The sequence below is a fragment of the Huintestinicola butyrica genome (assembly GCF_025567215.1).
In the GTDB taxonomy this organism is placed as follows: domain Bacteria; phylum Bacillota; class Clostridia; order Oscillospirales; family Ruminococcaceae; genus Huintestinicola; species Huintestinicola butyrica.
The window spans coordinates 57672-167199 of the sequence record NZ_JAOQKB010000006.1; the positions used below are offsets into that span (position 1 = coordinate 57672).

Annotated in this window: 104 protein-coding genes, 1 pseudogene and 1 other annotated feature (1 of these 106 running past the window's edge); of the genes and pseudogenes, 64 read left to right on the forward strand and 41 right to left on the reverse strand. The window is 46.6% G+C overall.

Annotation, left to right across the window (positions count from 1 at the left end; all coding sequences use genetic code 11):
• The 4 genes in view from potA to OCV68_RS08075 are tightly spaced (at most 13 nt apart) and all read left to right on the forward strand, a layout consistent with a single transcriptional unit that may run on beyond the window.
• Positions 1–661, forward strand: the 3' portion of a protein-coding gene (gene potA, locus OCV68_RS08060) for a spermidine/putrescine ABC transporter ATP-binding protein (protein ID WP_147621705.1). It extends 383 nt beyond the left edge of the window; only the last 661 of its 1044 coding nucleotides appear in the window; its start codon lies off the left edge, out of view; its stop codon occupies positions 659–661.
• A gap of 4 nt (positions 662–665) precedes the next feature.
• Positions 666–1472 carry an ABC transporter permease gene (locus tag OCV68_RS08065; protein ID WP_022475990.1) on the forward strand — a complete coding sequence of 269 codons (807 nt, stop codon included), beginning with the start codon at positions 666–668 and terminating at the stop codon, positions 1470–1472.
• 13 nt (positions 1473–1485) lie between these two features.
• Complete coding sequence (locus OCV68_RS08070; protein WP_022475989.1) at positions 1486–2277, forward strand: ABC transporter permease; 792 nt, start codon at positions 1486–1488, stop codon at positions 2275–2277.
• 4 nt (positions 2278–2281) lie between these two features.
• Complete coding sequence (locus OCV68_RS08075) at positions 2282–3559, forward strand: ABC transporter substrate-binding protein (protein ID WP_262571978.1); 1278 nt, start codon at positions 2282–2284, stop codon at positions 3557–3559.
• A gap of 59 nt (positions 3560–3618) precedes the next feature.
• On the opposite strand, the gene OCV68_RS08080 is transcribed toward OCV68_RS08075, so the two are convergent.
• The 3 genes from OCV68_RS08080 to OCV68_RS08090 all read right to left on the reverse strand — a co-directional run bounded on the left by OCV68_RS08080 (position 3619) and on the right by OCV68_RS08090 (position 6583).
• Positions 3619–4881, reverse strand: coding sequence for an AI-2E family transporter (locus OCV68_RS08080; RefSeq protein WP_022475986.1), 1263 nt, complete (start codon positions 4879–4881; stop codon positions 3619–3621).
• A gap of 155 nt (positions 4882–5036) precedes the next feature.
• Complete coding sequence (locus OCV68_RS08085) at positions 5037–5528, reverse strand: zinc ribbon domain-containing protein (protein WP_262571981.1); 492 nt, start codon at positions 5526–5528, stop codon at positions 5037–5039.
• 179 nt (positions 5529–5707) lie between these two features.
• A complete protein-coding gene (locus OCV68_RS08090; RefSeq protein WP_147621702.1) occupies positions 5708–6583 on the reverse strand; it encodes an MBL fold metallo-hydrolase in 876 nt (291 codons plus the stop codon).
• Between the two features lie 242 nt (positions 6584–6825).
• Here OCV68_RS08090 and OCV68_RS08095 point away from each other — a divergent pair, with 242 nt between their 5' ends.
• A complete protein-coding gene (locus tag OCV68_RS08095) occupies positions 6826–9579 on the forward strand; it encodes a glycoside hydrolase family 3 protein (protein ID WP_262571982.1) in 2754 nt (917 codons plus the stop codon).
• Between the two features lie 55 nt (positions 9580–9634).
• Here OCV68_RS08095 and OCV68_RS08100 read toward each other — a convergent pair whose 3' ends face one another.
• The 3 genes from OCV68_RS08100 to OCV68_RS08110 form a co-directional block, all read right to left on the reverse strand.
• Positions 9635–10672 (reverse strand): glycoside hydrolase family 26 protein, encoded by a 1038-nt coding sequence (locus OCV68_RS08100; RefSeq protein WP_262571983.1) that lies wholly within the window; start codon positions 10670–10672, stop codon positions 9635–9637.
• 8 nt (positions 10673–10680) lie between these two features.
• The gene (locus tag OCV68_RS08105; protein WP_262571984.1) at positions 10681–11673 is read right to left on the reverse strand and encodes an aldo/keto reductase; all 993 of its coding nucleotides are present in this window, start codon (positions 11671–11673) and stop codon (positions 10681–10683) included.
• 131 nt (positions 11674–11804) lie between these two features.
• Positions 11805–12905, reverse strand: coding sequence for a D-alanyl-D-alanine carboxypeptidase family protein (locus OCV68_RS08110; RefSeq protein ID WP_262571985.1), 1101 nt, complete (start codon positions 12903–12905; stop codon positions 11805–11807).
• A gap of 222 nt (positions 12906–13127) precedes the next feature.
• On the opposite strand from OCV68_RS08110, the gene OCV68_RS08115 reads away from it, so the two are divergent.
• Positions 13128–13580 (forward strand): hypothetical protein, encoded by a 453-nt coding sequence (locus tag OCV68_RS08115; RefSeq protein WP_262571986.1) that lies wholly within the window; start codon positions 13128–13130, stop codon positions 13578–13580.
• A 43-nt stretch (positions 13581–13623) separates the two neighbouring features.
• On the opposite strand, the gene OCV68_RS08120 is transcribed toward OCV68_RS08115, so the two are convergent.
• The gene (locus OCV68_RS08120; RefSeq protein WP_022475978.1) at positions 13624–14337 is read right to left on the reverse strand and encodes a DUF4358 domain-containing protein; all 714 of its coding nucleotides are present in this window, start codon (positions 14335–14337) and stop codon (positions 13624–13626) included.
• Between the two features lie 196 nt (positions 14338–14533).
• Positions 14534–14992, reverse strand: coding sequence for a DUF6465 family protein (locus OCV68_RS08125; protein WP_262571987.1), 459 nt, complete (start codon positions 14990–14992; stop codon positions 14534–14536).
• A gap of 347 nt (positions 14993–15339) precedes the next feature.
• Here OCV68_RS08125 and OCV68_RS08130 point away from each other — a divergent pair, with 347 nt between their 5' ends.
• Genes OCV68_RS08130 through OCV68_RS08170 form a run of 9 tightly spaced genes read left to right on the forward strand, consistent with a single transcriptional unit; the run spans position 15340 to position 22047 of the window.
• Positions 15340–16341 carry an FAD:protein FMN transferase gene (locus tag OCV68_RS08130; protein ID WP_262571988.1) on the forward strand — a complete coding sequence of 334 codons (1002 nt, stop codon included), beginning with the start codon at positions 15340–15342 and terminating at the stop codon, positions 16339–16341.
• Between the two features lie 11 nt (positions 16342–16352).
• Positions 16353–16694: a NusG domain II-containing protein gene (locus OCV68_RS08135; RefSeq protein WP_178086046.1), complete on the forward strand. Its 342-nt coding sequence runs from the start codon at positions 16353–16355 to the stop codon at positions 16692–16694.
• On the forward strand, positions 16684–17187 hold the full coding sequence (locus OCV68_RS08140; RefSeq protein ID WP_262571989.1) for a Gx transporter family protein: 504 nt from the start codon (positions 16684–16686) through the stop codon (positions 17185–17187). The genes OCV68_RS08135 and OCV68_RS08140 overlap by 11 nt, the downstream gene beginning before the upstream one ends.
• On the forward strand, positions 17188–18498 hold the full coding sequence (gene rsxC / locus OCV68_RS08145) for an electron transport complex subunit RsxC (RefSeq protein WP_262571990.1): 1311 nt from the start codon (positions 17188–17190) through the stop codon (positions 18496–18498).
• A complete protein-coding gene (locus OCV68_RS08150) occupies positions 18458–19447 on the forward strand; it encodes an RnfABCDGE type electron transport complex subunit D (RefSeq protein WP_262571991.1) in 990 nt (329 codons plus the stop codon). The genes rsxC and OCV68_RS08150 overlap by 41 nt, the downstream gene beginning before the upstream one ends.
• The gene (locus OCV68_RS08155) at positions 19444–19986 is read left to right on the forward strand and encodes an FMN-binding protein (protein WP_262571992.1); all 543 of its coding nucleotides are present in this window, start codon (positions 19444–19446) and stop codon (positions 19984–19986) included. The genes OCV68_RS08150 and OCV68_RS08155 overlap by 4 nt, the downstream gene beginning before the upstream one ends.
• A complete protein-coding gene (rsxE, locus tag OCV68_RS08160) occupies positions 19979–20644 on the forward strand; it encodes an electron transport complex subunit RsxE (protein ID WP_262571993.1) in 666 nt (221 codons plus the stop codon). Before OCV68_RS08155 ends, rsxE begins: the two co-directional genes overlap by 8 nt.
• Complete coding sequence (locus OCV68_RS08165) at positions 20644–21234, forward strand: electron transport complex protein RnfA (protein ID WP_022475969.1); 591 nt, start codon at positions 20644–20646, stop codon at positions 21232–21234. Before rsxE ends, OCV68_RS08165 begins: the two co-directional genes overlap by 1 nt.
• A gap of 15 nt (positions 21235–21249) precedes the next feature.
• Positions 21250–22047, forward strand: coding sequence for an RnfABCDGE type electron transport complex subunit B (locus OCV68_RS08170; protein WP_022475968.1), 798 nt, complete (start codon positions 21250–21252; stop codon positions 22045–22047).
• A gap of 56 nt (positions 22048–22103) precedes the next feature.
• Here the strand turns inward: OCV68_RS08170 and OCV68_RS08175 are convergent, their stop codons facing one another.
• From OCV68_RS08175 to OCV68_RS08220, 10 genes are all read right to left on the reverse strand, one after another.
• Positions 22104–23351 (reverse strand): bifunctional folylpolyglutamate synthase/dihydrofolate synthase, encoded by a 1248-nt coding sequence (locus OCV68_RS08175; protein WP_262571994.1) that lies wholly within the window; start codon positions 23349–23351, stop codon positions 22104–22106.
• Between the two features lie 20 nt (positions 23352–23371).
• Entirely contained in the window at positions 23372–24295 is a 924-nt protein-coding gene (locus tag OCV68_RS08180; protein WP_262571995.1) for a hypothetical protein, read from the reverse strand.
• 114 nt (positions 24296–24409) lie between these two features.
• On the reverse strand, positions 24410–24862 hold the full coding sequence (locus OCV68_RS08185) for a pyridoxamine 5'-phosphate oxidase family protein (RefSeq protein WP_262571996.1): 453 nt from the start codon (positions 24860–24862) through the stop codon (positions 24410–24412).
• Positions 24863–24866: 4 nt separating this feature from the next.
• A complete protein-coding gene (locus OCV68_RS08190) occupies positions 24867–25583 on the reverse strand; it encodes a DUF6796 family protein (RefSeq protein WP_262571997.1) in 717 nt (238 codons plus the stop codon).
• A gap of 240 nt (positions 25584–25823) precedes the next feature.
• Positions 25824–26357: a GNAT family N-acetyltransferase gene (locus OCV68_RS08195; protein ID WP_262571998.1), complete on the reverse strand. Its 534-nt coding sequence runs from the start codon at positions 26355–26357 to the stop codon at positions 25824–25826.
• 12 nt (positions 26358–26369) lie between these two features.
• Positions 26370–26843 (reverse strand): AAA family ATPase, encoded by a 474-nt coding sequence (locus OCV68_RS08200; protein ID WP_262571999.1) that lies wholly within the window; start codon positions 26841–26843, stop codon positions 26370–26372.
• A 163-nt stretch (positions 26844–27006) separates the two neighbouring features.
• The gene (locus OCV68_RS08205; RefSeq protein WP_262572000.1) at positions 27007–29628 is read right to left on the reverse strand and encodes a valine--tRNA ligase; all 2622 of its coding nucleotides are present in this window, start codon (positions 29626–29628) and stop codon (positions 27007–27009) included.
• Between the two features lie 62 nt (positions 29629–29690).
• Positions 29691–29903 (reverse strand) — a binding site (T-box leader).
• Positions 29904–29955: 52 nt separating this feature from the next.
• The gene (locus OCV68_RS08210; protein WP_262572001.1) at positions 29956–31338 is read right to left on the reverse strand and encodes an MATE family efflux transporter; all 1383 of its coding nucleotides are present in this window, start codon (positions 31336–31338) and stop codon (positions 29956–29958) included.
• 339 nt (positions 31339–31677) lie between these two features.
• Positions 31678–33426 (reverse strand): arginine--tRNA ligase, encoded by a 1749-nt coding sequence (argS, locus tag OCV68_RS08215; protein WP_262572002.1) that lies wholly within the window; start codon positions 33424–33426, stop codon positions 31678–31680.
• Positions 33427–33525: 99 nt separating this feature from the next.
• Entirely contained in the window at positions 33526–34215 is a 690-nt protein-coding gene (locus OCV68_RS08220; protein ID WP_262572003.1) for an HAD family hydrolase, read from the reverse strand.
• 404 nt (positions 34216–34619) lie between these two features.
• Between OCV68_RS08220 and abc-f the strand changes: the two genes are divergently transcribed.
• A complete protein-coding gene (gene abc-f / locus OCV68_RS08225; protein WP_262572004.1) occupies positions 34620–36107 on the forward strand; it encodes a ribosomal protection-like ABC-F family protein in 1488 nt (495 codons plus the stop codon).
• A gap of 52 nt (positions 36108–36159) precedes the next feature.
• Here the strand turns inward: abc-f and OCV68_RS08230 are convergent, their stop codons facing one another.
• Together OCV68_RS08230 and OCV68_RS08235 are read right to left on the reverse strand one after the other, a co-directional pair.
• The gene (locus OCV68_RS08230; protein WP_262572049.1) at positions 36160–36756 is read right to left on the reverse strand and encodes a dipicolinate synthase subunit B; all 597 of its coding nucleotides are present in this window, start codon (positions 36754–36756) and stop codon (positions 36160–36162) included.
• A gap of 28 nt (positions 36757–36784) precedes the next feature.
• Positions 36785–37687, reverse strand: coding sequence for a dipicolinate synthase subunit DpsA (locus tag OCV68_RS08235; protein WP_262572005.1), 903 nt, complete (start codon positions 37685–37687; stop codon positions 36785–36787).
• Between the two features lie 139 nt (positions 37688–37826).
• Here OCV68_RS08235 and OCV68_RS08240 point away from each other — a divergent pair, with 139 nt between their 5' ends.
• Entirely contained in the window at positions 37827–38219 is a 393-nt protein-coding gene (locus OCV68_RS08240; RefSeq protein ID WP_022475952.1) for a PaaI family thioesterase, read from the forward strand.
• Positions 38220–38290: 71 nt separating this feature from the next.
• Here OCV68_RS08240 and OCV68_RS08245 read toward each other — a convergent pair whose 3' ends face one another.
• From OCV68_RS08245 to OCV68_RS08265, 5 genes are all read right to left on the reverse strand, one after another.
• Positions 38291–38617 carry a P-II family nitrogen regulator gene (locus OCV68_RS08245; RefSeq protein ID WP_022475951.1) on the reverse strand — a complete coding sequence of 109 codons (327 nt, stop codon included), beginning with the start codon at positions 38615–38617 and terminating at the stop codon, positions 38291–38293.
• A 121-nt stretch (positions 38618–38738) separates the two neighbouring features.
• Positions 38739–39254, reverse strand: a complete 516-nt coding sequence (locus tag OCV68_RS08250) for a dCTP deaminase/dUTPase family protein (protein WP_147621680.1) — start codon at positions 39252–39254, stop codon at positions 38739–38741.
• Positions 39251–40168 carry a 1-phosphofructokinase gene (gene pfkB / locus OCV68_RS08255; RefSeq protein WP_022475949.1) on the reverse strand — a complete coding sequence of 306 codons (918 nt, stop codon included), beginning with the start codon at positions 40166–40168 and terminating at the stop codon, positions 39251–39253. The genes OCV68_RS08250 and pfkB overlap by 4 nt, the downstream gene beginning before the upstream one ends.
• Before the next feature lie 26 nt (positions 40169–40194).
• Positions 40195–41184 carry a LacI family DNA-binding transcriptional regulator gene (locus OCV68_RS08260; RefSeq protein ID WP_022475948.1) on the reverse strand — a complete coding sequence of 330 codons (990 nt, stop codon included), beginning with the start codon at positions 41182–41184 and terminating at the stop codon, positions 40195–40197.
• 25 nt (positions 41185–41209) lie between these two features.
• On the reverse strand, positions 41210–41677 hold the full coding sequence (locus OCV68_RS08265; RefSeq protein WP_262572006.1) for a hypothetical protein: 468 nt from the start codon (positions 41675–41677) through the stop codon (positions 41210–41212).
• A gap of 451 nt (positions 41678–42128) precedes the next feature.
• On the opposite strand from OCV68_RS08265, the gene spoIVB reads away from it, so the two are divergent.
• The 21 genes from spoIVB (at position 42129) to hisE (ending at position 63732) form a co-directional block, all read left to right on the forward strand.
• Positions 42129–43370 carry a SpoIVB peptidase gene (spoIVB, locus tag OCV68_RS08270; RefSeq protein WP_262572007.1) on the forward strand — a complete coding sequence of 414 codons (1242 nt, stop codon included), beginning with the start codon at positions 42129–42131 and terminating at the stop codon, positions 43368–43370.
• A gap of 177 nt (positions 43371–43547) precedes the next feature.
• Positions 43548–44405: a GDSL-type esterase/lipase family protein gene (locus OCV68_RS08275; RefSeq protein WP_262572008.1), complete on the forward strand. Its 858-nt coding sequence runs from the start codon at positions 43548–43550 to the stop codon at positions 44403–44405.
• A gap of 54 nt (positions 44406–44459) precedes the next feature.
• The gene (locus tag OCV68_RS08280; protein ID WP_262572009.1) at positions 44460–45065 is read left to right on the forward strand and encodes a DUF4358 domain-containing protein; all 606 of its coding nucleotides are present in this window, start codon (positions 44460–44462) and stop codon (positions 45063–45065) included.
• 105 nt (positions 45066–45170) lie between these two features.
• A complete protein-coding gene (gene pyrH, locus OCV68_RS08285) occupies positions 45171–45887 on the forward strand; it encodes a UMP kinase (RefSeq protein ID WP_022475943.1) in 717 nt (238 codons plus the stop codon).
• A gap of 43 nt (positions 45888–45930) precedes the next feature.
• The gene (frr, locus tag OCV68_RS08290) at positions 45931–46485 is read left to right on the forward strand and encodes a ribosome recycling factor (protein WP_147621674.1); all 555 of its coding nucleotides are present in this window, start codon (positions 45931–45933) and stop codon (positions 46483–46485) included.
• Positions 46486–46572: 87 nt separating this feature from the next.
• Positions 46573–47250, forward strand: coding sequence for a polyprenyl diphosphate synthase (gene uppS, locus OCV68_RS08295; RefSeq protein WP_262572010.1), 678 nt, complete (start codon positions 46573–46575; stop codon positions 47248–47250).
• 2 nt (positions 47251–47252) lie between these two features.
• The gene (locus OCV68_RS08300; protein ID WP_262572011.1) at positions 47253–48113 is read left to right on the forward strand and encodes a phosphatidate cytidylyltransferase; all 861 of its coding nucleotides are present in this window, start codon (positions 47253–47255) and stop codon (positions 48111–48113) included.
• A gap of 80 nt (positions 48114–48193) precedes the next feature.
• Positions 48194–49351 carry a 1-deoxy-D-xylulose-5-phosphate reductoisomerase gene (gene dxr / locus OCV68_RS08305; RefSeq protein ID WP_262572012.1) on the forward strand — a complete coding sequence of 386 codons (1158 nt, stop codon included), beginning with the start codon at positions 48194–48196 and terminating at the stop codon, positions 49349–49351.
• 15 nt (positions 49352–49366) lie between these two features.
• Entirely contained in the window at positions 49367–50407 is a 1041-nt protein-coding gene (gene rseP, locus OCV68_RS08310; protein ID WP_262572013.1) for an RIP metalloprotease RseP, read from the forward strand.
• Positions 50408–50448: 41 nt separating this feature from the next.
• Positions 50449–51507: a flavodoxin-dependent (E)-4-hydroxy-3-methylbut-2-enyl-diphosphate synthase gene (gene ispG / locus OCV68_RS08315; protein WP_022475937.1), complete on the forward strand. Its 1059-nt coding sequence runs from the start codon at positions 50449–50451 to the stop codon at positions 51505–51507.
• Positions 51501–55829 (forward strand): PolC-type DNA polymerase III, encoded by a 4329-nt coding sequence (locus OCV68_RS08320; RefSeq protein WP_262572014.1) that lies wholly within the window; start codon positions 51501–51503, stop codon positions 55827–55829. Before ispG ends, OCV68_RS08320 begins: the two co-directional genes overlap by 7 nt.
• 8 nt (positions 55830–55837) lie before the next feature.
• Positions 55838–56635: a sugar phosphate isomerase/epimerase family protein gene (locus OCV68_RS08325; RefSeq protein ID WP_022475933.1), complete on the forward strand. Its 798-nt coding sequence runs from the start codon at positions 55838–55840 to the stop codon at positions 56633–56635.
• A gap of 104 nt (positions 56636–56739) precedes the next feature.
• Positions 56740–57933: an ATP phosphoribosyltransferase regulatory subunit gene (hisZ, locus tag OCV68_RS08330; RefSeq protein WP_147621667.1), complete on the forward strand. Its 1194-nt coding sequence runs from the start codon at positions 56740–56742 to the stop codon at positions 57931–57933.
• A gap of 18 nt (positions 57934–57951) precedes the next feature.
• A complete protein-coding gene (gene hisG / locus OCV68_RS08335; RefSeq protein WP_022475932.1) occupies positions 57952–58590 on the forward strand; it encodes an ATP phosphoribosyltransferase in 639 nt (212 codons plus the stop codon).
• A 14-nt stretch (positions 58591–58604) separates the two neighbouring features.
• Positions 58605–59894: a histidinol dehydrogenase gene (hisD, locus tag OCV68_RS08340; RefSeq protein WP_262572015.1), complete on the forward strand. Its 1290-nt coding sequence runs from the start codon at positions 58605–58607 to the stop codon at positions 59892–59894.
• A gap of 20 nt (positions 59895–59914) precedes the next feature.
• Positions 59915–60973: a pyridoxal phosphate-dependent aminotransferase gene (locus OCV68_RS08345; RefSeq protein ID WP_262572016.1), complete on the forward strand. Its 1059-nt coding sequence runs from the start codon at positions 59915–59917 to the stop codon at positions 60971–60973.
• 18 nt (positions 60974–60991) lie between these two features.
• Positions 60992–61570, forward strand: coding sequence for an imidazoleglycerol-phosphate dehydratase HisB (hisB, locus tag OCV68_RS08350; RefSeq protein WP_022475929.1), 579 nt, complete (start codon positions 60992–60994; stop codon positions 61568–61570).
• A complete protein-coding gene (hisH, locus tag OCV68_RS08355; protein WP_262572017.1) occupies positions 61571–62173 on the forward strand; it encodes an imidazole glycerol phosphate synthase subunit HisH in 603 nt (200 codons plus the stop codon).
• A gap of 23 nt (positions 62174–62196) precedes the next feature.
• Positions 62197–62958, forward strand: a complete 762-nt coding sequence (gene hisF / locus OCV68_RS08360; RefSeq protein ID WP_262572018.1) for an imidazole glycerol phosphate synthase subunit HisF — start codon at positions 62197–62199, stop codon at positions 62956–62958.
• Between the two features lie 17 nt (positions 62959–62975).
• Entirely contained in the window at positions 62976–63392 is a 417-nt protein-coding gene (locus OCV68_RS08365; RefSeq protein ID WP_262572019.1) for a phosphoribosyl-AMP cyclohydrolase, read from the forward strand.
• A 1-nt stretch (position 63393) separates the two neighbouring features.
• A complete protein-coding gene (gene hisE, locus OCV68_RS08370; RefSeq protein ID WP_022475925.1) occupies positions 63394–63732 on the forward strand; it encodes a phosphoribosyl-ATP diphosphatase in 339 nt (112 codons plus the stop codon).
• Between the two features lie 75 nt (positions 63733–63807).
• Here hisE and OCV68_RS08375 read toward each other — a convergent pair whose 3' ends face one another.
• The 3 genes from OCV68_RS08375 to OCV68_RS08385 are packed head-to-tail and all read right to left on the reverse strand — an operon-like array spanning position 63808 to position 66965.
• Positions 63808–65061, reverse strand: coding sequence for an SGNH/GDSL hydrolase family protein (locus OCV68_RS08375; protein WP_262572020.1), 1254 nt, complete (start codon positions 65059–65061; stop codon positions 63808–63810).
• Between the two features lies 1 nt (position 65062).
• A complete protein-coding gene (gene malQ, locus OCV68_RS08380) occupies positions 65063–66574 on the reverse strand; it encodes a 4-alpha-glucanotransferase (protein WP_262572021.1) in 1512 nt (503 codons plus the stop codon).
• A gap of 25 nt (positions 66575–66599) precedes the next feature.
• Positions 66600–66965: a hypothetical protein gene (locus tag OCV68_RS08385; RefSeq protein WP_262572022.1), complete on the reverse strand. Its 366-nt coding sequence runs from the start codon at positions 66963–66965 to the stop codon at positions 66600–66602.
• Positions 66966–67206: 241 nt separating this feature from the next.
• Between OCV68_RS08385 and OCV68_RS08390 the strand changes: the two genes are divergently transcribed.
• From OCV68_RS08390 to OCV68_RS08400, 3 genes are all read left to right on the forward strand, one after another.
• A complete protein-coding gene (locus OCV68_RS08390) occupies positions 67207–69675 on the forward strand; it encodes a GH36-type glycosyl hydrolase domain-containing protein (RefSeq protein ID WP_022475921.1) in 2469 nt (822 codons plus the stop codon).
• A gap of 377 nt (positions 69676–70052) precedes the next feature.
• Positions 70053–70751, forward strand: coding sequence for an ABC transporter ATP-binding protein (locus tag OCV68_RS08395; protein WP_262572023.1), 699 nt, complete (start codon positions 70053–70055; stop codon positions 70749–70751).
• A 14-nt stretch (positions 70752–70765) separates the two neighbouring features.
• Positions 70766–73741, forward strand: a complete 2976-nt coding sequence (locus OCV68_RS08400) for an FtsX-like permease family protein (protein ID WP_262572024.1) — start codon at positions 70766–70768, stop codon at positions 73739–73741.
• 62 nt (positions 73742–73803) lie between these two features.
• Here the strand turns inward: OCV68_RS08400 and OCV68_RS08405 are convergent, their stop codons facing one another.
• The 6 genes from OCV68_RS08405 to OCV68_RS08430 all read right to left on the reverse strand — a co-directional run bounded on the left by OCV68_RS08405 (position 73804) and on the right by OCV68_RS08430 (position 78894).
• A complete protein-coding gene (locus OCV68_RS08405; RefSeq protein ID WP_022474516.1) occupies positions 73804–73956 on the reverse strand; it encodes a FeoB-associated Cys-rich membrane protein in 153 nt (50 codons plus the stop codon).
• A gap of 12 nt (positions 73957–73968) precedes the next feature.
• Entirely contained in the window at positions 73969–75981 is a 2013-nt protein-coding gene (gene feoB, locus OCV68_RS08410; protein ID WP_147621660.1) for a ferrous iron transport protein B, read from the reverse strand.
• Between the two features lie 23 nt (positions 75982–76004).
• The gene (locus OCV68_RS08415) at positions 76005–76241 is read right to left on the reverse strand and encodes a FeoA family protein (protein WP_022474513.1); all 237 of its coding nucleotides are present in this window, start codon (positions 76239–76241) and stop codon (positions 76005–76007) included.
• An 88-nt stretch (positions 76242–76329) separates the two neighbouring features.
• Positions 76330–77175, reverse strand: coding sequence for a 4-(cytidine 5'-diphospho)-2-C-methyl-D-erythritol kinase (ispE, locus tag OCV68_RS08420; RefSeq protein ID WP_262572025.1), 846 nt, complete (start codon positions 77173–77175; stop codon positions 76330–76332).
• A gap of 61 nt (positions 77176–77236) precedes the next feature.
• On the reverse strand, positions 77237–78415 hold the full coding sequence (locus OCV68_RS08425; RefSeq protein WP_262572050.1) for an aminotransferase class I/II-fold pyridoxal phosphate-dependent enzyme: 1179 nt from the start codon (positions 78413–78415) through the stop codon (positions 77237–77239).
• Positions 78415–78894: an Lrp/AsnC family transcriptional regulator gene (locus OCV68_RS08430; RefSeq protein WP_262572026.1), complete on the reverse strand. Its 480-nt coding sequence runs from the start codon at positions 78892–78894 to the stop codon at positions 78415–78417. The genes OCV68_RS08425 and OCV68_RS08430 overlap by 1 nt, the downstream gene beginning before the upstream one ends.
• Before the next feature lie 233 nt (positions 78895–79127).
• Between OCV68_RS08430 and OCV68_RS08435 the strand changes: the two genes are divergently transcribed.
• From OCV68_RS08435 to OCV68_RS08495, 13 genes are all read left to right on the forward strand, one after another.
• Positions 79128–80117: a CAP domain-containing protein gene (locus tag OCV68_RS08435; protein ID WP_262572027.1), complete on the forward strand. Its 990-nt coding sequence runs from the start codon at positions 79128–79130 to the stop codon at positions 80115–80117.
• A gap of 86 nt (positions 80118–80203) precedes the next feature.
• On the forward strand, positions 80204–80869 hold the full coding sequence (locus tag OCV68_RS08440) for an HAD family hydrolase (protein ID WP_262572028.1): 666 nt from the start codon (positions 80204–80206) through the stop codon (positions 80867–80869).
• A 62-nt stretch (positions 80870–80931) separates the two neighbouring features.
• A complete protein-coding gene (locus OCV68_RS08445) occupies positions 80932–81345 on the forward strand; it encodes a hypothetical protein (protein ID WP_262572029.1) in 414 nt (137 codons plus the stop codon).
• A 184-nt stretch (positions 81346–81529) separates the two neighbouring features.
• Positions 81530–81769 carry a GNAT family N-acetyltransferase gene (locus tag OCV68_RS14765; protein WP_394803505.1) on the forward strand — a complete coding sequence of 80 codons (240 nt, stop codon included), beginning with the start codon at positions 81530–81532 and terminating at the stop codon, positions 81767–81769.
• A gap of 60 nt (positions 81770–81829) precedes the next feature.
• Positions 81830–82420, forward strand: a complete 591-nt coding sequence (locus OCV68_RS08455; RefSeq protein WP_262572031.1) for a DUF308 domain-containing protein — start codon at positions 81830–81832, stop codon at positions 82418–82420.
• Positions 82417–83061, forward strand: a complete 645-nt coding sequence (locus OCV68_RS08460; RefSeq protein WP_262572032.1) for an HAD family hydrolase — start codon at positions 82417–82419, stop codon at positions 83059–83061. The genes OCV68_RS08455 and OCV68_RS08460 overlap by 4 nt, the downstream gene beginning before the upstream one ends.
• 9 nt (positions 83062–83070) lie before the next feature.
• Positions 83071–83715, forward strand: coding sequence for an HAD family hydrolase (locus tag OCV68_RS08465; protein WP_262572033.1), 645 nt, complete (start codon positions 83071–83073; stop codon positions 83713–83715).
• A gap of 32 nt (positions 83716–83747) precedes the next feature.
• Positions 83748–84482, forward strand: coding sequence for an NYN domain-containing protein (locus tag OCV68_RS08470; protein WP_022474501.1), 735 nt, complete (start codon positions 83748–83750; stop codon positions 84480–84482).
• A 19-nt stretch (positions 84483–84501) separates the two neighbouring features.
• The gene (locus OCV68_RS08475) at positions 84502–85359 is read left to right on the forward strand and encodes an aldose 1-epimerase family protein (RefSeq protein ID WP_262572034.1); all 858 of its coding nucleotides are present in this window, start codon (positions 84502–84504) and stop codon (positions 85357–85359) included.
• 51 nt (positions 85360–85410) lie between these two features.
• Positions 85411–85908 carry a CYTH domain-containing protein gene (locus OCV68_RS08480; protein WP_262572035.1) on the forward strand — a complete coding sequence of 166 codons (498 nt, stop codon included), beginning with the start codon at positions 85411–85413 and terminating at the stop codon, positions 85906–85908.
• Positions 85909–85928: 20 nt separating this feature from the next.
• Positions 85929–87209, forward strand: a complete 1281-nt coding sequence (locus OCV68_RS08485; RefSeq protein ID WP_262572036.1) for a hypothetical protein — start codon at positions 85929–85931, stop codon at positions 87207–87209.
• A 13-nt stretch (positions 87210–87222) separates the two neighbouring features.
• Entirely contained in the window at positions 87223–87948 is a 726-nt protein-coding gene (locus OCV68_RS08490; RefSeq protein WP_262572037.1) for a histidine phosphatase family protein, read from the forward strand.
• Between the two features lie 18 nt (positions 87949–87966).
• The gene (locus tag OCV68_RS08495) at positions 87967–89988 is read left to right on the forward strand and encodes a cellulase family glycosylhydrolase (protein ID WP_262572038.1); all 2022 of its coding nucleotides are present in this window, start codon (positions 87967–87969) and stop codon (positions 89986–89988) included.
• A 100-nt stretch (positions 89989–90088) separates the two neighbouring features.
• Here OCV68_RS08495 and secF read toward each other — a convergent pair whose 3' ends face one another.
• Together secF and OCV68_RS08505 are read right to left on the reverse strand one after the other, a co-directional pair.
• Positions 90089–91051 carry a protein translocase subunit SecF gene (secF, locus tag OCV68_RS08500; RefSeq protein WP_262572039.1) on the reverse strand — a complete coding sequence of 321 codons (963 nt, stop codon included), beginning with the start codon at positions 91049–91051 and terminating at the stop codon, positions 90089–90091.
• Positions 91048–92454: a preprotein translocase subunit SecD gene (locus OCV68_RS08505; protein ID WP_147621647.1), complete on the reverse strand. Its 1407-nt coding sequence runs from the start codon at positions 92452–92454 to the stop codon at positions 91048–91050. The genes secF and OCV68_RS08505 overlap by 4 nt, the downstream gene beginning before the upstream one ends.
• Positions 92455–92786: 332 nt before the next feature.
• On the opposite strand from OCV68_RS08505, the gene OCV68_RS08510 reads away from it, so the two are divergent.
• Positions 92787–92978, forward strand: coding sequence for an alpha/beta-type small acid-soluble spore protein (locus OCV68_RS08510; protein ID WP_147621646.1), 192 nt, complete (start codon positions 92787–92789; stop codon positions 92976–92978).
• Between the two features lie 223 nt (positions 92979–93201).
• Here OCV68_RS08510 and OCV68_RS08515 read toward each other — a convergent pair whose 3' ends face one another.
• Positions 93202–93654 (reverse strand): hypothetical protein, encoded by a 453-nt coding sequence (locus OCV68_RS08515; RefSeq protein WP_022474492.1) that lies wholly within the window; start codon positions 93652–93654, stop codon positions 93202–93204.
• Positions 93655–93684: 30 nt separating this feature from the next.
• Positions 93685–95682 carry a diguanylate cyclase domain-containing protein gene (locus tag OCV68_RS08520; RefSeq protein ID WP_262572040.1) on the reverse strand — a complete coding sequence of 666 codons (1998 nt, stop codon included), beginning with the start codon at positions 95680–95682 and terminating at the stop codon, positions 93685–93687.
• Positions 95683–96008: 326 nt separating this feature from the next.
• On the opposite strand from OCV68_RS08520, the gene OCV68_RS08525 reads away from it, so the two are divergent.
• The 5 genes from OCV68_RS08525 (at position 96009) to OCV68_RS08545 (ending at position 100836) form a co-directional block, all read left to right on the forward strand.
• On the forward strand, positions 96009–96314 hold the full coding sequence (locus tag OCV68_RS08525; RefSeq protein ID WP_022474490.1) for an STAS domain-containing protein: 306 nt from the start codon (positions 96009–96011) through the stop codon (positions 96312–96314).
• Positions 96315–96333: 19 nt separating this feature from the next.
• Positions 96334–96807, forward strand: coding sequence for an anti-sigma F factor (spoIIAB, locus tag OCV68_RS08530; RefSeq protein ID WP_317259209.1), 474 nt, complete (start codon positions 96334–96336; stop codon positions 96805–96807).
• Positions 96794–97492: a sigma-70 family RNA polymerase sigma factor gene (locus OCV68_RS08535; protein ID WP_147621644.1), complete on the forward strand. Its 699-nt coding sequence runs from the start codon at positions 96794–96796 to the stop codon at positions 97490–97492. Before spoIIAB ends, OCV68_RS08535 begins: the two co-directional genes overlap by 14 nt.
• Positions 97493–97769: 277 nt before the next feature.
• Positions 97770–100061 (forward strand): GGDEF domain-containing protein, encoded by a 2292-nt coding sequence (locus OCV68_RS08540; protein ID WP_262572041.1) that lies wholly within the window; start codon positions 97770–97772, stop codon positions 100059–100061.
• Between the two features lie 85 nt (positions 100062–100146).
• Positions 100147–100836, forward strand: coding sequence for an HAD family hydrolase (locus OCV68_RS08545; protein WP_262572042.1), 690 nt, complete (start codon positions 100147–100149; stop codon positions 100834–100836).
• 61 nt (positions 100837–100897) lie between these two features.
• Here the strand turns inward: OCV68_RS08545 and OCV68_RS08550 are convergent, their stop codons facing one another.
• The 3 genes from OCV68_RS08550 to OCV68_RS08560 are packed head-to-tail and all read right to left on the reverse strand — an operon-like array spanning position 100898 to position 105503.
• The gene (locus OCV68_RS08550; protein WP_262572043.1) at positions 100898–102685 is read right to left on the reverse strand and encodes an ABC transporter ATP-binding protein; all 1788 of its coding nucleotides are present in this window, start codon (positions 102683–102685) and stop codon (positions 100898–100900) included.
• The gene (locus tag OCV68_RS08555) at positions 102678–104576 is read right to left on the reverse strand and encodes an ABC transporter ATP-binding protein (protein ID WP_262572044.1); all 1899 of its coding nucleotides are present in this window, start codon (positions 104574–104576) and stop codon (positions 102678–102680) included. The genes OCV68_RS08550 and OCV68_RS08555 overlap by 8 nt, the downstream gene beginning before the upstream one ends.
• A gap of 36 nt (positions 104577–104612) precedes the next feature.
• Complete coding sequence (locus OCV68_RS08560; RefSeq protein ID WP_262572045.1) at positions 104613–105503, reverse strand: helix-turn-helix domain-containing protein; 891 nt, start codon at positions 105501–105503, stop codon at positions 104613–104615.
• A gap of 763 nt (positions 105504–106266) precedes the next feature.
• Here OCV68_RS08560 and OCV68_RS08565 point away from each other — a divergent pair.
• From OCV68_RS08565 to OCV68_RS08580, 4 genes and pseudogenes are all read left to right on the forward strand, one after another.
• Positions 106267–107343, forward strand: coding sequence for a hypothetical protein (locus OCV68_RS08565; protein ID WP_262572046.1), 1077 nt, complete (start codon positions 106267–106269; stop codon positions 107341–107343).
• Between the two features lie 144 nt (positions 107344–107487).
• Complete coding sequence (locus tag OCV68_RS08570; RefSeq protein WP_262572047.1) at positions 107488–108402, forward strand: hypothetical protein; 915 nt, start codon at positions 107488–107490, stop codon at positions 108400–108402.
• Positions 108402–108755, forward strand: coding sequence for a hypothetical protein (locus OCV68_RS08575; RefSeq protein WP_147621636.1), 354 nt, complete (start codon positions 108402–108404; stop codon positions 108753–108755). Before OCV68_RS08570 ends, OCV68_RS08575 begins: the two co-directional genes overlap by 1 nt.
• Before the next feature lie 194 nt (positions 108756–108949).
• Positions 108950–109528: pseudogene (locus OCV68_RS08580) on the forward strand (xylose isomerase); the annotation flags it as partial.

Genomic DNA, 109528 nt, shown 5'->3' on the forward strand with positions numbered 1-109528 from the left:
TGAAAAGCGTTCTGTAGCCCGCCTTTCGGGCGGTCAGCAGCAGCGTGTGGCAATAGCCCGTGCGCTGGTAAATCACCCCAAGGTGCTGCTCCTTGATGAGCCGCTGGGCGCTCTTGACCTGAAGCTCCGAAAGGAAATGCAGACGGAGCTGCGCAAGATACAGCAGGCTCTGGAGCTTACCTTTATATATGTTACCCACGATCAGGAGGAAGCTCTTACCATGAGCGACACCGTTGTGGTAATGAACAACGGTAATATCCAGCAGATCGGCTCTCCCACAGATATATACAACGAGCCTGTCAATGCCTTTGTTGCTGACTTTATCGGCGAGAGCAATATCCTGAACGGCATTATGCCCGAGGACTGCGTTGCGGAATTTTCGGGACATCGCTTTGAGTGCGTTGACAAGGGCTTTGCCAAAAATGAAAAGGTAGATGTGGTGATACGTCCCGAGGATATCAAGATAGTTCCTCCCGCAAACGCAAAGCTTACGGGAATAGTTAAGTCCGTTGTTTTCAAGGGCGTTCATTATGAGATGACAGTTGACGGAATGGAGCACAAGTGGATAATCCATTCAACGCTGCACGAGCCTGTCGGAACCATGATAGGTATGGATATTGCTCCCTTTGATATCCACATAATGAAGAAAAGCGAGGAATGAGCATATGAAAACAAAATGGGTCTCGGCTCCGTACCTTGTATGGATGACCGTTTTTATTGCTGTTCCGCTGCTGATGATAGCAGTATTCGCATTTACCACCAATGACGGTGAGTTTACCGTAAAAAACATTCAGGACGTGGGTCAGTATGCGAATATTTTCTTCCGCTCCATATGGCTGTCGGTAATTGCTACGGCTATATGCCTTGTGGTGGCATATCCCGTGTCGTTTATCCTCTCACGAATGGAAAAGCACAAGCAGGCGACCATGCTTATGATAGTAATGCTCCCCATGTGGATGAACTTCTTGCTTAGAACATATGCGTGGATGACGCTTCTCGGCAACAACGGCGTTATCAATCATCTGCTGGGGCTTATCGGCATAGGCCCTTTGAAGCTCATAAACACATCTGGCGCAGTTGTGCTGGGAATGGTCTATAACTACCTGCCATTTATGATACTGCCCCTTTATTCGGTAATGGTGAAGATAGATAAAAGCGTTATCGAGGCGGCTTCCGACCTTGGCTGCAGCGGAGTGGCAACTCTCTTCCGTGTGATAGTTCCTCTTAGCCTTCCCGGAATAACCTCGGGCGTTACCATGGTGTTCGTGCCTGCCATCTCCACATTTATCATTTCAAGAATGCTTGGCGGCGGTTCAAACCTGCTCATAGGCGACCTTATCGAGATGCAGTTCTTGGGAAATGCTTATAATCCTCATCTTGGAGCTGCCATTTCTCTCGTTCTTATGGTCATTATCCTTGTTATTATGACTGTTATGAATCAGTTCAGCCCTGACGATCAGGTGCTGATATAAGGAGGGGCGCAGAATGAAAAAGCTTGGAAAAATCTATCTTGTGCTGGTCATGCTTTTCCTCTATGTTCCTATATTCGTGCTGATAGTTTTCTCATTCAATGAGTCAAAGAGCAGGAGCGTGTTCAGCGGTTTTACTCTTGACTGGTACAGAAAGCTTTTCCAGAACGATATCATAATCTCATCTCTGGTGAACACGCTTATAATCGCAGTTATTGCAAGCATTGTGTCAACGGTCCTTGGCACTCTGGCTGCCATAGGCATAAACAGCATGAAAAAGGTGCCAAAGGCTATTGTTATGAACATAACAAATATGCCTATCATCAACCCTGAGATAGTTACGGGCGTATCCCTTATGCTGTTGTTTGTGTTCTTTGCGGCAAGAATGAATTTAGAATTCGGATTTGTTACGCTGCTCATAGCCCACATCACCTTTGACGTGCCGTATGTTATCCTGAACGTTATGCCAAAGTTCAGGCAGATGGATCCTCACCTTTACGAAGCGGCGCAGGACTTAGGATGCAGCCCCTTCAAGGCGTTTATCAAGGTGGTATTGCCTGAGATAATGCCAGGCGTTGTAAGCGGTTTCCTTATGGCATTCACATACTCTCTTGATGATTTCGTTATCAGCTACTTTACCAGCGGCTCATCATCACAGACACTTCCTGTTACCATCTACTCAATGACAAGACGAAAGGTATCTCCCGAGATAAACGCACTTTCCACTATCATATTTGTTGTAGTTGTTGTTATCCTTATCGTCAAGAATTTTATTGAGATAAGACAGCTTAAGAAAAAGGGGGCGTAAGGGCATGAGAAAAATATCTTCCGTAATTGCCGCTCTTCTTGCTGCGGCTATGCTTTGTTCATGCTCTGCCGAAAGCGCTGAGGATACTTCTGCCGATGATGTCCCCGAGGAGGAGACCGAGGCACAGACCCTTACTATCGACGATCCCGAGTATTACACCCGCTTCAAGGGAAAGAACATTTCAATAAATGTCTATAACTGGGGCGAGTACATCTGCACGGGAGCGGACGAGGGCACGCTTAATGTAAATGCTGAATTTACAGCGCTTACGGGCATAAAGGTCAATTACACCAACTATGCTACCAATGAGGAGCTTTATGCCAAGCTGAAAGGCGGCGGAGCTTCCTATGACATTATTATCCCGTCTGACTATATGATAAACAAGATGATAAAGGAAAAAATGGTGCAGAAGCTTGACTATGACAATATCCCAAACTTCAAGTACATCATGCCCAATTTCCGCAATCTTGAATATGACCCCGATAATGAATATTCCGTGCCATATACATGGGGAACAGTCGGCATCATCTACGATGAGACTATGATAGATATTCCCCCTGAGGAGATCGACTGGGATATTCTCTGGAACGAGGATTATCTTGACAATATCCTTATGTTCGACAACCCCCGTGATGCCTTTGCCATTGCCGAGATAAAGAACGGCTTTTCGCTGAACACAGAGGACAGCGACGAGCTTATAAAGGCTGCCGAGGACTTGAAAGCACAGAAGCGCATAGTCCAGGCGTATGTTATGGACGAGATATTCGATAAAATGGGCGCAGGCGATGCTCTTATAGCTCCCTACTACGCAGGCGACGCTCTGACCATCATGGACGAAAACGACTCTCTCAACTTCGTTGTCCCAAAGAGCGGAACCAACCTTTTCGTTGACGCAATGTGCATTCCCACATCATCAAAGCAGAAGGAAGCGGCGGAAATGTACATCAACTTTATGTGTGAGCCTGATATCGCCTATGCGAATATCGACTACATCTGCTACTCAACACCAAATTCAGCGGCGTATGACAAGCTTGATGAAGATGTGCGCACAAATCCCGTTTCCTATCCGGATCAGGATTTCATTGGAGAAAAGACCACGGTATTCGTAAATCTTTCCGATGAAGCAAATCTTCAGATGCAGACCCTCTGGACGGAAATGAAATCCGCCGAGGACGAAAATGCCAACACATGGATAATGCCTGTGTTCCTTATCGCCTGCATTGTGTTTATGATTGCCGTTCAGGTAAGAAGATACATTAAAAGCAAAAAGGACATCTTCTGATGTCCTGATATAAAATAACTCCCATGTATAAGGTTATGTACCATACATGGGAGTTATTTTTATTTCTTGTCGTTCTTTACGTTTACTTTTTTCAGCTTTTCAAATATTCCTATTGAGAGCTTGTGTTCATTTTCAGCCGCAGGAACGGGATAATAATCTGCCGTGTCGGGGGAGAGCCCTTTCTTTTTCAGCAGGTTCTCTATAAATTCCTGGGCAAAGGCGTATATTACCGCAAATATTGGCACGCCAAGCACCATTCCCGCAAAGCCGAACAGTCCGCCGCCAAGGAAGATGGCCACCATTACCCAGAATGCGGGGAGACCTGTGGAGTCACCCAGAATGTAGGGACCAAGGATATTTCCGTCAAACTGCTGTATCGCAACTATCAGGATAACAAAGGGGATAGTCTGTGACGGCTCGGAAATGAGCAGCAGCAGTGCGGAGGGTATCGCTCCGATAAAAGGGCCAAAAAACGGGATAACATTCGTTACACCTACGATAACGCTTATGAGCACCGAATATTCCAGCTTCATGAGCTTCATTGCCACAAAGCATATCATACCGATGATAAAGGAATCCAGTATCTTTCCGTTGATAAATCCGTTGAGGGAGTTGTTTGTTTTTCTGAAAGCTCTCAGCATATTGTGGCATATCTTCTGGGGGAATATTGCCGTCATAAGCTTTTTGCCCTGAGCAAGGAATTTTTCCTTGTCAAGCAGCAGATATACCGCAACGATAAATCCGATGATAAAGTCCTTTAGACCTGCCAGCAGTCCCACAGCGCCGTCTTTCAGCTTTACAGCCCAGTCGCCCACCTTTGGGATAAGGTTATTTACGGCGGTAAGCACGGCGGACTGGATATCATTGAGCTGATTATTAAGATATGTTACTATCTCGGGATATTCCGCCAGAGTGGTATTTACCCAGTTGTAGATGTTGTTCATATAGTTCTGGGCGTTGTTGAAAATGTTCATCAAGCTGTCCAGAACCTGCGGCACGATTATTGCGACCAGTGTGCATATCACCGCTATGCCGAAGATTATGGCAAGCACGGTGCTTATAAATCTGCAAAGCTTGGGGTGGGGCTTTTTTCTTTCAAGCAGTTTTTTGAACTGCCTTTCCGTCCGCATCATAACAGGGTTCAGCAGATATGCAATCGCTATGCCCCAGATAACGGCGCTTATTGTGCCGAGCACAGTTCCCAGTGCGCCCATTATCACCGAGAATTTTGATACAACTATTACCAGTGCAAGGCATATGGCAAAGGTTATTACCGTATATACCGACACTGTGGTGTATTTGCTGTTCCAGTCAACCTTCATAGGCATTATCCTTTCCGTTGTGACAAACGCCTTGTGCGTATCACACAATACAGATTATACACCATTTTGCGACATTTGTAAACAGTGTAAGAGTAAAAATACCGTAAAAAAGAGAATGCCGCTGTCTTTTAAAAGACAGCGGCGGATATCACTTATTATTCTTCCGGCTTATCCTCGGGGTCAACCTCTACCTTGATCTCGGGAGCTTCTTCACCTGCAGCGTCAGCCTTTACGGTGTCCTCGTGGTCGATGACCTCTTCGGTCTCCTCAGCGGGAGCTTCCTCAACAGGCTCGGGCTTTTCGATCTTAGTGCCGCACTTGCCGCAGTAGTCGTTCTCGGCATCTACCTCAGCACCGCAGTTCTGGCAGAGCAGAACACCCTTTATCTTACGGACGTGCTCCTTGAGAGCTTCGATGGAAGCCTTCTTTTCGGAAACCTTGTCAAAAAGCTCCTTCATGGTATCACAGCAGGGATTGTCAAGATTGTTGTCATAATAGGTCTTGCCGATCTCCAGATAAAGCTCGTTAATTGCTCTCTCCTCGGAAGAGATCTTGAAGTTAGCCTTTACAACATCTGTACCAAGCTTAGTCTTTTCGCCTACAGCCTTGCCTGCATTGTTGATAGTTTCTGCAAATTTTTCAAACATGATTTTTTCCTCCTGTTAATATGGTTATGTTTTCGGAAACCGCAGACGGTGCTTAACGCCTTCTGCATCGCTTCCTTGTGTTGGCTTTCTTGCTATGTTCTCAGTATAACCCACAAAAGCAGTTATGTCAACAGGTTACAGCGATTTCTCATTTTTGTGAATCACTTTTTAATCTTCTTTTAATCTGCACAGTATTCTTTAATAATGAGAGGTACCATATAGCCTGTATTGAGGTAAAATGCTTTCATGGGATAAACAGCACCCATGTGACCTATGTGATACCTTTTGCGAAGCTCTTCTATGATATCATGGTCGGACATACCGCTGTTGTGCCAGTCTATGACGTGGTTTTTCGTCCACTCGAACTCATACAGCGCATTTTCAAAATACTTTCTGCATTCCTCTGCGCCGTCCAGCATTCCCCAGTGGGGAAGAACGATATGCTCTGCTCCCAGAGCCGCAGCCTTTTTCAGTGACTGTTCACCCTGCTTAAAGCCTGTGAGCAGTATGGGAGCCGCCGCAGTGCCGTTGTAAACTCCCAGAGTTTCGGACGAAAAGAGTGTCTTGCTTTCACGGCAGTAAAATCCGATAGAGCACTTTGTATGACCCGGGAAAGCCATTGTTTCAAGCTTCAGACCGCATACATCAATGACCTCTCCGTCCTTTACCACCTTATCCACATGGAGCCTGTCCGTGCAGTCGGTGAGATATGGCTTTTTGTCGAGCTCATGGGCGGCGTTAACGTCCATCTCGTATATGGTTTTCAGAGCCGTGGGGCGGGTGAACACATAAGCTGTGTATTCGCCTGCGATAACGGGGATATCCCTCCACCTGTCCGCCAGGACAGCACAGCCCATAACGTGGTCGTAGTGTGAGTGGGTGAGAATAATGGCATCGGGCTTCTTTCCACCCAGTATTTTTTCGACCGTATCCGCCATTTCTTCCGCACAGAAGCCGAAGCCTGTGTCGTACATAAATGCCTTATCGCCGTTCTGCACAAGAAGCGCTGCGCTTCCGGGGACAGCGGCGGCATCTGTTACCTTGATATCATTCATAAATACCGCTTTCTGCGGTGGGGTGTTGATCTCAGCCGCTTAATACTATATCATTTCCGTATATAATTATTATAAAATGATAGTGTGAATTTTTATACTGATTATATTTAAAATAGTGTGATTTTATAATTCATAAAGTTAATGAAATATGTACTTTATTGGACTTGACATTGTCCCAAACAACAGCTATACTATACTTAGTAAATAATGTACAATCACATATATGGGAAAGGAAATTGCATATGGAAAAGGTTCTCGACTGGAACAAATACATAGATAAATCTGCCGAAACTGTTTCTGAGGGCATTGTTATGCTCAAGAATGACAACAACGCTCTGCCGCTCCGAAAGGACAGCGAGGTGGCTGTTTTCGGACGTATTCAGCTGAATTATTACAAGAGCGGCACAGGTTCGGGCGGACTTGTCAATGTGTCCCGTGTTATCGGCATAACCGACGGCCTTGAAGAAAGCGGCAGCGTTAAGGTGAATGAGGAGCTGCTGAACGTTTACAAGGAATGGACAAAGGAGCACCCCTTTGATTTCGGCGACGGCTGGGGAGGCGAGCCATGGTCACAGGAGGAAATGCCCGTTGATGACGCTCTTGCTGAGAAGATCTCCAACTTCTGCCAGACTGCGATCGTTATTTTCGGCAGAACAGCAGGCGAGGAGAACGACAACCGCTTTGAAAAGGGCGCATATCTGCTCAGCGATGGCGAGGAAAGTATGCTCCGCACAGTAAGGAAGCATTTCCGGAAGGTCATCGTTCTGCTGAACGTTGGCAGCATCATTGATATGAACTTTGTGGAGGACATCAAGCCCGATGCCGTTCTGTACGTATGGCAGGGCGGAATGATCGGCGGAACAGGAACAGCGGACGTGCTCACAGGCAAGGTATCACCCTCGGGAAAACTGCCTGACACCATTGCGTACTCCGTTTCCGATTACCCCTCTCACGAGTATTTCGGCAATACCCGCCGCAACTTCTACTGCGAGGATATTTACGTAGGCTACAGATATTTTGAGACATTTGCTCCCGAAAAGGTACAGTATCCTTTCGGCTTCGGTCTCTCCTATACAACTTTTGAGCATACTGTTACACACTCTGAGCTGAATGACGGCAAGATAACTATAGAGGTTTCCGTCAAGAACACAGGCAATTATTCGGGCAAGGAAGTTATCCAGCTCTATGCCTGCGCTCCTCAGGGAATGCTGGGCAAGCCTGCAAAGGTGCTCTGCGGCTTTGAAAAGACAAAGCTCCTTGCTCCCGCTGAGAGCCAGATACTTACTATTGAAGTGAATGTTGACGACCTTGCTTCCTATGATGATTCTGGCGTAACAGGACATAAGAGCTGCTACGTGCTTGAAAAGGGTCAGTATATCATCTGCGCAGGCACAGATGTCCGCAGCGCAGAGGCTGCATTCTCCTTTGAGATTGACGAAACTACTGTTGTAAAGCAGCTTACTCAGGCTCTTGCTCCCGTGCTTCCTTTTAAGCGCATGAAGCCCTTTGCGGCGGAGCATAAGCTTAAATTCGTTCCCGTTATGGAAGATGTTCCCACCTCCGAGGTGGACGAAAACGAGAGACGTATTGCAAATCTCCCTGCCGATATTCCCTTTACCGATGATAAGGGCATAAAGCTTGCTGACGTAAAGAGCGGCAAGCACACCATGAGCGAGTTTATCGCACAGCTTTCCGACTATGACCTTTCCTGCATTATCCGTGGAGAGGGCATGGGCAGCCCCAAGGTAACTGCGGGAACAGCTTCCGCATTCGGCGGTGTTTCAGACAGGCTCTCAGCTATGGGCATTCCATGTGCCTGCTGCGATGACGGCCCTTCGGGTATGCGCCTTGACTGCGGCACAAAGGCATTCAGCCTGCCGAACGGCACTCTGCTTGCTTCCACATTCAACCGTCAGCTGCTCAGCGAGCTGTTTGCATTCACAGGCCGTGAAATGGTGGCAAATAAGGTCGAGTGTCTCCTTGGCCCCGGCATGAACATTCACCGTCACCCTCTCAACGGTAGAAACTTTGAGTATTTCTCCGAGGATCCTTTCCTCACGGGCGAGATGGCTTCCGCCCAGCTGGAAGGTCTCCATTCCGAGGGCGTAACAGGTACTATCAAGCACTTCTGCGGAAATAATCAGGAAACAGGCAGACACAATATTGACTCTGTAGTTTCCGAAAGAGCGCTCCGTGAGATATATCTCAAGGGCTTTGAGATAGCCGTAAAGAAGGGCAAGGCACAGACTATAATGACCACCTACGGCTCCGTAAACGGCCTCTGGACGGCAGGCAACTATGACCTTAACACAACTATCCTCAGAAATGAATGGGGCTTTAAGGGCATTACCATGACCGACTGGTGGGCAAATATCAATGAGCGCAGCGTGCCTGTTTCAAAGACCAACTTTGCAGCAATGGCAAGGGCGCAGAACGATGTTTACATGGTATGTGCCGACAGCGCCAACAACGAGGACAACACACTATCCGCTCTTGAAGACGGCACACTGAAAAGGGGAGAGCTTCAGAGGAATGCTGCAAATATCTGCCGCTTCCTGATGGACACTCAGGCAATGAAGCGCCTGTGCGGCGAGGCTGACACCATAAAGATAATCAACCGTCCCGATGACGGCGGCGAGGATCTGGCAGATGTCACCTTCTATAACCTTGATGAGGAGCTTACCCTTATCCCCGAAAACATCTGCACCGACAGAGGAAGTAACTTCACCTTTGCAGTCGATGTTTCTCACCTTGGTAAGTATAAGATAGTTATTACCGCAAGCTCCGAGCAGAGCGAGCTGGCACAGCTTCCTCTCACATTTTTCAGCATGGGTTCGCCAGTTGCTTCCTTTACATGGAACGGCACAGGCGGCAAGCCCGTATCAAAGGAATTTTCTATTTTCCTTTTCTCACGATTTACTTCAATGCGTATTTATTTTGCGCAGAGCGGACTGAAGATACACGATATCAAGTTCACTTTTGTTGATGAGGTATAATAAAACCCTCCCGCAGGCACAAAGTCTGCGGGAGGGTTTTTGCATATGCGGCGAATTATTTATCAGCCGTAAATTTCGGCAGTTCATCAAGTGTGATAACAAGGTCGCTGTTATAAACTTCCTTTAGGTTTTTCTCATCATTGTTTTTGATGTAGTCCGTGTGCCATATCATGAACCATGACCATATGCAGCCGTCCTTTTCAAAATTCTTTACGGAGGGGACATTGCCGCACTCGTGGAATGCCATGGGTTTTTCGGCAGTGTTTATCTTTTCAAGCTTTTTCCACGCCTTTTTATTGGTGGAGTTATCATAGGTGTCCGAGCCGATAATGTCGCAGTAGTCATCGCCCACGTACCAGCCGCTTCTAACATCGCCTGAGTAACCCAGAACCCAGATAAGGTTTGTAAGCCCGAATTTATTGGTGTATCGGTCGTACATCATCTGCCAGAGCTTGATGAAGTTTTCTCCGCCGCCTTTGCCCCACCAGAACCATTTGCCGTCGAACTCGTGGAATGGCCGCCATAAAACGGGAACGCCCGCATCACGAAGCTTTACTAATGCCTCGGCAGCCTTGTCCCAGTTTTCAAGCATTGCCTTGTTTTCCTTGGTGCCTTTTTTAAGCAGCTTATCAAAATCAGGCTCGTCATTAAGGCTTTCCTGATAGCCCAGACCGTTTATGCCTGTGTGCCAGCAGATAGTCACCAGTCCGCCCTTTTCCCACCAGTCCTCTGCACGCTCAACAACGCCGTCAAAATCGGCGTTCATAAAGTCAAGACCTCTCATAGCGGGAAGCTTGCCTGTTGTTTCCTTGATATAATCCATCTCATAATCGGGTGAGTCCATCCATGTGGATTCCTGCTGACAGGACAGCATTACCTTGCCGTAATTGTCGCAGATATAATCATACACCTGCTGAGTTATCTCATCGGCATCTGGATTTGAGAGCTTATGCTCGCTTGTCTTGTGCTTTGTGGAAAGCTCGGTCACAGAAACAGTATTTTCCGCCTGAACTGAGGTATTGTCAGCGCAGCCTACGGCAATAAGACACATCTGTGCGGCTAAAAATAAAGCGGCTAATTTTCTTATTTTCATATTGACCCTCACTTTAATGCGGCTTCGATACGGTCAAGCTCGTCATCTGTAAAGTCAAGATGCTCGATGCACTTAACATTTTCGATTATCTGCTCAGGTCTGCTTGCGCCGATAAGCACAGTCGTTACCGCATTGTTGCGGAGAACCCATGAAAGTGCCATCTGAGACAGTGTCTGACCTCTTTGAGCAGCGATGACGTTAAGGGTGTTGAGGCGCTTTATCATCTTGTCATCAAGTTCTTTGCCTATCCAAGTGTTTCCCTTGCCCACACGGGAATCCTCGGGGATACCGTTGAGATATTTTCCTGTCAGGAAGCCCTGATAAAGAGGGGAGAACACCGAAAGACCTATGCCGTTCTCTGCAGCAAAATCGTCCAGACCGTCCCTTTCTATCCATCTGTTGAGCATGGAGTAGGAGGGCTGATTTACTATAAATGGAGTTTTAAGCTCCTTGAAAATGCCCATTATCTCCTTTGTCTGCTGAGAATTGTAGTTGGATATACCCACATACAGTGCCTTGCCCTGCCTTACGCAGCTGTCAAGAGCCACTGCGGTCTCTTCAAGGGGAGTGCCGGGGTCAAAAACATGGTGATAGAAAATATCAACATATTCCAGTCCCATTCTTTTAAGGCTTTGATCAAGGGAGGATATGAGATACTTGCGTGAACCGTTCCTGTCGCCGTAAGGGCCGTCCCACATCTCAAAGCCTGCCTTTGTGGATATGCACAGTTCGTCACGGTAGCGGCGCATTCCTCTGTCAAGTATCCTGCCGAAATTTTCCTCGGCGCTGCCATTATAGGGGTTGCCGTAGTTGTTGGCAAGGTCAAAGTGAGTTATGCCAAGGTCAAAGGCGGTGTGGACCATTTTCTCCATATTGGCGAACACGCCCTGATAACCGAAATTCTGCCACATTCCCAGAGAAACGGCAGGAAGCTTGAGGCCGCTTTTTCCGCAGCGGTTATAGATCATTTTCTCGTACCTTTTTTCGTTTGGAATATACATATGACCCTTCCTTTCGGGATAAATTTCATATTACCATTATATCACAGCAGGCGTATGTATAAATGTATAATTGATATATAATCTTAAAATAAAAATGACCGTGATGCCAAGACGGTATCACGGTCATAGGTTTATCCGTTGTCGCTGTCACGGATATAAGCAAAGCCTGCATCAAAAAGAGCCCTTGTGTCGTTCCATCTGATAGCTGCGCTCTCGCTTCCAAGACACACGATTATAAGCTCGTGGCCGAAGCGCTCAGCGGTGGCAACAACGCAGTGTCCCGAATAATCGGTCATGCCTGTTTTAAGTCCTGTAGCATAGGTGTAATAGTCATCGCTGTCAGGCTGGATAAGCTTGTTCGAGTTGTTCCAGTAAATGTATTCGCCTGAGAGAAATTCAACTTCACGGTAGGTCTTTTTTCCCGAAGCTGCTATCTCGGGATAATCCTGGGAATAAAGGGTTATCCTCAGCAGATCCATTGCAGTAGTGTAATGGTTATCGTTGTGGAAGCCGTCGGGACAGGTGAAGTTTGTGTTCTTGCAGCCTATCTCCTTTGCCTTTTCGTTCATCTTGTTGACGAACACATTCACAGCCTCCTCTGCGGGGAGAGCTTCATCGCCTGCGATCATCCTGCCCGTAACGGCAGCGGCGCAGTAAGAAGCGTCATTTCCCGAGGGGAGCATTATTGCGTCCAGCATCATCTCTCTGTCAAGCTGACTGCCCACATTGAGATATGCAAGACTGGAGCCGGGCTGTACCAGTGACTGCTCATCTCCTGCAGTGAATACAGTGTCCTTGTCGGTGTATTCCATCATTATGGAAGCGGTCATTATCTTTGTGGTGCTGGCAGGATATGCCTTTTCCTCAGCATTCTTGGAGTAAAGCACCTGACGGCCCTGAACGTCGTACATAACGCAGTAGGGGGTCTGGATTATCATATCTATGGGGTAGCTGTCTTTCTGCTCGAAGATCTCATTTTCAATCTTCATCTCTTCCTCACGCTGAGCCTGATCTATCTCGCTCTGAGTGGGGAGCGCCGCAAGCACCTGATATTCCGAGGCGTCAACCGTAAGCTCGGTAACAGTCTTTATCTGTGAAAGTGCGGAAGCCAGCAGCCATATTCCGCCTGCTGCAAGTACAAGCAGTCCCAGCAGAGTGAGCCTTGCCTTCAATACCTTCTGCCTTTTGGCGGCAGCCGCACCGGTTGGTCTTTTGCCGGAAATTTGTCTCATTTTATATGTATCCTTTCAGCTCTCTTTTTCTAAGCGTTTATGTAAAATATTTTACCATATCCTGCGCATTGATATCAATAGGCATTTTTCACTAATTTTCAGACTGTTTTGCACATCTGTAAGTCCTTTGGGGTCATATTATGCCGAATAATGTTATCTGTCCGATTTTTCGCCCACATCATATGATATAATTATCACAAAGAAACAGAAAGGATGAGCAATATGGCAAATGTTATCTTCCGTTATTCGGTCACACCCTCATACGGCTGCTGCGGAGACAGCGACGGCGGCTTTGCACTCACGCTGACTGACGGCGGCGATGTGGAGTATATGGAGTACAAATTCTGCAAAATAACCGAGTCGTGCAGGCACTTTGACCTGTCTCCCAATGCGGCGGCAGAGATAGGCAGTATCATTTCCGAAAATAATGCCCGCCTTGATGACATTCCGCACAAGCTTGAAAATGGCAGCTTTGACGGGGATATATTTGATATCTCTTTCGGCTCCCGTAAATACCGTGGGCTTAATATCAGCATGACTGACCTTGCCCGCCTGAAAAAGCGCCGTCCCTCATACTATGAAGCAAACAAAAACGCCATTGAGAACGTTAATTTCATAGCTGAGCTTACGGGCAGGATACTTGGCATTATCATAAACGAGATCCCTGAGCTGTAATAAAAATACTGCGGACATTTCTGTCCGCAGCAGAGCTTGTTTATCAGCCGTTGTTTGTAACGTAGTCGTTGATTATCTTTTCAGCGGTCTCAGCCTCGGAGCCGATGATAAAGTAAGCATAGTCTCCGCAGGTACCTACGATAGAGTTGTTAGCCATGTCGATATCATCGGGATACCATGCGTCCTGGTCAATAGCCTTTTGCTGACGTGCCTTCAGGTCTTCCGCAGCAGCATCAACATCATCTGCCTGAATAATGATTATCTCGCTCATAACTGCGCTGATGGGGCACTGCATAACGATCATTTCCTTGTAATTCTCGTTGGAAGCGTCAAGCAGGAAGTATTCGCTGAGAATAGTGGGGTCAGTTACCATATCGAGAGCGGGCCATTCGCTTTCGCTTGTTATCTTTTCGATAATGGGCTTGAGGGAATTTGTAGTGTTCTCAAAGGTCTCGGGAACGGTTGTTTCAGCGTTGTCGTCGGGGTCAACGCCGAATGCGCTGTCATCTTCTGCCGGCTGACCGTCATCGGGCTTTACAGCTTCGCCTTCGGGGAGAGATACATTGGTGTCGGCCTCGGAAACTATCCATGAAGCCTCGGAGTCCTCTGTTTCGTCAGGGGTGCTTTCGACAGGAGTAGTCACGGTAGTGTCGGCACTGGTATCAGATGCCTGTGTATTGTCATTTCCTCCGCAGGCAGTAAGTGTCATTGATGTAACAGCAAGAAGCGTAAAAATCATTGCGATCTTCTTATTCATAGTAATTTTCCTTTCAAAATCAAACTTTGCCGTGCTGCATTTTTCTGCAGCAAGATGATTATATCAGATAGTCGGAAGATAATCAACCTTTACGGGCAAATGTTGTTTTTTTCGTTACCTTTTGTAATCAGTATGTTTGATACAAAGTAAAAGGGCGCTTTCATTATGAAAGCGCCCCCGTTATGTTTTAGCAAAATCAAAGGTCGATGTACAGACCGTCAGCCTTGCCGTTAACAACATAGTAAGCCTTGTTGTCCTCGGGCTTAACATAAACTTCGATGGAGCGAACCTGCTTTCTGGAGTTGTCAGCCTTGTAAGCAGCCTTGCACTTTTCAACGATCTCATCAGCAGCAAACTTGTTTCCGCCGAATTCGATGAAGAGCTTTGCGGTATCCTTTTCGGGAGCCTTCTTGACAGCCTTTTCAGCAGGAGCTTCTTCCTTCTTTGCAGGAGCCTTCTTAGCAGCGGGCTTCTTCTCTTCCTTTTCAGCCTCGGTCTTTACTTCAGCCTTAGCCTCAACGGGAGCCTTTACCTCGGGAGCAGCAGCCTTTGCTTCAACAGGAGCGGCAGCGGGTACAACGGTTTCTGCGGATTTATTTTCGGTGGTTTTTACAGTGTTAGTGTTTGCAAATTTATTGACTTTTTTGTTTGCCATAACAGCATACCTCCAATAATTATACGTTTTCTTCATTATATCACAGGCATTTGGCTTTGTCAAACGTTTTGCATTTTTGCGGAAAAAATATGTGTATATTTACAATTTATTTCGGCAATGAAATGCCTTAATTGTTATAAACAGCTGTAAAAATGCACTGTGAAACGCTTTATCCGCCATTTGAAGCCATAATTGGTCAAAAAATTTACATGACCTGTGTTGACTTTTTACGCCTTCTGTGGTATAATTCTAATGTCAGAAAATACAGCAAGGGTGCTATATTCGGGGTGATTTTTTTCCTTGGAATATTGTACCCTTTTTTATTTTTTTGATTATTTGGAGGAGCAATGTCATCAACAAAAAAGATATTATCCGCTGTCATATCGCTTACCGCAGCGGCGGCTGTTATCACGGCGGTAAGGTATGCCGTTTCGGATAAAAACGCCGAATATACATTCAGCGGATTTTACTTCGATACCGCCGTTACCTGCAAGACTGTTTCTTCTGACGGAAGCCTTTCGGAAAGCTGCAAAAGTATCGTTTCGGAGCTGGACAAAATCGCCTCCGCATATGATGAAAATTCCGCAGTTTATAAGATAGATCACGGCGAAAAATTTTCTCCTGAAAAATATCCCGATATTGGAAATATGCTTAACGGATACAAAAGCTTTGAGGAGAAATTCGGCGAGGGGATAACCCCTTTCTGCGGCAGTCTTACATTGCTGTGGAACATTTCCTCCGATGCGCCGTATGTTCCCACTGAGACGGAGATCTCCGCAGCTTTGGAGAATGTAAATTCTTCCGTCGATTATGACGGCGCTATTCCCGAAGGCTCGCTCCTTGATCTGGGGGCAGGCGCAAAGGGATATGCCTGCGACAGGCTTCTTGAAGCCGCATTGTCCGATGAAAAAGCCGATGAGATAATTTTCTCCACAGGTTCGTCCTCTCTTATGTGGAGCAGAGAGGGCAGAGATTTCACAGCTGCGGTGGTAGATCCCATTAACGGAGGAACCGCTCTTGAATTTCCATGCGGCAGCTCGTTTATCTCCACGGCAGGCGGGTATGAGCGGTATTTTGAGGATAACGGCAGGAAATATACGCATATTATGGATATCCGTACAGGCTATCCTGCCGAGACCGATATTGCTTCCGCAACAGTGATACTTCCCTGCGAAAGCGGCAGTGGTCTTGTGTCCGATCTGCTTTCCACGCTTATATATATCGGCGGCACGGAAAATGCAGAACACTATGCCGAGATATGCGGCGAAAGCTTTGAAGATTACGGCATCATTACCATAGATAACAGCGGAAACGTCACATCATACGGCAGCGTGGATATCGTCAAATGACAGGAGGAAATATGAGCAGAAGGGAAAAAATAATAATTTTTGCTGTTGCGGCAGTCTGTCTCGTATGTTCCGTGATTTTTGTTTTTATTCCGAAAAAAAGCGGCAGCTATGCTGTCATTTCTCTTGACGGCGAAACTGTTATGAAAAAAAGTCTCAGCGACGAGGGCACATTCACCGTCCCTCAGATACCGAATATGGAGTTTGAGATAGCTGACGGCGGCGTTCGTGTAAAGTCCTCCGACTGCCCCGACAAGATATGCGTTAAAACAGGTCTTGTTAGCCACGAGGGAATGTCGGCTGTGTGTATGCCCAACAGGGTAATAGTTACAGTGGAGGGCACAGATGAAAAGTAAAGCAAAATATGCGGCTTTTATGGGCATTGCCCTTGCACTTACCGCAGTGCTTTCCTTTGCCGACAGCTGTATATCGGCAGCCTTTCCCATTCCCGGGATAAGGCTGGGGCTTGCAAATATCGCCATTATCGCAGTTATGATAAGATACGGCATAGTCTCAGGGCTGCTGATGACCCTGCTGCGCTCGGGTTTTGTTTTCCTCACAAGGGGAGTTTCCGCAGCTGTAATGTCACTGAGCGGCGGTCTGCTTGCGTTTGCGGCTGCTGCCGTTCTTATGATAATAATGAAACGCTCCTGCAAGTTTTCCTGCATAATCGCAGCCATGTGCCACACTCTGGGGCAGCTGGCAGCTGCCTGCGTGCTTACGGGAAGCGTTTATACTCTTGCTTATGTCGTTGTGCTAATGCCTGTTTCCATATTTACAGGCTTCCTTACCGGAACGGTGCTTCAGGCTCTGCAAGGGTTTCTTGATGATAGAAAGGTGGTTAAATAAATGCTCAGAAAAACAGGGGGAGTAAAGCTCCCTCATCTGAAAGCGACCGAGAATGAGGCTACTGTGAACCTGCCTCTTTCAAAGGTGCTTACAGTGCCTATGTCACAGTCAATGGGTGCTCCCTGCGATTGCCTTGTGAAAAAGGGCGACACGGTCACAATGGGTATGAAGATTGGCGATTCGGACAAGTTTATGTCCGTTCCCGTTCATTCGCCCGCTTCGGGAAAGGTCACAGATGTGATCGATTACCGCACATCAAACGGCGGAACCTGTAAGGCTGCTGTCATTGAAACTGACGGTTTGCAGACAGTCTGTCCCGATGTAAAGCCTCCCATAATAACCGACCGCAAAAGCTTTCTTGCTGCTGTAAGGGAAAGCGGCTGCTGCGGACTTGGCGGTGCAGGCTTTCCCACTCACGTAAAGCTTGGCTTCGACCCTGCCAAAACGCCCATTGATACTCTTGTTATCAACGGAGCCGAGTGTGAGCCGTACATCACCTCCGATTACCGTGAGTTTATGGAAAACAGTGAGGACGTGACCGATGGTATCAGATTCATTATGAAGATACTCGATATACCAAACTGCAAAATAGGCATTGAAGAAAATAAGCCCAAGGCTATTGAAGAAATGAAAAAACGCACTGCGGATATCAGCGGCGCAGAGGTGGTGTCACTTCCGTCAACATATCCTCAGGGCGCTGAAAAGGTGCTTATATATTCCACCACAGGCAGGACTGTTGCCGAGGGTGAGCTGCCCTCAAATCAGGGCGTTATCGTTATGAACGTATCCACAGTGGGCTTCCTTATGCGGTACATCAGAACGGGTATGCCCCTTGTTTCCAAGCGGATCACCGTTGACGGCAGCGCTGTAGGGGACAAGCGTGGAAATTACCGTGCGGCAATAGGCACTCCCGCTTCCGAGATACTTTCTTTCTGCGGTGCTGACAATATCGGCGAGATACTTTACGGCGGCCCCATGATGGGTCTTTCCCTTGCCGATGAAAATCAGCCGCTTATCAAGGTCAACAATGCTATTCTTGCATTCACAAAGCCCGATGAGCACAAGACCACATCATGTATCCGCTGCGGAAGATGTATAAGAGCCTGTCCTGTCGATCTTATGCCCGTTTCCCTTGAAAGCGCATACGACAGAGGAGACTCGGCAGAGCTTAAACGGCTCAAGATCAACCTTTGCATAAACTGCGGCTGCTGCTCATATGTGTGCCCCGCAGGCAGGCGGCTTGCCGAGAAAAATCAGCTTGCCAAGGCGTATGTGGCAAAGACTGACAAAAAGTCTTCCGCTAAAAAGTGAGAAAGGATATGATAGTGTGGAACTTACAGTAACACCCTCACCCCACATTCATGACAATGTCAGCACACGCAAAATAATGCTCCGTGTGATAATTGCGCTGACACCTGCCTGCATTGCGGGAGTGATAATTTTCGGATACATGGCGTTTATAAACCTTGCGGTCTGTATCGCCTCATGCGTATTTTTTGAGTATATTCTCAGGCGAATGATGAAGCGCCCCCAGACCATTTCCGACATGTCGGCAGTGGTAACGGGAATGCTGCTGGGAATGAACCTGCCGCCCACAATAAATCCGCTGTACGGCGTTATCGGCTCCTTTGTTGCCATAGGCATTGCAAAGCAGCTTTTCGGCGGAATAGGTCAGAACTTTGCAAATCCTGCCATTGTGGGAAGAATAGTGCTTATGCTCTCATTCACCGCAAGTATGTCAACATGGTGCAAGCCTTTTTATTATCTTAACGGTGCAGATGTGGTTACAGGCGCAACGCCTCTTGTTTCAAAGGACGCTGATTATCTTTCGCTTCTGCTTGGCACCACAGGCGGCTGTATCGGCGAGACCTGTGCCATTGCGCTTATAGCAGGCGGAATTTATCTTATTGCCGCAAGGATAATCACACCTCATGCGCCTGTGGCGTTCATCGGAACGGTTTTCCTGCTGACGCTCATTGCAGGCGATGACCCCATATATGCCGTTCTTTCCGGCGGACTTATCATCGGTGCATTCTTCATGGCAACGGATTATGCCACCACTCCTCTTACGGGAAAGGGCAAGATCATCTTCGGCATAGGCTGCGGACTTATCACCTTTGCCATAAGAAAATTCGGCAACTACCCCGAGGGAGTTTCATTCTCAATACTGCTGATGAACCTTCTCGTTCCCTACATTGACCGTCTCTGCGAGACAAAGCCTGTAGGCGCAAAGGCTCCCGAAAAGGAGGCTTCAAAATGAGTATGAAAGAAAAGATAATGCCTCCTCTGGTGCTTACTCTTATCTGCGTGATAACCTCAGCACTGCTTGTTGCGGCGTATAACATAACATATGTTGATACCACAGGCGTTATCACCGACGAACTGGCTTCGGGACTTACGGAGATATACGGCGGTTCAGACGGCTTTGATATGCTGATGAACGATGACGGAACTGTCAAGACCTATGACGGCGTTACCTCGGTCATCACAAACGGCAGCGGCACTGCCTTTGAGATAACCGCTGACGGCTATTCAAAGGGCGGACTTCACCTGCTTATCGGCTTTGACGAAAGCGGAAGCATATGCGGCATTTCGGTCATCTCCATCGGAGAAACTCCGAGTCTCGGCACAAAGGTGCAGAACAAGGATTTCCTCGATAAATTCAAGGGCATATCCTCCGAAGATTATCAGGTGGATAACATTACAGGCGCAACTTATTCCTCAAAGGGAATGAAAGCCGCCGTCAATACCGCTCTTGAGGCATATTCTCAGATGAAGGGAGAGAGTGAGAATGGCTGAAAATAAATATCTTCACGAATTTACAAAGGGCATCATCAAGGAAAATCCCACGCTGGTAACTCTGCTTGGAATGTGCCCCACTCTTGCGGTAACTACCATGGCAAAGAACGGCCTTGGAATGGGACTTGCCACCACATTTGTACTTGTCTGTTCCAATGCAGTCATATCACTGCTGAAAAACGTTATCCCCAAGGCGGTGCGCCTGCCCTCGTTCATCGTTATAATCGCAGGCTTTGTAACGCTTATCGAATTTCTTATGAAAGGCTATATCCCCGCACTGTACAACAGTCTGGGACTGTTCCTTTCGCTTATAACCGTTAACTGCATTATCCTTGGACGGGCTGAGGCGTTTGCTTCTAAAAACAAGCTTATTCCCTCTATCCTTGACGGACTGGGCAATGGTCTGGGATTTACACTTGCACTTTTTGCAATGGGTTCTGTCCGTGAGATACTTGGCGCAGGACAGTGGATGGGAATTGATCTTCATCTTCCGGCTCCTATGACCATTTTCATCATGCCCGCAGGCGGATTTTTCGCTCTGGGCTGCATAATCGCACTGGTGAACAAGCTGGCAAACCGCAAGCCTCCTCAGAAGATAGGCTGCGGGAACTGCCCTAATGCTTCTGCCTGCGGCGGCTGCGGAAAGGAGGAAGTATAATGAAAGCGATGCTTGTTATACTTTTCAGCGCAATGCTCACCGACAACTTTGTCCTTTCAAAATTCATGGGCATCTGCCCCTTCCTCGGCGTATCAAAAAAGCTTGACAGCGCTGCGGGAATGGGTGCGGCGGTAACTTTTGTAATGATATGCGCCACTATATGCACATACCCCATTTACACACTTCTTCTTGCTCCCTTTGGACTGGAATATCTTAAAACAATAGCATTTATCCTGATAATCGCACTTTTCGTTCAGCTGCTCGAGATGATAATGAAAAAGGTTCTGCCCGCACTTTACAATTCGCTGGGCGTGTATCTGCCCCTTATCACCACAAACTGCGCAGTTCTGGGCGTGACCATTCTCAATATCGACAACGGCTATACCTTTGGTCAGTCCATTGTTGATGCGCTGGGAGCAGGTCTGGGCTTTACTCTTGCACTGCTCATATTCAGCGGAGTGCGTTCAAGAGTTGAAAAGGCAGATGTGCCTGAGACTTTCAAGGGCGTTCCCGCAACGCTTATTGCAGCTTCGATAGTTTCCGTAAGCTTTATGAGCTTCTCGGGAATGGTCGAGGGAATATTCGGCTGATGGAGGAGATAAAAAATGTTTGAAACTTATATTCTTCCCGTGCTGATGTTTGCTGTTATGGGACTTGTGGCAGGAATTCTTCTTACAGTGGTGTCAAAGCTTTTTGAGGTAAAGACCGACCCACGAACCGAAGAGGTAAACGAAGCGCTTCCTCAGATAAACTGCGGAGCCTGCGGCTACAGCGGCTGCTCCGATTATGCCAAGGCGATAGTTGAAAAGGGCGCTCCCACAAACCTCTGCCGCCCCGGCGGAGCAAAGGTGGCTGCCAAGGTGAACGACATAATGGGCGGCGATGCTTCCATGGAAATTTCCAAGGAAATAGCCGTTGTAAGATGCTCGGGCGACTGCGATACCGAAAAGCACACCTTTGATTTTGACGGCGTGCAGACCTGTGCCAATGCAAAGCGCTTTTACGGCGGAATGTGGGGCTGCAAATACGGCTGTATCGGTCTGGGCGACTGCGTAAGCGTCTGTCCCAATGGGGCTGTCAACGTGGAAAACGGACTGGCAAAAGTTACTGCCGAAAAATGTGTGGGCTGCGGACTTTGTGCCGATGCCTGTCCCAACAATATCATTGATATGCGCCCGTTCGGTCAGGCTGTTGACGTTATGTGCAGCTCGCACGATATGGGCAAGGCAGTAAAGGCAGTGTGCAGCAGCGGCTGTATCGGCTGCAAGATATGCGAAAAGCAGTGCGAGTTTGACGCTATCCACGTAACGGACAACCTTGCACGCATTGACTACAGCAAATGTACCGCCTGCGGAAAATGCGCCGCAAAGTGCCCGGTTCATGTTATCCATATGGATAAATAAGACCTTATTATAATAAAAAACAGAGCCGAATTTCGTAAGAAACACGGCTCTGTTTTTTAGTTCGAGAATTTTTTCAGCGCAGACGGGATATAAAGTGAACCGCCGATTATAAGCAGTCCCGTATCTCCTGCACATACATATGCCCTGTGATATGCCTGTGCCAGCGAGACACATTCGGCTTCCTTGAAGCATTCCGCAAGCTTTGGGGCAAAGACTGTTTTGGGACAGAAGCCGTCAATGCAGAATGCTTTGTCGATGTAAGGGGAGATGTATGACAGCGACTTCTGCCAGTCCTTGTCGCCGCTCATGCCGCATATCATGATCTTGGGGTACTGTGGGAGTGTGGCGACAAATTCGGAAAGCGCTTTCATTCCGTCGGGGTTGTGTGCGCCGTCTATTATAACCATGGGGGACTTTTGCCTGATTATCTGGCAGCGGGAGGGGACTATTGCTGTTGCGATTCCCTTGTGAAGAATATCGTCCGTTAGCCGTGGGTAGTGTTTTTTCACTATCTGAGCGGCTTCTATGGCGGTTATGGCGTTATAGACCTGGTGCTTTCCTGCCATTTCGGTGGTGTATTTGCTGCCCTTGTAGGTAAATCCGCAGCCGTCAGCGCCGAGATGAGTTATTTCAAGCTTTGATGTTTCGGGGATAATGACCTTTGAACCGTGTACCTCCGCCTGATCTCTCACTGTCATAATAGCCTTCGGCGGATTTTCGGGATAAAGCACAACGGGGCAGCCGTCCTTGATGATGCCTGCTTTCTGATAGGCTATCTTCTCAATAGTGTCGCCCAGAATGGCAGTGTGGTCAAAGGAAATGGACATTATCACCGAGCAGATATTGTCCCTGATAATGTTTGTACTGTCGTAAAGACCGCCCATTCCCGTTTCAAGCACGACCACATCGCACTTCTGCTCAGCATAGTACATGAATGCAATAGCGTTTGTTATCTCAAACTGGGAGTAGCCTGCATTGTCATTTTCAAGTATGGGCTTTATGATGTCAATGAGACGTGCAAGCTCATTGTCGGGTATCTCCTCGCCGTTTATCTTTATCCTGTCGTTGTAGCGGTAAATAAAGGGGGAGGTGAACTCACCCGTTTTGTAGCCCGCCAGCGTAAGAGAATTTGCCAGCATTCTTGTTGCCGAGCCTTTTCCGTTAGTGCCTGCAATGTGGATAAATTTCAGGTAGTCCTGAGGATTTCCCAGCTTGTCAAGAAGCAGGGCAAACCTTGCGAGACTGGTAACGGGTGTGCCCGATTTGGTGTACTTATCAAGAAAATTTACTATTTCGCCGTTCAAAGGGAACATCTCCTGTTTTATTATGCCTGACTGTTAAGGGCGGCTTTTATTTTTTGCGAAAGCTCGTTGGCTTTTTCTGTCATGTAAGGGCTGGCAGCCAGCATAGGGCCGCCGATGTCAAGATATTTGCCTGCATTGAAGTAATCTCCGCAGAGGTAAAAAAGCTCTGCCGTGTCACAGAACACAACGCCGTGAATATACCTGTTCAGGGGCTTGGTGCTGTTTACAGCTTCCGACTTGATGAAAGTATTTACCTTGTTTTCAAACTCATTTTTCATAAGCTTCAGGTCAAGAGCCTTGCGGTAATTGCCCCTTGCTTTTTCGTTAAGGATAACGATATTCAGCGCAGTTGAGCAGCAGAGGTAATTTTTCTCATAGCAATGCTCGATAAAGGGAACAGCGTCCTCATATGCCCTCATAACGCTTTCGTTATCACCGATCAGGTCGTAAAGGCTGAGAGTATCATCATAAAAGCTCATTCCCGCTTCGGGGTACTCCGCAAATCTGGAGCGGTCAATGGAATTGAGCAGGCTTATGGCTTCGTTGATCTGTCCTCTCATCATATATGTGTCGCAGAGCAGCAGGGTAAGCTTTGTTTTATCGGCATAATTGCCTGCTTCGCCTATCTTCCGATAAAGCAGATCTACAGTGCGGTCAGAGATGAAATCGTTCTGCATGGTTTTATATGCGTCCATAACGCTGGGGCCGTAGCCAGCGGGAATAACTTTCTTTCTTATGATGAAATATCCGACAACGTCTGCCGCAAGGATAATCATGAAAACAGCACTGAGTGCGGCATGGTCGCCCGATGACACAGCACGCAGCAGCCTTGTTATTACCAGCACCACAAAAATAACTATCGCACTGATAGTGGTGTAGGACTTGACAAGCGTTGTCTGCATTTTGTAAAGCTTTTCCATTTTTTCATTTGTTATCTCTATCATTGTAATACCCCTTTTTTGTCAATATATTTTCATCTCTTCCGCCAGCCTGTGATAAGCTTATTGCCATCAATGCAACATGTTTTTTCTATCTGTTCGTCTGTTATATTCCTCATGTCAGACCTTGTATTCCGTCAGACTGTAGCCGCCCTTTTCAATGTCTAATACCTCGGTATATGGCTTGCCGTCAATATATATCCACCGCTCAATGTAATCGGGAGACAGCTCAAAAACACGCTCGCTTTCCATAGATGAATACAGATCAAATGAGCCTTTATAACATTCCTCAAAAGCACTGCGGAAGGCTTCATTTTCAAGAGGTCTGCCGACTTCACGGCAAATGCCCTCTATCTGGATATTGTCGATGCACAGTGCCGCACAGGGATTTGCTTTGAGCTGCGCATATTTTCTCATGTTCATATCCGTCTGAAAATAAAATCTGCCGTCAATGAGCACAACGCTCATCATTCTGGAGGATACTTTGCCCTCGGACGAGGTGGAAAGCACCATCTTTTTTGCTTTGCCGAAGTTTTGATAAAATTCCGCCAGTTTTTTGCCAAGCTCTGTCACAATATCACGCCTTTTCTTTGTTTTTTGAGATGCAGATAAGCACGGCTAAGAACATAAATGACAGACCCCATGTTTCGCCGCCAGAAAACATTTTTGCAGGCAGGGGAGAGCTGCATACAGCGTTCAGAACAGTCTTGATAACGCCGAAAATAACATACAGCACAATAGGGCCGCAAAGTATCCATGCCTTTGATATGTCAATGACCTTTTTTGAAACCAGTCCTATATAGGCTATTGCCACCATAAGGTCAGCCGCAGTCTGCCATATTGTGGTTATTATAAAGGGCATGATCAGTATGGGTGTGAAATACTTATCTATCTGCTCGGGAGAAAGTCCTGCGTCAGCCGCTGCCTTAAAGCCCATGATAGCCATGCAGCAAACGCTGTGTATGCCGAAAATTCCCAGTGACATCATTCCTGATCCAAAGCCGAAAAGCTTTCTGAGCTTTGAGGGCTTGCCGTCCAGCCTGTCTGTTATGTAGGAAAGCATGGCTCTTGAACCCAAAAAGTAGCCTATCATGGCAATAATGCCGATGAAAAATGACAGCTGATAATAAAGCATTGGTACCTCTGTGATGCTCATGCTCATCATTCCGTTTATGGCGTAAGGCTCGCCCTCGCCACGGAATGAAAGCAGTATGTCGCCAATTCCGCAGAAAAACATTCCGATAAACCCAGCCAGCAGGTACGCTTTTCTCTTGTTTTCGCTTACATATCCCATAATAAAATTCTCCTTTGAAATAAAAATTCCGCCGCCCATGAGAGCAGCTGTTAAATTTGATTATGTTTTATACAACGCCAAGCTTTATTATGTCCGAAAAAAGCCCTGCAAAAATGCAGAGCTTTTATACTATCATTTCTTTTTGCAAGGTTATTATATCACAGCAGGAAAGATATGTCAACGCTTTGCGAACAATTTCCGAGCAATCTGTTTACAGCCTGCATAGCTGTAAGTCTATGGTTACCTTTTGCAGTTCAGCTTTGAGTAAATAAAGGTATCCCGCCAGATAGGTCTGCCGTTTTCGTCCTTTGAGAAATAAACGCTTTCCCGCAGGTGAGCTTCACGCATAAAGCCAAGCGCTTCAAGCAGCTTCCATGAGGCTGTGTTCATAGTGTCGCATTCGGCATATATTCTGTGCAGACCTTCGCCGAAGGACTTTTTTATCAGGGCGGCACAGCATTCCCGAGCGTATCCGTTTAGGCGGTATGCCTTGTTGAACAGATAACCCAGCTCTGCCGTTTCAAACTCACGCTTGCCAAGATAAAGGCTTCCTATCAGTTTGTGCTCTGATTTCAGCTCGGCGGCTATCATTTCGTCGGAATCCATCATTATATCCAGGCTTGCCGTCGCTTCATTCATGCTCATCGGGGGATATGGCTCATATTTGACCGTGTCAGGGTCGGAAACATACTCATAAAGGTCGTTCAGGTCGCTCTTTTTAAATCTGCGAAGTATGAGCCTGTCCGTTTCGGTGAAAATAATATCGTCGTTCATATGTTCTCCTTTTTATGTCAGTACATCAATTTCATCAGTGGCGGGCGGCTCAAATATCCGTCCGAACTTTTCCGCCAGACCGCTGTCAACATAATATGCGTTCAGCCTGCCCGCACTGATGTCGCTGTTTCGCTTTTCAATGCGCCTGTGCCATTCTTCATCGGTTATGTTAATGTAGTGAAACTCGTTTTCTATGCCGTGTGAATTGTAAAAATCCCTTGCAAGCTCACGCTCGCTCTTCGTCCAGAAGCCCCAGTCAAGGATAACATTTGTACCTGTTTCAATTATTTCAAGGGACTTGTTATAAAGGTAATTTTCTGCCCGACAGACGTAATCGTCCAGCTTTTCACTCGCTTCATTACCGAAAAGTGCAAGGGTTATCTCATCAACGGAAAGTATCACGGCACTGTATTCAAGCCGAAGCTTTTGTGCGTAGGTGCTTTTACCGCTGCATATTTTGCCGCAGGTCATTATTACTTTTGGCATATCAGGCTCCTTTCTTTACATCTTTATATTGTGACAGTTTTTGTTACATTTAGTATCTTGTGTACGCTCTGTTATAAAAATATTATATCATTTATGTAATAAAATGTCAATAAAAAACTGCCGCATAGGAAGAATTTCCCAGCGGCAGAATGAAGTTATATAATTACTTGGAGAATGCAGCGATAGACTGCTCTATCTTTGCCATCTTGTCAAGAGCCTTGGCAAGCTTTGCCTTTTCAGCCTCGACCTGCTTTTCGGGAGCCTTTGCCATAAAGCCGGGGTTATTCAGCTTGCCCTGAGAGAAGTCGATATCCTTCTGAACAGCTGCCTTTTCCTTGGCAAGTCTTGCAAGCTCCTTCTCCTTGTCAACAAGGTCATCAAGGGGAATGAAAATTCTTGCGGAATGGGTTACGGCTGTTACGGAGTCGGGAATATCAAAGCTTGCGCCTATCTCAACAGAGGAAGCGGAAGCCAGCTTCTCAAAGAAGATGATGCCCGACTTGAAGATATCTGCGTCGGCAGTTTCGATGTAAAGCTTTGCCTTTACAGAAGGAACTACGTTCATTTCGGAACGGCGGTTTCTTACTGCCTTGATAGCGTCGATTATCTTCTCGAAAGCCTCTTCCTCAGCGGTGAATACCAGCTTTTCGTCAAATACGGGATAATCGGAAAGCATTACGGGAACGTCGCTGTCGTCGATAGCAGACCATATTTCCTCAGTGATAAAAGGCATAAAGGGGTGCAGTAGCTTGAGCATTCCCTTCATTACCCAAACGAGAACTGTCTGAGCAGCAGCTGCGCTGTCGCCGCCTGCCTGGATACGGGGCTTTGTCAGCTCAATGTACCAGTCGCAGTAAACGTCCCAGATAAAGTCGTAAAGCTTCTGACACGCAACGCCCAGCTCAAATGCTTCGAGGTTCTGGTTTACTTCCTTGGCAAGGGTGTTGAACTTGCTTATTACCCACTTATCCTCCATTGCAAGATTTTCGGGGAGACCTGTGAGCTGGAAGTCATCGGGCAGGTTCATCATGATAAATCTGGAAGCGTTCCACAGCTTGTTTGCAAAGTTTCTGGAAGCCTTTACCTTGTCCTCGATGTAGCGCATATCATTTCCGGGAGCATTGCCTGTTGCAAGCATAAAGCGGAGAGCGTCTGCGCCGTACTGGTCGATGACCTCCAGAGGGTCGATGCCGTTGCCCAGAGACTTGGACATCTTTCTGCCCTGAGAGTCTCTTACCAGACCGTGGATAAGAACGGTATTGAAAGGAGCCTTGCCCATATTCTCAATGCCGCTGAACATCATTCTGATTACCCAGAAGAAGATGATATCATAGCCTGTTACCAGTGTGTTTGTGGGATAGAAATACTTAAGGTCTTCAGTGTTGTCGGGCCAACCCAGTGTGGAGAAAGGCCACAGTGCGGAGGAGAACCATGTGTCCAGAGTGTCGGGATCCTGTCTCATAGGCTTGCCGCACTTGGGGCAAACTGCGGAGCTTTCCTTTGTAACGACCATCTCGCCGCAGTCGTCGCAGTAGAATGCGGGTATCTGATGACCCCACCATATCTGACGGGAGATGCACCAGTCACGGATATTTTCAAGCCAGTGATAATATATTTTGTCAAAACGCTCTGGAACGAACTTTGTCTCGCCATTCTTTACAGCGTCGATAGCAGGCTGTGCAAGAGGCTTCATCTTAACGAACCACTGAGTTGATACCTTAGGCTCAACAGTAGTGCCGCAGCGGTAGCAGGTTCCAACATTGTGCTCGTGATCCTCAACTCTTACAAGGAAGCCGCCCTTGTCAAGGTCCTCAACTATCTTCTTTCTTGCCTCGTATCTGTCCATGCCCGCATAGTCGGGATAATCTGCGATTATCTTTGCATCATCGGTCATAACATTGATGATAGGCAGATCGTGGCGCTTGCCCACCTCAAAGTCGTTGGGGTCATGGGCAGGGGTTATCTTAACAACGCCTGTACCGAATTCCATGTCAACATAGTCATCGGCAACAACTGGGATCTCTCTTCCTACCAGAGGGAGGATAAGTGTCTTGCCGACAATATCCTTGTAACGGTCATCGTTGGGGTTTACTGCAACTGCGGTATCGCCCAGCAGAGTTTCGGGACGGGTGGTAGCAAGCTCAACATATCCGCTGCCGTCCTTGAGAGGATATCTCAGGTGCCAGAAATGGCCGGCCTGATCCTCGTAGGTAACTTCCGCATCTGAAAGGGTGGTCTTGCAGTGGGGGCACCAGTTTACTATTCTCTCGCCTCTGTAGATAAGACCCTTTTCGTAGTATTTTACGAAAACTTCCTTTACAGCCTTGGAACAGCCCTCGTCCATGGTGAAGCGCTCTCTTGACCAGTCGCAGGAGGAGCCGAGCTTTTTGAGCTGCTCAACTATGCGTCCGCCGTACTTTTCCTTCCACTTCCAAGCACGCTCCATGAAGCCCTCTCTGCCGAGATCTTCCTTGGTGATGCCTTCTTCACGCATAGCGGCAACTATCTTTGCCTCGGTAGCGATAGCGGCGTGGTCTGTTCCGGGGAGCCACAGAGCGCTGTAGCCTGACATTCTCTTCCAGCGGATAAGGATATCCTGGAGAGTTTCATCAAGGGCATGTCCCATGTGGAGCTGACCTGTTATGTTTGGAGGGGGAATAACGATAGTATAGGGCTTTTTCTTTGAATCAACTTCTGCACGGAAGCAGCCGTTGTCCATCCAGAATTTGTAGATCCTGTCTTCAAATTCCTTAGGGTCATAAACCTTTGACAGTTCTTTTTTCATTTTCTTCTTTCCTTTCGTATCGGCATTTCGGCATAAAAAAACGCCCCGAAGCCGATTATTGGCTTCAGGACGGAGATATCCGTGGTACCACCTGAATTCGCTGGGTCACAGCGCACTCATTATTCCGTAACGGGGAATATCCGCCGCAGACTACTTTAAAAGTTCACCTGCGAAGCTCCGAGGCTACTTCTGCATACACCGCATAAAGACTTGCACCGACCGTCTTTTCTCTGAATGCGGGAGATAGGCATACTCCTCCTCATCACAGCATTTGCTTAATGAAAATTATAGCATGGGGCAGGGGATTTGTCAAGGGATTTTTTCTCTTTATTCCATTGTCTTTATCTTTTTATTGTAAAGCCTTTTGAAAAGTATCACCGATATCACGGCAGAAAGTATCTCGGCAATGGGGAATGTGAACCATACCGTATAGCAAAGCTCGGGGGAGATTTTTGCTATTGCCGCAAATATCCATGCAAATGGGAATATGAACACAAGCTGCCTGCAAACGGAGACTATCAGCGATTCTATTCCGCCTCCCAGTGCCTGAAAGATACCCTGAAAGGCTATGTTTGCACCTGCAAACAAAAAGCTCAGGGAAACTATCCTCATGGCGCTTATGCAAAGCTCCGATGTTTCTCCCGAAAGTCCGAACACAGCCGAAAACGGTGCTGCAAATATCTCTGCTGCCGCAAGTCCGACAAGCATCATTATTGCGGTGTAAAGATGACCGCATTTTATTCCGCTGATTATGCGCTGTTTGCTGCCCATGCCGTAGCTGTAGGAAACGATTGGGGTTATGGCATCACGTATGCCGAAAGCCACGAAAAGCATTACCTGCTGTATCTTGTAGTAAAGTCCGTATGCCGTTACCATTGCGGTGCTTATGCCGCCAAGCACAAGGTTCAGTCCGTAGGTCATTACTGACATGAGCGCCTGAGCTATTATGGCAGGCAGACCTATGGCATAGATCTCGCCGATAGTTTTTCCTGACGGCTTTATGCAGCTGAGCTTTATTTTTACGTTCACGTTGAATTTCAGGTGGAAGATAAGTCCTGTTACAAATGAAAGTATCTGACCGATAACGGTTGCATATGCCGCACCCTTTACGCCCATTTCGGGGAAACCCAGAAGTCCGTATATAAGAATAGGGTCAAGGATAATATTCGCCACAGCGCCTATTATCTGTGCAATGGTCGAAAAGCCCGAGTGTCCGCCTGCCTGCAGAAGCTTTTCAAAAACTGAGAAAAATATTATGCCGAATGAGAACACGCAGCATATGCCAAGATACTCGTTTGCCATTTCCGATATGAGCGGGTCGCTTGTCTGGCTGGAAATGTAGATATTCGTTCCAAACAGACCGAAGATGATAAACATCAGAGATATTACGATGCCAAGAAAAACCGCATTTCCCGCAGCCTTGCCTGCCTTTTCCTTTTCGCCCATGCCAAGGCATTTTGAGACGAGCGCATTGACGCCCACGCCTGTTCCGATAGAAACTGCCACCATAAGCATCTGCATGGGAAAAGCAAGGGTAAGCGCATTGAGTGCGTCCTCGCCGTACTCTGCCATGTTGGATACAAATGCGCTGTCAACTATGTTATAAACTGCCTGCAATATCATAGACAAAACTATTGGTATTCCCATTGCAAGCATAAGCTTATTTACGGGCATTTCTTTCATTTTGTCCGTTTTTCTGACCTGTTCCATAAATACACTCCTTAGAATAAATAAGAACCCGTCTTCACAAGCATATGCGCACGTCTTTTCGGCAAATTTTGCCGCAGACTGCGTTAAAAATCCTTGCCGGGCGAAAGCCCGCCTGCGGATTTTTGCCTACTCTGCAACAAAATTATGCTCGAAAATCCGCACACATTTCTTATGAAGACAGGTTCTAAAAAAAGTGCAGCTAAAGAAGTAAGATCGGACTTACGTTCTTTAGCTGCACATCTTATTTAATAATTATACTCTTTTGCGTTTGTGATGTCAAAGCGACTTTTGTACAAATTTATTTGCCGGCCTGAGTTTTTTGAGCTGCATTATGCACAATCACATATTTTCAACAGGCTCGATACCCAGGATATCAAGGTGCTTTACTATCATCTTTCTGGTAAGGGCTGCAAGAGCAAGCCAGCTTGAACGCTTGTTCTCGTCAGGCTCGCTGATGATGTGGTTCTCGTGATAGAATGAGGAGAAAGCCACTGCCAGCTGATATGCGTTCTCGCAGATGTAGTTGGGAGCCTTTTCGTTCATGGCGTGCTCGATAACATCGCCTGTCATTATCATTTTCAGGATAAGGCTGCGCTCTGCTTCGCTGTAAACGCCTGTGAGACGGGGAGTGATGCCCTCAGCCTTTTTCATGATCGAGTTTATTCTTGAAACGGTGTAGAGAAGATATACGCCTGTCTTTCCGTCGGTGGACATGAACTTGTCAAGGTCAAAAACATAGTCCTTGGAACGGTGGTTGATAAGGTCGCCGAACTTGATGGCTGCCATGCCTATCTTTCTTGCGTATGCCTCTCTGTCCTCGCCTGCAACAAGAGCAGAATCCTTCAGACGTTCAAGGGAAGCGTTGGTAACGGTCTCGATAAGGTCGGAAAGTCTCATAACTCCGCCGTCACGGGTCTTGTAGGGCTTGCCGTCGCTGCCGTTCATGGTGCCGAAGCCGAGGAATTCAAGCTCAGTGCTGTCGGGTACAAGCTGTGCAAGGCGTGCGCAGCGGAACACCTGAGTAAAGTGAAGCTCCTGACGGTTATCAACAACGTACCAGATCTTGTCGGGGGCAAAGTCTTTGTTTCTCTGAATAATGGTTGCAAGGTCGGTTGTGGCGTAAATACTGGAATTATCGGACTTGCGGACGATAACGGGAGGCATGGGAGCCTTGTCGTCCTGCTTTGCGACGTCAACAACAAGTGCGCCATCGCTTTCACGGGAGAGGTGCTTGTCCTCCAGTATCTTCATAAGCTCGGGAATGTATTTGTCAGCGTCACTCTCGCCGTACCAGTAATCAAAATCAACGCCCAGCTTTTCATAGTTGCTTTTCAGGTCGGCGATAGAAACACGGAGTATCTCTTTCCAGAGTGCGATATAGCCTGCTCTGCCGCTCTGAAGCTCAAAGGTGGCAGTGTGAGCCTTTGCTTTGAAATCATCGTCTTCCTTGCTCTTCTTGCTGGCAAAGGGATATACCTCGCAGAGAAGCTCAGCGGAAAGGGGAGGAACGCCGTCAGACTCCTTGAAGTCCTCGGAGAAGCACTTCCAGTCGGGATATCTTTCGGAAAGCTCTGCGATTACCAGACCTATCTGAAGACCCCAGTCGCCCAGATGAACATCGCTGTAAACGGTGCAGCCGCAGGCACGGGCAAGTCTTTTCAGGGATTCGCCGATGATAGCCGAGCGGAGATGACCGATGTGCAGGGGCTTTGCAACGTTGGGTCCGCCGTAGTCGATAACGATCTTTTCCTGCTTGTCAGCCTGAGGAACGCCGCAGAATTTATCGCTGTCAATGCCTGCCGCAAGGGAGAGCATATATTCGTCGCTGAGGGTAAGGTTCAGGAATCCGGGCTTTACGGCTTCCGCCTTGGCAAAGATCTCCTCGCTGCTGAGGACTTCCGCAACCTCGGAAGCGATGGCAATGGGAGACTTTCTGTAAGCCTTTGCAGCCGCAAAAGCACCGTTGCACTGGAACTGGCACAGGTCAAGACGGTCAGAGGGAGTAACAACGCCCGAAGCCTCGGGATAGCCGCATTTAACGAATGCAGCGGTAACGATATCTGTAAGAGCCTTGGTAATAGTCTGCATTTATATATCCATCCTTTGTACAAATCATATATAGCTTGATTTTACCATATACTTTATGATATGTCAAGTAAGATGCAAGCATTTGGGCTTGTTTTCGCCTTACAAAAAATCCTCCACTGTTTTCAGTCTGCCCACAATATGATCCACACCGATATTGTCAGCCGCAGCCTTTCCGTTGGAAAAATAACATGTCTTCATGCCAAAGGCCTTTCCACCCGCCATATCGGAGGACATGGAGTCGCCGATTATTATGGTTTCGCCTGGCATAATAGGCTTTTCACGTCCATCGTTCAGTATCTCAAAAGAGCGGGCAAAAAATTCCTCAGACGGCTTTGATGCACCTATCTGCTCGGATATAAAGAAATAGCTGAAAAACTTCTTCATGCCTGCCAGTTCAAGGCGGTGCAGCTGCTGGTCATAAGGCCCGTTGCTTGCCGCACAAAGTATGTACTTTCCGTGCAGATATTCCAGCAGCTCATATGCCCCCGCAACAGGTATGGCGCTTTCGTTAAGAGCATGGCGGAAATACTTTTCAAAAGTCTCTCCGTCAAATTCTATCCCAAGGGAATGAAAAATGTTGTTCCACCTTATCTGTTCAAGCTGGGGAAATGTGATGGTGCCCTTTTCTATCATGCGCCAGAGCTTGTTATTTTCAGTGGTAAAGATGTCATACATATACGGTTTGTAAGGTTTTAATCCAAAATGCTCAAAGCCCGTTTTCATGGACTGCTTCACGTATTCCTCAAAATCAAGCAGAGTGTTGTCAATATCAATAAATACAGCTTGCATAGCTTTCCTCACAATCATTATTTTTGTGTTGCGCTGTTTTGATTATATCATTGCTTTTTTGTGATGTCAACGAAAAATATTTAAAGAAAGCTCTTGACAACGTGAGTTTCGGGTGCTATAATACACTTGCAGTCAAAGCTGTAACAGTTTGAACTGCAAATATCAACAAGAATTGGAGTTGGGAAGATGCGTACTGTTTCCTGCTGAATTTTAAGGTGCATATGAAAATTTTTAAAGCGCATTTTATATGCGTTAGTTTCAGTGCGCCATTGCAGGAAAGATGTGCATATTCCCGACTTTTATATTGATACGGTGCATTGTGTCCCTATGCGCCTTATTCGGTGTAACTGCCGCAGGAGATGAGCTTTCCTGCGGCTTATTTTTTTGCATCGGAGGCGCATATTATGTCAGTTATAAATATCACAGACCTTACTTTTGCCTATGAGGGCAGCTATGACAACATCTTTGAACACGTAAGTTTTCGCATTGATACCGACTGGAAGCTTGGCTTCACGGGACGCAACGGTCGGGGAAAAACTACATTTTTGAATCTTCTTCAGAGTAAATTTGAGTACAGCGGCAGCATTTCCGCTGATGTTGATTTTGAGTATTTCCCTTATGAAGTCAGCGACAGATCGGCTGATGCAATAGATGTTATCGGCGGGATATGTCCTGATTACGTTTACTGGGAGCTTGTCCGTGAAATGAATCTTCTCGAAATTGATGAGGAAGTCCTATACCGCCCCTACTCGACCCTTTCATTCGGAGAGCAGACAAAGCTGCAGCTTGCGGCAATGTTCCTGCGGGAGAACAGCTTTCTGCTCATTGATGAGCCTACAAATCATCTGGATATGCACGGAAGAGAGCTGCTCAGCCGATATCTCAACAGCAAGAAAGGATTTATACTTGTGTCTCACGACCGCACGTTCATGGACAGCTGTGTTGACCATATCCTTGCCATAAACCATGCGGATATTGAGATAACAAAGGGCAATTTCTCCGTATGGCTGGAAAACAAGGAGCGCAGAGATGCTTTTGAGCTTGCGGAGAATGAGAAGCTTAAAAGCGAGATAAAGCGCCTTGAAAAGACCGCTGCCGAAAAGGCTGAGTGGTCGGACAGGGCGGAAAAGCGAAAGATAGGCTTTGACCCGACCAAGGTTGAAAAAAGCCTGACCCGACGGCCGACAGAGGCAGCAAAATCCAAAAAATCCATGAAGCGTGCCAAGGCGATCGAGTACAGATGCAGCAGGGCGATAGAAGAAAAATCCGCACTGCTCAAAAACATTGAAAGGGCAGATGCTCTTAAAATAAAGCAGGAGGATTTTCACGCCGATACTTTGGTGCAGTTCAGGAATGTGTCAGTGGAGTTTGGCGGCAGAAAAATTTTCAGCAGTCTTAATTTCACCGTTGAAAAGGGCGAGCGTGTGCTGCTTATGGGCACAAACGGCTGCGGAAAATCCACTGTGATGAAGCTTATCTGCGGTCAGGATATCCCTCACGGCGGTGAGATAATTATCGGCAGGGGACTGAAAATATCCTACGTTTCTCAGGACGCATCGGAGCTTTCGGGCAGCTTGTTTGACTTTGCACGTCAGCGAGAGATTGATGAAAGCCTGCTGTTTGCTATTCTGCGAAAGCTGGATTTTGCCCGTGTCCAGTTTGAAAAAAACATGAGCGGATTCAGTTCGGGGCAGAAGAAAAAAGTCCTGCTGGCGGCAAGCCTCTGCGATTCGGCGCATATCCACATCTGGGACGAGCCGATGAATTATATCGACGTTATCTCACGTATGCAGCTGGAGCAGCTTATCATACAGTACCGACCCACTATGCTTTTTGCGGAGCATGACAAGGCATTCTGCGACGGGATAGCGGATAAGGTCATAACATTCTGAAAAAATCGGGAGCTGATGATCTTCGCATCGGCTCCCGATCGTATTTGCGTGTTTATGAAAGAATGGGCTGGAGCTGTCTGCCAGACAGTGCGGCTGCGGCGGCTTCGGGAAGCTTTGCAAAATCAGCCACCACCGATGTGGGCTTTTTGATGAAATCGTCCTGCCTGAACGGAACAAAGCAGATGTTCTTTATGTTAAGCAGTGTTCCGATATTTTTTGCCGAGGCGGACAGTGCGTCGTTGGTGGAAACTGTGATAAGTACAGGTCTCGCATTGCGCAGGTGTGATTTAACTGCCATTGTCACGGGTGTGTCGGTTATGCCGCAGGCGAGCTTTGCCAGCGTATTTCCCGTGCATGGGGCAACTATAAGCAGGTCGAACATTTTTTTCGGACCTATAGGCTCTGCCTGTGGTATGGTGTTGATAACGCCTCTTCCGCAAATGTTTTCGGCGGTCATGATGTTTTCCTCGGCTGTGCCGAAGCGGGTGTCAAGTGAAGAGGCGTTGTATGACATTATGGGGGTCAGCTCAGCCCCTGCGGCTTTCAGCTTTATCATCTGCTCAAATGCCTTGGAAAAGGTGCAGAACGAGCCGCACATGGCAAATCCGATCTTTGCTCCGCTGAGGGGTGATATGCTGTCTGTCAAGATGTTCACCTCCTTGTAAAAGGTGTGTATGTTACTTTCGTTCGATGAGTATGTTTTCGATAGCCTTGCCGATTATCTTTCCCGAGCTTATGGGTGCGGTCTTTCCAGGTAGGGACAGCGCCCATATGGCACGAAGCCCCATTCTGCCTGCGGCTTCAAAATCCATGCCGCCGGGCTTTGAGGCAAGGTCTATCATAAGGCAGCTTTTGGAGCATTGGGACAGTGCGCTTTCATCAAGGACAAGGTGGGGGACAGTGTTGAAGATAAGCTCCGAGTCCGAAAGAACACCAGAGCTTTTAAGCTCTGATATATGTATGGTCTTGCAGCCGAATATCTCAGCCCATGCAAGGTCGGAGTATTTTCTTGCGCATACGGTCATCTCTGTTCCGAAGCCGCTAAGTATCCTGATAAGCGCTTTGGCGATGCGTCCCATTCCCAGGATAAGCACCTTTTCTCCCGCAAGGGTTACAGCCTGTTCCTCAAGTGCTATCTGCACGGCGCCCTCTGCTGTTGCACGGGCGTTGAGGACGGACAGCTCCTCACGCTCAAAGTAGTCGATGACCTCTATCCCCTTGGAGGAGAATATCTCACGCACCTGCGGGGATATCCTGCCGCCGAAAACGATGCCGCCGTCCCTCACCTTGCCCGAAAGCTCTTTGAGGGATATGGTGCCTCGGTAAAATGGCGTGCTGAGTGTAATGCCGTCCGACGAGGGCGGCAGGGGAAGCACCAGATAATCGGTGCGCTGAGGGACGGACATAACATTGTCTGCCACTGTGATTTTGTCTGATGTAAAAACGTTTTTGTCAAAGCCGACGGTATAGACCCTGTGCTTATCCCCAAGCTGTTCGGCAAGGGCTGAAAAACGCATATCTCCGCCTGCGATAATATATGTGTCGGACATGGCGCATTTCCTTTCCTGAATAATGGGCATTTATCCTGCCCTTACACATTATATGCGGAGCAGTGCGCTGCGGTTCGTATATGTAACGGTCAAATATTTCTATTGTATTTTTGCGGAAAATGTGGTATAATAACAGTAATTTAAAGCATAAAAGGACAGGTGAACGGATTTGAAGACCTTAGAAGAAGTAAGAGAAGTTTTTGCAGATGACAGGTTTGCTACCGAGAATGGCGCCGTCATTGAGGAGATAGGCGATGGATACGCAAAATGCTCCGTAAAGCTTGAACGCAAGCATAAAAATGCCATGGGCGGCGTTATGGGCGGAGTTTATTTCACACTGGCGGACTTTGCCTTTGCAGTGGCATCGAACCATGAGAAAATGGGTGTTGTTTCCATAAGCTCCAACATAGCTTTTCTCAGTGCTGCCAAGGGCGATATGCTTTATGCCGAGGCGCACTGTGTAAAGGACGGACGCACTACCTGCTACTACAACGTCAATGTTTACGACGAGACTGGCAGGCAGGCTGCGGCTGTGACTATCACAGGCTGTCATGTGGGCTAACAATAAAACGGCTGCCGGTATTTCACGACAGCCGTTTTGCTTTTTTTATGTCATTAGATTAGAATAGTATATTACAGACCGTATTCGCCTGTGCTTATGGTTATAGCCTGTTCAACAGGGATAATGAATATCTTTCCGTCACCGTATGCACCCTTGCCGCCTGTTCGGGCAGCGGTTATCATAACGTTAACTACCTTATCCACCATTTCATCCTCCACCACAACCATGACCATTTCCTTGGGCATTTCATCGTAATGGATAGCGCCTACTTTAAGTCCCTGCTGCTTTCCACGGCCAAGAACGCTTGTTCTTGTTGCAGGATATATTCCGTTATCCGCCAAAGCGGTAAGCACATCTGAAACCTTTTCGGGACGGATTATTGCTTTTACCATTTTCATAAACATCGCTCCATTACAGCATTATTTTATAAATATATGGTAACTCTTTTTGGAGCATTTGTCAAGTGGGTAAAACGTGAAAATGCAGGAAATCAAAAATAAAAATTCATTTCAGCTAAATTTATTTTGCAGAAGTGCTTCCGAAACCGCCGCTGCGCTTGTCCTCGGCTGCATCATCAACTGTTATTCCGAAAGGCATGAAGATTCCTTGTGCAAATGCGTCGGAGGCCTTCAGCTCAAGTATTTTGCCGCTGTTTGATTCGTTGGTTATCCTTATCTGGATATGACCCTCGTTGTCAGCGCCAAAATAATCGCTGTCGATAATGCCAACGGTGTTGTCGAGCCTCAGGCGGTACTTAAAGCCAAGTCCGCTTCTGGGGCAGCACATAAGGAACCAACCGTCATCTATCCTTGCACGTATTCCTGTGGGGATAGTTATTGTTTCGTTGGGCATAAGCTTTATGGGGCAGGGAATATAAAAGTCATAGCCTGCGGAGCCTGATGTGGCACGCTTTGGCAGGCGGATATCCTCATACATTTGTGAAAGCTCGGCTTCCGAATAGTTTGGAAGAAGTCTTGCGCCGTCAGCCAAGAACTGCTCCTTTGATATTTTTTTGAATTCAGCGATCCTGTTCATTCCGAGATCTCCTTTAAAAGCCTGTCAAATGTGGGACGGTCTGCAAGTCCTGCGGAGAATGCGGTTGCGCTTCCTGCGGCTGTACCCCATTTGAGGGCAGTCTCATAATTTTTGGTGTTTATGTATCCTGCAATGAATCCTGCAAGCATTGAGTCGCCTGCGCCTACAGAGTTGACAGCGGTGCCCTTGGGAGCGCCTATTCGATATACGTTTGCGTCCTCTGCTGCAAGCACAGAGCCGTTTTCTGCCATAGACACGATAACATTTGATGCTCCCATAACACGCAGTCTCAGTGCACAGGCTTCCGCCTGATCTGCATTGTATATCGGACAGCCCAGAAGCTCGGACGCCTCGTGATGATTGGGCTTTATCAGAAAAGGCTTATATTTGAGAAGTTTTGTGAGCAGGCTGCCTGAAGCGTCTGCAGCAATAAGCACGCCGCTGTTTTCAAGCCTGCGGCAGATAGTCTCGTAAATGTCCTCGGGAACGGACTTTGGCACGCTTCCCGCAAGAATAAGTACATCACCGCTTTTAAGAGTGTCGGTTTTCTTCAGCAGCTTATCAATGGCTTCGCTGCTGATAACGGGACCGCCGGGATTTATCTCAGTTTCTCTTGCGCTGTCAGTCTCGAAAAGCTTGACGCATATTCTTGTAAAGCCCTCATCAAGGGCGATAAAGTCGGCGGAGATACCCATTTCCTTTACCGCTTCAGTAAGAGCTGCACCTGTAAAGCCTGCGGCAAAACCCCATGCGGTACTTTCGGTGCCAAGCATTTTCAGCACATATGAAACATTTATTCCCTTTCCGCCCCAGCATATTTTTTCTGAGGTGGTTCTGTTCACGCTTCCGCCGTTAAGGCTTGGGAGCCTGAGAACATAGTCAACTGCGGGATTGAAGGTAACTGTATATATCATAAAAAATTCCTTTTTTGCAGATGTATTTATTTTGCCGAGCCACGGATAATAAGCTCGTGATCCAGAATGATATGCTCATTGTTCTTTTCGGTCTTGTGCATATTTTCCAGAAGCTTTGTGATAACTGTCTTGCCCATTTCATATCCGGGCTGAGCAACGGTGGTTATACCGGGGATATACATTTCGCTGAGGCTGATGTTATCAAAGCCGCAAACCTCCAGCTGTGAGCCGATGGCAATGCCGTCACGGGAAGCCTGCTTTATAACGCCAACTGCCAGCAGGTCGGAAATGCAGAAAACTGCCTCGGGAGGCTCGGGGAGGCTCATAAAATATTTCAGTGCCTCACAGCCGTCGGTGTAATCATATGAGCAGCGGTAGATGTACTTTTCGTCCTTTTCAATGCCGTAAGCTGCCAGAGCACGAGTATATCCCGCTTCTCGGTCGTGAGAGGAATGAGCGCTTGTTACAGTGGTGATAAGAGCGATCTTCCTCTTTCCTTTTTTCAGGAAAAAGCTTACAGCGTCAAAAGCCGCCGCTTCGTCATTGATAGTAACGGTGAGAACATTTGCACCCTCTCTGCGCTCGCAGCAGAGAGCAATGTTATAGCTCTTGTTCAGCTCGTTGAGTTTTTCACCGTCTATCTGAGTTCCGAGAAGCACTGCCGCATCGACTGTGCGGTTAAAGAGCATATTAAGCAGACGCATCTCGGTATCAAGATAGCTGTTGCTTGTACTGAGGAAAATATCATAAAACGGATATGCTGCGTCCTGCATACCATTGATGATGTTGCTGTAAACAGTATGCTCAGTTGAGGGCAGAATAACAAGGATATTGTTTGTCTCGCATTTTCTCAGGTTTCTGCCGAGAAAATTGGGACTGTAACCCATTTCATTTATGACCTCGTTAACTGCTGCCGCAGTCTCATCGGATACTGCCGAGCTGTTGTTGAGCACTCGTGAAACAGTTGCTACCGATACGCCTGCCGCTTTGGCTACATCTTTAATAGTGACACTCATTTATATTACCATTCCTTTCGGAAATTTATACGATCTTTTCGTCCTCTTTGAGAGAACGGTTCTTTTCTTTGAGCTTTGCATTTTTGCGCTCGGCACGCTTTACCGAGCGTTCATATGAGAAGATATCCGCAAAAACAGCTATTGCCAGAAGCACCGTAACGATTATTGCGGGATATATCCTTGATGTGAGCACCTCAACGCTTTCTTTTGGTACAGTTGCATTGGGGATCCCGTTGAGAACTGAAATCGGGTATATGTAAAAAACAGTTCCTGCAATATTCAGAAGCGCTGAGCCGAGATTTGTTATCCGGTTCCTGAAAAAAGCCAGCAGCAGCGATAGACCGAGAAGCACTACGGAAATTATCAGTGCTCTTCCGATGTCAGTATAGTTATTGGACATAAGTCCTATTCCGCCCATAAGATTCAGAAAAAGGCAGCATACCGCAAATGCGGCGCAGCTCAGCCCCAGGATTATCTTTCTGAAAATTTCCATAAAAAATACCGTTCTTTCCTGTAAAATAAAACCGCTGTATCATCACAGCACTGCTAATATAACATTATATCACATTTTTTGCGCCTATGCAAGCGATTTTTGACCCGATAATAAAAATTTGCAGGTGAGTGACAAATGACCAATAAAATGCAGAAATGGACATATGTACATTTAATGCTAAATCCGACTTGATTTTTAAAAGAATGGGGGTAAAATTACAGAATATAAAACTCTTATATTTTGAAGTGCGGTGCAAATATTAAAACAGTAAGGGTAAGTTCCGACAAAGAATGCACTCTGTTGTGCTGTGTGCTGCGGTCGGCACCTTGCGGCAGGAAGTTCGTGCCGATGAACGATAAAAGCTGTACAGGCTTTCAATAAGATGCTGTTTACTCGGCTTTATCGTAGATCGGTAAAAGATGCGGCGGAGAGCTGCGGAGAGGATGAAGATATGGTATCAGCACTTAAACTGCTCCGTGGTGCGGCGTGTGCCGCCCTTGCGGCACTTACGGGTGGTATCCTTTATTATAACGTTTCTCTCCCCGATAATTATCTTGTTACGGGCGGAGAAAATCTGAAGCTGGGCGAGCATATAGCAGTTCGTTCAGAGAGTATTATTCCTGAAAATTATTCCTTTTATGTGCAGTGCCCGCAGAATGCGGCGGCAATGTCTGGGGCGCTGGCTTCCCGCACTGAGCAGCTGACCCTTTTCGGCGTATTTCCCATAAAGAATGTAAATGTCACCGAGGTGGCAGAGCCTGTGGTAATTCCCTGCGGAACGCCATTTGGCATAAAGCTTATGACCGAGGGAGTTCTGGTAGTGGAGCTTACGGGCTTTGACACTGGTGACGGTATCATATCGCCTGCAAGGGAAGCAGGCATTGACGAGGGCGATGTTATCGTCAGCATTTCGGGCAAGCCTGTTTCGGGCAATAAGGACGTGAGCCGCATTATCGAGGAAAGCGGCGGCAAGACCCTTGGTGTGGAGCTGATACGCAGCGGTGAGCACAGAGTGGTTTTTCTCAAACCGAGCAAAGCGGCTTCGGACGACAGCTACCGTGCGGGAATGTGGGTGCGAGACAGCTCCGCAGGCATAGGCACGGTGACTTTTTATGACCCCTCCACAGGGATATTTGCAGGTCTTGGACACCCTGTCTGCGATACGGACACGGGAGAGATGCTTACCATGTCCTGCGGTGAAGCGGCTGACGTATATATCAGCGGCGTGAAAAAAAGCACGGCAGGCGCTCCGGGAGAGCTTATCGGAATGTTCACCTCCGACAAAGCCAGCGGAAGCCTGCTTGAAAACAGCGAATGCGGCGTTTACGGCAAAATGGGCAGCAGTCCCACACTTAAAAGTGCAGTTCCCGTGGCAATGCGGCAGGAAGTGCAGACAGGTGCGGCTGAGATATATGCCACCATCAGCGGCTGCGAGCCTGAGTGCTATTCGGTCGAGATCGAAAAGATAGATATGGGCAATTCCACCGACTGCAGGAATATGGTCATTCATGTGACCGATGAACGGCTGCTGGATAAAGCGGGCGGCATAGTTCAGGGAATGAGCGGCAGTCCCATTATCCAGAACGGCAAACTTGTGGGAGCGGTCACTCATGTGCTTGTCCGTGACCCTACAAGGGGATATGGCATTTTTGCCGACACCATGCTTGAATGTGCCAAAAGTGCGGCGGGATAAGACTTTACAGGGAACACACTGAATAAATGTGTTCCCTGTACATAGCTACAAGCATCTACGTTCATAGAATTTTAATTATGTGGGCTGTTGATTTTTGTATGAGCTTGTAGTATAATATTTTTAGTTGTCTTACAGGCATAATGAAAGTTGGTTCAGACTCGGAAGGATGGAATTGATTTGTCCTCATACTATGACCGCAAAAAGAAGGAAAACGGCATCAAATTCCGTATTTCTTTTGTAATATTATTTGCCGCAGCAAGCTTCGCTGCGTGCTTTGCTCTTTATATGAAAAGCAGCTCGCCTGCCGATGATAAGCCCCAAGCTGACGGCAGCGCATCTCAGGTGACGGCTTTTACTGTTACACAGACCGTTTCGGAAACAGAAACAGAAACGGAGGCGGTGAGCGAAAGAACATCTACTGCCGACATTAACCCCATTGCCGAAAGTGCAGAGGTAGATGAAAGCTACTTTGATGACTGTATGTTTGTGGGCGACTCCCTTATGGTGGGACTTGGCACATACGGCTTTATCCCCGAGGAGCAGATCGCTGCAGGCATCGGAATGAGCGTTGTCAGTATAGGCACTACACCTCTTACAAATGCAGACGGAAGCGAGATCCTTGCAGCCGATAAGGTTAATGCCGCTTCTCCCCGGCATGTTTATATCCTGCTGGGACTTAATATGCTGGGAACCTATACCGATGAGCAGCTTTTGTCATATTACGGCGATTTTATTGACAGCATCAACAGGGAAAATACGGATATCTATGTCATTTCCGTTCCGCCCGTAACAGGGGAGAGGGAAACTGACGAGGATAATCCTATCCTTAATTCGGATATCGACAGCTTCAATGCCGATCTGCTTAAATTTGCAAACAACCGCTGTGTTTACTATGTTGACCTTAACACGGCACTCAAAGGTCCCGACGGAAGATTTCCCGAGGAGGACGCCGAGGCAGACGGTGTGCATTTCAAGAAGCCTACCTACAGGACTATGCTTGAATATCTTCGTACACACGTTTACAGCGGAGAATAAGAAAAATATGAAAAGGTCTGTAACAGCAGATCTTTCTGAAAGGTGATAGTAGATATGAAGAAATATTGTCTTGCCGCTGCGGCGGCTTTATGTGCTGTTATGATGACAGCCTGCGGGGCAGAAAACGGGGCTCCTGCAGATACTTCCGCTCAGTCGGAGACCGAAAGCGTCACTGAGTCCGTTTCCGAGACTGTGAGCGAAACAGAAGCGGCTTCCTCCGAGGAAACTACCGTCAGCGAGACTGAGGAAACAACTGAGACCTCCGAGACCAAGGAAGCTTTTACCTGTGCGGATATCGTTGCTGAGATAGAAAACACCGTAGAGCTGCCCTCCATGGCTGATATCGGCGCTGACCGTGTTCATATGTATCTTGATTTTGAGATCCCCGAGGGCTGCGACTTTGCAATGTCCATCTGCGGCTCAGGCGGATTTGCAGATGAGATATTCGTTATAGATGCTTCCGATATCGACGAAGCGGTTCTTGAAGCTGCGGTTGAAAAGCGCATTACTGCAAGAGAAAAGGATTTCGAGGGTTACAATCCCGATGAGTATGACAAGCTGGAGAATTATTTTTCAAAGTACAGCGGCGGTTATTATATGTATGTTGTTACAGCCGACAACGCAGCCTGCGAAAATATTTTTGATAATTATGTAAAATAATTTCTCTCTGTGACAAGTTTTTACAAAAAACTCTTTACATTATAAGCAAAATAGTGTAAAATAGATAATTGAAAATGTATGATAGAGGGAAAGGATGTTTGAATTATGCCCGATGAGATCAAATATAAGCGAGTTCTTCTCAAGCTCAGCGGAGAAGCCCTTGCGGGAGATAAGAAAACAGGTCTTGACTACAGCGTTATCACGCCCATATGCGCAAGCATAAAGAAGTGCGCCGATGCAGGCGTTCAGATGGGTATCGTTGTAGGCGGCGGAAACTTCTGGAGAGGCCGTTCCAGCGGCGCTATGGACAGGACCCGTGCAGACCATATCGGAATGCTTGCGACCACAATGAATGCACTTGCTGTTGCTGATGTGCTGGAGTCCATGGGACTTGATGTACGTGTTCAGACTGCTATCTCAATGCCTCAGGTCGCAGAGCCTTACATAAGAAACAAGGCTGTAAGACATTTTGAAAAGGGAAGAGTTGTTATCTTCGGCTGCGGAACGGGAAATCCCTTCTTCTCCACAGATACCGCTTCAACTCTGAGAGCTGCCGAGATCGAGGCAGATATCGTCCTCAAGGCTACAATGGTAGATGGCGTTTACGATAAGGACCCCAACAAGTATGATGACGCTGTCAAGTACGATAAGCTCACATTCAATGAGATACTTCTCAAAAATCTTGCGGTAATGGACAGCACCGCTGCTTCCATGTGCAAGGACAATAATCTTCCCATTCTTGTTTTTGACCTCAACCGTCCCGAAAATATCTATGATGCCTGCATGGGCAAGAATGTCGGAACACTCGTAGTTCCCGAATAAGCAATAATACGTGATAAATATACTTTGAAAGGAAAAGATCAATATGCACGAAACAGTTAAAACAGCCCAGGAGAAAATGAGCAAGTGCCTCGCAGCCCTTGAAAGAGAGCTTACCACAGTAAGAGCAGGAAGAGCTAACCCTGCTGTTCTCGACAGGATCCAGGTAGATTACTACGGCACTCCCACAGCTATCAACGCAATGGCTGCAATCAGCGTTTCCGAGGCAAGAGTTCTGGTTATCCAGCCCTGGGATATGTCTGCTCTCAAGAATATTGAAAAGGCTATCCTTGCTTCCGATATCGGAATCACTCCCACAAATGACGGCAAGGTACTCCGTCTTGCATTCCCTCAGCCCACTGAGGAGCGCCGTAAGGAGCTTGTAAAGAAGGTAAAGGCTGACGGCGAAGAGGCTAAGGTAACTGTAAGAAATGCAAGAAGAGATGCTCTTGACAAGCTCAAGGCTATGAAGAAGAATTCCGAGATCACCGAGGACGACATGAAGTCTATCGAAAAGGATCTCCAGAAGGTAACTGACAAGGCTGTTGATGATATCGACGCAGTTGTTGCTGACAAGGAAAAGGAGATCATGACCGTCTGATCTGCGGCTATATTTGATTTACAGAGAGGTTGTGTAGTTATAAGCGCATCTGATCTTTCTAAAAACACTGCAAATGTTCCTGCTCATGTGGGTTTTATAATGGACGGCAACGGAAGATGGGCTGCTAAGCGTGGCCTTCCACGTCCTGCGGGTCATAAGGCGGGAGCCGATAATCTCCGCAAGATAATGGACGCCTGCCGAAACAGGGGAATAAAGTATGCCACTTTCTTTGCGTTTTCCACCGAAAACTGGAAGCGCCCCAAGGAAGAGGTAGATGCTCTTATGCGCCTTTTTTATGATTATCTTGACGAGGCTGACCGATTTACGGGCAAAAAAGCAAGGATAATGTTTCTCGGCAGCAAGGAGCCGTTCCCCGAAAAGCTCAGGGAGCGCATGATAAAGCTGGAGCAAAATTCTGCGGGCTATGACTCTATGACGATCATGTTTGCGATGAACTACGGCGGCAGAGATGATATTGTTTATGCGGCAAGGCGACTGGCGGAAGCTGCTGCCGATGGGGACATTAAGCCCTCCGATATTGACGAGAAGCTTTTTTCGGGAATGCTTTACACAGGTTCAGCACCCGATGCCGACCTTATCATACGCACCAGCGGCGAGCTGAGGCTTTCCAATTTCCTTTTGTGGCAGGCGGCGTATGCCGAGCTGTATTCTACAGATGTTTTATGGCCTGATTTCAATGAAAAAGAGCTGGATAAGGCTCTTGAAGCATACGCTTCAAGAAGCAGGCGCTTCGGAGGTGTTTGACCGTGAAAACAAGAATCATAACTGCTATAATCGGCATTACTATTGGCATAATCGTAATGATACTCAGCAATACCGTGCTTTATCCCATTGTTGTAGCGGCAATAGCGGGAATGTCCGTGTATGAGATTCTCCATGCCTGCGGCTGCGGTGTGAATAAGTATCCGGGCCATTTTGCAATGTGCATTGCCTTTGCTGTGACGATACCATTGCTTACATGGTTTGATTTTATCGGCGATATCTGGAGACTGTTTGCAGCTTCTGTTATCGTGTTCCTGATGTTTGCGGGATATGTTGCCGATCACAAGCGCCTGCCCTTTGACAAGCTGGCTGTGATGGTGACCACCACCTGCCTTATCACACTTTCCGTTACCTGCCTTGTATCTCTGAAGAATATGAGCAGCGTTCATGGCATATCCTATGTTATAATGGCTCTTATGGCTGCGTGGATACCTGACGGCGGTGCATATTTTGTAGGTACATTCTTCGGAAAGCACAAGCTCTGCCCCGATATCTCTCCCAAGAAAACAGTCGAGGGCGCAGTAGGCGGACTTGTGGTAACTGTCATTGTTTTCATTCTTTACGCAATGGGCTATAAGTATGTTATGCACCTGAACGGAATTGATTTTGAGGTAAATTACCTGCTGCTTTCCGTTGTAATGATGATAGCAACTCCCATCAGCATGGTGGGCGACCTTTCAGCTTCACTTCTCAAAAGAGAGTACGGTATCAAGGATTACGGCAAGATACTTCCCGGTCACGGCGGAATAGTTGACCGCTTTGACAGCGTTTATTTTGTGCTTCCTTATATCATGCTGGTTTTCAACGCATTCGGTCAGAATATATTTGTTTCCAGCGTTAGCTGATGATGTGAAATAACGGTGCTGTTTCGAGCTCGGATAAATTCGGAGCAGGGCAGCACCTTGATTTTTTTGGAGACGTTTTTATGAAGAAGATAAATCTGCTGGGATCGGGCGGCTCTATCGGCACTCAGACTGCCGAGGTATGCAGGCTCCACGGCATCGGCATACATTCCGCTGCTCTGAAAAGCAACTATAAAAGACTTGCCGAGCAGGCAAAAGAGTTCGGCATGAAAAGGGTCTGCATCTTTGATGAGGAATATGTCAAGCCTTTAAAAAATGAGCTTTTCGGAACAGGCACCGAGATACTTACGGGTATGGAGGGACTGTGCGCCCTTGCGTCGGACGATACTGCGGATATCACTTTCAATTCCGTTGTGGGAATGGTCGGATTAAAGCCTACTATTGCAGCTCTTGAAAGCGGATTGGACGTTGCTCTTGCCAACAAGGAAACTCTTGTTGCAGGCGGAGATATCGTTATGAAGCTGGCTGCCGACCTTGGCAGACAGATACTTCCCGTTGACAGCGAGCACAGCGCAATTTTTCAGTGCATAATGGGCATAAAGGGTGACGTTTCAAAGCAGCTCAAAGGGATAATCCTTACCGCTTCGGGTGGGCCTTTCTTTGGAAAGGAATTTGAAGAGCTTGAAAATGTGACTATCGAGCAGGCGCTCAAGCACCCCAACTGGTCAATGGGCAGAAAGATAACCGTTGACAGCGCCACACTTATGAACAAGGGGCTGGAGCTTATGGAGGCGTGTCATCTTTTTCACGTCAAGCCCTCTGATGTGGAGATAGTTGTCCACAGGCAGAGCGTTGTCCATTCGGCGATAGTTCTGGCGGACAATGCGGTCATTGCTCAGCTTGGCGTTCCCGATATGAAGATACCGATACAGCTGGCGCTTACATATCCCGAGCGTATGCCCTCGGCATCAGGTAAGCTTTTCCTCACCGATTATGGCAGGCTTACCTTTGAAAAGCCAGATATGGAGGCTTTTCCATGCCTTGCTGCGGCTGTCAGGGCAGCCGAAACAGGCGGAACGGCGGGAAGTATTGTGAACGGTGCCAACGAGCGTGCAGTTGAGCTTTTCCTTGACAAAAAGATAGGCTTTAACGATATAGGCAGGGGAGTATGCGCCGCACTTGATGAGATACCCGTAAAGTGCGCCGACAGCGTTGACACGGTTCTTGAAGCAGATAAGGCTGCAAGAGCGTTTATTGACAGCAGATATCACATCTGCTGATTTTCGGAGGAGCTAATGAGTACAGTTATTTCTATCATCTGTGCGATCCTTATTTTCTGCGTGATCGTGGTGGTACATGAGTTCGGTCACTTTATCGTTGCGAGAAAATGTGGGATAGACGTAAAGGAATTTGCCATAGGAATGGGCCCTGCGATATTCAAAAAGCAGGGTAAAAACACGCTTTTTACCATTCGTATCCTGCCCCTTGGCGGTTACTGCTCCATGGACGAGGACGAGGAAGCTGTCAGCGAGAACAGCTTCCGCAGCAAGTCTGTTTGGCGCAGAATGGCAGTTATTGCAGCAGGTGCCATAATGAACCTGATACTCGGTTTTCTTATTTCCATAGTGACACTTCTGGTGGCACAGCAATACACCACAAATATCGTTGCCGAGATATCCGACGGTTCGGGCTGTCAGGCAGCGGGTATGCAGGTGGGCGACAGGATAGTAAAGGTCAACGGACTGCATATCTTCACTGCAAATGACATCATCTATCAGCTCAGAAATGACGAGGACGGCGTACTTGATTTTGTGGTAGTGCGTGACGGCCGGAAGCTTGATCTGAACGGTGTAAAATTCCAGCTCACTGTTGATGAAGAAACAGGCGAGCGTGTGCTCAACTATGATTTCAAGGTATATGCCAAGAAGCTTGGAGCAGCTGATCTTCTTCCTCAGGCGGGAAACAAGTTCTGTTACTATTCACGCCTTGTGCTCCTTTCACTGAAAGACCTTATCACAGGCAAATACGGCCTTAACAATCTTCAGGGCCCTGTGGGAATAGTTACGGTTATCTCGGAAAGCGCTCAGGAATCAGGCTTTGATATAGGATTTCTGCTTGAAATAGCTATGCTTATTTCGGTAAACGTGGGAATTTTCAACCTCCTGCCCCTGCCTGCTCTTGACGGCGGCAGACTGGTTTTCCTTATCATCGAAGCGATGCGCAAAAAGCCCATGAAGCCCGAAACAGAGGGTATGATACATTTTGCGGGCTTTGCACTGCTTATGCTGCTTATGCTCTTTGTTACATTCAATGATGTGAAGAATATCATAAAGTAGCCTTGTGCTGAAAGATACCGCAAATCAAAGGAGAATGCAAAATGAGAAAGCTCCACCCCGTAAAAGTCGGAAACCTTACCTTTGACGGTAAGAAAATATATATCCAGTCCATGCTCAATGTTATTGCTGATGACGTGGAGGGCAATGTCCGTCAGGCAATGGCGCTTGAAGAGGCAGGCTGTGAGATAATTCGTGTGTCCGTGCCGTCGCTTAAAGATGTACGGCTCATTGAAGCCATAAAGAACAGGATATCCGTGCCTCTGGTTGCGGATATCCATTTCGATTATAAGGTGGCGCTGGAATGTGCCGCAGCAGGCGTGGATAAGATACGCATAAACCCCGGAAATATCGGCGGAATGGACAGGGTAAAGGCTGTTGCCGATGCCTGCCGTGCAAGAAATATCCCCATAAGGATAGGCGTTAACTCAGGCTCCCTTGAAAAGGATATTCTTGCCGAGTACGGCGGCCCCTGCGCCGAGGCTCTTGTCAAAAGCGCTATAGGTCACGCAAGGCTGCTGGAGCAGTGCGATTTCAATGATATCGTAATTTCCATTAAATCATCCGACGTTAAGACAATGATAGCAGCATACCGCCTTGCGGCAGAGCAGACTGAATATCCTCTGCATCTTGGTGTTACCGAGGCTGGCACGGCTCATATGGGACTTATCAAATCGGCTGTTGGAATTGGCTCGTTGCTTTGTGACGGCATAGGCGAGACTATCCGTGTTTCCCTCACTGATGACCCTGTTACCGAGGTGGCAGCTGCAAAGGATATTCTCAAAGCAATCGGTCTTGGTCACGGAGTAAAGCTTGTGTCATGTCCCACCTGCGGACGCACAAGGATAGATATAGTAGGGCTTGCCAAGAGCGTTGAAGCTGCGGTAAAGGATATCCCCGAGGATATCACGGTTGCAGTCATGGGCTGTGCTGTCAACGGTCCCGGAGAGGCTGCCGAGGCTGATATCGGCATTGCGGGAGGAGACGGCTGTGCCGTTATTTTCCGAAAGGGCAGGCTTCTCAGAAAAGTAAAGGAAGAGGACGTTTTGAAAGAGCTTTTGTCTGAGATAGACAAGCTGCGGGAGGAAAACAGAAATTGCTGATAAAAGAGCTTTTTTCCGAATATACCGAAAATATCCCCAACCCCGTAGGCAGGGGAGAGCTGCTGAAAATATGCCACAGCAAGGACGGCAAGCAGATGGTTCTGTTTGCAAAGTTTACTCAGCTGCAAAGGTTTGATAACCTTGACGAGTTCGAGCGTGCGGCGGCAAAGGCTGTGGGGCTGGACTATCTGCGTGTAAAGTGCAGATATACTCCCGATATGCTGGACGCAAAATACACGGGCGAGGCTGTCAAGCGTTTAAAGCAGGATATGGCAGTGATAAACGGTCATCTTAACGGTGCGTTTTATTATATCGACAACAATACCGTACATATCGAGCTTAAAAGAGGCGGTGCGGAGCTTTTGTCAAGGGCTGGCTTTGAAAATGCTCTTGCAAAGCTGCTGAATGAGGAATTTTCCGTAAAACTTACCGTAAAACTTATCGAAAAGCAGACAGAGCAGGATAATGACTACCATTATGAGCAGATGATGAAGCAGGTCTATTCCGATTCTCTGCCCATTCCCGACCCTGACATTCCTGCACGTCCCGCATATGTGGAAGAGGCTCCTCAGACAGTCACCGTTGATTTCAAGGATATCCCCGTAATGAGCGACGGCGCTGAGATAGTCAAGGGAAAGCGCATTTATGCCGACAGCGTTACCAACATCGGCGATATAAATGAAGCCAGAAACGGAATTGTTATCTGGGGCGATGTTTTTGACTATGCCGAAAAGGAGATAAAAAACAAAAAGGGTGAGGAAAAGCGCATAACCACTGTTAGCCTTACCGACTACACAGGTTCTATTTCCATAAAGGATTTTGCCGACAAGGACAGCGAAAATGTTCTTGCAAAGCTCAAAAAGGGCTGCACTGTTGTTATCAGGGGCAAGGCAGATTTTGATACATTTGACAACGAATTTATCATGCGTGCCAATGATATCATGCTGGTGAAAAAGCTTGAAAGAACTGATACCTGCGAGGAAAAGCGTGTTGAGCTTCATATGCACACCAATATGTCCCAAATGGATGCGATAACCCCAGCGGACAAGCTTATCAAGCGTGCATATTCGTGGGGACATAAGGCTATTGCCATCACTGACCACGGTGGACTTCAGGCATTTCCCGATGCGGTGGCTGCCTGCGATGATATAAGAAAAGGCGGCGGAGAGTTTAAGATAATATACGGCTGCGAAGCCTATTCCGTTGATGATACCGTTGAGGCTGTCAAGGTCTATAAGGACGTTCCCATCAAGGGCGAGCTTATCGTGTTCGACCTGGAGACAACGGGCTTTTCAGCTACAGGCGAGAGGATCATCGAGTACGGTGCAGTAAGGCTCCGTGACCTGGAGCTATGCGACACATTTTCCAGCTTTGCCGACCCCGAGCGTCCTATCCCCGAGAGGATAACAAAGCTTACGGGTATCACGGGCGAAATGGTCAAGGGTGCGCCCTCCGAGAAGGAAGCGTTGGAAAAATTCATTGAATACTGCGGTGAAGATCCCGTACTTATTGCCCACAATGCGGGCTTTGATACGTCCTTTATCCGTGCGGAATGTCTCCGTCACGGCATTGAGTTCCATTTTTCCACTATTGATACGGTGGTAATGTGCCGCAGTATGCTGCCTGAGCTTAAAAAGCACAAGCTTGATGTTGTGGCAAAGCATCTTGGACTGGGCGAGTTTGACCATCACCGTGCTTTTGAGGACGCAAAAATGCTGGGACGCATTTTCATCAAGCTTGCCACACGTCTTATCACCGAGCACGGCTGTGTGAACATCAGCGAGATAAACAGCGTTACCAAGAACGTTGACCCAAGGCTGCTGAGAACCTATCATCAGATAATACTTGTGCGCAACAATGCGGGACTTAAAAATCTGTACAAGCTGGTTTCGTTCAGCCACCTGAACCATTACCACAGGCGGCCGAGAATACCCATGTCCGAGCTGCTCACGTACCGTGAGGGTCTCATCGTGGGAAGCGCCTGCGAATCGGGCGAGCTTTTCACTGCTGTCCGTGACGGCAGACCATGGGACGTTCTCTGCGAGATAGCCTCATTTTACGATTATCTGGAGATACAGCCTGCCCTCAACAACCAGTTCCTTATCCGTGATGAGGATTACGAGAACATCAACACCGTTGAGGATCTGCAGGAGTTCAACAAAACGATCGTTAAGCTGGGTGAGGCGCTGAACATACCCGTTGTTGCCACCTGCGACGTTCATTTTATGGACCCTGCGGACTCTATATTCAGAAAGATACTTATGTACGACAAGTTTGCCGATGCCGAATATCAGCCGCCGCTGTATCTCAGGACGACTGATGAAATGCTGGAGGAATTTTCCTATCTTGGCAAGGAAAAGGCTTACGAGGTCGTTGTTACCAATACAAACAAGATAGCGGATATGGTCGATCCGGATATCAGACCCATTCCGCCGGGAACATTCACTCCAAGCATGGATAATGCCGAGGAGGAGCTTCCCCGAATCACATGGCAAAGAGCTAAGGAGACTTACGGCGACCCGCTGCCCGACATCGTTCAGAAGCGTCTTGACAAGGAGCTGAACTCCATTATCAAAAACGGATTTGCGGTTCTGTACATGATCGCCCAGAAGCTTGTTGCAAACTCCAATGAGCATGGCTATCAGGTTGGTTCCCGTGGATCTGTAGGTTCATCATTCGTTGCAAATATGTCAGGTATCTCGGAGGTTAACTCTCTGCCGCCCCACTATCTTTGCCCCAACTGCAAAAACAGCGAGTTCATAACCGACGGTTCGGTCGGCTCGGGCTATGACCTGCCGCCTAAAAAGTGCCCCAAGTGCGGCACTGAATACATAAGAGAAGGTCACGATATCCCCTTTGAAACGTTCCTTGGATTTAACGGAGACAAGGCGCCTGATATCGACCTTAACTTCTCGGGCGAGTATCAGACCTCCGCTCATAAATACACCGAGACACTTTTCGGAAGCGAGAACGTGTTCAAGGCGGGAACCACAGGTTCGGTTGCTGAAAAGACCGCATACGGTTACGTAAAGCATTATCTTGAAGCCGTTGGCAAGCACGTTTCAAAGGCTGAGGAAAACAGGCTCACACTGGGCTGCACTGGCGTTAAGAGAACCACAGGTCAGCACCCCGGAGGAATGGTCGTTGTTCCCTCTGATTATGAGGTTTACGACTTTACCGCCGTTCAGCACCCTGCGGAAGACCCAAAGTCCAACTTCGTCACCACCCACTTCGACTTCCATTCACTCCATGATACTATCCTGAAGCTTGACGAGCTTGGACACGATGTGCCCACACTTTACAAGCATCTTGAAGACATGACAGGCGTTATGACAAAGGATATTTTCCCTGCGGACGAAAAGGTAATGAGCCTTTATCAGTCTCCCGAAGCGCTGGGCGTTACAGCTGAGGATATCGGCTGGCAGACAGGAACCCTTGCTATCCCTGAGATGGGTACGGGATTTGCCATGCAGATGCTTCTTGATGCAAAGCCCACAAAATTCTCCGACCTGCTCCAGATCTCGGGACTTTCTCACGGTACGGACGTATGGCTGGGCAATGCGCAGGACCTTATCAAAAACGGCATATGCACAATTTCGGACGTTATCGGCTGCCGTGACGGTATCATGACATATCTTATCTATCACGGCGTTGATCCCAACCTTTCCTTTAAGATAATGGAGATAACCCGTAAGGGTAAGGCTCCAAAGCTCCTCACCGAGGAGATGAAGCAGACCATGCGTGACCACGATGTTCCGGAGTGGTACATTGACAGCTGTCTGAAAATAAAATATATGTTCCCGAAAGCCCATGCGGCGGCTTATGTTATTGCAGCCAACAAGCTTGCGTGGTACAAGGTCTATTATCCGCTGGAATTTTACGCTACCATATTTACAGTTCGTGGCGAAGATTTCGATGCCGAAACTGCTATGCAGGGCAGAGAAGCCGTCAAGTTCAAGATGAACGAGATAAAGGCAAAGGGAAATGACAAGACTGCCAAGGATTCGGGCACATATGATATGCTGCTGCTCACCAACGAGATGATGGCAAGAGGCTACGACTTCCTGCCCATTGATATTTTTAAGTCCCACGCCACAAAATACAAGGTGGAGGACGGAAAGATACGTATGCCCTTTGCGGCTGCGGACGGCGTTGGTGAAAATGCGGCAAAGGCGCTTTATGACACGGTTCAGCAGGGAAATTTCATTTCTATTGATGAGCTTCAGGAGCGCAGCGGAGTTTCAAAGTCCGTTATCGAGAAGCTGGAGTCTATCGGAGCCATGGGCGATCTGCCTAAGTCCGACCAGATAAGTCTTTTCTGAGGTGAGATATGCACAAGGTATTATGCTCCACGGGAGCGCTTATAACAAGAAAAAACGGCAGAGATCACAGGCTTCTGGCAGGCTTTGCGGAGCAGCTCCACTGCGACGGATTTGAGTTTATGCTCTATGATTCGTGGTATGATAAGCTTGATAGTATTGCCGATGATGTAAAGGCGATGGGGCTTGATATCCCCGCCGTCCACTGCGAAAAAAGCATAGGCGAGCTTATCGCTGCCGAAGATGATCTGGCATATGAGCGGTTTGAGATGAACTGCAAGGCTGCCGAAAGGGTGGGCGCAAAGCTGCTGGTGCTTCATCTGTGGAACGGGCTTGTGTCCGACAGCAATTTCGGTGCAAACCTTAGAGCTTACGGCAGGCTTGCGGATATGGCTGCGGAGCATGGACTGACGCTTACCGTTGAAAATGTTGTCTGCAATCAATCCACTCCTGCGGCTCATCTTAAAGAGTTGGCGGAGGAATATCCCCATATACCGTTTACCTTTGATACGAAAATGGCTGAGTTTCACGGCGAGCTTGACAAGGTGTATGATGAAAAGCTCTGGACTGACAATATCCGTCACCTGCACATCAACGACTATGGTGGGGGAGTAAAGGACTGGTCAGACCTGCGTACGCTGCATTTCGGCGGGGGTCATGTAGATTTTGAAAGATTTTTCGCATTTGAGAGGAAAATGGGCTACAGCGGCGACTTTACCGTTGAAGCAAGCTCTGTCAGAGATGACGGTTCCGTTGATATAAACAAGCTTAACAGGGATTTTTTGATTATCAAGGGTCATATTGCCTAATTTATCGGCAAGCCTTGACAAGATATGATTATTGTGTTATTATAGTAGTATGATAATTCGGCAATATGGTATCACTTTAATGTAATAAAATTTGGGAGATAGTTATGAAAAGATTTGATTTGATCACCCCTGAGGGAACAAGGGACCTGCTTTTTGAGGACTGCGCTGCTGTCCGTGCAGTGGAAACAAGGCTCCAGAACAGCTTCAAGGCAAAGGGCTATTCCGAAGTAATCACTCCGGGACTGGAATTTTACGATGTTTTCAACATGAAGTCAAGATATTTTCCTCAGGAAAGTATGTACAAGCTGGTAGATAACAAGCTGAGACTTATGGTAGTTCGGCCCGATTCCACAATGCCTATCGCACGTATGACCGCCACACGTCTGAGAGAGCAGGAGCTTCCTATCAGATTGTGCTACAGTCAGAGCGTTTACCGCAGCAAGCCCAGCATGAGAGGAAGAAGCGATGAGATCCGCCAGACGGGTATCGAGCTTATCGGCTCCGCTTCAAAGCGTGCAGAGCTTGAAATTCTTTCAAATGCTCTTGAGGTACTTTCCTCATTCCAGACAGAGGGCTTCCGCCTGGAGCTTGGTCATATCGGATTTTTCAAGGCAATGATAGAAAAGCTTGACTGCGACAGCGATACTGCCGAGAATATCAGAAGCCTTATCGAGGTAAAGAACTATCCCGCTCTGAACGATCTCCTTGATACAGTAGGGGACAGCGAGGCTGCAAGGGCGCTCAAGCAGCTGCCCAGACTTTTCGGCGGCGAAGAGGTATTTGAAGAGGCTGCAAAGCTTTATTCCGACCCACAGGCAGATGCGGTCCTCGCCGAACTGAAAGAGACCTATGAGAGAGCCAACGCTCTTGGCTACAAGGGCATGATAACCATTGATCTTGGTCTTGTAAACCGTATGGACTACTACACAGGTACTGTTATAAAGGGCTATATCGAGGGCTGCGGAGACGCTGTTCTTTCAGGCGGAAGATACGACAAGCTCCTTTCCGAGTTCGGATACGATGTTCCCGCCGCAGGCTTTGCAGTAAATGTTGACGCAGTTGCAAGGGCTGAGATGAAGAAGATAGACTTCCGTCCCAAGCCTGTTGACGTTATTGTATTCGGCACAGACGGTCATGAGACCGATGCGGCTGTACATTGCAGCAAGCTTATTTCCGAAGGCCTTACCGCTGAGACAGCTGTGTTTGATATTATTGAAGAAGTACGTGCCTATGCCGCAAAGAAGAAGATCGGAAGAATAGACATCGTTTCCGATACCATTACTTCCGAGAAACTGTAATAAAGGAGAACTTCAGATATGAACAGCAATATATCAAGACCCCTGAGAATAGCTCTCACAAAGGGCAGACTGGAAAAGGATACCGTGGCACTGCTTGAAAAGCTTGGCTACGACTGCACAGCTGTCCATGAAAAGGGCAGAAAGCTCATTCTCCCCGTGGGAGACGATATCGAAGTTGTCCTTGCAAAGGCAGCGGACGTTATTACCTACGTTGAAAACGGCGTGTGCGACCTTGGCGTTGTAGGCAAGGATACTATCATAGAAATGAGCGGCAAGTTCTTTGAGCTTTCCGACCTTGGCTTCGGCAAGTGCCGCTTTGCTCTTGCAGGCAAAAAAGGCGAGAACTTCTATGAGGGTACTCACGTAAGAACTATCGCCACAAAGTACCCCAACGTTGCAAGAACATTCTTTGAAAAGAAGAATATGGACGTTGATATCGTTAAGATAGAGGGAAGCGTTGAACTGGCGCCTCTGCTGGGACTTTCCCACGCTATCGTTGATATCGTTGAAACAGGAACAACTCTCAAGGAAAACGGCCTTGAGGTATATGAATATATCTGTCCCATTTCCGCACGCCTTATTGCCAATATGGTAAGCCTGAAGCTGCGCAAGAATGAGATAGAAAAGCTTATATCGGCTATTGAAGCCAACATCTGATAAGGAGTTTTGTCATGATAAGAAAAATTATTGCAGACGGTACTTCCGAAGTCGCTTTCTTAAAGGAAGTTGAAAAGCGCAACGGCGAGACCGACAAGAAGATATCCGAAATAGTTTCGGACATCATCGACAATGTTAAGGAAAACGGAGACAAGGCTGTAAACGAATATACCCTGAAGTTTGACGGCAAGCTCCCCGAATATTATGAAGTTCCCCTTGATGTTATCCACGATGCACTTGACGAAGCAGACGAGGATTTCGTAAATGCGCTTCTGGACGCAATGGAGAACATTGCTGAGTTCCACCACAGACAGAAGGAGCAGAGCTTCATTGATGCAAAGTCCAACGGCTGCATTCTCGGTCAGCGTGTAAGAGGTCTGGAGAGAGTAGGTCTCTACGTTCCGGGTGGCACAGCAGCATATCCCTCCTCCGTTCTTATGAATGCTATTCCCGCAAAGATCGCAGGCGTTAAGGAGATAATCATGGTAACACCTCCAGGCAAGGACGGCAAGCCCAATCCCGATATCCTTGCTGCGGCTGCTGTTGTAGGCGTTGACAGGGTGTTCATGTGCGGCGGAGCGCAGGCTATTGCTGCTCTTGCATACGGCACAGAGACTATTCCCAGAGTTGACAAGATAGTAGGCCCCGGCAACATTTTTGTTGCCACCGCAAAGAAGCTTCTTTACGGCAAGGTCGATATTGATATGATCGCAGGCCCCAGCGAGATACTTATAGTTGCAGATGAATCCGCTGACCCCAAGTTCCTTGCTGCCGACCTTATGTCTCAGGCTGAGCATGATAAGCTTGCTTCCGCAATCCTTATCACAACCAGCGAAAAGATAGCTGACGAGACCTCCGCTGAGCTTGAAAGGCAGATGCAGTCCCTTGAAAGAAAGGATATTATCCGTTCTTCCATCGACAATTACGGCGCAATAATCGTTACCGACTGCGTTGACTGCGCACTTGAGCTGGCAAATGCCCTTGCTCCAGAGCACCTTGAAATTCAGGTAGAGGATCCTATGAGATACCTTGGAAAGCTTGACAATGTAGGCTCCGTATTTATGGGCCGCTACAGCCCCGAGCCTCTCGGCGACTATTTTGCAGGCCCCAACCACGTTCTTCCCACCAGCGGAACTGCAAGATTTTTCTCGCCTCTGTCCGTAAACAGCTTTGTAAAGCGTTCTCAGTTCATTTACTATACTGAGCAGGCTCTTCTTGATGCAAAGGACGATATTGTCTGCATCGCTGAAAAGGAAGGTCTTACCGCCCATGCTCATGCCATTAAGATTAGATTTGACAAGTAATTCTGAAAGGATTGTTTTAAATGGCATACGAGCTTAACAAAAAGCTTAAGGGCATTGAGCCTTATTCTCCCATAAACGAAAATTATGCAGTCAGACTTGACGCAAATGAGTCATGCTTCAATATCGGGGACAAGCTGGGCGATGTTATTGCCGATGCTGTCCGCAATATCGACTTCAACCGCTATCCCGATTCCGCAGCGGAGCTTGTAACAAAGGGCTTTGCCGATTTTTACGGCATTTCTCCCGAAAAATGCACCGCAGGAAACGGTTCGGACGAGCTGATAAGCGTTATTCTTGGAGCGTTCTTGGAAAAGGGTGACACAGTTCTCACCCTTTCTCCCGACTTTTCAATGTATGCCTTTTACGGCTATGTTGATGAGCTGAAAATAAAGGCTCTGCACAAAGAGGACGACCTGACTGTTGATATCCAAAAGGTCATCGACTGCTGCAACAATAACAATGTTAAGGCGGTCATCTTCTCAAATCCCTGCAACCCAACATCGCTGGGAGTTTCACGCAATGATATCATCAAGCTCATAAAGAACGTTTTCTGTCTTGTTGTAATTGATGAAGCATATATGGATTTCTGGGGAGAAAGCGTGCTGGATCAGGTGGATAAGTACGATAATCTTATTGTGCTGAAAACCTGTTCAAAGAGCATGGGAATGGCAGCCCTGAGACTTGGCTTTGCCGTTGCGGACGATGGTATCACAAACGCTCTTAAAGCGGTGAAGTCGCCCTACAATGTAAATTCCGTAACTCAGGCAGTTGCCTGCGAGATATTCAGGCACAAATCGCTTATAAATGAATACACCGCTGAGATAATAGAGAGCAGAAAGCAGCTGAGAAGGTCTCTTCTTGAACTGGCTGAAAACTGCACCCATATTGAAAAGGTGTACGATTCGGTGACAAACTTTGTTTTTGTGAAAACATCAAAGGCAAAGGAGATCTATGATAAGCTTCTGGAAAGAAGCATCGCCGTCCGCTATATGGGAAGCTATCTCAGGATAACAGCGGGAACGGAAAGTGAAAACAAGCTGTTTCTGGCAGCACTCAGGGAAATTCTTCCGCAGCTTTGATACGAAAGGAAAAATCATATGCGCATTGCCGAAATAACAAGAAATACAAAGGAGACCCAGATAACCGTTAAGCTTGACCTTGACGGAAAGGGCGTTCATAATATTGATACGGGAATAGGATTTTTTGACCATATGCTCACTGCTCTGTGTGTTCACGGTGGCTTTGATATGGACGTTTCGGTCAAAGGCGACCTTTATGTTGACGGTCATCATTCCGTTGAGGACACAGGTATTGTGCTTGGTATGGCATTCAAGCAGGCTGTGGGCGATATGAAGGGCATTGCAAGGTATGGAACAAGCTTTATCCCCATGGACGAGAGCCTTGGCTTCTGTTGCCTTGATATCAGCAACAGACCTTTCCTTGTTTTTGAATGCAGCTTCAATGACCCCAGAACAGGCGAATTCGATAACTGCCTTACCGAAGAGTTCATGAGAGCCTTTGCGTTTAATGCAGGAATCACGCTTCACCTTAAATGCCCCTACGGTTCAAATGACCATCACAAGAACGAGGCAATGTTCAAGGCACTGGCGCACGCACTTAAAGCAGCTCTTGTTATAAACGGCGGCGAGGTGCTTTCCACAAAAGGAGTGTTGTAAATGATAGCTATCATTGATTACGGCGCAGGAAATATTTTCAGCGTGAAAAACGCCCTTGATTATCTGGGTGTTGAAAACAAGCTTACAGCTGATAAGAATGAGATATGCGCAGCAGATGAGATAATCCTCCCCGGGGTGGGCGCTTTCCCGTGGGCAATGAAAATGCTCCGTGACAGCGGCCTGGTGGATACCATCAGGGAAGAGGCAAGAAAAAAGCCATTTCTCGGTATCTGCCTCGGTATGCAGCTCATATTTGACAAGGGCTATGAGTTTGAAGAGACTGACGGTCTGAGACTTATCGGCGGAAAGGTCGAGAAGATAGACCGCAAGGATATGATAATCCCACACATGGGCTGGAATGAGCTGGAGATAAACAGGGATTGCCCCATTCTGAAAAGTCTTCCTGAGCACCCTTATGTTTACTTCGTTCACTCCTATGCCGCTGTGTGTGATGAGGCAAATGTTTCCGCATACTGTGATTACGGCGGAAAAATAACCGCTCTCGTTCATGACGGAGCATATGTTTACGGCGCACAGTTCCACCCCGAAAAGAGCGGAGAAGTGGGACTGCAGATGCTCAGAAACTTTGCTGAGCTTGCCTGATACGAACGAAAGGAAGGTTTGATATGCTTGCTAAAAGAATAATACCCTGCCTTGATGTCCGTGACGGTAAGGTAGTGAAGGGAATAAAGTTTGAGGGCATAAAGGACGTGGGCGACCCCGTTGAATGTGCCGAGGAATACAACAGACAGGGTGCCGATGAGATAGTATTTTACGATATCACCGCTTCATACGAGGGCAGGGGAGTGTTCCTTGACGTAGTACGTGAAACTGCGAAAAAGGTTTTCGTTCCTCTCACCGTCGGCGGCGGGATAAAGAGCGTTGATGATATCAGGGATATCCTGAGAGCTGGCGCTGACAAGGTGTCTGTCAATTCTCAGGCTGTGAAAAATCCTCAGCTTATCAAGGACGGCGCAGATATTTTCGGCAGCCAGTGCATATGCGTTGGCATTGACGCAAAGAAGATAGGCGACCATAAGTGGACTGTTTATATTAACGGCGGCCGTGTGGATATGGGCATTGACCTTATCGACTGGGTAAGGCGCATAGAAGAGCTGGGCGCTGGAGAGATCTGTCTTAACTCCATTGACGCTGACGGAACCAAGGCAGGTTTTGACATTGATATGTTGAAAGCTGTGTGTGATAATGTGTCTATCCCTGTTATTGCCAGCGGCGGCGCAGGAAAGCTTTCCGACTTCACCGAGGTGTTTGAGAAAACAGGAGCTACCGCAGCCCTTGCCGCATCACTTTTCCACTACAGAGAGCTTACTGTCGGGGAAGTCAAGGCAGAGCTTAAACACCATAATATCCCCGTAAGAATAATATGACCGAAAGGATATCATAAATGGGACTTATTGAGGAAACAAACGAGCTTATGCTGGACTGGAACAAGCTCAGCGATATATCTCGTGAAAATCACGTTATCCCCGTAGCGGTGCAGAATATGGATACAAAAGAGGTTATTCTTATCGCATACATAAACAAGCAGGCACTGGAGGAATCTATCAGGCTGAAAAAGGTAGTGCTGTGGAGCACCTCCCGCAATAAACTCTGGTTCAAGGGGCAGGAGTCGGGCAACACCTTTACTCTCCACAGGATATTTGTAAATTGTGAGCAGAATTCGCTGGTGTTCATGGCAACTCCCGACAAGGGAAACATCTGCCACACAAGCTATAAGGGCATTCCCAACAACTGCTATTACCGTGAGCTTGATATGGATACAATGAAGCTCATAAATTTAAATGAGGAAAGAGAGAAGTAAAATGACCGTATATCAGGAAATATTTGAAGTATTGAAGCTCCGCAAGAAAGCATTTGACGAGGGCAATGCTCCCGAAAAATCATACACCTGCTACCTTTACGAAAAGGGCGTTGACAAGATCTGCAAAAAGGTTGGCGAAGAGGCAGCCGAGACTATCATTGCCGCAAAGAACGGCGACAATGAGGAGCTGAAAAACGAGATAAACGATCTGCTTTATCATGTAATGGTGCTTGCCGTTAATCAGGGACTTGAATGGTCCGACGTTGAGAAGGTTCTTGACGAGAGAAACGAGAAGATAGGCAACCTAAAGCAGTTCCACACCACCGATAAAAACAGCTGATAAAACCCCAGTATATCAACAAAAGCGTTCACTCATTGAGAATGAACGCTTTTTCTTTTGCCTATAGAGTATAAATTATTGTGCCGATTCCTGTGCAGCCACAGCCACGCCGAGAATGGTTATGTTCTTGTCCTCGCTGCCCTCTGCGGGACGTATCTCGATATCCATATCCTTTATGGTCTGGAACTTGATTGCCAGCTCGGAATAAGGCTCGTTCCAGCCATCTTTCTGGTTGGAGTGGATAGTCTTGACCTTTGCGCCGTTTATATAGACCTCAAAGGAACCCATTGTGTCGGAATTATTACGCTTGAAAAGTAAGAACACACTGCTTGCGGTGGCTTTGAATTTAAGCGGGTCAGTACCCTCGGAAAGCTTCCAGCTGGTGGGGAAGTCAGTTGCGCCCTGCTCCACAGCTTCAAAGGAACCTGTGTCGGTAAGGCTGATAAGCTCTGCCGTGGGAGCTTCGGGAGTTACAAGCTGTGAATCCATAAACGGATAACCGAACCTGTATGCAGGCGGGAGTGTGTATTCCTCATCGGGGGCATTTTCGGCTTGCGTCAGCAGATTTTCAATAAAGCTGCAAAGAAGCTTGTGACCCTCGGCATTTGGGTGTGACTGGTCATCTGAGTAATCCTCCCATGTCATTCTGCCCTCGTCAAATTCGGGAGTAAGAGCGTCTGCCACGGATATCATTGGCAGGGAATAATAATCGCCTATCTCTTTCATGTATTCCTGAGCGGTGTAGCCGTTTGCTGTTCTGTTGAAAATAAGCACCACCGCAGGGTCATTTTCCTGCGTGAGAACTGTCCGCACAAGTGACTCATAGGATTCCTTGTGAGTATTGTCCTGAGCGTCGTTTACCGCAAATTCCACGAAAACAATGTCGGCGTTATAGTCCAGCACGTCTTTTTGCAGTCTGAGATTTCCCAGCACCGAGGGAGTTCCGCTGACACCTGCATTGACGTATTTGACATTATCGCACGTGCCGTATTTTTCTGCGATGTAATTGTAGGAAAGCTTTGCATAGCAGCCCTCAGCACCTGCTGTTTCACCACGGGTAATGGAGCCGCCGATGTATGCCACGGTCATATCCTCGCCTGACTGCGCCTGACGAAGCTTTGCTTTGAGCCTTGATGTATTTCCAAGGCTGTACAGTGAGCGTGACACCATTGCCGCCTGAAATTTCTCGGGAGTTTCGGGAGCTTTTGAGACAGCTTCGGAAACTGCAGATGTATCTGTGGCCGTGCTTTTCTGAGCTGTATCGCCGCAGGCTGTAAGGAGCAGTGCGGCAGAAAGAACTGCCGCACCTATCATCGTAAGCCTTTTCATATCATTCACCCTTAGGAACCTTGCGGAAATAGGTCTTAGCCATTTTCTTCATTGCCTTTGCAAGCTCCTTTGTGCAGGCGTCCTTATCCATGCGCCAAGCCCAGTTTCCGCCGCCGATGGTGGAGGGGATATTCATACGTGCGGAATTGTCAAGGCAGAGCCAGTCCTGCATCTGGATAACGCAGTTTTCGGATACGCTTGCGTATGCGCACCTGATAAGCTCACGGACGACCTTGCTGTCCGAAGCGGACTTATCCAGTCCAAGATATTTTCTGATACGCTTCTTTCCTGCCTTGTCCTGAGCAAGATACCAGCCGAGAGCTGTCTCATTATCGTGAGTGCCGATATATACAACGCTGTTTTTAACATAATTGTGGGGAAGATAGCTGCTGTCCTCGCCGCCGAAGCCGAACTCGAGAACGTTCATTCCGGGATAGCCTGCTGCCTTGAGCATAGCCTTAACCTCATCGGTAAGGAAGCCAAGGTCCTCCGCTACCAGCTTAACATCGCCAAGATCTGCCTTTATTGCACTGAAAAGCTTCATTGAAGGTCCCTGCAGCCATTCACCGTGCTCAGCGGTCTTGTCGCCGGCAGGAATCGCATAGAAGCTCTCAAATCCCCTGAAATGGTCGATACGGGTAAGGTCAAACAGTTTTGCGCTGTACTGAACACGCTTTATCCACCACTTATAGTTATTCTTGTCCATATAGTCCCAGTCATAAAGGGGATTGCCCCAGAGCTGACCTGTGGGAGAAAAATCATCGGGAGGGCAGCCTGCCACCTTTGTAGGCTTTCTGTCACTGTCGAGCATGAACATTTCGGGATTTGCCCAGATGTCGGAGGAGTCCATGGAAACATAGATGGGCATATCGCCGTAAATGCTTATTCCACGCTTGTTGGCGTATTTTTTCAGATTCTTGTATTGACGGAAGAAGAGAAACTGCATGAACTTCCAGCAGTCAATGTCAACACCGTGTTCCTCGGCATATTTTGCAAGGGTCTGAGGATCTCTGAGACGGTAGCTGTCAGCCCATTCAGTCCACATGACCTGCTTGAAGAAATACTTCATTGACATGAACATCGCATAATCGTCCAGCCACCAGGCATTCTTTCGGCAGAATTTGCCGAAAAGATACTTCTGCTCGCTATCGGCATTTGCCGCAAAGGCAGCATGAGCCTTGGCAAGGATAAGGCGCTTGAAGGAGAACATCTGACCGAAGTCCGCAAACTCCTTCTTTTCCGCAAGTATCTTCAGATCCTTGTCGTCCTTGGACACAAGTCCTGCCTTGATAAGCTCGTCAATGTCGATGAGCATGGGATTTCCCGCAAAAGCCGAGTAGCTCTGGTAAGGGGAGTCACCGAAGCCTGTGGGGCCTACAGGAAGAATCTGCCAGTAGGTCTGACCTGCTTTTTTCAGAAAATCAACGAATTTATATGCCTCGCTGCCGAGAGTTCCCACTCCGTATGGAGACGGGAGGCTTGTAATGTGCATAAGAACGCCGCAAGTTCTCATAAATTTATCCGACCTTTCGGTTATTTTATTCAGTAATACTATTATACAGTTTATATTCGGTTATTGCAAGAAATTTTATGAAAATAATAGTGACAGGAATAAAAACTTGCTTTGCAGCCATAATAGCTATCGTGGCAGCTTCATCTGCCTGCGCAGCAGTCATTTGCGGCGCATACGGAAAGGATGATATAAAATGTGCAATAATCAGAACCAGCAGAACAACCGCAGCAGCAATCAGCGGAATAACCAGCAGAACAATCAGAATCAGCAGAACAGCCAGAACCGTCAGGGCAGACAGCAGCAGGGACAGAACTGCCGCCAGAATCAGCAGCAGAACCAGCAGAACAATCAGCATCAGAACTGACGCTGATATATTTTTCTCAAAGGGCATACGTAATACCTGCAGCAAGGGGATCACGTATGCCCTTTTTATTTCTTTGTAATAAATGCACAAAAAACGTTTAAATTATTTGTTGGGTAGAAATGACACATTACAGTTGAATTTAAACGTTTAATATGGTAAAATATCTATAAGGATTGCCGGGAGTGGGTCAAAGTATATCCCGACAGTCATTCCGTCCCGTGACAATACGGGAGGTTTAACTAAAATTATGAAAAATGAGGTATGTTCAATGAAATTCGGTTTCTTTGATGACGCTGCCAAGGAGTATGTTATCACATCTCCCAAAACCCCTTATCCTTGGATAAACTATCTTGGAACACAGGACTTTTTCAGCCTTATTTCCAACACAGCAGGCGGATACAGCTTCTATAAGGACGCTCGTCTGGCAAGAATCACACGTTACCGTTACAACAACGTTCCCGCAGATGCAGGCGGACGCTATTTCTACATAAACGATAACGGCACTGTATGGAATCCCGGATGGTCTCCCGTAAAGACTGAGCTTGAAGAGTATGTATGCCGTCACGGTATGGGCTACACAGTTATCAAGGGCAAGAAGAACGGTCTTTCCGCTGAAGTTACTTTCTTTGTTCCTCAGAACTTCACAGGTGAAGTTCAGAAGGTAGTTCTCAAGAACGAGAGCAGCGAAAAGAAGACCTTCAAGCTTTTCTCCTTCGTTGAGTGGTGCCTTTGGGACGCTCAGGACGACTGCTCCAACTTCCAGAGAAACTTCAACACAGGTGAGGTAGAGATCGAGGGCAGCACAATTTACCACAAGACCGAATATAAGGAAAGAAGAAATCACTTTGCTTTCTACACCGTAAATGAGCCAATCGACGGTTTTGATACCGACCGTGAGACATTTATGGGAAGCATTTACAATGATTTTGCAGATCCTGAGACTGTATTTGAGGGCAAGCCTCGCAACTCTGTTGCTGATGGCTGGTCTCCCATCGCTTCCCACTGCAAGGAGATCACTCTTGCAGCAGGCGAGGAAAAGACTCTCGTTTACGTTCTTGGCTATGTTGAGAATCCTTATCCCGAGAAGTTCAATGCTGACGGAACCATGAACAAGTCCCGTGCATATGAGATGATGAAGAAGTTCGATTCCGCTGAAAAGGCTGACGCTGCTCTTGCAGAGCTGAAGAAGACTTGGGACGAGCTCCTTGCTAAGTACACCATCTCTTCTCCCGATGATAAGCTCAACAGACAGGTAAATATCTGGAACCAGTATCAGTGCATGGTTACATTCAACCTTTCACGTTCCGCTTCCTACTTTGAGAGCGGTATCGGAAGAGGAATGGGCTTCCGTGATTCCAATCAGGATATCCTCGGCTTCGTTCACCAGATCCCCGAGAGAGCAAGAGAGAGAATACTTGATATCGCCGCTACTCAGCTTGAGGATGGCGGAAACTACCACCAGTATCAGCCCCTTACCAAGAAGGGCAACGATGCCGCAGGTACAAACTTCAACGATGACCCCCTGTGGATGATCCTTTCCACAGCTGCATACATCAAGGAAACAGGCGACTACGACATTCTTAATGAAATGGTAGATTATAAGAATGATTCCAAGCTTGCTCAGCCCCTCCTTGACCACCTGAAGAGAAGCTTCTATCACGTTGTAAACAACAAGGGACCTCACGGTCTGCCTCTTATCGGCCGTGCAGACTGGAACGACTGCCTTAACCTGAACTGCTTCTCCCGTGTTCCCGGCGAAAGCTTCCAGAACACTGCAAGCAATATCGCTAAGGAAGTTAACCCCGAAACAGGCGAGCCTCTTAACGAGCAGACTGCCGAGTCCGTAATGATCGCAGGTATGTTCACATATATCGGACCTGAGTATGTTGAGCTTTGCCGCAGAATGGGCAACACCGAGGAAGCCGACAAGGCACAGGCTGAGATCGACAAGATGAAGCAGGCTATCATTGACTACGGCTGGGACGGCGACTGGTTCCTCCGTGCATACGATGCTTACGGCAAGAAGGTCGGCTCTCACGAGAATGAAGAGGGCAAGATCTTTATCGAACCTCAGGGCTTCTGCATCATGTCCGATGTAGGCGGCAAGGAGTTCACCGATAAGACCATTGCAAGCATCGACAAGTATCTCGGTACTTCCCACGGTCTGGTTCTTAACAATCCCGCATTTACAAGATATATCGTTGAGTACGGCGAGATCTCCACATATCCCGGCGGATACAAGGAGAACGCAGGTATATTCTGCCACAACAACGCATGGATCATGTGCGCAGCAGCATATGCAGGCATGGGCGACAAGGCATTTGACTACTACACAAGGATCGCTCCCGTATATCAGGAAGATGAAAAGCTCCACAGAACCGAGCCTTATGTATATGCTCAGATGATCGCAGGTAAGGACGCTAAGAGATTCGGCGAGGCTAAGAACAGCTGGCTCACAGGTACAGCTGCATGGAACTTCGTTGCAATTTCCCAGTATATCCTCGGTATCATTCCTTCTTACGACGGACTGAAGATCGATCCTTCCATTCCTAAGGCTTGGGACGGCTACACCATATCCCGTCAGTTCAGAGGTGCAACATTCAACATCAAGATCGAGAACCCCGATCACGTTTCCAAGGGCATCAAGTCCCTTACCGTGGACGGCAAGGCTGTTGACGGAAACGTTATTTCCGGTATCACAAGCGGCGTTCACGAGGTAGTTGCTGTAATGGGCTGAGTTCCTTTAACAGTAAATTGAATACATAAATCAAAGGCTGTGCAGGTCATTCTGCGCAGCCTTTTGCTTTGATTAGAAATATGCGCATTGTCTTTTGGTATTCGGCATAGTATAATACTAATCACCAATAAAACTATAGACAAAAAATCATCGCATAATCCATATACGCAAGATTATGCTCAATTTTTTGTATAGTTTTTAATTGGTGCTTAGTATAAATTACCCAAAAGTGCAGTTGTCTATAGCTAACTCATTGTATAGCCATACGAATTGATGTTAAATAGCATTGTTTTTTATTGACAAAACCCGAAACAGACACTATAATGAATACATGAACATCTGTTCATGTATTCATTATAGTAAAGGGGTGCTCAGCATTGTTTATTGAAATAAACGGTATCAGAAAAAGCTATGGCAGCGGGGAAAGCAAGGTAGAGGTACTTAAAGGAATAAACATTGGCATAGAAAAGGGTGAGTTCTGCGTTCTTCTCGGCCCTTCGGGAAGCGGCAAATCCACACTTCTTAACATCATAGGCGGAATAGATGACGCTGACTCGGGCTATATTTCCATAGACGGTGAAAAGACAGAAAACATGAACGAACGCTCACTGACGGAATATCGCAGAAAGCATCTTGGCTACATATTCCAGATGTACAATCTTATACCCAACCTTAACATAAAGGAAAACGTTGAAACAGGCGCATATCTCAGCGACCACCCTCTTGATGTTGATGAGATACTGAAAACTCTCGGACTGTATGAGCATCGTCATAAGCTTCCTTCTCAGCTTTCGGGCGGTCAGCAGCAGCGCTGCTCCATCGGAAGAGCTATTGTAAAAAATCCCGATATCCTGCTTTGCGATGAGCCTACAGGTGCGCTGGATTACAACACTTCCAAAGAGATACTCAAGCTTATTGAGACTGTAAATCAGAAATATAACACAACTATCATCATGGTAACGCACAATGAGGCTATCAAGGACATGGCAGACAAGGTAGTAAAGCTTCGTGACGGCATGGTTAGAAAGCAGATAATCAACGAAAAGAAGCTTTCAGCCGAAGAGCTTGACTGGTAAGCGGAGGTGTGCAGATGAAAAATCCACTTAACAAGCGTCTGCCCCGTGAGCTTGCAAAGGACGCTACCAAATACATTGCCATTTTTATAATGATGGTGCTGCTCATATCCATATGCTCGGGTATGCGTGTTGGAAATGAGAGCCTGAAAAAAGCGTATTATGACAGCTTTGAGCTTCATAATATTGAGGACGGTCATGTTACCTTTGACAAGCCTCTTCCCGAAGAGCTGCGGAATACATTTGAAAGCAATATTGACATGACGTTCTATGACAATATGTACTTTGACGAAAAGACAGCCGAAACAGGGGCAGATATCCGTGTTTTCAAGCAGTCGGACGCTGTTAATACCCCTTGCCTTTTAAGCGGCTCTCTTCCTGCACAGGACGATGAAATAGCCATAGACAGAGTTTTTGCCAAAAATAACGGTATAAAAGTTGGCGATACTGTTACCCTCAAGGGAAAAGCACTGAAAATAACAGGCTTTATAGCGCTCCCCGATTACAGCACTCTTTTTGAGAGCAACACGGACTCGATGTTTGACTCCATCAATTTTTCCGTTGCTGTAATGACCGACGGCGGATTTGAGACCATAGAAAGCAAAAATCTTAAATATAACTACGCATGGCAGTACAATACTCCCTATGCTGATGATACGGAGGCAGCCGAGCGCTCGGAAAAGTTTACTGACCTGCTCAGCGATGAGCTTACAGATTACGATGAGGCTATTGTTCAGGTTCAGATAGACGCTCTTACCGATAAGCTTGAAAAGGCTTCCGAGGAGTATGCGGATATCTACAAGGCCTCCTTTGAGAAAAAGGTTGACGAGATAACAGCAGCGGCTGAAACAGGCGCTGAGGAATATGGCGAGCTTTACAAGGCAGCTATTGAAAAGAAGCTTACCGAGGTTTCAGAAAGCATTTCAAAGGGTGCGGAGGAATATGCGGCTCTTTACATGGCAACAGGCGAAAAGCCCTCTGCAGCCGATCTTTCCGTTCAGACAGATGATTTTACCTTTGGCATCATTGAGAACAGTGTGAATGCGATGCTCACCGGAAGTGAATACAGCGCTCCCGATGAGCAGGAGTTTGTTGAACGCTATATTGATACTGTCGAGAAGCCCCAAAAGTCCGACCTTTCCGTTGAAACAGATGACTTTGTGTTCGGCATTATTGAAAAGTCCGTTGATGCGGCTGTAAGAAATGAAGAGTACGACGGCCCCACCGAGGAGGAATTTAAGGACCGGTACCTTGATTCCGTGGAAAAGCCTTCAAAAGAGGAGCTTTCCACAGAGCTTGATGATTTCCTTTTCGGCATCATTGAGGACGCTGTCAGCGCTGAAATAAACGGTGAAGAATACACAATGCCCGAGGACGAAGCTTTTGAGGACGAGATAGATCAGAGTGATATCATCACAGTTGATGATTATGTTCCCAGATATCTTAATCAGGCTGTAAATTTTGCCATTGATGATATCGGCGGCGATGAAGCAGGCTCAATGGTAATGTGCTATATGATGATAGTTATTATCGCATTTATTTTTGCTGTCACTATTTCAAATACCATTGTCAGCGAAGCGGGAGTTATCGGTACGCTCCGTGCGTCAGGCTACACAAAGGGCGAGCTTATCAGGCATTATATGATACTTCCCGTAATAGTAACAGCTGCGGCAGGCGTTGTCGGAAATATCATCGGCTACACTGTAATGAAGGATTACTGCGTTGGTCTTTACTTAGGCTCGTATTCGCTTACCACTTATACAACAGTATGGGTTCCGTCCGCATTTGTACTTTCAACAGTTGTGCCTATCCTGCTCATGCTTGTGATAAATCTTACGGTGCTTACTTCAAAGCTCAAGCTCAAGCCCCTGAAATTCCTGCGTCATGACCTGAAAAAGAACACAAATAAAAAGGCAATGCGCCTCAATACCAAAATACCCTTCAAAACAAGATTCAGTCTCAGGATATTCTTTACTAATCTTCCCGGATATATCGTAATGATAATCGGCATACTTTTCGGAGCGGTGCTTATAAGCTTCGGCGATATGTTCCCCAGAATGCTTGACCAGTATAAGGAAATTATTACCAATGATATGATAAGCAGCTATCAGTATATTCTCTATGATTATGAGGAGGCTGATGAAGTAACTGATATCCGGGCGGAAAAATTTGCAATGTCAAGCTATGATTATTCAAAGGAGGGTTTCCTTACTGACAGTATTTCCGTTTACGGCATCGAGAAAAACAGCAGATATATCCATTCGGCTATTCCCGAGGGCAAGGTGCTTATTTCTACAGGTATAAGCGAGAAGTTCGGCATCAAGACTGGCGACAGCATAGAGCTTGATGAAAAATACAAGCGTGACAGCTCATATACCGTTGAGGTAGGCGACGTATATGATTACCAGTCGTCCCTTGCGATATTTATGAATCTGGACGATTACAACAAGCTTTTCGGCAATAAATCCGATTATTTCACAGGCTATTTCTCAAATGAGGAGCTTACGGAGCTTGATGATGACGATGTTGTTTCCGTTATAACCGCTGATGACTATACCAAGCTTTCCGACCAGCTTACAGTTTCAATGGGCGGAATGATGGAACTTTTCAAATGGTTCGGAGCTATGTTCTTCGTTATCGTTGTTTATGTTCTCTGCAAGCAGGTGATTGAGAGAAACTTCCAGTCAATCTCGCTTACAAAAATACTTGGTTTCAGGAACAGCGAGATCGGCAGCCTTTACATAGTATCGACCTCTATAGCCGTTGTTCTGGGACTGGCGATTTCCGTTCCCTTCATTGATGTTGCTATGAGAGCGATTTTCAAAAGCTATCTTTACACCATGATGACAGGCTATTTCCCATATGTGATGAGCCCTATAACATATATTGTAACAGTTGCAACGGGAATTATCTGCTATGCGGTGGTGGCACTGCTCCAGATGAGAAAGGTATCAAAGGTTTCCAAGAGCGAGGCTCTCAAAAACGTGGAATAAGTTTTATATATGTAAAAAAACGTCCGTACCTGAAAAGATACGGACGTTTTTTCTGTATGTACTCACGGAAGCTTTCTTTTTTCTTCATGGCAGCATTTTGAACATTCCGAACAGCAGCCGCAGCAGCCTTTCTTTCGGGAGCGTATCATGTATCTGACTGCACATATCAGCAGAAAAATTATCAGTCCCAGAGCTATCCAGTCGGCAAAGTTCATTGTAACACCGCCTTATATCGCAAGAATAAGATTGCCAATGTTATAGACTGCAAAAGCTGCCAGCCATGCAACGGCGCACTGAATGAATACAAATGCAACTGCCGCAAAGGAGGAGTTCATCTCACGCTTAACGGCTGCCACAGCTGCCACGCAGGGTGTGTAAAGCAGGGAGAACACAAGAAAGCTTACTGCGGTCATAGGAGTGAACATTCCCTGCAGAAGTGCGGGAAGCAAGTCGTTGGAGGAAGCTCCCACCAACACAGACATGGTGGATACCACCGCTTCCTTTGCGGTAAAGCCTGTGATAAGTGCCGTGGATATGCGCCAGTCGTTAAAGCCGAGAGGTGCAAAAACAGGGGAGATTATCTTTCCGATAGCTGCCAGCATACTTTGTGAGCTGTCAGCAACCACATTCAGGCGGGTGTCAAAGCTCTGCAGGAACCAGATGATGATAGATGCCGTAAATATTACCGTGAATGCCCTTGTAAGGAAGTCCTTTGCCTTGTCCCACATAAGCAGGCAGACGCTTTTGGGGGAGGGGAGACGGTAATTGGGAAGCTCCATTACAAAGGGGATAGGCTTGCCTTTGAACTTGGTATGACCAAGGATAAGGCCATAAATTATTCCGCAGATGATGCCGAAAAAGTACAGCAGGCACATTACCAGTGCGCTGTGGTTGGGGAAAAATGCCAGCGAGAACACAGAGTAAATGGGCAGCTTTGCACTGCACGACATATACGGTGTTAGGAAAATGGTCATCTTGCGGTCACGCTCGGAGGAAAGTGTCCTTGTCGCCATTATCGCAGGAACAGAGCAGCCGAAGCCGATTATCATAGGCACAAATGAACGTCCCGACAGACCTATTTTTCTCAGCAGCTTATCCATTACAAAGGCAACTCTTGCCATGTAGCCACTGTCCTCCAGTATGGACAGGAAGAAAAACAATGTGACGATGGTGGGCAGGAAGCTTAGGACGCTTCCAACGCCTGCAAAAATACCGTCAATGATAAGGCTATGTATAACAGGGTTCAGACCGTAGGCAGTGAGGGCGCTGTCTGTAACGGCAGTCAGCTTGTCGATGCCGAGAGACAAAAGGTCGCTGAGAAATTTGCCTATGACCCCGAAGGTGAGCCAGAAAACAAGTATCATTATCAGCAGGAAAAGGGGAATTGCCAGATATTTGTTTGTAAGCACGCTGTCTATCTTGACGCTGCGGATATGTTCCTTGCTCTCGTGGCATTTTACCACTGTCTGGCGGCACACGTCCTCGATAAAGGTGTAGCGCATATCGGCAATGGCAGCGTTTCTGTCCATTTTCAGCTCGGTTTCCATTTCGGTGATGCTGTGTTCTATCATGTCCATTTCGTTGGTGTTAAGCTCCAGCATTTCTGTTATGGCAGGGTCAGCCTCGATAAGCTTTGTGGCGCAAAATCTTCTGCCAAGTCCGACTCTGTCTGCGTGATCCTCGATTATGTGGCATACTGCATGGATACAGCGGTGAACAGCGCCGTTGCAGTAGTCTATTTTCTGCGGAAGAATTTTCTTTTTCGCTGTTTCAACGGCTGTTTCGATAAGCTCGTCAACGCCCTCGTTCTTAGCCGCAGATATGGGTACGACGGGTATTCCCAGACGGTCGGAAAGTCCTTTGATGTCAATGGTTCCGCCGTTGTTTTTTACCTCGTCCATCATATTCAGGGCAAGTACCATAGGTATCTTCATTTCAGCCATTTGAAGCGTGAGATACAGATTTCGCTCAATGTTTGTGGCATCAACAATGTTGATTATGCCGTCGGGCTTCTGCTTTATAAGAAAGTCACGGGTGACTATCTCTTCGCCTGTATATGGTCTGATAGAGTATATGCCGGGAAGATCAACTACAGTACAGTTTTTCTGCCCCCTTATCTCGCCGCTTTTTTCCTCAACGGTAACTCCGGGGAAGTTGCCTACGTGCTGATTTGAGCCTGTAAGCTGGTTGAAAAGCGTTGTTTTACCGCAGTTCTGGTTTCCTGCAAGCGCAAATACCATAAAATTATCATCCTTTCGGCTTATTATTCCTCAGTTTCAATGGGCATTACATCTATTTTCTGAGCGTCCTCAAGACGAATGGTAAGCTCATATCCTCTCAGATGTATCTCTATGGGGTCGCCCATGGGAGCAACTTTGCGTATCATTATCTTGGTGTGTGGGATAATGCCCATATCAAGCAGTCTGCACCGCAGAGCGCCCTCGCCGCCCACAGCTGTTATCACGGCTTCTTTGCCGATTGGAAGCTTGTCAAGTGTCATAGAATATGTATCCTTTCAAAAGTTTGGTTAGACTAATCTAACATTTGATAGTTAAAAAAATACGACCCTGAAAAGGGTGTATTTTTTATCAGCCTTTTATAAAGCTGCATATTTCCGAGAAATATCCCTTTGAATGAAGTATTTTCTTGGAAATATCAGCAGATGTTTCATCTTGGAAAATGCCGAAAACTGCCGAGCCGCTTCCTGTCATACATGAGCAGAGAGCGCCGTTTTGCAGCATGATGCTTTTGATATCCGCCACTTCTTCAAGGTCGGTGGCTGCTTCAAAAGCGTTATAGCAGCAGCGTGATATCTCGGTAATATCGGCTTTTGCAAATATCTCCTTGATATTGTGATGGGGTGGACAAAGATTTTTTGAATCCACTGCACTGAAAGCCTCTTTTGTGGAAATTCCGATGCTTCCCTTGCCTATAAGAACAGTTCCCGAAAGCAGCGGCAGGGGAGAGATCTCCTCGCCTATTCCCGTGCAGTAACCGCAGCCGCCCACAATGCAGAACGGAATATCCGCACCTGTCTTAACGCCGATATCGCACAGCTCCTGCAGTGAAAGCCCCGTGCAGTAAAGCTCGTTCAGTCCTTTGAGAACTGCCGCTCCGTCGGCGCTTCCTCCGCCCATTCCCGCCTGAGAGGGAATGCGCTTGATTATTGATATTCGCACATTGCTGCCGCTTATGCCTGTGTGCTCAAAAAAAGCAGCGGCGCACTTGTATGCAATGTTGCTTTTGTCGCATGGGATCGAGCTGTCCGAGCAGATTATCTCGGTTTCTCCCGTTATCTTTGTTATCTCTACAGTGTCGCAAAGGGAGATAGAGTGCATGACCGTTTCGAGGGTGTGATACCCGTCAGTCCGCCTGCCTGTGATATCAAGATAAAGGTTTATTTTCGCATAAGCATTCAGTGTAACACTGTCCATAGGTCTGCCTTTCAGAGAAATTTCCCCGAAATCGCCGCAGTGACGGTTTCGGGGCAGATCATTATTGCTTGTCCTGTTTCAGCTGTTCCACAAATTCTTTCATGCGTTCAGCCGCAGTCATAAGGTGCTTGAGCGAATATGCGTAGGAAATTCTGATATATCCCTCGCCGCAGTCGCCGAAAGCATTTCCCGGAACTACCGCAACATTGTGCTCATACAGCAGCCTCTCGCAGAATTCCTCGCTGGAAAGTCCTGTTGACTTTATGCTGGGGAACACATAGAATGCGCCCTTTGGCTCAAAGCAGTGGAGACCCATATCATTAAGGGCATTTACCAGCCATCTTCTGCGGATATCGTACTCGTTGCGCATTTTGACGATATCGGCATCGCAGTTGTCAAGAGCCTCTATAGCCGCATACTGGGAGATAGTGGGGCTGCTCATTATGCCGTACTGATGTATTTTCAGCATCTGCTTGATAATGGGCTGAGGGCCTGCCACATAGCCAAGTCTCCAGCCTGTCATAGCATATGCCTTGGAGAAACCGTTTACGAAAATAGTGCGCTCCTTCATGCCGTCGATCTGGATAATGGAGCAGTGCTTTCCGCCGTATGTAAGGGAGCTGTATATCTCATCGCTGAGGATAAGGATATCCGTTCCGCGTATCACTTCTGCAATGGCTTCAAGGTCCTTTCTTTCCATAACAGCGCCTGTGGGATTGTTGGGGAATGGGAGGATAAGCAGCTTTGTCCTGTCGGTGATCTTTTCACGGAGCATTTCGGGAGTGAGCCTGAACTCGGTCTCTTCCGTAGTCTGGACCGATACGGGAACACCGCCGCAGAGAGATACTATAGGACCGTAGCAAACAAAGCAAGGCTCAACTATAAGCACCTCGTCGCCTGGATTTATGAGCGCTCTTATGGATATATCGATACCCTCGGAGCCGCCTACAGTAACGATTATCTCGCTCTTAGGGTCATAATCCACGCCTGTGTTCTTATGTATGTTCCTGCTGATAGCCTCACGCAGCTCAACGATACCGGCGTTAGCGGTGTATTTGGTTTTGCCCTTTTCAAGAGCTGTAACGGCTGCCTGACGGACATTCCAAGGTGTCTGGAAATCAGGCTCGCCAACGCTCAGAGAGATGACATTATCCATCTGAGCGGCAATATCAAAAAACTTTCTGATGCCCGAAGGCTTCATATCTTTACATTTTTTAGCAATAAGTTTATCGTATTCCATCACGGAGAAACGAATCCCCTTTCATCTGCGGCTTCATTTTCGATAAAGAAGCCTTGTTCCTTATATTGTTTGAGCACAAAATGTGTTGATGTGGATATAACGCCGTCAATGCTGGACAGACGCTTAGCCACAAACAGTGCGATCTCCTTGTAATTTGTACCGCTGAGGGTAACTGCCAGGTCAAAGGAGCCTGACATAAGTGTTACGGAATCCACCTCGTCGTACATCATAATGGTGCGGGCGAGCTCATCAAAACCAAAGTCCGCCTTGGGTGTTACCTTAACTTCTATAAAAGCAGTAACGGCGTTTTTATCCGCCAGTTCTTCATTCAAAATAACGCTGTAGCCCTTTATAACGCCTCTTTTTTCATAATCGGCAATACGTGCCGCGACATCCTCGGGGGTAACACCGAGCATGACCGCCAGCTGTTCGTTAGAAAGACGAGCATTTCCCTTTAAAAGCTTGATAAGAGAATCCATGAATAATACCATCCTTTCTTTGCCGTGCCGCATCTGCGGGTAAGTTCACAGCTGTGTATCTGCGATATCTTGAGCATCGCAAAATAAAACACAAGGTTATTATACAATATTTTCATCGGTTTGTCTATAGTATTTTGAAAATTTGCCCCGATTTCGGCAAAATTATTGACTTGAAAGAAAAAAATTGCTATAATGATTATAAATACCTGCATACTGATTTTTGGGGGAATCATATGAAAAAGTTAGTTTCTCTGCTCATTTGTGTCATAATGACAGTGGGCTTTTTCGGCACGGGGGTCTCGGCTGTACAGAAGATCGGGCTGACCAGAACTTCCATCACTCTTGAAGTGGGGGAGACAGCAACGCTGAAGCTTTCGGGTGCCAAGGGCAAGACCAAGTGGCGTATAACCGACGCAAGCGTGTGCAAATATAAAAACGGCATCGTTACAGCAGTCGGCGAGGGCAAGGCGTATATCTATGCCACCAACAACGGCAAGAAATATAAGTGTACAGTGACCGTTACAGCTCCAGAGGAAAGCGTGACATCTTACGATCCCGACAGCTTTGACTCTGTTTTTTCAATGGAAATGGGAGAGCGTGCTCAGGTGGATATCATGACCACGGGCTATGGAAAGATAAAGGTCCGCAACGAGGACCCCAACATCATCTCCGTTTCCTGCGGAACTGTCACTGACGGCAGCTTTACGCTTTATGTCGATGCAGAGGGCGTGGGAGTTGCAATGGTAACGGTATATGACAGCACCGACCCTTCGGAATATTTCACTCTGGGATTTGTTGTCTCCTCATGGGGTTCGGAGGCTCAGAACGATTTTTATACCGACACAAAGGCTGATATATTATCTTCCGACGAATTTGTTGATGAGGTAATCCGCCTTGTCAATGAGGAACGTGCGGCGGCAGGACTTGACGCTCTTGAAAAGAACGACACCCTGTGCACAAATGCCGACAAGCGTGCAAGAGAGGTCGCAAAGAAGTTTTCGCATACCCGTCCCGACGGAACGAAGTGCTTTACTGCCATAACCATAAGCTTTACCAGTGCTGCAGAGAATATCGCCAAGGGTCAGACCTCTCCCGCTGAGGTAATGGACAGCTGGATGAATTCCGATGGCCACAGAAAGAATATTCTTTCTCCCGACTATTGTCAGATAGGTGTGGGGTATGACGAGGCATCGGGCAGCTGGGTGCAGATATTTACAGATTGATTTTATCCTGACAATTTCTAATGTTAAATTGAAATAGCAGCTTATTTGTGTGAAGATATATCGGCTTTTGAGGTGATATTTACTAAATGCTTAAAGCAATATTTACAGACTTTTACGGCACGGTTGTGCATGAGGACGGAGAAGTTATAAGAAAAGTATCACAAGAAATATGTGCTACCGGAAAAGTAAATGATATATCAGAAGTAGGTTCCTATTGGTGGAATGAATTTCAAACTTCATTTAACCGTGCATACGGTTATAGCTTTGAGACTCAAAGAAAATTGGAATATAAGTCATTAGAAAAAACAATACAGCATTTTAATTCGTCTGCTAATGCAGAGGTATTAAGTAACCTGATGTTTGACCATTGGATAAAACCACCTATATTTGAAGAATCAAAGCAGTTTTTTGAAATGTGTCCCGTGCCTATATATGTCGTATCTAATATTGATAGAGATGATGTTTTTCAAGCAATCAAATATCATAATTTAAGGTCAACTGGGGTGTTTACAAGCGAAGATGCCAAGGCGTATAAACCCAGAAGTGAATTGTTTGAGTTTGCATTAAACAACGTTGGTTTATCTGCTGGGGAAGTATTACATATTGGTGATTCTTTAAGCAGTGATGTAAAAGGGGCTTCCTCTATTGGAATAAATGCGATATGGGTAAATAGGAGTAATCGAGAAGTTCCGACAGATATCATAGCTGTAAGAAATTTATTGGAAGTATATAACACATGTTTTTTTGATTAAAAATCAGCAATATTCCAGATAAGCACACTGTACAAACTCCAGTATATAATTGATGGTGAAATATGAACATATATTATATCCATGAACCGACCGATCTGCAGTGCGGTCAGGCAGTGCTGGCAATGCTGCTGGGTACAACTGCCGAATACATCTGCCAATACCTTGACAATGACCGTGAGACAGACCTGCGTGAAATGAAGCGTGTACTGACTGAACACGGCATAGGGTTCTCTCCCCAACGCAGGCAGGCACATACAGCTGCCGATCTTCCTCGCTGTGCACTGCTCAGTCTGGAAACGCCAAGGTGCTGGCACTGGTCACTGTATGCGGACGGCACTTTTTACGATCCCGAGCATGGCATTTTAAGTGATTTTCCTCAGTCAGACAGAAAGTTTTACTGGGAGATATTTCCCGAGACTGTCTTGTCAGAACGCACTTCGGATAATAATTTGGAGGAAACGATATGCGGGAGATAGAAGCATCTGAAACACGAAAATTAGAGAAATGCCTGCGGGCATTGGCTGAATATCATAACGGTGTCTCCGTTAATTTTAAAGGCGGTTATCCAAGCCGACCGTATGAGGAAACATTGAGGCTGTTTGAAGAGGCTTTGTTAAAGAAGAACTCTCACATAGTGCAGTGGAAGATAACGGTAGTGTTGTGGGCTTTGGCAAGATAGATATTTGCGGCAATGTCGGTAAGCCGGATTATCTTGTTGTGCTTAAAGAATACCGTGGCAAAGGATACGGCAAGGCTCTTATGGACTGGGCTATGAGTTCTTTTGACAGGAACGGTGTTCATCATATCGAGGTCAAGGTGGTTGATGGAAATGAAGCGATTCATTTATATGAAAAATACGGGTTTAAGATGAATGCGCATATTCTTGTCAATAACCGATAATTCAAAGCTTTTAATGCCATTTGGGCTTAACTTATAAGATATTGAAAGGAAGTTTATTTTATGAGCATATTAGGAAGTCTTACATCAACCGATAAGAAAAAGCTTGCATTACTTATCCTCTGGCTGATAGCAGGTATCGGAATGATTGTCATAGGCATTTTTGCCTTTATAAACCGTCAGCAGACAGTTGACGCAGTTTCGGGCGTGCTGGGTGTTTGTGCGCTTATCACCTGCATAGTAACAGCAGGTATCCGTTTTTCGCAGGCAAAGCTTATGGGTGGAAGCAAGTTCACCCTTGACTGGCTGCTGTGGCTTGCCATTGCTCTTTTGCTTTTTAACACAAAGATACTCCAGAAAATAGGCAGCTTCACCTTTATAATCATCGGAATAGTTGTTGCCTGTGAGGGCGCGAGAGCGTTTGTTTACGCTTTCAAGAACAGCGATGACAAGCAGTGGTATGTTCCCAGAATAATTTTTTCCATAATCATCACCATACTGGGCGTTGTAGTGGTATTCAATTCCGAAAAGATATTCAGAGGAATGACAGTGCTTGCTGTGGGCATATTCTTTATCGTTCACGGTCTTAATATCCTTAACGACTGGATAGGCAGAGCAAAGTATTTCCACTATTTCAGAGGAACCGAAGAATGAGTTCAAAGCAGGGAATAATCTTTGATATGGACGGTCTGATGATAGATTCGGAGCGTATCATAAACGACGCTGTGGTAAGGGCAGGGCATGATATGGGACTGGCGGATATCGAGCATATCAGCCTTAAAACCATCGGCACCAGCCATGACCACACCCGTGAGATCTACAGGGAAGCTTACGGCGATTTTGATTTTGAGCATCTTATGGACTTAAAGCACAAATATATCGACGAAATTATAGGGAACAACGGTTTTCCGCCCAAAAAGGGAATAACCGAGATACTTGAAAAGGTGACAGCAAAGGGATATGTGACGGCGGTAGGCTCGTCAACGAGAGAATGGGCGGTAAAGGAATTCCTCGGCAAGATAGATGTGCTGAAATTTTTTGACATTTTTGTCTGCGGAGATATGGGGCTTAAAAGCAAGCCTGCCCCCGATATTTTCCTTGCCTGTGCGGATAAAATGGGGCTTGCTCCCGCTGACTGCTTTGTGCTGGAGGATTCGATAAACGGCATAAAGGCAGCGCACGCCGCAGGAATGAAGCCTGTTATGATCCCCGATATGATTGCTCCCACTGAGGAGATAATGCCAATGCTATATGCGCTGAAACCGTCGCTCGTTGAAGCGGCTGAGCTTTTCTGAGGTGTTTACATGATACCCGATAATATTGAAGCCTATATCTTTGACCTTGACGGCACGCTGATTGACTCAAACGGCGTGTGGAAAGAGATCGACAGGCTTATTTTTGAGAAAAACAATGTCAGTCTTTCCGACACCGAGCTTAATGCGGCGGCTGCCATGAATTACAGCGATTTTCTCGGATTTCTGCGGTCATATGGCATTGTCTATACTCTTGATGAGCTGAGATCCGAGCTGAACGGCTATGCGGTCATAAAATACAGCAGCGAGATAAAGCTGAAAAGCGGTGTTAAAGAATATCTTGACAAGCTAAAAAAAGCAGGAAAAAGGATATTTCTTGCCACTGCTTCCCCCGAAAAGCTATATGCCCCTGTGCTGAAAAATAATGGGGTTTACGGATATTTTGACGGATTTGTTACCACGGAAGAGGCAGGAGCGGAAAAGGACTGCCCCGACATATATCTGCTTGCCGCAAAAAAATGTGGTGAGGAGCCGCACAACTGCGCCGTTTTTGAAGATATCCTCAGTGGGATTAAAAGTGCAAAGTCCGTAGGAATGTTCACCGTGGGAGTTTATGACAGCTGTTCCGCCGACGAAGCCGATTCGATAAAAAATGCGGCAGATATGTATATAATGGATTTTAAAGAGCTGCTTTGAGCGGCAATATGACTGATTGGAGATTTTATATTATGGATAAGCGTTACGCAGTTCTGATAGACGCTGACAATGTTTCGGAAAAATACATCAAGCCAATACTTGATGAGATATCCAACGAGGGCGTTATCACCTACAAGCGTATTTACGGCGACTGGACACGCCCTGCACTTGCTTCATGGAAGCAGGCACTTCTGAACCACAGCATTACGCCAATTCAGCAGTACAGCTACACCACGGGAAAAAACTCTACAGACTCCGCCATGATAATCGACGCTATGGATATTCTTTATTCCCATAATGTTGACGGTTTCTGCATAGTTTCCAGCGACAGCGACTTTACAAGGCTTGCGGCAAGGCTTCGTGAGTCGGGTATGCACGTTGTGGGAATGGGTGAAAAGAAAACGCCCAACCCATTTATCGCAGCCTGTAACAGGTTTGTTTATCTCGAAAACCTTGCACAGGGCGAGGTGAGCGATACTGCCGAGCAGGATAAGGACAAATCGGACGATGAAGTTCACGAGGTTGTCAAGGCAAAAACTATCAAGAATGCTATCTGTTCAATTATCGGCGAGGTCTCCGATGATGACGGCTGGGCCTCTCTCAGCGAGGTGGGAAATATCCTGCTGAAGCGTTATCCCAGCTTTGATGTGCGAAACTTTGGCTTCCAGAAGCTGACACCGTTCATCAAGTCTCTCGGCAAATTCGAGATATACTCCATTCCCTCTGAAAAGGGCAATGTTAAGGTAATGTACGTCAGAGTAAAATGATACTGAAAGGAAGATCATTATGAAATACACCATTAAATCAGACAAGCTTACAGCAGTTATCGACAGCTTCGGTGCGGAGCTTTGCTCCGTAAAGGACGCATCGGGCAGGGAATACATATGGACAGCCGAGGACGTGTGGAAGCGCCATGCTCCTCTGCTTTTCCCATTTGTATGCAACACTGCTTCAAAGAAATATACCGTAAACGGCAAGGAATATGCTCTTTCCAACCACGGCTTCACCAGAGACACTGATTTCCCGACAGCTGAAAGCACTGACAGCGCTGTGGAGCTTTCATACAAATCCGATGACAGCACAAAGACACATTATCCCTATGATTTTGAGTTTTCGGCAAAGTATTCGCTTTCGGGCAGCGTGCTGAGTGTTGCTCTCACAGTCAAGAATACAGGCAGTGAGGATATGCCTTTCTTCATCGGCGGACACCCTGGTTTCCTCTGCCCCTTTGACGGCGAGGACAGCACCTTTGAGGATTATGACGTGGTTTACGAGAAGAACGAGACCATCGTTCAGCACCTTGCTGACAAGGACATCACTGTTCTTGAAAACGGCAGCAAGGTACACGTTACAAGAGAGCTTTTTGCCAACGATGTTTTCATGAAGGATAAGCCTGCTTCCTCAGCTGTTTCGCTTGTCAGCGAAAAGAGCGGCAGAGCCGTGACCGTAAAGTATGATAACTCAGGCTGCATTGCAGTGTGGTCACCCTATGACGAAAGAGGAACATTTGTTTGCCTGGAGCCTTGGGCACAGGCTCCCGTTTACTGCTGCGACACCGAGGAGCTTACAAAGATGCCTCACGCACAGCACCTTGCAGCAGGCGAGACCTACACATTCAAATTCGATATCGAAATAAAGGAATAATTTATACAACGGTGCTGCGCTATGCAGTGCCGTTTTTAGGGTAAGGATATTATGATTAAACCTGAGATCGAAAGAAAATTTCTTATAAACCGGTCGGCAGAGCTGGACAGCCACTGCATCGCAAGGATCGAGATTGTCCAGACTTATCTTGTCAAGCCCGACCCCGATATACAGCGCAGGGTGCGTTCCATGACGAGGGACGGCGTTTGCCGCTACTATTACACCGAGAAAAAGTTCGTCAGCCCTATTGAACGTCAGGAAAATGAACGTGAGATATCCGCTGAGGAATATAATGAGCTGCTTTGTCAGGCGGACGATTCACTTGTGCCTATCATCAAAACACGGCGCATACTGCCCTATGAAGGACAGAATTTTGAGATCGACAGCTATCTCTTTTCCGACGAGCTTGCAACAATGGAGCTGGAGCTTGAAAATGCCGAACAGCACATCAGCTTCCCGCCCTTTGTAAGTATTATCAAGGAGGTAACGGGGGATAAGAGATATTCAAATGCAGTGCTTGCCGCCAATGGCTGCTTCCCTGAGAATTAAGCGGCGTTACGGAGGTCAATATGAAAAAAAGGATATTTGCCGTTGCCTGTGCAGCACTGCTTCTCACAGCCTGCGGAGCAAAAAGTGAAAACGCTTCGGAATCGGCTTCCGACAGCACTTTTGAAACGGAAAGCTCGAAGATCATAACCGATGATGTGTTTGAGGCGGCTTCTTTTGAGTCTGCGCAGTCCTCTGACGGTGCCTTTTCCGAGTATAATCTGGAGCTTAAAGGTGCCAAGGAAAATTACATGGCAATAATCCGCCGTGGTGAATTTGATGACGAAATATCGGTAACTCTGGAGAATAATCAGTATCAGAGCAGCAGCTTTGTGATAACTGCGCCCTCGGGCTATGAGCCGTTTTTCCCCTATACTCAGGCGCAGGCATCGACTATTGTGAATGTTATTTCAAATGATATCACTGACGATTATATCCCCGACATAATCCAGTTTACCTTTTATGTGACGCAGGAGGAGATAGACAAAGGCTCTGACCTGTCTTATTCTGTCAGCAGAATGTACACTATTGATGAAAACGGCGAACTGAGGGAGATAACCATTAAGGCTGATGACAGCGAGGGGGCTGACACCGAGAAGGATATTTCCGATATCCTTGACCAGGTGCACCTTTACCACACCGAGCCTGATAAGTTCATCTATGAAATGGTGGTAGATGATACCAATGTCTATGATGAAAACGGCGAACTGAAGCCTATCGGAGACCGTGTTACCCTTAAAACGCTGACCTTTGACTACAGCGTTCCATGCTTTGTGGCAGGCGAGGCGGAGATATCCGAGGATGATCCACTTTATTTCGGATATGCCTACTGGGCAGCTGCCAACACCGAAGCGCAGTATTTTATCATGACCACTTTCAACATTACCGACTGGGAAAATTATGTTGAAAAGACAAATGACGCAACAGGCAGCTCGGAGTATTATTTTAAGATAGCTGACAGCAGATTTAAGTCGGTCGATGACCTGCTGCCCTATCTGGAAAATGTTTTCACCGCCAGCACCGCAGAGCGCATTTTCAACGATGCGCCGCAGAAATACTGCGATATTGACGGCAGTCTCTACGGCATTGCAGGAGACGGCGGTATGGACTTTACCCTCGGAACGCTTACATTTACCGATGTTGAAGTATCGTCAGACAGAATGATATTCCGTTCCCGTCAGGAAAAATATACCGAGGACGGCGACCCTGCGGGATATACCGACGGCGGCAATTTCGTTATCACAAAGCAGCCCGATGGCAGCTGGAGAGTGAGCCAGTACAGATATCCGTATTCAAACAACTGACAGGAGGTATCTTATGAAACTTTTTATTATCCGTCACGGTGACCCCGATTACACCATTGACTCACTTACCGAAAAGGGCAGAAAGGAAGCGGCACTGCTGGCGGAAAGACTTAAAAATGTTAAGATAGATCATTTCTACGTATCTCCGCTGGGACGTGCCCAGGCAACGGCTAAATACACCCTTGACGCTATGGACCGCACAGCTGAGACCTGCCCGTGGCTCCGTGAGTTTGATGCTCATGTCAAAGATATCCACACAGGCGAGGAACGTATCCCGTGGGATATGCTTCCCGAGGACTGGACGAAGATAGCCGATTATTACGACAAAGACAAATGGTATGATGTTCCCCAGATGTCTGAGGGTCACGTTATTGACGAGGCGAAAAAGGTATATGACGGCATTGACGGCATACTGGCACGTCACGGCTATGAGCGTGATGGCAACATCTATAAAGCTGTGAGACCCAACAGGGAGACTGTTGCGCTGTTCTGCCATTTCGGCGTGGAGTGCGTTATGCTGGGGCATTTGCTGGGAGTATCTCCCATGGTGCTGTGGCACGGATTTTGTGCGGCTCCCACATCGGTAACTGTGCTTACCAGCGAGGAACGCCGTGAGGGCAAGGCATATTTCAGAGTGAACACTTTCGGCGATACGGGACATCTTTATGCAAAGGGTGAGGAGCCTGCATTTGCGGCAAGATTCTGCGAAACATTTGATTCAGATGAAAGACACGACTGACAGACAGGGGGAACTTGAATGAAAATTCCGACCAAAAGACTTACCGCAGCGCTGGCGGCACTTATGATGTGCATTTCCTGTACTGCCTGCGGCGACAAACAGACTGATGATATCCAGACGGATACCTCTGAGATCGTCACTTCAGCTGCGAAGACTGAAAGCTCGGAGACTGCGGCAACTGCTTCAGATTTCTTTGACAATGAGGATTATGACCCGCTTTCCGATGATTATGACCCATACGGCGGCGGAGGGGCTGCCACTGTTGCGGAGACTTCTTTCAGGCTCGATACCGAGAATAAAACAGAAGAGGGATCCAAAGCAGTTTCTGTATCTGAAACGGAAAATAAGCAAAGCGATAAGACCGAGACTGTAGCGGAAACGTCAAAGTCCTCAGACAAGGCAGTCAGCAAATCTCAGTCAGAGGGAACAGATGCGCAGCTTACAATATCCGTTCCCAACGGCTGGAGCGACGGAACGGCGGATTATTCTCAGATAGACGGAACCGTTAAAAACAAAGGAAAATCGGTGGTTGACGGCTGGACAGCTGTTATATCGCTGGGCAGCGGTGCTTCCGTTGAGCAGTCGTGGAACTGCGACATTGCCGTAAAGGACGGAACATTTACTATTACCCCTGTGGAGCATAACCGCTCCATTGACCCCGGCGGAGAGGGCACATTCGGTTTTATCGTTAAAAATCCCGGCAAGATCGATACGGATAATGCAAAGCTAACATTTGGCACAAGCGAATATACCGCTGTCAGCGGAAATAATAACAGCGTAAATTCTGGTGGCTCATCAAAGCCTGCTGCCGATCCTACCGCAAAGGAAGTGCCTGAGCCAACTACCGATGACTGGCTCTCCGTCAAGGGCAACAAGATAGTTGATTCAAGCGGAAATGAGGTCTGGCTCACAGGTGTGAACTGGTTCGGATATAATACGGGAACCAATACCTTTGACGGCCTTTGGACCTGTGACCTGAACAGCTCACTTTCCGAGATCGCCAACAGGGGCTTTAATCTTCTGAGAGTACCAATATCCACTGAGCTTATCAACAGCTGGGCGGCGGGGGAGTATCCCACAGCAAACTTCAATCACGCCACTAACGACTATCTGGTGGGCATGAACAGCCTTGAGATATTTGACTATGTTATCGGTCAGTGCCGTGCCAACGGTATCAAGATAATGATAGATATCCACTGTGCCAAGACCGATGCCATGGGTCATATGAAAAATATGTGGTACGATGGCGATGTTACCGAAAAGGATTATCTTGATGCTCTTTCGTGGATCGCTGAGCGTTATAAGAATGATGACACTATCATTGCCTATGACCTTGAAAATGAACCTCATGGCAAGGCAAATGAAGATCCCCGTGCCAAGTGGGATTCCGGCAAGGACAGCGACAACTGGAAGTACATAGCCGAAAAGGCAGCAATGGCAGTTCTGAACGAAAATCCTCACGCCCTTGTAATGGTCGAGGGTATCGAGATATATCCCAAGGACATCAAGAAAAACGGTGATTTTTCGTCAACAAACCCTTCCGATTATTATAGTACATGGTGGGGCGGAAACCTCCGAGGCGTAAAAAACGATCCCATTGATCTTGGCAAGTACAACAGCCAGCTGGTGTATTCGCCACATGACTACGGTCCTGCGGTATATCAGCAGGAATGGTTCAAGGGCGATTACACATTCGACTCACTCAAAAAGGACGCATGGCAGGACAACTGGCTGTACATCTATGACACAAACACAGCTCCGCTGCTTATAGGTGAGTGGGGCGGATATATGAGCCAGCCCAATCTGAAATGGATGACATATTTGAGGCAGCTTATCAAGGAAAAGCGGATAAATCACACATTCTGGTGCTTTAACGCAAATTCGGGAGATACAGGCGGACTTGTAAAGGACGACTTCACCACCTGGGACGAGGAAAAATACGAGTTTGTAAAGGAAGTTCTCTGGCAGGAGGACGGCAAATTCGTGGGACTTGACCATAAGATACCTCTCGGAGAAAACGGTAAGTGCCTTGGTGAATAATGAAAAAACTCGGAGTTTAAAAAGCTCCGAGTTTTTGTTTTAACTAAACTTTTGCAAAAAAAATCAGCCCGTATGGACTGATTTTTTTGTTACCTTAAAATTACTCAGCAGCAGCTTCAGCCTTGGGGCTGTTTCCGCCGTTCTTCTTTTCCTCAAGCCATACCCACAGAGGACCTGCGATGCAGATAGTGGAATAGGTACCTGAGATAAGACCTATCATCATGGGGAAGGAGAAAGAGATAATGGAATTTACGCCGTAAACCATTGCCACGATAGTTACTACCAGCATTGTTGCAATAGTTGTAACAGAGGTGTTGATGGAACGGGTAAGTGACTGGTTTGTACTGAGATTTGTAAGCTCTGCAAGGGAAAGCTTGTCCTTGTAGAGGGTCTTGTTTTCTCTGATACGGTCGTAGATAACGATGGTATCGTTGATGGAGTAACCGAGGATAGTAAGGATAACTGCCATGAAGTTTGCATCAATTTCCATACCGAAGATAACGAATGTGCCGTAAACAACGATTATATCATGGAAAAGTGCGATGACAGCGCAGATGCCAGCCAGCCAGCCGCCGATGTTCTTGAATCGGATAGCGATGTAAAGGATAAGAACGATAGCCGCAAATACTGCCGCAACAATACACTTCTGGAAGAATTCCTTACCGGAAGAAGGTGAAACGTCGGTGGATTCTGCCATCTGGAGACTGTTATCTGCATATTTCTCTTCAAGAGTGTCATTGAGGACGATCTGCTTGTCAGCAGTCAGACCCGAATTTGAGAGAAGAGAAAGCTGAATGTTATTCTTTCCTGTGTTAAAATCCGTACCTGTGGTAACTTTTACCTGAATGCCGCCCAGAGCCTCTTCTGCGTCAGCCGCAAAAGCATTACTGTCGATATCTCCCTCATAAAGATAGGTGATAAGAGTACCGCCCTTGAACTGGATATCAAGCTTTGCGCCAAAGATAAATGTTGAAAGAATGCTGAAAATGACGATAATGCCTGAGATTATAAAATAGATCTTTCTATTCTTTATATAATCGAATTTGAATTTTGTCTCACTCATTTCTTAGCACCTCCGTAAAGCCTTGGATTTCTGAATGCCTTGAATCCTGAAAGGGACATAAGCATGAGTCTTGAACAAAGAACGCCGAAGAACAGGTTAAGGACAGTACCTGTAAGGAGCGTAAATCCGAATGAGTAGATCGTACCTGCGGTCGAAGGACCGAACATAAAGAATACAAAATGAAGTGCCTTGGAGCAGATGCTGTCGGGAGTTCCGAATGCACCCATGAGTATGATAGCTACCAGGATCATTGTAACGTTTCCGTCAAGGATCGCTGAGAACGCACGCTGATAACCGCTGTTGAGAGCACCGTCAAGAGTCTTGCCGTTGGTGATCTCCTCCTTGATTCTTTCGGCTGTGATAACGTTTGCGTCAACGCCCATGCCGACTGCAAGGATAATACCTGCGATACCGGGAATTGTAAGAATGCTGCTGTCCTTGAATCCAAAATAGCCTGAAACGAATGCCAGTGTTCCTGCTACCTGACCTGCAAGGGAGATAACTGCAACCACACCGGGAAGCTTATAAACAGAGATCATGAAGACAGCGATAAGTGCAAATGAGATAAGACCTGCAACTACCATTGCTTCCAGAGCGCCCATGCCAAGGCTGGGGGATATGGTAGAGAAGCTTGCTGTAACAAGCTTGAAGGGGAGCGCACCGGAGTTTATCTGGTCTGCAAGCTTCTTTGCGCTGTCGGCGTCAAAGTTGCCTGAGATAGTCGCATTACCGTCACTGATAACAGCGTTAACGGTAGGAGCGGAAATATAAGTATCGTCCATCCAGATGGAAATTCTGCCCTGCTCCTGATAAAGTCTTGCTGTGGCATCGGCAAATTTCTTTGCGCCTTCATCTGTAAGCTTGAGGGCAACCATCCACTGTGTTCCCGAAGAGCTTGACTGCTCATATGCGGCATAAGCCTCGGAAACGTCCTTGCCTTCAAGGATAACGTTCTCGGCGGTAACGCCTGAGGGATGATTGTATTCATCAAGCTCAAGACCTTCTCTGAAAGTAAGCTGTGCGGTCTCGCCCAGCTCCTTTACAGCAGCTTCGGGGTCGAAATCCTCCTCGCCTTCCTTCCAGGGGAAGCGGACGATTATACGGTCATTGTTGTAATCAACATAAGCCTCGTAATCAGTGATGCTCAGGTTGATCATACGCTGGACAAGAACTTCCTTAGCGGCGTCCAGCTGTTCATCGGTGGCGTCAAATCCTTCGGGGGGAGTGAACGTAACATCTACGCCGCCCTTGATATCAATACCGAAGCGTATGTCGTCAACGCCCTTGATGTAAACTGTTTCGTTATCGCCGTAAAAACTGCTGAAGCCGAATATAACGGATAGCGTGAACGCCGCTATCAGCAGGAATACAACGAAAAATACAGGCTTGCTAACCCTTTTCACCTTTTTGACCATTCCTTTCCTGATGCCGCAGAATCATTGATAATGCTTGTGGGCACCGTATATACAGCCGAAATTGCATACGACCGCAATTATCGTTTTATTATAACATTTTTTTGTATATATGTCAATACCTTAAAATCCAAGTTTTCATTGATTTTTGCGAAAAAACGGATTTAAGAAAAATGCTTGTCTGTATGAAAATGGTTTTAAACCAAAACATTTCCGATAATAATAAGAACAGCTGCTCATATAATATTACTGCAAACCCCATAAGACGCAAACGCAAAGCGCACGGCGTCGGAAATATAACAAATAAAAAGGAGCAATCAATTATGAAAAACGATAACCTTACAGCACAGGGCAGAGAGACCCTCGAAAGATTCAAGATGGAAGCAGCTAATGAAGTCGGCGTTAACCTGAGAAATGGTTACAACGGCGACCTTTCCGCAAGAGAAGCAGGTTCCATCGGTGGTATGATGGTCAAGAAGATGATCGAGGGTTACAAGCAGGGTCTTAACGGCTAAGCTTTTCCTCTGAAATAGTAAAAAGGGATGTATCAAGCGGTACATCCCTTTTATTATTATTGAGGACTTTTTTACAGCTCCTTACTATTTTATCTGTGAAAATAAACCTTAAAATTTGTAATTGCCCCTGTTTAAATGTCTTTTAGCTGTCGTGAGTTATGTCTGTTGAGCCGCTTTTAGGTCATGTCCGAGTTTAAGTCCGTCGCCGTCTGAGATGCTGTCGTTATACCTGATTCTTTATATTGAGCCTATCAAATATGGCAATTATTCCAATGACTGATCCTGAAATAATATTATTGATACAAATAAAATATACATCTCTCAGATAATTGGGACCATTAAAAAATATCAGATCCATATTATCCGTTCTCATGGCATAAAACTGAAAAATCAACCATCCTGACGATAACATAAAGATAACTGCTAAATATAATAATGTTATTACCCGCCACCTATTATTTTTTTTTATTACCAAAAAACCTAATACATTAAGAATAGGTATTGTTGCAGATTCTATTGGTACAAACATACAATTCAACAAGCCAAATGAAATTCGCAGTAAATCATTACCATCAAATAAAGAAAAGACTCTATTCCAAAAAAGATTCGGCATAGCTATAAGAAAAATAAATATCAAAAATCTAATAAGGTTCTCTTTAACAACTTCCTTATTCATTTAATTCATCACCTGATTGTTATAGTGATTTTATTTCTCCTCCGATGAAGCCACGCCGTCAGCAAAGGCGTAATTTGATTTGCCGCTCTTTTTGATCTTGTACATAGCTGTATCGGCAGATTCAAGCAGCTCTGTGGGATTGGAGCCGTTTTCACGGAAGAACGCAATGCCTATACTACAGTGGATATTGAGTTGCAGTCCTGTGGACTCGGATTTAAAGCCTGCGTTGAGTGTTTTTATCATGTCATCTGCCACCTTGCCTGCATCGCCGATGAGCTTCAGGTTTGTAAGACACATTACAAATTCATCACCGCCAAGACGGCCGCCGAAACCTCTGTCACTGGTCAGTTCCTTGATGGATTCTGCAACAAATTTGAGTACATCGTCACCGCACTTGTGCCCATACTCATCGTTGAAATGCTTGAAATCGTCCAGGTCGATGAACATAAGAGCGTCCAGCGATCTTCTGGATTCTGACTGACGCATTTCCTCGTCAAGACTGCGCAGGAAGCTTGCACGGTTGAAAAGCTGGGTGAGAGCATCATAATTTGCCTTCTGCATAAGATTGATCGTGCTCTTCTTTTCACGGTCGATATCGGCTATCATTCCGATTATTTTTGAGGGAGTTCCGCTCTGATCCTTAAACTTTCGTCCCTGTATCCTGAACCAGCTAAAATCGCCATAGATGTTTTTCAGGCGGTATTCGCCCTCCCATTTTTCACCCTCATAAATAAGTATCTTTTCAACATCGTCATTAAAGCGCTTGATGTCGTCCTTATGCACCTTCATTTTATAAAGAAAGCTGTTTGAAATGCTGTCTGTCTGGGCTCTGAAACTGAATTTCTGATTGAAATTGTTTGATACATATACGGTACAGGCTTTGAGGTTTATCTCAAAAACCACATTATCCATCATGGAAACGACGGTTTTGTAACGCTGCTCGCTTTCGTAAATGCTGTCAAACATGGTGTTGAAGGCAGAACCGATCTCGCCGAACTCGTCGTTGGTATTAAGCTCCAGCCTTATTGTTGTGTCGCCTTTATTTTTCTGGTTTATTACACGGATTATCTTGCTCAGAGGTTCGGTGTATGTGATACAGATAAGTATTGCAAGTGCCGAGGTCGTGATACAGAATATGACTACGGCAAATTTTGCTGATTTGAAATCTGCTGAGATATTACCGGAAGCAAGAACATTATCGTAATAGCTTACAACGCTCCAACCCGCCTCGGGAATAGATGTGCCGATAACTGTTTTTCCGTCATATTCGGCGGACAGTGTCTGTGTAACGGAGCTTGTGGTGTAAAAGGGGATAGCATCGGTGATGTTATCGCCTATCTTACGGTATTCAGCAACAGTTGTGAGAGATTTTGGATAGCTTACACTTGAGGAAATGTATTTTCCTGCGGAATCCACCAGAAGCACTGAGGCATAGTTGCTGTAGCCTGTAAGTGACATGGACTTGCATATCTGAGTAAGGTCAATTCTTTCAACAACAAGTCCTATCTGATTGCTCACGCCCGAATAAACACGCTTTACAACGTAAAATGAGCAGGTGTCGCTGTCAGTGGGACCGTATATATGAGAGATGCCGTTGTTGCTGTCTGCTGCGGCGTCAAGCTCCTTGTATCTGTCGCAGTAGGAGCCGATGTCATTGATATTATATGCGGCAAGAACAGTTCCGCTGGTGCTGGTGATGAACATATCCGTAATAAGGTGATTGCGCTTTACTGTGTTGCGTATAGAGTCATTGATCTGCCTGTAATAATCATCATCCAGAGTAAGCTCAGCTCTTTCAATGTATTTTTTCAGATAGTCGCTTGATGCAAATTCCTTTTCGTTAAAGGAAAGATTATGTATAACATCAGCGATATAATCGGCTTTTGTCTCGTTAATGTTTTTTAGAGCCTGCACCTGGGACGCCGATACCTGATCCATAGATATTTTGGAAAGATATACATAAAGGAATATAAGCGGTATCAGAATGATTATCAGGAACAGACTTATCATTTTAAGACGGATCTTCAACAGTTTCCCCTCCATATCCACCGTAGGATATATATATATAATGTATCAGGTTATGAATAATTTCTTTAGTAACAAAATCAGATGTAAATCAGATGTAAAATTGTATATCCATAATTTTATCATAAATGTACAAATTTGTAAATATCTTTTTGGGCTTTTTAACGCTCTGCCCGAACTTTTGTATGCTTTTCACAAAAAGAGACAGGCTTTTTTTATTTTCAAAACACAGGGTTCTGCAAAATTCGCACTGTATGAATGATAAGATTAAGCCAGAGACGCACAAATCATGATACAAAACAGACAAACAAAAGAAAGGACTGTAAAAAATGGGAGTAAAAATAGAAAAGGCTGACGGTGAGGTCAGAGCCTTTCTTGACGGAGAGATAGATCATCACTGCGCTCCGTCCATACGCAATGAAATAGATCTGGCGGTGGAAAGCTGTCGTCCCGAAAACCTTATCCTTGATTTCGGCGAAGTGACGTTTATGGACAGCTCGGGCATAGGTCTTGTTATGGGACGCTATCAGGTGATGAAGAACATAGGCGGACGGGTGAGCCTGCAAAATACCCCTGTTCATATCAGGAAAGTGATGCGGCTTGCGGGTCTGGACAGATTTGCCACTATAAACTGAATTGGAGGAATTACATAAAATGGCACATATAGAAAATGAGATGCGTGTTACACTTGCTTCCCACAGCAGCAATGAAGCTGTTGCGAGAAGCGTGGTGACAGCATTTATAATGCAGATGGACCCTTCTGTGGGAGAGCTTGCGGATATAAAGACAGCAGTTTCCGAGGCAGTCACCAATGCCATAGTTCACGGCTACCGGAACAGCAGCGGAAATGTGGAGATACTTTGCAGGATACTTGAGCGGGACGTGCTATACATACGTGTAAGGGACAAGGGCTGCGGCATACCCGATGTAAAGAAAGCAATGGAGCCGCTTTTTACCACCGTTCCCGAGGAGGAGCGTGCAGGGCTTGGCTTTGCGGTCATGGAAAGCTTTATGGACAGCGTTTCCGTCAAAAGCGCAGTGGGAAAGGGGACAAGCGTTACTATGAAAAAGCGCATCCTTTCCGCAAGTCTTATACGTGCCGGAGCTAACGAAAATGAGTGCCGCTGACATCGCTTCCGCAGCTTCCGCAACGGACGAAAAGCTCCGCAGAGACAAGCTTGTTACGGAAAATCTGGGGCTTGTACATCTGTGTGCAAATCGTTTCAGGGGCAGGGGAGTGGAATATGAGGAGCTTTACAGCTCAGGCTGTGTTGGTCTGGTAAAGGCGGCAGGGGCATTTGATGAAGAAAGGGGCGTGAAATTTTCAACCTATGCTGTTCCTGTTATTCTTGGCGAGATAAAGCGTGTTTTCAGGGACGGCGGAACGGTCAAGGTGAGCCGAAGTCTTAAAGAACTTTCAATGAAGGTCACACGGGAAAAGGCTGATTTTATCCTAAAAAACGGCAGAGAACCGACTGTGTGCGAGCTTGCGGACATAATGGGCGAATCGGCTGAGAATATTGCCGAAGCACTTTCGGCGGCATTGCCCTGTATTTCCCTCACAGGCGGTGAGGACGAGGACGGCAGGCAGCAGGATATCCCGTCCCCGTTCCGTGAAGCGGATATTTACGAGGGCATTGCTCTGAGGCAGGTGATGGACAGGCTTTCGGCAGATGACAGACGGCTTATATTCCTGCGGTATTTCAAGGGGCTTACCCAGAGCAGAACGGCGGATATGCTGGGAATGACCCAGGTGCAGGTGTCAAGGAGGGAGAAAAAAATACTGGGAGAGCTGCGGCGGGAACTGGTATGATCTGCAAAATATGAACATGGGTGCTTATGCGAATGCTGAGCACCCTGCTTTTTTATGCTCTGCAAGATAAAGTCTATAGACTGATCGGTAAAAAGTATAAAAGGGTTTCGCTTCTTTCATCTTTTTGAAATAAAAATTATTAATATGATTTTTTTAGAAAAAAACAAGTGTAATTTTTGTTGTAAAATACATATAAAAAATCTTGAAGAAATAAAACTGATGTGGTATAATATATATAAATAATCCCAGCTTCGGGAATGTCGGAGGTGTTATTCTGATGAGCGGCAAACTTACGGTGGGTGTTTTTATTCATCATCTGGATAACGATTATTCCAAAGCTTTTCTGAAAGGAACAGCTGCTGCCGCCAACGATCTGGACGTAAATCTTGCTATTTTCCCGGGTCGTGCGCTTGACTGCCAGCTTGCTGACAGGCGATATACGGTTTATGAATATCAGAACAACGTCGTATATAGCTTTGCTTCAAGCAAGTCTATGGACGCACTGATAGTTTCGGCAGGAACTATCGCAACGTGCGTTTCTCACGATGAATTTAAAGAATTTCTTGGCGGATATGAAGGACTTCCCCTTTTGACAACTGAAACAAAATTTGAAGGCTATCCCTGTATAAGATTATCGGGAAGCGGTATAAAGGAGCTTGTTTCTCACCTTGTTCATGAGCACGGAAGAAAACATATCGCATTTGTAAGCGGTCCGGAGGGCAATACCGATGCTGATGAGCGCCTGAACTATTATAAAGAGGCTCTCGCCGAAAACGGTCTGGAGTTTGATCCTGACCTTGTTACATACGGCAATTTCTCCGAGTACTGCGTTGATATAGTCACTGACCTTATCGACAGGAACGAAGGCAAGATAGATGCTATCTGCTTTGCCAACGATATGATGTGCCGCGGCGGTTATAAGGCTATTGAAAGCAAAGGTCTGCGTGTGGGCAAGGATATTGCCGTAACAGGCTACGACGATTCCGAGGTAGCAGCAACGCTTAGACCTATGCTCACCACTGTCCGTGCCGATGCTTCAGTGCTGGGCTACAGGGCAGTTGAGGAAGCTGTGCATATGGCAAAGGGTGAAAAGGTCGAGGATATCTGCATTGATTCCACACCCGTTTTCAGATTTTCCTGCGGATGCATCTTTCAGGCTGAACAGAAGGTAACGCTTGATAACCTTGATGAAGCTTCCGTAAGAAAGGCTGTTGATAATATCCTTTCCGAGCATATCCAGAGGTACGAAGTCAGCATGAGAAAGCATGACTGCATAAAGCGTCTCCATGAATTTGCACATAAGCTCATGTCCTATGCGGCAGGTGCGGATATCTCTGTTGAAGAGCTTTTTTCCAAATCCTATTTTTCAAGGATAATGGATTCGGATATCTGGAAGCTGGTATCTCCCGAGGCGTTTCTCAGGATAATGAAGAGCATCCGCTCCGCATCTCTTTCCGCCTGCGAGGGCAATATGATGGGAAGAAAGCTCAATGTGCTGAAAATACTTGAGGGCAGCATGGAAGTTGCTTCCGAGTGCATAGTAAATATGCACTACACCACTATGAACGATATCACATTCACTCACTTCCTTATCGGTAATATCACAAAGGATATGACCATTTATGACAGTGATGATGAAAAGTGTTACTTCTCTATTGTAAATGACCTTTACCGTGCTCATGTTGACAGCAGCTTTGTTTATACATTTGAGGAGCCTATTATCCATGACCCCGAGAGTGAGTGGAAGCTCCCCGAAACTATTCTGCTGAGAGCGTATAATGACGGCGACAAGCTGGCTGCCGTTACAGGCGAGGCGTGCAAGCTTCCTTCCAGCAGGATCATTACCAACCAATACACTCCCAACGGCCGCAACCGTATAATGGTCGTTTCTCCGCTGTTCATGAACGAGGAACAGTATGGCGTTATAGTCTGCGAGATGGAAAATGAGTATTTTACATATATTTACTCAATCACACCCCAGATTTGCTCCGCTATAAAGCTTACAAACCTTGTTGCAAAGCTTGAAAGCTCTCTTGACGCTGCGCAGAGCAGAAACAATGTCCTCAACAGAATGTCTATGATAGACGAGCTTACAGGCGTTTATAACAGGCGTGGATTTTACGTATCCGCAAACAGGATACTCAAAGCTCCCGAAAACGAGGGCAGGCAGGCTGCCATTATCTTCGGCGACCTTGATAATCTTAAAAAGGTCAATGATACTTTCGGTCACGATGACGGCGACTATGCGATCGTTTCCTGCGCAGAGTTCCTCAAAAAGAGCCTGAGGACTACTGATGTTGTGGGAAGAATAGGCGGCGATGAGTTTGCGGCATTTGCAATATGCGATGATGCTGATATAATCGCTCAGCTTCCGTCAAGAATAAAGGGTATTGCTGCAAAGCATAACGAAGTCAGCGACAAGCCGTACAATGTAACGGTAAGTATCGGTATTTATCCTATAATCTGCTCACCCGAGCTTAATATCCAGGAATTTATGGATAAGGCTGACAATGCACTTTATGAGGACAAGAAGAAGAAAAATCCAGACATTATGAAGCACAATATGTGAGTTAAATTAAATGTTTGCGAAGGCTGATGCTGCTGATGCGGTGTCAGCCTTTTGCGTAATGAGCAATAATTATGGAGGGTCAGATATGATAAAGGTGATAGGCTTCGATATCGGCGGAACGCTGATGGAATACAAAAATATGCCCAATGTCTGGATAGACTATTATAAAACAGGCTTTGAAACGGTGCGGGACAGGCTTGGACTTCACATTTCAGACAATGACATAGCAAGGTCGGTGGAGGTACTGAGAGGTTATAACCCAAAGGTGAAATACCGTGAGGAGGATATTGCTCCCGAGGTCATATTTACCGATGCCACATCTCATTGGAAATGCAGCTATCACCTTGAAAAGGTGATAGATATTTTTTACCGCTCCATGGGGCTTGTGCCGTATATCTATCCCGATACTGTAAGTACTTTGAAACAGCTCAGGGCGGACGGGTATAAGATAGCCACTCTTACAGATGTTGCCACGGGAATGCCCGATGAGCTTCACAAGAGCTATTTTCCCGAGCTTATGCCCTATTTTGATATGTACGTTTCCTCGCTTTCCTGCGGATACAGAAAGCCCAATCCAAAAGGCCTGTCGGATATTGCGGAGCATTTCGGCGTATCGCCTGCGGAAATGGTTTTTATCGGCGACGAGCAAAAAGATATAATTGTTGCCAAGCGCTTTGGCTGTATGTCTGTGCTTATTGACAGAAAGGGCAGAAATGCTGATTTCGGTCAGGAGCATACTATTATAAATCTCACTCAGCTTGAAGAAATACTGTAAAAGTAAAACAGCTCTCTGTCATTGTGATGTGCACATAACAGAGAGCTGCTTTTTTAGGTGATTATACGTAATATTGCGCCTGAGCCTTGAACATCTCGGCATAGATGCCGTCATGTAGATGAACAAGCTCCTCGTGAGTTCCCGATTCCTTTATGGTACCGTCGGAAAATACCGCTATCCTGTCGCAGAATTTGCAGGAGGACAGGCGGTGAGAGATATAGACCGCTGTTTTTCCGTGAACCAGGTCGTTGAACTGGCGGTATATCTCGTATTCAGCCACAGGGTCAAGGGCTGCGGTGGGTTCGTCAAGTATTACCACGGGAGCGTCTTTATAAAGCGCACGGGCAATAGCCATTTTCTGCTGCTCGCCGCCCGAAAGCTCCACGCCGTCCTTGTCAAACTGTTTGAACATCATAGTGTCCCTGCCCTTGGGGAGAGAGTTTATCTTGTTCAGAAGTCCGACCTTTTCATAAAGCTCGTCAACCTTTTCGGGGGAGTCCTTTTTACCAAGCAGAATGTTATCCTCGGCGGAAAATGCCAGAAGCTTGAAATCCTGGAAAACTACCGAGAAGCACTTCATATATTCGTCATAGTCGTATTCACGGATATTCACGCCGTCCAGAAGTATCTCGCCGCTTGTTACATCGTACAGTCGGCACAGAAGCTTTATGAATGTGGTCTTTCCCGCACCGTTAAGCCCTACGATGGAAAGCTTTTCGCCGCTGCGGAGCTTTATGGAGATATCATGCAGGACTTCCTTGTCCGCTCCCGGATATTTGAAGCTTACATTCCTGAACTCTATCTCGTGGCTGCCGTTTAAGTCTGCGATCTTTCTTGTGCCCTTTTCCATGGCAGGGGGATAGTTCATGAACTTGATTATCTCGTACATATAGCTGCTGCGCTTGACGATATCCTGAAAGCCCATTATTATAGCCTGCATGGAGCTGTAAAGTGTTCCGCCTGAGGCAAGCAGCTGGGAAAATACGCCGATGGTGATTTTTCCTGTGATGGCAAGCACGCCAAGGTAGAAATATGTGCCGAAATCACGGAGAACACTTATTATAATGTCAATGATATTCAGGGGATATTTCTTGTCGTTTATGTTCTGCCAGTAATCGCCCAGGCGTTTTATCTGTGCGGCGGATTTTTCAAGCATCATGCCTGCCGCACTGTAAAGACGGATATCCTTGCCGTAGTGGAAATCCTCCATTTCCCAGCAGATGTACCAGAAAATGCGGTCTATCCCCGAAAGCTCCGAGAAGTTCTTGATGTCGATATCGTTTTTCTTTGCGTTTATCACAGCCGACGCTGCCAGAAGTACTATTATGATAATGAGCAGAACGGGAGCGGTGAGTATCATTACCGTTATTACGCCCAGAAGCTTCAGCACGTTTGAGACTATGTTGAAGAAAGCGCTTGCAATGTTGTGTGTTCCGCCTGACCACTGTATTCCCTCACGGGCTTTCTGTATCTGGTCAAGAGCCTGTTTGTTTTCGGTCAGCGTGAAGTCTATCTTCATGCAGAGCTGGGATATCTCCTCGCTTGCGGCGTTCAGGAACATATCCTCTGTTTTTTGCAGCTGTATGTTTATAACGCTGTTAAGTCCCATAAGCAATATCTGTGATATTACCATTGCCGCACCGTAAAATACAATGATGCGGACATCCTTTTCGGGTGCGGTCATGGCGTTTATCAGCAGCGGGAGAAATATTATCTCCGCAAAGGGAACGGCTGCACCGATGATCACGTTCAGCACCGACAGGGGAATGTATGATTTTTTGTACTGTTTTATCTGTCGGAAGCAGTATTTCAGCGATTCCTTGGTGGGCGATATTTTTTTGTCAGCCATTTGAAGTCACCTCCTGACACGGTACATCGAAAATGTCCTTGTCCTCAACGTAATATTGTGCCTGAACACGGAACATATCCGCATATGCGCCGTCAGCTTCCATAAGGGAGTCGTGAGTGCCTATCTCTACCATTTCGCCGTCCTTGAACATTGCCACTCTGTCGCAGAAGCGTGTGGAGGAAAGGCGGTGAGAGATATATACTGCCGTGCGGTCGCCTACAAGCTCATTGAAGCTCTGATAAAGCCTGAATTCAGCCAGAGCGTCCAGTGCGGCGGTAGGTTCGTCAAGGACTATTATCTTACTCTTTTTATAAAGTGCTCTTGCAAGGGCAAGCTTCTGCTTTTCGCCGCCTGAAAGGTCAACTCCGTCATCGTAGAGGACTTTCAGCAGCTCGGTATCAACGCCCTTTTCCAGCTTGTCGAGCTTGTCGCCCAGACCTGCAAGACGAAGCATCTTTTCAGCCTCTGCCTTATCGGTATTGAAAGGCTCTTTCATGGAAACATTTTCCGCTACAGGAAATGCAAATACCATTACGTCCTGAAAAGCGGGAGCAAAAAGCTCATAGTATTCCTTGCGGTCAAATTTGCGGATATCGGTGCCGTTCATAAGGATACAGCCCTCGGTCACATCGTAAAGCCTGAGCAGAAGCTTGATAAATGTGCTCTTTCCTGCGCCGTTCAGACCCACAACCGCAAGCTTTTCGCCTGCATGAAGCGTAAGGTTCACGTTTTTCAGGGCATATTTTTCCTGACCTCTGTATTTAAAGGAAACATTCTTAAATTCAAAGGTATATTTGTCCGCAGGGGGAATGGGGATAGTCTGTGCCTTGTCATCAGCAGAGGGAATATCCATAAAGCTGCGGTAATCATCGGTATGTGCGCTTCTCTCACGGAGGGCGGACAGCGCCTGCAATATCTCGTTTATGGCATTGGAGAAAGCCGCAGCACTGGCGGTATAGAGTGTAAAGTTACCTATGGAAAGTCCGTTGAACACCACGCTGTAAACAAGCCAGCCTATGATTATCAGCTGCCGCAGCAGAGATATACCGTGAGCAAAAATGGTGTTGTATATCCAGTACTGGCGGGACTTTATCCAGTGGCGAAGCTCCTCGTCGTAAACGTCTATCTGCTTTTTTGCCAGATATTTCTGCATACCGAACAGGCGGATATCCTTTGCATAGGAAAAATCGGTCGTAACGTTTTCCATGTATTCCAGCTTGCGCCAGTGGGGCATCATAGCGTCCCACATTTCCTTTTTGTCCTTTTTGCGTATATAGTCAAAGAACAGGAACTGGGCAAAGGAAAGCACTACTATTATAAAGATTATCCAGGGGTTAAAGGTGGTCATGATTGCTACTGCAATGGTAACGGATATTATCTGCACGCCCATTACCTGCATATAGGTCATCATTCCCTGAACGCCCTGCCAGTCGCCTGCGGTGGCTCTTTTGGCTTTCTGGAGCCTGTCGAGCATCTCGGGAGTTTCCAGAGCCTCATACTCCATGCCCAAAGTTTTTGCGATACGCTCCTTGATTATCATAAGCCTTACATATGTAAAGCCTACGCTCATTTTCATAGATGATACGGTGTTGAGCCACATGAACAGAAGCTCAGCTGCCGAGGTAATAAGCGTAAGATACAGCAGAGGCTTTATATCCTTATCGGGGGAGCTTGCCTGCTGTTCTATCATATCTATTACAAGCTTACCGATGAAGCTCCACAGATAGGTCATTGAAGCTGCGGCGATACTGCCCGTGATAATAAACAGGATAAGGGATTTCCTGTATTTGACAAATTTTTCAAAAATATAGCGGCAGTTGCTTATAACGCCGTATTCCTTGTGTAATTCATCGGTGTTTTCATCTTTTTTATTGCGTTTAAAAAGGTTCACTCTGTATCATACCCCTTTCAGTCATATGTTCCGGTATCATTTGTTTTTTTTCAGAAAAGAAAGATCCTCACGTTTGAACCATGCTTCATCATCCCAGCTGATCTGATTCTGATATGAGCTTGGCGATGATATCATCATATCCGCACATATTATTATCATTATTGGTGCAACTGTCAGTACAGATGAAGTCCGGTATATACTGTCGCTTTTATTGTCCTCATTTATAATGCTGCCTTTTGAAAATGTTCCATTAAATTTACAGAGAAAATCAAGCGATTTTTCTGCCTTTTCTACAGGAATATCCAGAAGCTTTGCAACGGTTTTGGCACGGACAGCCTCCTGCCACTTTAATGTCAGCATATATTGAAGTATTTTCAGGTTTGTTTTATCCCCGAGGAATGCAAAAAGCTCAGCTGCTTTGTCGGTTACTTTCAAATAATTTGCAAGGCCCTCCTTCGGCTGCTTAACAAGGAAATAATATTCCAGGTTTTTGTTAAGACGCATATAGGTAAAGCCTGCTTTGCTGCTGATTTCCGATACGGTGACGGTATCTTTTTCGTCAAGCTCCGGGCGGTCATAATATGATCTGGTAGATGCCCATGCAGCGAGTTGTATCGCCCATGCGTAATTCAGCGCCTGTTCAAAGAACTCTTCCTTGCTGCTGTCGGAATCTGTCACTATATTCTGCAGCTCATCAATGATCTTCTGGACTGTGGAAGTATCCTCTTTTGCTCTGCCGTAAAGATAATCTATCGACACACCGAAAAAGTCTGCGATCTTTGGAAGAAGGTCGCCGTCGGGATAGCTGCCGTTTTCCCACTTGCTGACTGCCTGCGGGCTTACACCCAGATGAGCCGCAAGAATATCCTGTGTTACGCCATGCTCCTTGCGAAGCTTCTGAAGCTGTGCTGAAAATGTTGTGTTCATATTCAAGACCTCTTTTGTTTGATTTGACTACAGTATATCACAAGCGGCAGTTGATGTAAATTGCTGATTTACACTATCGTTCTACTTTTGGCATATATATCCCGATTTATCAACCTTAGGTAGAATTTGCGCATAAAAACAAAAAAGCCGCACTTCACATACAGGAAATGCGGCGGTTTAACGAATGTATGCTGTCAGACAGTTGCGAAAACGGCAGACAACAGCTTTTCCTTATATGATGACACATATTTTGTTCCGAATGTTGATATATTGAGATGTACGAACATATTGCCTGCCTCCTTTCATAATAATATGTTTGCAGTATATCACAACAAAATGCACTTGTCAATACATTTTTGCCAACAAAATGAAAAATCTCTCGCAGTTCATGGTAACAGATGTTTTGGAGAATATGATTTCACTTGCGGATAATTAGGATATGTATTTGTGAGATATGTCAGAATATAACGAAAAGATTGTATAAAATGCTCGGTTGTCAAAAGGCGGAAGCTGTGTTATAATTAAATCGGGGACGGCACCCATAACAAAAAACAGCACACAACCGAATACATGATGACAAAAGGGGGAGATACCCATAGGAAAAAACGTAATTGTCACTGATGAAACGGGTCAGAAGATAGGTCTTACCTACCCCAAAAGGGCAAGGGGACTTGTAAAAAACGGTCGGGCAGAGTATGTCTCAGACTGTATGATTCGTCTTTTGCACTTTGACTCTGCTCCGACATTAACGGAGGAAGTTAAAATGAGTAATGTTATAAATTTCAGTGCAAGAGAGTTCAGATTTGATAAGACCTGCGAGGACAATACAGGCATAAGAGCCGTTATCACAACATCTCAGGGAAATACCGAAGCCTATGAGATAGGCGACTGGAGCTGGAGCTGGACTCAGATATTCTGTGATAAAAAGCTTGAGAAAAACACAGATTATATCTTCCGCTTTGCAATGACAGGCGGTCATAACGATACCGATGATGAGGTGTCATTGGCGGAAATATATGCTCTTGACGGCTACGACGACCCTACTTCGGCGTGGGAGGACAGAATGACCTTTGCGTTGGGAAAGAGCCGTTATGCCCCCGTTATAAGCAAGCGTGACAGAACAGGATTACTGAGAGTTTTCGAGATACCGTTCAACACAGGCAACTCGGAAAACTGGCGCTTTGTCCTTATAGCACAGCACGCTGTTGCAGCTTTTTTTGCTCCTCTTGAAAATTACGCCTATGACGGACTTGAGGACCTTACCTATGAGCAGTGGCGTGAGGAGCGTACAGCACAGCTTAGGGATGAAAAGTCAATCTGGAATAAGCCGACCGGGAATAAGCATTCGTCTTCGCATTTCAATGATATCGTATCTTATATTAAAGAGGCGACAGACTTTGCCTCAAAGATAAAGGTGCTGAGCAAAAAAACGGTTAATAATGCCGAATTCACCGAAACGCAGTTTGCAGAGCTTATCCGCAGTCTTGCTGACGGAGATATCCGAGAGTTTTCAAACATTACCGTTCATTCTGACGATAATGATGAATTATTCGACCTCGGCGGCAGTATCGACGGAGCGGTACTTTCCTTTGACAGCATTACGATGACTGCAAGAGCCTTTTCAATGCTTGTAAATAAGCTCGGAGACGGCTGCGTTGTGAACATCTCAAATGTTAACGTTACCGATGAGGGAACGCTTTATGATATTGGCGTGCCGACCGACGGAGCAGTCATAAATCTTTCAAAGGCGACTCTTCCCCCAAAAGTGCTTGATATGCTCAACAGTAAAAAGGGCGACGGCTGTATGATATCCACCTCGGAGATATCCATAAACGACTGAACTCCTTGAATTACTCTTTTAATATGTAAATCGGACGGTGCGGGAATTTCTCCCGCATCGTTTTTATTTTACTTTCCAATACTATTGACGGAAAGAATAAAATGGAGTAAAATATAAATATAAACCTTTGAAAGGAACGGTCACATGAGCATAAAATTCCATCTTCCCGATTTCTGCGGAAATTACAAAATGAACCTTTATCTTGCGGACACACTGAATGAGCACCCCGAGTATTTCTATGACGATATAAAAATAGCCTCTTCCTACGGCTGTTTTCCCCCCGCTGCATGGAACGGCGGCAGGACTGTAACGGGAGCGGTCCGCCGTGAGTTCATCGACTTTATTATCAGGCAGTATAATTCAAGGGGTATCCCCATAAGATATACCTTTACAAATCCTCTTATAAAGGAGATACATCTTACCGACCCATTCTGCAACATGATTACGAGAATTGCGGAAAACGGTCTTAACGAGATAATCGTGAATGTTCCCGTGCTGGAGGATTACATAAGAAAGAATTATCCCCGTTATCCTCTCATATCCTCCACAGTCAAGCAGATAGAGGACAGAGACGCTCTTCTTGCGGAGCTGGAAAAGGACTATAAGCTGGTAGTTCTCGACTATAACTGGAACAACCGCTTTGATGAGCTGGAAACTCTTCCGCATAAGGACAAGATAGAGATACTTGTGAATCCATACTGCACACCCCACTGCAAGCGCAGAAAGAAGCATTACGAATTTTTGGGCGAGCGCCAGTTTGAGCATAATCTGCAGGTGTTCGGCAATGAAAAGCAGGCGCTCAAACCTATCCCCGAAAAAGAATTTCCATGTCCCAACATGAGCTTCGATTTTTACGACACCACAGGCTTTGAAACTCATGTTTCACCTCAGCAGATATATGAAAAGTATGTGCCTATGGGATATGAGAACTTCAAAATAGAGGGCAGGCTCATGCACCCTGCGGATATCCTTGAAAGCTATATGTACTATATGGTCAAGCCCGAATACAGGGATATGCTCCGCCTGAAAATGTTCAAGCACCTGCTGGAGAGAAAATGATGGGACTTTTTTCATTATTCCGCAAAAAGGATACTTCCGAACAGCCCTTGAAAAAGCGTCTTGCATCAATGCGCTGCAAAACGGTAAATTATGTGCTCACCGATTTTGACGAGCTGTGCGAGGGCATGGAAAGGTCGGCGGAGGAACTTGTTTCCCTAAAACCTGTGAACTACTACGCTCTGAAGGACGAATATATCGAGGCGGCGTTCTATTCCGATGACGCACACGAGGAGAATTATGTTATTTTCAGGCTCGTAAAGAACGACAGACCCGTAAAGGCAAGCGGGATCTATCCCGTTTCAAAGGACGTTCTTAGAAAGGCTTACACAAAGCTCGGCTCCGTTGATTTCTGATAAAAACAAAAAAACGGCTTGCCTGCTTGATTTTATGGGAATAAAAGTAAATTTGCATTAAAATTATAAGATTTTTACAAAAACCTCTTGACAAGTAACCGATTACTATAGTAAAATATACTTAAAGTTTCGGGCGCAGATACACCCTGAATTTGTATGATAAATTTTGTATTTACATAATGGAGGTAATTAAAATGAGCGAATTTTTCCCTACAATCGGTAAGATCCCTTACGAGGGCAAGAACAGCACAAATCCCCTTGCATTCAAGTACTATAATCCCGATGAGGTAGTAAACGGAAAGCCTATGAGAGAGCAGCTCAAGTTTGCTCTTTCCTGGTGGCACACCATGGGCGGCGACGGAACAGATATGTTCGGCTGCGGCACTACCGATAAGACCTGGGGCGAGACCGATTCCGAAAAGCGTGCTATCGCAAAGGCAGACGCAGCTTTCGAGATCATGGACAAGCTCTCCGTTGATTACTACTGCTTCCACGACAGAGACCTTTCTCCCGAGTACGGCAGCCTTGCTGAGACCAATGAAAAGCTTGACAAGGTAGTTGATTACCTCGAGAAGAAGCAGGCTGAAACAGGCAAGAAGCTTCTCTGGGGCACAGCTAAGTGCTTCGATCACCCCCGTTATATGCACGGCGCAGGCACATCTCCCTCCGCAGATGTATTCGCTTACACTGCAGCTCAGATCAAGAAGGCTGTTGAAGCAACCGTTAAGCTCGGCGGTAAGGGCTACGTATTCTGGGGCGGCCGTGAGGGCTAT

What these genes read in the sequence shown, in the direction of transcription:
- OCV68_RS08065 (WP_022475990.1), top strand. Translation starts at nt 666, where the DNA reads ATGAAAACAAAATGGGTCTCGGCTCCGTACCTTGTATGGATGACCGTT.
- OCV68_RS08070 (WP_022475989.1), top strand. Translation starts at nt 1,486, where the DNA reads ATGAAAAAGCTTGGAAAAATCTATCTTGTGCTGGTCATGCTTTTCCTC.
- OCV68_RS08075 (WP_262571978.1), top strand. Translation starts at nt 2,282, where the DNA reads ATGAGAAAAATATCTTCCGTAATTGCCGCTCTTCTTGCTGCGGCTATG.
- OCV68_RS08080 (WP_022475986.1), bottom strand. Translation starts at nt 4,881, where the DNA reads ATGAAGGTTGACTGGAACAGCAAATACACCACAGTGTCGGTATATACG.
- OCV68_RS08085 (WP_262571981.1), bottom strand. Translation starts at nt 5,528, where the DNA reads ATGTTTGAAAAATTTGCAGAAACTATCAACAATGCAGGCAAGGCTGTA.
- OCV68_RS08090 (WP_147621702.1), bottom strand. Translation starts at nt 6,583, where the DNA reads ATGAATGATATCAAGGTAACAGATGCCGCCGCTGTCCCCGGAAGCGCA.
- OCV68_RS08095 (WP_262571982.1), top strand. Translation starts at nt 6,826, where the DNA reads ATGGAAAAGGTTCTCGACTGGAACAAATACATAGATAAATCTGCCGAA.
- OCV68_RS08100 (WP_262571983.1), bottom strand. Translation starts at nt 10,672, where the DNA reads ATGAAAATAAGAAAATTAGCCGCTTTATTTTTAGCCGCACAGATGTGT.
- OCV68_RS08105 (WP_262571984.1), bottom strand. Translation starts at nt 11,673, where the DNA reads ATGTATATTCCAAACGAAAAAAGGTACGAGAAAATGATCTATAACCGC.
- OCV68_RS08110 (WP_262571985.1), bottom strand. Translation starts at nt 12,905, where the DNA reads ATGAGACAAATTTCCGGCAAAAGACCAACCGGTGCGGCTGCCGCCAAA.
- OCV68_RS08115 (WP_262571986.1), top strand. Translation starts at nt 13,128, where the DNA reads ATGGCAAATGTTATCTTCCGTTATTCGGTCACACCCTCATACGGCTGC.
- OCV68_RS08120 (WP_022475978.1), bottom strand. Translation starts at nt 14,337, where the DNA reads ATGAATAAGAAGATCGCAATGATTTTTACGCTTCTTGCTGTTACATCA.
- OCV68_RS08125 (WP_262571987.1), bottom strand. Translation starts at nt 14,992, where the DNA reads ATGGCAAACAAAAAAGTCAATAAATTTGCAAACACTAACACTGTAAAA.
- OCV68_RS08130 (WP_262571988.1), top strand. Translation starts at nt 15,340, where the DNA reads ATGTCATCAACAAAAAAGATATTATCCGCTGTCATATCGCTTACCGCA.
- OCV68_RS08135 (WP_178086046.1), top strand. Translation starts at nt 16,353, where the DNA reads ATGAGCAGAAGGGAAAAAATAATAATTTTTGCTGTTGCGGCAGTCTGT.
- OCV68_RS08140 (WP_262571989.1), top strand. Translation starts at nt 16,684, where the DNA reads ATGAAAAGTAAAGCAAAATATGCGGCTTTTATGGGCATTGCCCTTGCA.
- rsxC (WP_262571990.1), top strand. Translation starts at nt 17,188, where the DNA reads ATGCTCAGAAAAACAGGGGGAGTAAAGCTCCCTCATCTGAAAGCGACC.
- OCV68_RS08150 (WP_262571991.1), top strand. Translation starts at nt 18,458, where the DNA reads ATGTGGCAAAGACTGACAAAAAGTCTTCCGCTAAAAAGTGAGAAAGGA.
- OCV68_RS08155 (WP_262571992.1), top strand. Translation starts at nt 19,444, where the DNA reads ATGAGTATGAAAGAAAAGATAATGCCTCCTCTGGTGCTTACTCTTATC.
- rsxE (WP_262571993.1), top strand. Translation starts at nt 19,979, where the DNA reads ATGGCTGAAAATAAATATCTTCACGAATTTACAAAGGGCATCATCAAG.
- OCV68_RS08165 (WP_022475969.1), top strand. Translation starts at nt 20,644, where the DNA reads ATGAAAGCGATGCTTGTTATACTTTTCAGCGCAATGCTCACCGACAAC.
- OCV68_RS08170 (WP_022475968.1), top strand. Translation starts at nt 21,250, where the DNA reads ATGTTTGAAACTTATATTCTTCCCGTGCTGATGTTTGCTGTTATGGGA.
- OCV68_RS08180 (WP_262571995.1), bottom strand. Translation starts at nt 24,295, where the DNA reads ATGATAGAGATAACAAATGAAAAAATGGAAAAGCTTTACAAAATGCAG.
- OCV68_RS08190 (WP_262571997.1), bottom strand. Translation starts at nt 25,583, where the DNA reads ATGGGATATGTAAGCGAAAACAAGAGAAAAGCGTACCTGCTGGCTGGG.
- OCV68_RS08195 (WP_262571998.1), bottom strand. Translation starts at nt 26,357, where the DNA reads ATGAACGACGATATTATTTTCACCGAAACGGACAGGCTCATACTTCGC.
- OCV68_RS08200 (WP_262571999.1), bottom strand. Translation starts at nt 26,843, where the DNA reads ATGCCAAAAGTAATAATGACCTGCGGCAAAATATGCAGCGGTAAAAGC.
- OCV68_RS08205 (WP_262572000.1), bottom strand. Translation starts at nt 29,628, where the DNA reads ATGAAAAAAGAACTGTCAAAGGTTTATGACCCTAAGGAATTTGAAGAC.
- OCV68_RS08210 (WP_262572001.1), bottom strand. Translation starts at nt 31,338, where the DNA reads ATGGAACAGGTCAGAAAAACGGACAAAATGAAAGAAATGCCCGTAAAT.
- argS (WP_262572002.1), bottom strand. Translation starts at nt 33,426, where the DNA reads ATGCAGACTATTACCAAGGCTCTTACAGATATCGTTACCGCTGCATTC.
- OCV68_RS08220 (WP_262572003.1), bottom strand. Translation starts at nt 34,215, where the DNA reads ATGCAAGCTGTATTTATTGATATTGACAACACTCTGCTTGATTTTGAG.
- abc-f (WP_262572004.1), top strand. Translation starts at nt 34,620, where the DNA reads ATGTCAGTTATAAATATCACAGACCTTACTTTTGCCTATGAGGGCAGC.
- OCV68_RS08235 (WP_262572005.1), bottom strand. Translation starts at nt 37,687, where the DNA reads ATGCCCATTATTCAGGAAAGGAAATGCGCCATGTCCGACACATATATT.
- OCV68_RS08245 (WP_022475951.1), bottom strand. Translation starts at nt 38,617, where the DNA reads ATGAAAATGGTAAAAGCAATAATCCGTCCCGAAAAGGTTTCAGATGTG.
- OCV68_RS08250 (WP_147621680.1), bottom strand. Translation starts at nt 39,254, where the DNA reads ATGAACAGGATCGCTGAATTCAAAAAAATATCAAAGGAGCAGTTCTTG.
- pfkB (WP_022475949.1), bottom strand. Translation starts at nt 40,168, where the DNA reads ATGATATATACAGTTACCTTCAATCCCGCAGTTGACTATGTTCTCAGG.
- OCV68_RS08260 (WP_022475948.1), bottom strand. Translation starts at nt 41,184, where the DNA reads ATGAGTGTCACTATTAAAGATGTAGCCAAAGCGGCAGGCGTATCGGTA.
- OCV68_RS08265 (WP_262572006.1), bottom strand. Translation starts at nt 41,677, where the DNA reads ATGGAAATTTTCAGAAAGATAATCCTGGGGCTGAGCTGCGCCGCATTT.
- spoIVB (WP_262572007.1), top strand. Translation starts at nt 42,129, where the DNA reads ATGGTATCAGCACTTAAACTGCTCCGTGGTGCGGCGTGTGCCGCCCTT.
- OCV68_RS08280 (WP_262572009.1), top strand. Translation starts at nt 44,460, where the DNA reads ATGAAGAAATATTGTCTTGCCGCTGCGGCGGCTTTATGTGCTGTTATG.
- pyrH (WP_022475943.1), top strand. Translation starts at nt 45,171, where the DNA reads ATGCCCGATGAGATCAAATATAAGCGAGTTCTTCTCAAGCTCAGCGGA.
- frr (WP_147621674.1), top strand. Translation starts at nt 45,931, where the DNA reads ATGCACGAAACAGTTAAAACAGCCCAGGAGAAAATGAGCAAGTGCCTC.
- dxr (WP_262572012.1), top strand. Translation starts at nt 48,194, where the DNA reads ATGAAGAAGATAAATCTGCTGGGATCGGGCGGCTCTATCGGCACTCAG.
- rseP (WP_262572013.1), top strand. Translation starts at nt 49,367, where the DNA reads ATGAGTACAGTTATTTCTATCATCTGTGCGATCCTTATTTTCTGCGTG.
- ispG (WP_022475937.1), top strand. Translation starts at nt 50,449, where the DNA reads ATGAGAAAGCTCCACCCCGTAAAAGTCGGAAACCTTACCTTTGACGGT.
- OCV68_RS08325 (WP_022475933.1), top strand. Translation starts at nt 55,838, where the DNA reads ATGCACAAGGTATTATGCTCCACGGGAGCGCTTATAACAAGAAAAAAC.
- hisZ (WP_147621667.1), top strand. Translation starts at nt 56,740, where the DNA reads ATGAAAAGATTTGATTTGATCACCCCTGAGGGAACAAGGGACCTGCTT.
- hisG (WP_022475932.1), top strand. Translation starts at nt 57,952, where the DNA reads ATGAACAGCAATATATCAAGACCCCTGAGAATAGCTCTCACAAAGGGC.
- hisD (WP_262572015.1), top strand. Translation starts at nt 58,605, where the DNA reads ATGATAAGAAAAATTATTGCAGACGGTACTTCCGAAGTCGCTTTCTTA.
- OCV68_RS08345 (WP_262572016.1), top strand. Translation starts at nt 59,915, where the DNA reads ATGGCATACGAGCTTAACAAAAAGCTTAAGGGCATTGAGCCTTATTCT.
- hisB (WP_022475929.1), top strand. Translation starts at nt 60,992, where the DNA reads ATGCGCATTGCCGAAATAACAAGAAATACAAAGGAGACCCAGATAACC.
- hisH (WP_262572017.1), top strand. Translation starts at nt 61,571, where the DNA reads ATGATAGCTATCATTGATTACGGCGCAGGAAATATTTTCAGCGTGAAA.
- hisF (WP_262572018.1), top strand. Translation starts at nt 62,197, where the DNA reads ATGCTTGCTAAAAGAATAATACCCTGCCTTGATGTCCGTGACGGTAAG.
- OCV68_RS08365 (WP_262572019.1), top strand. Translation starts at nt 62,976, where the DNA reads ATGGGACTTATTGAGGAAACAAACGAGCTTATGCTGGACTGGAACAAG.
- hisE (WP_022475925.1), top strand. Translation starts at nt 63,394, where the DNA reads ATGACCGTATATCAGGAAATATTTGAAGTATTGAAGCTCCGCAAGAAA.
- OCV68_RS08375 (WP_262572020.1), bottom strand. Translation starts at nt 65,061, where the DNA reads ATGAAAAGGCTTACGATGATAGGTGCGGCAGTTCTTTCTGCCGCACTG.
- malQ (WP_262572021.1), bottom strand. Translation starts at nt 66,574, where the DNA reads ATGAGAACTTGCGGCGTTCTTATGCACATTACAAGCCTCCCGTCTCCA.
- OCV68_RS08385 (WP_262572022.1), bottom strand. Translation starts at nt 66,965, where the DNA reads ATGCCCTTTGAGAAAAATATATCAGCGTCAGTTCTGATGCTGATTGTT.
- OCV68_RS08390 (WP_022475921.1), top strand. Translation starts at nt 67,207, where the DNA reads ATGAAATTCGGTTTCTTTGATGACGCTGCCAAGGAGTATGTTATCACA.
- OCV68_RS08400 (WP_262572024.1), top strand. Translation starts at nt 70,766, where the DNA reads ATGAAAAATCCACTTAACAAGCGTCTGCCCCGTGAGCTTGCAAAGGAC.
- OCV68_RS08405 (WP_022474516.1), bottom strand. Translation starts at nt 73,956, where the DNA reads ATGAACTTTGCCGACTGGATAGCTCTGGGACTGATAATTTTTCTGCTG.
- feoB (WP_147621660.1), bottom strand. Translation starts at nt 75,981, where the DNA reads ATGGTATTTGCGCTTGCAGGAAACCAGAACTGCGGTAAAACAACGCTT.
- OCV68_RS08415 (WP_022474513.1), bottom strand. Translation starts at nt 76,241, where the DNA reads ATGACACTTGACAAGCTTCCAATCGGCAAAGAAGCCGTGATAACAGCT.
- ispE (WP_262572025.1), bottom strand. Translation starts at nt 77,175, where the DNA reads ATGGACAGTGTTACACTGAATGCTTATGCGAAAATAAACCTTTATCTT.
- OCV68_RS08425 (WP_262572050.1), bottom strand. Translation starts at nt 78,415, where the DNA reads ATGGAATACGATAAACTTATTGCTAAAAAATGTAAAGATATGAAGCCT.
- OCV68_RS08430 (WP_262572026.1), bottom strand. Translation starts at nt 78,894, where the DNA reads ATGGATTCTCTTATCAAGCTTTTAAAGGGAAATGCTCGTCTTTCTAAC.
- OCV68_RS08435 (WP_262572027.1), top strand. Translation starts at nt 79,128, where the DNA reads ATGAAAAAGTTAGTTTCTCTGCTCATTTGTGTCATAATGACAGTGGGC.
- OCV68_RS08440 (WP_262572028.1), top strand. Translation starts at nt 80,204, where the DNA reads ATGCTTAAAGCAATATTTACAGACTTTTACGGCACGGTTGTGCATGAG.
- OCV68_RS08445 (WP_262572029.1), top strand. Translation starts at nt 80,932, where the DNA reads ATGAACATATATTATATCCATGAACCGACCGATCTGCAGTGCGGTCAG.
- OCV68_RS08455 (WP_262572031.1), top strand. Translation starts at nt 81,830, where the DNA reads ATGAGCATATTAGGAAGTCTTACATCAACCGATAAGAAAAAGCTTGCA.
- OCV68_RS08460 (WP_262572032.1), top strand. Translation starts at nt 82,417, where the DNA reads ATGAGTTCAAAGCAGGGAATAATCTTTGATATGGACGGTCTGATGATA.
- OCV68_RS08465 (WP_262572033.1), top strand. Translation starts at nt 83,071, where the DNA reads ATGATACCCGATAATATTGAAGCCTATATCTTTGACCTTGACGGCACG.
- OCV68_RS08470 (WP_022474501.1), top strand. Translation starts at nt 83,748, where the DNA reads ATGGATAAGCGTTACGCAGTTCTGATAGACGCTGACAATGTTTCGGAA.
- OCV68_RS08475 (WP_262572034.1), top strand. Translation starts at nt 84,502, where the DNA reads ATGAAATACACCATTAAATCAGACAAGCTTACAGCAGTTATCGACAGC.
- OCV68_RS08480 (WP_262572035.1), top strand. Translation starts at nt 85,411, where the DNA reads ATGATTAAACCTGAGATCGAAAGAAAATTTCTTATAAACCGGTCGGCA.
- OCV68_RS08485 (WP_262572036.1), top strand. Translation starts at nt 85,929, where the DNA reads ATGAAAAAAAGGATATTTGCCGTTGCCTGTGCAGCACTGCTTCTCACA.
- OCV68_RS08490 (WP_262572037.1), top strand. Translation starts at nt 87,223, where the DNA reads ATGAAACTTTTTATTATCCGTCACGGTGACCCCGATTACACCATTGAC.
- OCV68_RS08495 (WP_262572038.1), top strand. Translation starts at nt 87,967, where the DNA reads ATGAAAATTCCGACCAAAAGACTTACCGCAGCGCTGGCGGCACTTATG.
- secF (WP_262572039.1), bottom strand. Translation starts at nt 91,051, where the DNA reads ATGAGTGAGACAAAATTCAAATTCGATTATATAAAGAATAGAAAGATC.
- OCV68_RS08510 (WP_147621646.1), top strand. Translation starts at nt 92,787, where the DNA reads ATGAAAAACGATAACCTTACAGCACAGGGCAGAGAGACCCTCGAAAGA.
- OCV68_RS08515 (WP_022474492.1), bottom strand. Translation starts at nt 93,654, where the DNA reads ATGAATAAGGAAGTTGTTAAAGAGAACCTTATTAGATTTTTGATATTT.
- OCV68_RS08525 (WP_022474490.1), top strand. Translation starts at nt 96,009, where the DNA reads ATGGGAGTAAAAATAGAAAAGGCTGACGGTGAGGTCAGAGCCTTTCTT.
- spoIIAB (WP_317259209.1), top strand. Translation starts at nt 96,334, where the DNA reads ATGGCACATATAGAAAATGAGATGCGTGTTACACTTGCTTCCCACAGC.
- OCV68_RS08535 (WP_147621644.1), top strand. Translation starts at nt 96,794, where the DNA reads ATGAGTGCCGCTGACATCGCTTCCGCAGCTTCCGCAACGGACGAAAAG.
- OCV68_RS08540 (WP_262572041.1), top strand. Translation starts at nt 97,770, where the DNA reads ATGAGCGGCAAACTTACGGTGGGTGTTTTTATTCATCATCTGGATAAC.
- OCV68_RS08545 (WP_262572042.1), top strand. Translation starts at nt 100,147, where the DNA reads ATGATAAAGGTGATAGGCTTCGATATCGGCGGAACGCTGATGGAATAC.
- OCV68_RS08550 (WP_262572043.1), bottom strand. Translation starts at nt 102,685, where the DNA reads ATGGCTGACAAAAAAATATCGCCCACCAAGGAATCGCTGAAATACTGC.
- OCV68_RS08560 (WP_262572045.1), bottom strand. Translation starts at nt 105,503, where the DNA reads ATGAACACAACATTTTCAGCACAGCTTCAGAAGCTTCGCAAGGAGCAT.
- OCV68_RS08565 (WP_262572046.1), top strand. Translation starts at nt 106,267, where the DNA reads ATGAGTAATGTTATAAATTTCAGTGCAAGAGAGTTCAGATTTGATAAG.
- OCV68_RS08570 (WP_262572047.1), top strand. Translation starts at nt 107,488, where the DNA reads ATGAGCATAAAATTCCATCTTCCCGATTTCTGCGGAAATTACAAAATG.
- OCV68_RS08575 (WP_147621636.1), top strand. Translation starts at nt 108,402, where the DNA reads ATGGGACTTTTTTCATTATTCCGCAAAAAGGATACTTCCGAACAGCCC.